At 58.6% G+C, this 109785-nt stretch carries 111 protein-coding genes, 2 tRNA genes and 1 pseudogene (2 of these 114 only partly in view); 42 read left to right on the forward strand and 72 right to left on the reverse strand.

The features are described from left to right. Window positions 1–399: the 5' portion of a DUF2975 domain-containing protein gene (locus H9I52_RS04095; RefSeq protein ID WP_187452766.1), read on the reverse strand. 255 nt of this gene lie to the left of the window's left edge; 399 of the gene's 654 nt are visible here — the first part of the coding sequence; it begins with the start codon at window positions 397–399; the stop codon falls past the left edge of the window. Window positions 400–873: 474 nt separating this feature from the next. Here H9I52_RS04095 and hutU point away from each other — a divergent pair, with 474 nt between their 5' ends. The 3 genes from hutU (at window position 874) to H9I52_RS04110 (ending at window position 3687) form a co-directional block, all read left to right on the forward strand. Then, the gene (gene hutU / locus H9I52_RS04100) at window positions 874–2550 is read left to right on the forward strand and encodes a urocanate hydratase (RefSeq protein ID WP_187453095.1); all 1677 of its coding nucleotides are present in this window, start codon (window positions 874–876) and stop codon (window positions 2548–2550) included. Window positions 2551–2612: 62 nt separating this feature from the next. Continuing rightward, window positions 2613–2894: a DUF3592 domain-containing protein gene (locus H9I52_RS23290; protein WP_410403017.1), complete on the forward strand. Its 282-nt coding sequence runs from the start codon at window positions 2613–2615 to the stop codon at window positions 2892–2894. A 187-nt stretch (window positions 2895–3081) separates the two neighbouring features. Then, entirely contained in the window at window positions 3082–3687 is a 606-nt protein-coding gene (locus tag H9I52_RS04110; RefSeq protein ID WP_187452768.1) for a GrpB family protein, read from the forward strand. Window positions 3688–3714: 27 nt separating this feature from the next. On the opposite strand, the gene H9I52_RS04115 is transcribed toward H9I52_RS04110, so the two are convergent. After that, entirely contained in the window at window positions 3715–4725 is a 1011-nt protein-coding gene (locus H9I52_RS04115) for a glycoside hydrolase family 43 protein (protein ID WP_187452769.1), read from the reverse strand. A gap of 260 nt (window positions 4726–4985) precedes the next feature. Between H9I52_RS04115 and H9I52_RS04120 the strand changes: the two genes are divergently transcribed. Together H9I52_RS04120 and H9I52_RS04125 are read left to right on the forward strand one after the other, a co-directional pair. Beyond that, window positions 4986–6065: a DUF5694 domain-containing protein gene (locus tag H9I52_RS04120; protein WP_187452770.1), complete on the forward strand. Its 1080-nt coding sequence runs from the start codon at window positions 4986–4988 to the stop codon at window positions 6063–6065. Window positions 6066–6184: 119 nt separating this feature from the next. Continuing rightward, window positions 6185–6601: a glyoxalase superfamily protein gene (locus H9I52_RS04125; protein ID WP_262385964.1), complete on the forward strand. Its 417-nt coding sequence runs from the start codon at window positions 6185–6187 to the stop codon at window positions 6599–6601. Window positions 6602–6626: 25 nt separating this feature from the next. Here the strand turns inward: H9I52_RS04125 and H9I52_RS04130 are convergent, their stop codons facing one another. Then, window positions 6627–7568 (reverse strand): NmrA family NAD(P)-binding protein, encoded by a 942-nt coding sequence (locus H9I52_RS04130; protein WP_316247999.1) that lies wholly within the window; start codon window positions 7566–7568, stop codon window positions 6627–6629. A gap of 141 nt (window positions 7569–7709) precedes the next feature. On the opposite strand from H9I52_RS04130, the gene H9I52_RS04135 reads away from it, so the two are divergent. The 4 genes from H9I52_RS04135 (at window position 7710) to H9I52_RS04150 (ending at window position 9878) form a co-directional block, all read left to right on the forward strand. Then, entirely contained in the window at window positions 7710–7931 is a 222-nt protein-coding gene (locus tag H9I52_RS04135) for a YodC family protein (RefSeq protein WP_187452773.1), read from the forward strand. Between the two features lie 153 nt (window positions 7932–8084). Then, complete coding sequence (locus H9I52_RS04140) at window positions 8085–8471, forward strand: VOC family protein (protein WP_187452774.1); 387 nt, start codon at window positions 8085–8087, stop codon at window positions 8469–8471. 317 nt (window positions 8472–8788) lie between these two features. Beyond that, window positions 8789–9238, forward strand: coding sequence for a cupin domain-containing protein (locus H9I52_RS04145; RefSeq protein ID WP_222940399.1), 450 nt, complete (start codon window positions 8789–8791; stop codon window positions 9236–9238). A gap of 91 nt (window positions 9239–9329) precedes the next feature. Continuing rightward, complete coding sequence (locus H9I52_RS04150; RefSeq protein ID WP_187452775.1) at window positions 9330–9878, forward strand: GAF domain-containing protein; 549 nt, start codon at window positions 9330–9332, stop codon at window positions 9876–9878. A 29-nt stretch (window positions 9879–9907) separates the two neighbouring features. Here H9I52_RS04150 and H9I52_RS04155 read toward each other — a convergent pair whose 3' ends face one another. Continuing rightward, window positions 9908–10462, reverse strand: coding sequence for a GNAT family N-acetyltransferase (locus H9I52_RS04155; protein WP_187452776.1), 555 nt, complete (start codon window positions 10460–10462; stop codon window positions 9908–9910). Between the two features lie 199 nt (window positions 10463–10661). On the opposite strand from H9I52_RS04155, the gene H9I52_RS04160 reads away from it, so the two are divergent. From H9I52_RS04160 to H9I52_RS04180, 5 genes are all read left to right on the forward strand, one after another. Further along, window positions 10662–11777: a metallophosphoesterase family protein gene (locus H9I52_RS04160; protein ID WP_187452777.1), complete on the forward strand. Its 1116-nt coding sequence runs from the start codon at window positions 10662–10664 to the stop codon at window positions 11775–11777. 22 nt (window positions 11778–11799) lie between these two features. Then, a complete protein-coding gene (locus H9I52_RS04165) occupies window positions 11800–12594 on the forward strand; it encodes a chlorophyllase/cutinase-like alpha/beta fold protein (RefSeq protein WP_187452778.1) in 795 nt (264 codons plus the stop codon). 15 nt (window positions 12595–12609) lie between these two features. Then, complete coding sequence (locus H9I52_RS04170) at window positions 12610–13809, forward strand: DUF1624 domain-containing protein (RefSeq protein ID WP_187452779.1); 1200 nt, start codon at window positions 12610–12612, stop codon at window positions 13807–13809. Between the two features lie 87 nt (window positions 13810–13896). Continuing rightward, window positions 13897–14550 carry a class I SAM-dependent methyltransferase gene (locus tag H9I52_RS04175; RefSeq protein ID WP_187452780.1) on the forward strand — a complete coding sequence of 218 codons (654 nt, stop codon included), beginning with the start codon at window positions 13897–13899 and terminating at the stop codon, window positions 14548–14550. Between the two features lie 183 nt (window positions 14551–14733). Continuing rightward, entirely contained in the window at window positions 14734–16152 is a 1419-nt protein-coding gene (locus H9I52_RS04180; protein ID WP_187452781.1) for a DUF937 domain-containing protein, read from the forward strand. A 91-nt stretch (window positions 16153–16243) separates the two neighbouring features. Here the strand turns inward: H9I52_RS04180 and H9I52_RS04185 are convergent, their stop codons facing one another. Beyond that, entirely contained in the window at window positions 16244–17092 is an 849-nt protein-coding gene (locus tag H9I52_RS04185) for an ion transporter (RefSeq protein WP_187452782.1), read from the reverse strand. A gap of 221 nt (window positions 17093–17313) precedes the next feature. Here H9I52_RS04185 and ctlX point away from each other — a divergent pair, with 221 nt between their 5' ends. The 3 genes from ctlX (at window position 17314) to H9I52_RS04200 (ending at window position 19602) form a co-directional block, all read left to right on the forward strand. Next, entirely contained in the window at window positions 17314–18234 is a 921-nt protein-coding gene (gene ctlX / locus H9I52_RS04190) for a citrulline utilization hydrolase CtlX (RefSeq protein ID WP_187452783.1), read from the forward strand. A 122-nt stretch (window positions 18235–18356) separates the two neighbouring features. Continuing rightward, window positions 18357–19094: an SDR family oxidoreductase gene (locus H9I52_RS04195; RefSeq protein WP_139513830.1), complete on the forward strand. Its 738-nt coding sequence runs from the start codon at window positions 18357–18359 to the stop codon at window positions 19092–19094. Between the two features lie 82 nt (window positions 19095–19176). Further along, window positions 19177–19602 carry a GNAT family N-acetyltransferase gene (locus tag H9I52_RS04200; protein ID WP_187452784.1) on the forward strand — a complete coding sequence of 142 codons (426 nt, stop codon included), beginning with the start codon at window positions 19177–19179 and terminating at the stop codon, window positions 19600–19602. Window positions 19603–19621: 19 nt separating this feature from the next. Here H9I52_RS04200 and H9I52_RS04205 read toward each other — a convergent pair whose 3' ends face one another. Continuing rightward, complete coding sequence (locus tag H9I52_RS04205; protein WP_187452785.1) at window positions 19622–20728, reverse strand: mechanosensitive ion channel family protein; 1107 nt, start codon at window positions 20726–20728, stop codon at window positions 19622–19624. Between the two features lie 255 nt (window positions 20729–20983). Between H9I52_RS04205 and H9I52_RS04210 the strand changes: the two genes are divergently transcribed. After that, window positions 20984–21427 carry a BLUF domain-containing protein gene (locus tag H9I52_RS04210; RefSeq protein WP_139513826.1) on the forward strand — a complete coding sequence of 148 codons (444 nt, stop codon included), beginning with the start codon at window positions 20984–20986 and terminating at the stop codon, window positions 21425–21427. A 100-nt stretch (window positions 21428–21527) separates the two neighbouring features. On the opposite strand, the gene H9I52_RS04215 is transcribed toward H9I52_RS04210, so the two are convergent. The 4 genes from H9I52_RS04215 to H9I52_RS04230 all read right to left on the reverse strand — a co-directional run bounded on the left by H9I52_RS04215 (window position 21528) and on the right by H9I52_RS04230 (window position 25444). Then, on the reverse strand, window positions 21528–23066 hold the full coding sequence (locus H9I52_RS04215) for a T9SS type A sorting domain-containing protein (RefSeq protein WP_187452786.1): 1539 nt from the start codon (window positions 23064–23066) through the stop codon (window positions 21528–21530). Between the two features lie 283 nt (window positions 23067–23349). Continuing rightward, a complete protein-coding gene (locus H9I52_RS04220; protein ID WP_187452787.1) occupies window positions 23350–23880 on the reverse strand; it encodes a 2'-5' RNA ligase family protein in 531 nt (176 codons plus the stop codon). A 1-nt stretch (window position 23881) separates the two neighbouring features. Further along, on the reverse strand, window positions 23882–24505 hold the full coding sequence (gene pncA, locus H9I52_RS04225; protein WP_187452788.1) for a bifunctional nicotinamidase/pyrazinamidase: 624 nt from the start codon (window positions 24503–24505) through the stop codon (window positions 23882–23884). 96 nt (window positions 24506–24601) lie between these two features. Beyond that, window positions 24602–25444 carry a nuclear transport factor 2 family protein gene (locus tag H9I52_RS04230; RefSeq protein ID WP_187452789.1) on the reverse strand — a complete coding sequence of 281 codons (843 nt, stop codon included), beginning with the start codon at window positions 25442–25444 and terminating at the stop codon, window positions 24602–24604. Between the two features lie 255 nt (window positions 25445–25699). On the opposite strand from H9I52_RS04230, the gene H9I52_RS04235 reads away from it, so the two are divergent. Beyond that, the gene (locus H9I52_RS04235; protein ID WP_262385937.1) at window positions 25700–26824 is read left to right on the forward strand and encodes a spore photoproduct lyase family protein; all 1125 of its coding nucleotides are present in this window, start codon (window positions 25700–25702) and stop codon (window positions 26822–26824) included. Between the two features lie 144 nt (window positions 26825–26968). Here the strand turns inward: H9I52_RS04235 and H9I52_RS04240 are convergent, their stop codons facing one another. Further along, window positions 26969–27184, reverse strand: coding sequence for a hypothetical protein (locus H9I52_RS04240; RefSeq protein WP_139513817.1), 216 nt, complete (start codon window positions 27182–27184; stop codon window positions 26969–26971). Between the two features lie 129 nt (window positions 27185–27313). On the opposite strand from H9I52_RS04240, the gene H9I52_RS04245 reads away from it, so the two are divergent. The 3 genes from H9I52_RS04245 to H9I52_RS04255 are packed head-to-tail and all read left to right on the forward strand — an operon-like array spanning window position 27314 to window position 31880. Then, window positions 27314–29773: a hypothetical protein gene (locus H9I52_RS04245; protein WP_187452790.1), complete on the forward strand. Its 2460-nt coding sequence runs from the start codon at window positions 27314–27316 to the stop codon at window positions 29771–29773. 8 nt (window positions 29774–29781) lie between these two features. Continuing rightward, on the forward strand, window positions 29782–31041 hold the full coding sequence (hutI, locus tag H9I52_RS04250; protein WP_187452791.1) for an imidazolonepropionase: 1260 nt from the start codon (window positions 29782–29784) through the stop codon (window positions 31039–31041). Between the two features lie 38 nt (window positions 31042–31079). After that, window positions 31080–31880: a PhzF family phenazine biosynthesis protein gene (locus tag H9I52_RS04255; protein WP_139513812.1), complete on the forward strand. Its 801-nt coding sequence runs from the start codon at window positions 31080–31082 to the stop codon at window positions 31878–31880. 229 nt (window positions 31881–32109) lie between these two features. Here H9I52_RS04255 and H9I52_RS04260 read toward each other — a convergent pair whose 3' ends face one another. The 6 genes from H9I52_RS04260 to ruvC all read right to left on the reverse strand — a co-directional run bounded on the left by H9I52_RS04260 (window position 32110) and on the right by ruvC (window position 36930). Further along, on the reverse strand, window positions 32110–32871 hold the full coding sequence (locus H9I52_RS04260) for a molybdopterin-dependent oxidoreductase (protein WP_187452792.1): 762 nt from the start codon (window positions 32869–32871) through the stop codon (window positions 32110–32112). Window position 32872: 1 nt separating this feature from the next. Beyond that, complete coding sequence (locus H9I52_RS04265) at window positions 32873–33631, reverse strand: cytochrome b/b6 domain-containing protein (protein WP_187452793.1); 759 nt, start codon at window positions 33629–33631, stop codon at window positions 32873–32875. Window positions 33632–33934: 303 nt separating this feature from the next. After that, complete coding sequence (locus H9I52_RS04270; protein ID WP_187452794.1) at window positions 33935–34609, reverse strand: hypothetical protein; 675 nt, start codon at window positions 34607–34609, stop codon at window positions 33935–33937. Continuing rightward, on the reverse strand, window positions 34609–35910 hold the full coding sequence (locus H9I52_RS04275) for an LVIVD repeat-containing protein (protein ID WP_187452795.1): 1302 nt from the start codon (window positions 35908–35910) through the stop codon (window positions 34609–34611). The genes H9I52_RS04270 and H9I52_RS04275 overlap by 1 nt, the downstream gene beginning before the upstream one ends. Before the next feature lie 143 nt (window positions 35911–36053). Then, the gene (locus H9I52_RS04280; protein ID WP_187452796.1) at window positions 36054–36269 is read right to left on the reverse strand and encodes a KTSC domain-containing protein; all 216 of its coding nucleotides are present in this window, start codon (window positions 36267–36269) and stop codon (window positions 36054–36056) included. A 34-nt stretch (window positions 36270–36303) separates the two neighbouring features. Further along, on the reverse strand, window positions 36304–36930 hold the full coding sequence (ruvC, locus tag H9I52_RS04285) for a crossover junction endodeoxyribonuclease RuvC (protein WP_139513801.1): 627 nt from the start codon (window positions 36928–36930) through the stop codon (window positions 36304–36306). Window positions 36931–36954: 24 nt separating this feature from the next. On the opposite strand from ruvC, the gene H9I52_RS04290 reads away from it, so the two are divergent. The 6 genes from H9I52_RS04290 to H9I52_RS04315 all read left to right on the forward strand — a co-directional run bounded on the left by H9I52_RS04290 (window position 36955) and on the right by H9I52_RS04315 (window position 42786). After that, window positions 36955–37956, forward strand: a complete 1002-nt coding sequence (locus H9I52_RS04290; RefSeq protein WP_187452797.1) for a lysylphosphatidylglycerol synthase domain-containing protein — start codon at window positions 36955–36957, stop codon at window positions 37954–37956. Between the two features lie 155 nt (window positions 37957–38111). Next, complete coding sequence (locus tag H9I52_RS04295; RefSeq protein WP_187452798.1) at window positions 38112–39128, forward strand: glycosyltransferase; 1017 nt, start codon at window positions 38112–38114, stop codon at window positions 39126–39128. A 181-nt stretch (window positions 39129–39309) separates the two neighbouring features. Continuing rightward, complete coding sequence (locus tag H9I52_RS04300; RefSeq protein WP_139513796.1) at window positions 39310–39567, forward strand: hypothetical protein; 258 nt, start codon at window positions 39310–39312, stop codon at window positions 39565–39567. Window positions 39568–39569: 2 nt separating this feature from the next. Next, a complete protein-coding gene (locus tag H9I52_RS04305) occupies window positions 39570–40769 on the forward strand; it encodes an ABC transporter permease (protein ID WP_316248000.1) in 1200 nt (399 codons plus the stop codon). Between the two features lie 128 nt (window positions 40770–40897). Continuing rightward, window positions 40898–42136: a PP2C family protein-serine/threonine phosphatase gene (locus H9I52_RS04310; protein WP_187452799.1), complete on the forward strand. Its 1239-nt coding sequence runs from the start codon at window positions 40898–40900 to the stop codon at window positions 42134–42136. A gap of 113 nt (window positions 42137–42249) precedes the next feature. Continuing rightward, window positions 42250–42786: a dihydrofolate reductase family protein gene (locus H9I52_RS04315; RefSeq protein ID WP_187452800.1), complete on the forward strand. Its 537-nt coding sequence runs from the start codon at window positions 42250–42252 to the stop codon at window positions 42784–42786. Between the two features lie 102 nt (window positions 42787–42888). Here the strand turns inward: H9I52_RS04315 and H9I52_RS04320 are convergent, their stop codons facing one another. From H9I52_RS04320 to H9I52_RS04330, 3 genes are all read right to left on the reverse strand, one after another. After that, window positions 42889–44448, reverse strand: coding sequence for a RagB/SusD family nutrient uptake outer membrane protein (locus H9I52_RS04320; protein ID WP_187452801.1), 1560 nt, complete (start codon window positions 44446–44448; stop codon window positions 42889–42891). A 21-nt stretch (window positions 44449–44469) separates the two neighbouring features. Further along, the gene (locus tag H9I52_RS04325) at window positions 44470–47517 is read right to left on the reverse strand and encodes a SusC/RagA family TonB-linked outer membrane protein (protein ID WP_222940401.1); all 3048 of its coding nucleotides are present in this window, start codon (window positions 47515–47517) and stop codon (window positions 44470–44472) included. Window positions 47518–47616: 99 nt separating this feature from the next. Then, window positions 47617–49392, reverse strand: a complete 1776-nt coding sequence (locus H9I52_RS04330) for a glycoside hydrolase family 13 protein (protein ID WP_187452802.1) — start codon at window positions 49390–49392, stop codon at window positions 47617–47619. Window positions 49393–49971: 579 nt separating this feature from the next. Between H9I52_RS04330 and H9I52_RS04335 the strand changes: the two genes are divergently transcribed. Next, window positions 49972–52029, forward strand: a complete 2058-nt coding sequence (locus tag H9I52_RS04335) for a glycoside hydrolase family 65 protein (protein WP_187452803.1) — start codon at window positions 49972–49974, stop codon at window positions 52027–52029. Window positions 52030–52092: 63 nt separating this feature from the next. On the opposite strand, the gene H9I52_RS04340 is transcribed toward H9I52_RS04335, so the two are convergent. The 6 genes from H9I52_RS04340 to H9I52_RS04365 form a co-directional block, all read right to left on the reverse strand. Next, window positions 52093–52872 carry a rhamnogalacturonan acetylesterase gene (locus H9I52_RS04340; protein ID WP_187452804.1) on the reverse strand — a complete coding sequence of 260 codons (780 nt, stop codon included), beginning with the start codon at window positions 52870–52872 and terminating at the stop codon, window positions 52093–52095. A 237-nt stretch (window positions 52873–53109) separates the two neighbouring features. After that, complete coding sequence (locus tag H9I52_RS04345; RefSeq protein ID WP_316248001.1) at window positions 53110–55134, reverse strand: rhamnogalacturonan lyase; 2025 nt, start codon at window positions 55132–55134, stop codon at window positions 53110–53112. Window positions 55135–55254: 120 nt separating this feature from the next. Next, the gene (locus tag H9I52_RS04350) at window positions 55255–56760 is read right to left on the reverse strand and encodes a RagB/SusD family nutrient uptake outer membrane protein (RefSeq protein ID WP_187452805.1); all 1506 of its coding nucleotides are present in this window, start codon (window positions 56758–56760) and stop codon (window positions 55255–55257) included. 29 nt (window positions 56761–56789) lie between these two features. After that, entirely contained in the window at window positions 56790–59924 is a 3135-nt protein-coding gene (locus H9I52_RS04355) for a SusC/RagA family TonB-linked outer membrane protein (protein WP_187452806.1), read from the reverse strand. A 581-nt stretch (window positions 59925–60505) separates the two neighbouring features. Then, window positions 60506–61966, reverse strand: a complete 1461-nt coding sequence (locus tag H9I52_RS04360; protein ID WP_187452807.1) for an O-antigen ligase family protein — start codon at window positions 61964–61966, stop codon at window positions 60506–60508. Window positions 61967–61974: 8 nt separating this feature from the next. Next, entirely contained in the window at window positions 61975–63093 is a 1119-nt protein-coding gene (locus H9I52_RS04365) for a hypothetical protein (RefSeq protein ID WP_187452808.1), read from the reverse strand. A 165-nt stretch (window positions 63094–63258) separates the two neighbouring features. Here H9I52_RS04365 and H9I52_RS04370 point away from each other — a divergent pair, with 165 nt between their 5' ends. The 8 genes from H9I52_RS04370 (at window position 63259) to H9I52_RS04405 (ending at window position 71656) form a co-directional block, all read left to right on the forward strand. Further along, entirely contained in the window at window positions 63259–64737 is a 1479-nt protein-coding gene (locus tag H9I52_RS04370; protein ID WP_187452809.1) for an oligosaccharide flippase family protein, read from the forward strand. 126 nt (window positions 64738–64863) lie between these two features. Then, entirely contained in the window at window positions 64864–66000 is a 1137-nt protein-coding gene (locus tag H9I52_RS04375) for a glycosyltransferase family 4 protein (RefSeq protein ID WP_187452810.1), read from the forward strand. A gap of 79 nt (window positions 66001–66079) precedes the next feature. Continuing rightward, window positions 66080–66712 carry a polysaccharide deacetylase family protein gene (locus H9I52_RS04380; RefSeq protein WP_262385938.1) on the forward strand — a complete coding sequence of 211 codons (633 nt, stop codon included), beginning with the start codon at window positions 66080–66082 and terminating at the stop codon, window positions 66710–66712. Window positions 66713–66745: 33 nt separating this feature from the next. Next, window positions 66746–67822, forward strand: a complete 1077-nt coding sequence (locus H9I52_RS04385; protein WP_187452811.1) for a glycosyltransferase — start codon at window positions 66746–66748, stop codon at window positions 67820–67822. Between the two features lie 319 nt (window positions 67823–68141). Then, window positions 68142–68909 carry a TatD family hydrolase gene (locus H9I52_RS04390; protein ID WP_187452812.1) on the forward strand — a complete coding sequence of 256 codons (768 nt, stop codon included), beginning with the start codon at window positions 68142–68144 and terminating at the stop codon, window positions 68907–68909. 3 nt (window positions 68910–68912) lie between these two features. After that, the gene (locus H9I52_RS04395; protein ID WP_187452813.1) at window positions 68913–69992 is read left to right on the forward strand and encodes a type I asparaginase; all 1080 of its coding nucleotides are present in this window, start codon (window positions 68913–68915) and stop codon (window positions 69990–69992) included. 54 nt (window positions 69993–70046) lie between these two features. Then, window positions 70047–70134: transfer RNA gene (locus H9I52_RS04400), tRNA-Ser, on the forward strand. Window positions 70135–70369: 235 nt separating this feature from the next. Beyond that, window positions 70370–71656 carry a site-specific integrase gene (locus H9I52_RS04405; protein ID WP_187452814.1) on the forward strand — a complete coding sequence of 429 codons (1287 nt, stop codon included), beginning with the start codon at window positions 70370–70372 and terminating at the stop codon, window positions 71654–71656. Between the two features lie 322 nt (window positions 71657–71978). On the opposite strand, the gene H9I52_RS04410 is transcribed toward H9I52_RS04405, so the two are convergent. The 14 genes from H9I52_RS04410 to H9I52_RS04470 all read right to left on the reverse strand — a co-directional run bounded on the left by H9I52_RS04410 (window position 71979) and on the right by H9I52_RS04470 (window position 78516). Next, window positions 71979–72500 carry a hypothetical protein gene (locus tag H9I52_RS04410; protein WP_187452815.1) on the reverse strand — a complete coding sequence of 174 codons (522 nt, stop codon included), beginning with the start codon at window positions 72498–72500 and terminating at the stop codon, window positions 71979–71981. Next, window positions 72497–72691 carry a hypothetical protein gene (locus H9I52_RS04415; protein WP_187452816.1) on the reverse strand — a complete coding sequence of 65 codons (195 nt, stop codon included), beginning with the start codon at window positions 72689–72691 and terminating at the stop codon, window positions 72497–72499. The genes H9I52_RS04410 and H9I52_RS04415 overlap by 4 nt, the downstream gene beginning before the upstream one ends. Continuing rightward, complete coding sequence (locus H9I52_RS04420) at window positions 72688–72894, reverse strand: hypothetical protein (RefSeq protein ID WP_187452817.1); 207 nt, start codon at window positions 72892–72894, stop codon at window positions 72688–72690. Before H9I52_RS04420 ends, H9I52_RS04415 begins: the two co-directional genes overlap by 4 nt. A 10-nt stretch (window positions 72895–72904) precedes the next feature. Then, a complete protein-coding gene (locus H9I52_RS22960; protein WP_262385939.1) occupies window positions 72905–73027 on the reverse strand; it encodes a hypothetical protein in 123 nt (40 codons plus the stop codon). Window positions 73028–73031: 4 nt separating this feature from the next. Then, window positions 73032–73232, reverse strand: coding sequence for a hypothetical protein (locus H9I52_RS04425; protein WP_187452818.1), 201 nt, complete (start codon window positions 73230–73232; stop codon window positions 73032–73034). Between the two features lie 10 nt (window positions 73233–73242). Continuing rightward, window positions 73243–73794: a CHAP domain-containing protein gene (locus tag H9I52_RS04430; protein WP_222940402.1), complete on the reverse strand. Its 552-nt coding sequence runs from the start codon at window positions 73792–73794 to the stop codon at window positions 73243–73245. Then, window positions 73698–74327 carry a hypothetical protein gene (locus tag H9I52_RS04435; RefSeq protein WP_187452820.1) on the reverse strand — a complete coding sequence of 210 codons (630 nt, stop codon included), beginning with the start codon at window positions 74325–74327 and terminating at the stop codon, window positions 73698–73700. The genes H9I52_RS04430 and H9I52_RS04435 overlap by 97 nt, the downstream gene beginning before the upstream one ends. Further along, a complete protein-coding gene (locus H9I52_RS04440; protein WP_187452821.1) occupies window positions 74327–75433 on the reverse strand; it encodes a DNA-methyltransferase in 1107 nt (368 codons plus the stop codon). The genes H9I52_RS04435 and H9I52_RS04440 overlap by 1 nt, the downstream gene beginning before the upstream one ends. 4 nt (window positions 75434–75437) lie before the next feature. After that, window positions 75438–75734, reverse strand: coding sequence for a hypothetical protein (locus tag H9I52_RS04445; protein ID WP_187452822.1), 297 nt, complete (start codon window positions 75732–75734; stop codon window positions 75438–75440). Then, window positions 75706–76014: a hypothetical protein gene (locus tag H9I52_RS04450; RefSeq protein ID WP_187452823.1), complete on the reverse strand. Its 309-nt coding sequence runs from the start codon at window positions 76012–76014 to the stop codon at window positions 75706–75708. Before H9I52_RS04450 ends, H9I52_RS04445 begins: the two co-directional genes overlap by 29 nt. Continuing rightward, window positions 76014–76361, reverse strand: coding sequence for a hypothetical protein (locus H9I52_RS04455; protein WP_187452824.1), 348 nt, complete (start codon window positions 76359–76361; stop codon window positions 76014–76016). The genes H9I52_RS04450 and H9I52_RS04455 overlap by 1 nt, the downstream gene beginning before the upstream one ends. Before the next feature lie 173 nt (window positions 76362–76534). Further along, window positions 76535–77806: a hypothetical protein gene (locus H9I52_RS04460; RefSeq protein ID WP_187452825.1), complete on the reverse strand. Its 1272-nt coding sequence runs from the start codon at window positions 77804–77806 to the stop codon at window positions 76535–76537. Next, window positions 77803–78291: a hypothetical protein gene (locus H9I52_RS04465; protein ID WP_187452826.1), complete on the reverse strand. Its 489-nt coding sequence runs from the start codon at window positions 78289–78291 to the stop codon at window positions 77803–77805. Before H9I52_RS04465 ends, H9I52_RS04460 begins: the two co-directional genes overlap by 4 nt. Before the next feature lie 3 nt (window positions 78292–78294). Continuing rightward, window positions 78295–78516: a hypothetical protein gene (locus H9I52_RS04470; RefSeq protein ID WP_187452827.1), complete on the reverse strand. Its 222-nt coding sequence runs from the start codon at window positions 78514–78516 to the stop codon at window positions 78295–78297. Between the two features lie 170 nt (window positions 78517–78686). Between H9I52_RS04470 and H9I52_RS04475 the strand changes: the two genes are divergently transcribed. The 3 genes from H9I52_RS04475 to H9I52_RS04485 all read left to right on the forward strand — a co-directional run bounded on the left by H9I52_RS04475 (window position 78687) and on the right by H9I52_RS04485 (window position 80451). Beyond that, entirely contained in the window at window positions 78687–79154 is a 468-nt protein-coding gene (locus H9I52_RS04475; protein ID WP_187452828.1) for an acyltransferase family protein, read from the forward strand. 91 nt (window positions 79155–79245) lie between these two features. Next, a complete protein-coding gene (locus H9I52_RS04480; RefSeq protein WP_187452829.1) occupies window positions 79246–80166 on the forward strand; it encodes a GIY-YIG nuclease family protein in 921 nt (306 codons plus the stop codon). 87 nt (window positions 80167–80253) lie between these two features. Next, complete coding sequence (locus tag H9I52_RS04485) at window positions 80254–80451, forward strand: hypothetical protein (protein ID WP_187452830.1); 198 nt, start codon at window positions 80254–80256, stop codon at window positions 80449–80451. Window positions 80452–80488: 37 nt separating this feature from the next. Here the strand turns inward: H9I52_RS04485 and H9I52_RS04490 are convergent, their stop codons facing one another. The 4 genes from H9I52_RS04490 to H9I52_RS04505 are packed head-to-tail and all read right to left on the reverse strand — an operon-like array spanning window position 80489 to window position 90037. Next, on the reverse strand, window positions 80489–82654 hold the full coding sequence (locus H9I52_RS04490; protein ID WP_187452831.1) for an SGNH/GDSL hydrolase family protein: 2166 nt from the start codon (window positions 82652–82654) through the stop codon (window positions 80489–80491). Continuing rightward, the gene (locus H9I52_RS04495) at window positions 82654–85560 is read right to left on the reverse strand and encodes a hypothetical protein (RefSeq protein ID WP_187452832.1); all 2907 of its coding nucleotides are present in this window, start codon (window positions 85558–85560) and stop codon (window positions 82654–82656) included. The genes H9I52_RS04490 and H9I52_RS04495 overlap by 1 nt, the downstream gene beginning before the upstream one ends. Further along, on the reverse strand, window positions 85561–87018 hold the full coding sequence (locus H9I52_RS04500; protein WP_187452833.1) for a hypothetical protein: 1458 nt from the start codon (window positions 87016–87018) through the stop codon (window positions 85561–85563). Then, window positions 87008–90037 carry a hypothetical protein gene (locus H9I52_RS04505; protein WP_187452834.1) on the reverse strand — a complete coding sequence of 1010 codons (3030 nt, stop codon included), beginning with the start codon at window positions 90035–90037 and terminating at the stop codon, window positions 87008–87010. Before H9I52_RS04505 ends, H9I52_RS04500 begins: the two co-directional genes overlap by 11 nt. A 119-nt stretch (window positions 90038–90156) precedes the next feature. On the opposite strand from H9I52_RS04505, the gene H9I52_RS04510 reads away from it, so the two are divergent. Continuing rightward, entirely contained in the window at window positions 90157–90621 is a 465-nt protein-coding gene (locus H9I52_RS04510; protein ID WP_187452835.1) for a hypothetical protein, read from the forward strand. Here the strand turns inward: H9I52_RS04510 and H9I52_RS04515 are convergent. From H9I52_RS04515 to H9I52_RS04610, 20 genes and pseudogenes are all read right to left on the reverse strand, one after another. Then, entirely contained in the window at window positions 90618–94178 is a 3561-nt protein-coding gene (locus H9I52_RS04515; protein WP_187452836.1) for a phage tail tape measure protein, read from the reverse strand. The two genes, H9I52_RS04510 and H9I52_RS04515, sit on opposite strands and share 4 nt — an antisense overlap. A 3-nt stretch (window positions 94179–94181) precedes the next feature. Then, a pseudogene (locus H9I52_RS04520) lies at window positions 94182–94484 on the reverse strand (phage tail assembly chaperone); the annotation flags it as partial. A gap of 11 nt (window positions 94485–94495) precedes the next feature. Continuing rightward, window positions 94496–94936 carry a hypothetical protein gene (locus tag H9I52_RS04525; RefSeq protein WP_187452838.1) on the reverse strand — a complete coding sequence of 147 codons (441 nt, stop codon included), beginning with the start codon at window positions 94934–94936 and terminating at the stop codon, window positions 94496–94498. A gap of 1 nt (window position 94937) precedes the next feature. Further along, a complete protein-coding gene (locus H9I52_RS04530) occupies window positions 94938–95387 on the reverse strand; it encodes a phage tail tube protein (RefSeq protein ID WP_187452839.1) in 450 nt (149 codons plus the stop codon). Between the two features lie 33 nt (window positions 95388–95420). Then, window positions 95421–95879: a hypothetical protein gene (locus H9I52_RS04535; RefSeq protein WP_187452840.1), complete on the reverse strand. Its 459-nt coding sequence runs from the start codon at window positions 95877–95879 to the stop codon at window positions 95421–95423. After that, window positions 95880–96236, reverse strand: a complete 357-nt coding sequence (locus H9I52_RS04540; protein ID WP_187452841.1) for an HK97-gp10 family putative phage morphogenesis protein — start codon at window positions 96234–96236, stop codon at window positions 95880–95882. It abuts the gene before it with no gap. After that, window positions 96217–96549, reverse strand: a complete 333-nt coding sequence (locus tag H9I52_RS04545; RefSeq protein ID WP_262385940.1) for a head-tail adaptor protein — start codon at window positions 96547–96549, stop codon at window positions 96217–96219. Before H9I52_RS04545 ends, H9I52_RS04540 begins: the two co-directional genes overlap by 20 nt. After that, a complete protein-coding gene (locus H9I52_RS04550; protein WP_187452843.1) occupies window positions 96549–97106 on the reverse strand; it encodes a head-tail connector protein in 558 nt (185 codons plus the stop codon). Before H9I52_RS04550 ends, H9I52_RS04545 begins: the two co-directional genes overlap by 1 nt. 11 nt (window positions 97107–97117) lie before the next feature. Beyond that, window positions 97118–97363 carry a hypothetical protein gene (locus H9I52_RS04555; protein WP_187452844.1) on the reverse strand — a complete coding sequence of 82 codons (246 nt, stop codon included), beginning with the start codon at window positions 97361–97363 and terminating at the stop codon, window positions 97118–97120. Window position 97364: 1 nt separating this feature from the next. Then, entirely contained in the window at window positions 97365–98612 is a 1248-nt protein-coding gene (locus H9I52_RS04560) for a phage major capsid protein (RefSeq protein ID WP_187452845.1), read from the reverse strand. 16 nt (window positions 98613–98628) lie between these two features. Next, window positions 98629–99360 carry an HK97 family phage prohead protease gene (locus H9I52_RS04565; protein WP_187452846.1) on the reverse strand — a complete coding sequence of 244 codons (732 nt, stop codon included), beginning with the start codon at window positions 99358–99360 and terminating at the stop codon, window positions 98629–98631. 144 nt (window positions 99361–99504) lie between these two features. After that, a complete protein-coding gene (locus H9I52_RS04570; protein ID WP_187452847.1) occupies window positions 99505–99708 on the reverse strand; it encodes a hypothetical protein in 204 nt (67 codons plus the stop codon). 7 nt (window positions 99709–99715) lie between these two features. Beyond that, entirely contained in the window at window positions 99716–99868 is a 153-nt protein-coding gene (locus H9I52_RS04575; RefSeq protein WP_187452848.1) for a hypothetical protein, read from the reverse strand. Beyond that, entirely contained in the window at window positions 99861–100259 is a 399-nt protein-coding gene (locus H9I52_RS04580) for a hypothetical protein (RefSeq protein WP_187452849.1), read from the reverse strand. Before H9I52_RS04580 ends, H9I52_RS04575 begins: the two co-directional genes overlap by 8 nt. Before the next feature lie 101 nt (window positions 100260–100360). Then, entirely contained in the window at window positions 100361–100771 is a 411-nt protein-coding gene (locus H9I52_RS04585; protein WP_187452850.1) for a hypothetical protein, read from the reverse strand. Window positions 100772–100775: 4 nt separating this feature from the next. Beyond that, window positions 100776–101552 carry a phage minor head protein gene (locus tag H9I52_RS04590; RefSeq protein WP_187452851.1) on the reverse strand — a complete coding sequence of 259 codons (777 nt, stop codon included), beginning with the start codon at window positions 101550–101552 and terminating at the stop codon, window positions 100776–100778. 1 nt (window position 101553) lies between these two features. Beyond that, entirely contained in the window at window positions 101554–101787 is a 234-nt protein-coding gene (locus H9I52_RS04595; protein ID WP_187452852.1) for a hypothetical protein, read from the reverse strand. Between the two features lie 427 nt (window positions 101788–102214). Continuing rightward, window positions 102215–102658: a hypothetical protein gene (locus tag H9I52_RS04600; RefSeq protein ID WP_187452853.1), complete on the reverse strand. Its 444-nt coding sequence runs from the start codon at window positions 102656–102658 to the stop codon at window positions 102215–102217. A 20-nt stretch (window positions 102659–102678) separates the two neighbouring features. After that, window positions 102679–102981 carry a hypothetical protein gene (locus H9I52_RS04605; RefSeq protein ID WP_187452854.1) on the reverse strand — a complete coding sequence of 101 codons (303 nt, stop codon included), beginning with the start codon at window positions 102979–102981 and terminating at the stop codon, window positions 102679–102681. A 6-nt stretch (window positions 102982–102987) separates the two neighbouring features. Continuing rightward, window positions 102988–103422: a hypothetical protein gene (locus H9I52_RS04610; RefSeq protein ID WP_187452855.1), complete on the reverse strand. Its 435-nt coding sequence runs from the start codon at window positions 103420–103422 to the stop codon at window positions 102988–102990. Between the two features lie 285 nt (window positions 103423–103707). Between H9I52_RS04610 and H9I52_RS04615 the strand changes: the two genes are divergently transcribed. Continuing rightward, complete coding sequence (locus H9I52_RS04615; protein ID WP_187452856.1) at window positions 103708–103887, forward strand: hypothetical protein; 180 nt, start codon at window positions 103708–103710, stop codon at window positions 103885–103887. A gap of 183 nt (window positions 103888–104070) precedes the next feature. Here the strand turns inward: H9I52_RS04615 and H9I52_RS04620 are convergent, their stop codons facing one another. From H9I52_RS04620 to H9I52_RS04655, 8 genes are all read right to left on the reverse strand, one after another. Further along, on the reverse strand, window positions 104071–104259 hold the full coding sequence (locus H9I52_RS04620; protein WP_187452857.1) for a hypothetical protein: 189 nt from the start codon (window positions 104257–104259) through the stop codon (window positions 104071–104073). 7 nt (window positions 104260–104266) lie between these two features. After that, window positions 104267–104545, reverse strand: coding sequence for a hypothetical protein (locus tag H9I52_RS04625; protein WP_187452858.1), 279 nt, complete (start codon window positions 104543–104545; stop codon window positions 104267–104269). Window positions 104546–104720: 175 nt separating this feature from the next. Continuing rightward, on the reverse strand, window positions 104721–106316 hold the full coding sequence (locus tag H9I52_RS04630; protein ID WP_187452859.1) for a phage portal protein: 1596 nt from the start codon (window positions 106314–106316) through the stop codon (window positions 104721–104723). Window positions 106317–106330: 14 nt separating this feature from the next. Continuing rightward, the gene (locus H9I52_RS04635; protein ID WP_187452860.1) at window positions 106331–107545 is read right to left on the reverse strand and encodes a terminase large subunit domain-containing protein; all 1215 of its coding nucleotides are present in this window, start codon (window positions 107543–107545) and stop codon (window positions 106331–106333) included. Further along, complete coding sequence (locus H9I52_RS04640; RefSeq protein WP_187452861.1) at window positions 107532–107891, reverse strand: hypothetical protein; 360 nt, start codon at window positions 107889–107891, stop codon at window positions 107532–107534. Before H9I52_RS04640 ends, H9I52_RS04635 begins: the two co-directional genes overlap by 14 nt. A 23-nt stretch (window positions 107892–107914) precedes the next feature. Next, a tRNA-Gly gene (locus tag H9I52_RS04645) sits at window positions 107915–107988 on the reverse strand. Between the two features lie 721 nt (window positions 107989–108709). Further along, the gene (locus H9I52_RS04650; RefSeq protein WP_187452862.1) at window positions 108710–109321 is read right to left on the reverse strand and encodes a ParB N-terminal domain-containing protein; all 612 of its coding nucleotides are present in this window, start codon (window positions 109319–109321) and stop codon (window positions 108710–108712) included. 58 nt (window positions 109322–109379) lie between these two features. Further along, window positions 109380–109785, reverse strand: partial view of a hypothetical protein gene (locus H9I52_RS04655; RefSeq protein WP_187452863.1) — the 3' portion only. 98 nt of this gene lie beyond the right edge of the window; 406 of the gene's 504 nt are visible here — the last part of the coding sequence; its start codon lies off the right edge, out of view; its stop codon occupies window positions 109380–109382.

Consider the following 109785-nt stretch of genomic DNA (forward strand, 5'->3'; position numbering starts at 1 on the left):
AAAGGGTGCTCCGGGCTTTATGTCCCTCAAAATCAAATAGATCAGTATGCACATCGTGAGCGTAGCCACTACATAGGGAAAAGGCTGCGGCGAAGAATTCATCAGCCTCAGCAGCAGGCGTTTGGCGGCATTGGCCTCGCGGTACACGAAAGTGCCGTTGGCGGCGCGCGATACCACTTGGGCTCCTTTGCCCGTCGCGACGTGCTGCTGGGTCGCCTTTAGCTGCGACTCCCAACCGGCCAACGGCTGTTGCACATTCAGCGTGACCACGTCGCCGGGCTGCTGCGGGTCAAACACATTGATGAAGAGATAAAATGCGGCAGCAATGGCGCCCAGCACGCAAATTATCAATATCAGAAAGCGTATAACCTTGATGAGGATGACAGTCGTGCGGTTCATAAAGAGATTGGCTGGTAGTAGCGTGGAAGTATGGTGTAAAGGAATAAATATTTATTGATAAACAATAAATTATAATCGCTTTTCAGAAAATATTTATTGGTAGGGATGTTGGTGTTTCTCTTGCTAGTGCCTTCACTCTGGTTCTGCGCAGTGCAGCCGAAGCCTCTCTGCCGCTTCGTTAGAATTTATAATCAGTAGAGGTGCTTCGACTGCGCTCAACAGAGCAGGAGGGAAGGGAAGAGTATGAGCTAACAAGCGGGAAGGGCGGCTCCATATACTCTCTTCTTGCGAGGCGCAGAAAAACAAGCCAGCCTACCTGCGGGAGAAAGGATGAAAAGCGCGTCGGCGCGAACAAGCAAAAAATCTATCTTGCTGATTCCCTCCCAACGCTTTCAAGCCATGTTACGCCACCCCGCCGAGACCTCCGAAACCCAAGCCGCTGCCGACGCGAAAGCCTCTACCCAAGGCCGGCCGATGTACTACGAATACCAGCCCAAAGAGCCCGTAAAGGCCGCCCACGGCACCACGCTCCGCTGCAAAACCTGGGAAGCCGAAGCGGCCCTGCGCATGCTCGAAAACAACCTCGACCCGGCTGTGGCGCTCGTGCCCAACGAGCTGATTGTGTACGGCGGGGCCGGCCGCGCCGCCCGCAACTGGAAGGAATACCAAACCATCGTCAGTGCGCTCAAGAGCCTCGAAGCCGATGAAACCCTGCTGGTGCAATCGGGCAAGGCGGTGGGCGTGATCCGGACGTGGGCGCACGCGCCGCGCGTACTCATCGCCAACTCCAACCTCGTGCCCGCCTGGAGCACTCAGGAATACTTCGACGAGCTCGACAAAAAAGGCCTGATGATGTACGGGCAAATGACGGCCGGCTCCTGGATTTACATCGCCACCCAGGGCATTCTGCAGGGCACCTACGAAACCTTCGCGGCCGTAGCCGATCAGCATTTTGGCGGCTCGCTGCGAGGCACGATCACCGTCACGGCGGGCCTCGGCGGCATGAGCGGCGCCCAGCCGCTGGCCGTAACCATGAACGACGGCGTGTGCTTGGTGGTTGAAGCCATCCGGGCTCGCGTGGAGCAAAAAGTGCGCGAAGGCTACGTAGATCAACTAGTTGATAATCTGGAAGATGCGATACGGGTAATAAAACAGGCTGCGGCCGAGCAAAAGCCGTGGTCCGTGGGCCTGGTAGGCAACGCCGCCACGGTGCTGCCGCAGCTGCTCAGCTACGGCCTGCGTCCCGACGTAGTCACGGACCAAACCTCGGCCCACGATCTGATGGACTATCTGCCCGAAGGCGACCCCGACGAGGTGCTGGCCCTGCGCCAGCGCGATCCCGAAGCGTTTAAGCGCCAGGCGCTGCAAGCCATCATGAAGCACTGCCAGGCCATTCTGGACATGCAGCGGGCCGGCAGCATCGCCCTCGACTACGGCAACAACCTGCGCGGCCAGGCCGAAAAAGGTGGTCTGCAAGTGCGCGATGAGTACGGCCAGTTTCTGTATCCCGGTTTCGTGCCTGCTTACATCCGGCCGCTGTTCTGCGAAGGCAAAGGCCCGTTTCGGTGGGCGGCGTTAAGTGGTGACCCTCAGGATATTCTGCGCATCGATCGCGCCCTGCTCGAAACCTTCCCCGATAACGCCGGCCTACGCCGCTGGATTGAGAAAGCCCAGGCCAAAGTGCCGTTCATCGGCCTGCCTGCCCGCGTGTGCTGGCTCGGCTACGGCGAGCGCGAGAAGTTTGGCCTCGTCATCAACGACTTAGTGGCCCGTGGCGAAGTAAAAGCGCCCATCGTCATCGGCCGCGACCACCTCGACTGCGGCTCCGTGGCCTCGCCCAACCGCGAAACCGAAGGCATGAAGGACGGTTCCGACGCCGTAGCCGACTGGCCCCTGCTCAACGCCCTAGCCAACTGCGCCAGCGGCGCCGACTGGGTTTCCCTACACAACGGCGGCGGCGTAGGCATCGGCAATAGCACCCACGCCGGCATGGTGATAGTAGCCACCGGTACCCCCGAAAAAGCCGAGCGCCTGCGCCGCGTGCTCACCACCGACCCCGGCATGGGCGTCTTCCGCCACGCTGACGCCGGCTATGAGTTAGCCCAGCAGATAGCCGAAGAGCGCGGGGTAAAGATTCCTGGTGGCAATTAATTCATTTGAAGTAACTAATGGGCTTCGAGCTAGATGCTTTTGACGTTTTCGTCTTGGCCGCCATGGCCGCAATGTTGGTACTTGTTTGTCTGGAAGCTAAGAGACACAACGATAGGATCCAGACGCACGGTGCGCGCGTACAGGGTGTAATAGTGCGTAATAAGATTCAGTGGGGAAGGATCATAACCGTCCGGCCCATCGTGCGATTTACAACTCGGGATGGGCAAACTGTCGAGGCATTATCCGAACATGGGTTAGCTTTTGCCATACCTCGTTACTCGGAAGAAGCTACAGTAACAGTGGTATACAATCAAGAGAATCCTAATGAGTTTGACATTCTGTAGATGCTGATTGCAGATACATCCAAGGAAATGACCTCTTGCCGGCGCGTATCCGCGACGCAAAACTGATGATGCTGGGTTGTAGACGCGGTTCACCTGCGCCGTCTGTTTCTCGGTTGCGCGAACGGTTGGGCCACATAGGTAAAACGGCAAGTATCCGTTACAAACTCGCTAGGCTAAGAAGATACCGATGAGCAATCTGTACAATTTTGCTGTTTCGCGGCCGGTAGAACTGGTGCAGTATCGTGCGGCTTGGCCGGATGAGTTTGCCAGCATGGCTCAGCGCCTTCGAGCCTTGGTAGGGAATGCAGTCCTACGCCTTGACCACATCGGCTCCACAGCCGTGCCAGGACTGTGCGCTAAGGATGTCATTGATATTCAACTGACTGTAGCTGATTTGCAGGACGTAGACAACCTTACTGTGCCGCTGTGGCAAGCCGGTTTCCGGCAAGGCGAAGCCTTCCAGTACGACATATTCCACCATTTGCCAGCTACATCGGTGGAGCTGCGCAAATTGTACATGCGCGAACCTGTGGGCGAGCGGCGCACGCACCTGCACATCCGGGAAACGGGTCGCTTCAATACCCGCTTCGCGCTGCTCTGCCGCGACTACTTGCGGGCCAGCGCCCGTGCCTGCACCGAGTACGAGTTGCTGAAGCTGCGCGCCGCCAGCCTGTTTCCGGCGAGCATCGAGGGCTATTTGTTTCTCAAGGAACCTGTATTCCACCTGATCTACGAAGCGGCCGAGCTGTGGGCCACGCAAACCGGCTGGCAGCTACCGGCCTCCGACGCATAGACCTTTGCTGACGTTCAGGGAAACGGCTTACAACGCCTGCCGCGCCACGCCTTCCTTGGTAATCTTTACCGGCTGAATGCGGCCTTGGGCGTCGAAATACATCCGGTCGATGCAGGTAACGCGGTGGTTCTGGTCGGTTTCGGTGAGCGGGCGTCGATGGTAAACGATGTACCACTCGTCTTTGCCGGGCACCTGAATGACCGAATGGTGACCGGCACCGGTAGCCACGGCGGGGTCCTGCTGCAAGATTTTGCCCACCCGTTGGAAGGGGCCAAGCGGCGAATCGGCCACGGCGTAGGCCACCGAGTAATTGGGGCCAGTCCAACCACCTTCCGACCACATGAAATAGTACTTGCCCGCCCTACGGAACATAATCGGGCCCTCCACATAGTTCTGCGGCGTGATTTCTTTGTAAGTGGTGCCGTCGGGGAAGGGGAGGAAGCCGGTAAAATCGGGCTTGAGGCGCGCAATGTTGCAGTGCGACCAGCCGCCGTAAATTATGTAATACTGCCCGTCTTTGTCCTGAAACACAAACTGATCGATGGGCTGGGCGCCGTTGTGAATGTTGCCGATCAGCGGCTTGCCCAGGTAATCCTTAAACGGCCCTTCTGGCCGGTCGGCTACGGCCACCCCGATGCCGCCGACTTCGCCTTCGTGCACGTCGTTGGCCCCGAAAAACAGGAAGTACTTCCCGCCCTTGTGCACCACTGCCGGAGCCCACATGGCGCGGCGGGCCCACCGGACGCTGGCCGTATCGACGATGCGCGGGTGCTTGGTCCAGTGCACCAGGTCGGGCGACGAAAACGCATCCATGAACACCTGCTGATCAAACGGGGCCGAATAGGTAGGATACACCCAATATTCCTTGCCAAAAATGGTAGCCTCAGGGTCGGCGTACCAGCCGGGGAAGATGGGGTTGCCGGACCGTTGGGCCGTTGCAGTCGGCTCCGATTTGGCAGCGGGCTTGGCAGTTTGAGAAAAGGCTACTTGCGTCAGGGTCAGGCTGGATAGCAGGCTCAGCAGCAGGGATTTCTTCATAGCTGCATAAATACAAGTAAAATTCTAGTAGCGCCGCATTGCTCACGGTTAATAGGAGGTAAGATTCTCATTTTTAATCGGTTGCTGATAAGAAAGGCATACAGGCGCTCGTAGAGGCGGCGGGGGCTCCTGCGCCTAGCAATTGCAGCCGGAACAATTGGGCTTCACTCAGACGAATAAGGGTATTATTTACTTGCTTTTATATCCCTACTATTACTCCATCATTCGTGTTCAGAATTCCATTTATTCCATCGTTATTCATGCATAAACGTCTTTTTCTCCTCTGGTTACTGGTGTGCGGAGCCGCTGGTCCGCTTCTGGCCCAAAAACCCCTTGAGGTGGTTATCGTGGGTACTTCCCACTACAACGGCAGCCCCGATTCTTCCTATCGGCCCATCATCAACAAGCTGAAAGCCTATCGGCCCGACATGGTGTTTGGGGAGTATCTCTCGGCTGCTGATGCGCAGCAGCTACCAGCCGACCAATCGGTGGCGGTGCCTTTCCAGCGGCGCATTCAGTACATGAAGCGCCGGGAGCTAACCACGGCGCCTCTTACTCCCAAAGCCGCCGCTTCCGCGCGGCGGCAGTTGCGCAAAAAGCCGTTGCTGCACCGCCAACGCATTAATCTGGCCCGTTATTACGCCTCCACCTACGATCGGGGCAACGCCGAATACCAGTTGTATCTGCTGGAAGAAACCTTCAAAACAAGCTTAAGTCCCGCCGATCGGGCCTACTACACGCAGGCATTCGGACCGGCCGATTCGCTGCGCAAAACGGCGCGAATGGTGCGCCCGCTCACCGAATACCACCGAATTTTCTTCCCGCTGCTACACGAGCTCGGTCAAGACCAGATCTACCCCATGGATTGCCAGCGCTACGACCAAGCCTGGAACAAGGCGTCGGGCGAGGCTTACACGCAGTTTGTAGCCCTGCAAGCTGGCTTCAAAAAGGATTCTGCTACGGCTGAGGCCGCCACTTTCCGCCGGATTTCTACCGCCAAACCGGCCTATTTCGCCTATCTGAATGCCAGCAACAGCGATGAAGAGGTTTACCGGGCCATGAACAAGCCGATCTTCGGAACGCTCTCCGACAATCTTAATTTCTTTGGCGACGAATCGCTGGATGGGGCGGTGGGCTTCCCCACGCAGGCTGTACGCGCCATGAGAGCGCAGTGGGCACTGCGTAACCAAGGCATGTGCGACAACATTGTGCGGCTGGCGCGGCAGCAAGGCGCAACCAGGGTTATGGTCGCGGTGGGATCCGCGCATACCATGATCCTGCAACGTCTCCTGACGCAAATGCCCAATGTGCACGCCACAACGTTTGATGATCTGCCTTAACGTAAGCGGGCCGTTATTGCAATGTATTGATAATCAAATAATTGCAATAAAGGTCTCGTAAACGTGCTTAAAAAGACAGACAACGCCCCGCATGTTCAGTAGATCACGCGGGGCGTTGTCTGCCCAGAACTTTTTCCCATAAATCCATGCCTACACTTGTTCCCATTCTGCGCATTTTCGATTACGCCAAGGCCGTTGAATTCTACGTCGATTGGCTGGGCTTTGCCGTCGATTGGGCAGATCAGCCGGCGCAGGCACCCGCGTACCTGCAAGTGTCGATGGCAGGCGTCGTGCTGAACCTGTCGGAGCATCACGGCGACTGCTGCCCCGGTGCCCGCGTACGAGTGCTGGATTTCGCCGATTTGGCCGGCTACCGTCGGCAGCTACTGGCCAAAAACTATCGCTACAACCGCCCCGGCTTGCACACGCCTGCTTGGGATGCAAATGCTTTGGAAATGGAAGTAATCGACCCGTTTGGTAACCGGCTGACATTCACAGAGTTGTCTCCGAAAAAGACCGCGGCGCCAGTCGTGTAGCCCCGATCAGTCGGCCAGTGAACTTTTACTTCGCGGCTGTCAGCACGTCGCGCACCGAGGTCCAGCGGATTTCTGGATAGCGGGCATTGTCGAGGGGCTCGGTTAGCTTGGCTTGGCCGCTGAGCATGTTGTGCAAATATTGCATGCCCTGCCAAGGCGGAAACACCTCGTCTTTGGCCGGTATCAGCGTTTTGGTCACCTTAATCATGGTTTGCAATACGCCTAGTCCGCCGGCCCGCAACAGCCTGAATGGTTGGCCGGTAGCCGCAGTAGCCGCGGCTTGCAGCCCCCGGATGCTGGCTACCTCGCCAGCCACACGCAAGTAACGAGGCGTAGTGGGGTCTAGGGCGGCGGCAGCCGTAAACTCGGCCGTGTTCACCATCGTAGTAAAGTCTAGAAGTTGGTCGGCGTCGCCCCAGTACAGCACCCGGCGCGGGCCCGTCAGAACCACCGGTGCCTGGCCTTTGAGCAGTTCCGTAAACATGCCGTTGAGAATGGACGTGGCCTGAATTGGCGATTTCTCAAGTCGGCGCTGGAACTCGCGGCGCAAATCAAAGTTGCGGTTTGAGCCTTCGGAAAGCCGGGTGAAGTCGGCGGAGTAATCGGAGGGGATGAAGCGCGGCACGCCGGCCGCCACGGCCGCTTCCAGCAGCCGCGTCTGGGCTTCCACAATCACGTCGCGCAGCCCCGACAGCGCCGATACCACGCACGTTGCGCCGACACAGGCTTTTGTAAGCTCCGCAGCATTGTTGTAATCGACTTCCACTATTTCCACGCCCTGCACGCGCAGCGACGTGGTCTCTGCTTTGGCGCTGGTTTCGGGGCGCACCAAGGCCCGCACCGAGGCGCCCCGTTTCCGGAGGTGGTGCGCAATCAGCAGGCCCAAGGCCCCGGTAGCGCCGGCCAGCACGATGGTAGCGGGTACGGTAGGTGTGGTGTTCAGGGAGTCTGTTCTGGGTTCGGTCACGGTTCGGAGCTTAAGCCTGCTGAAGTACTCATACAGGTACGGTACCCGGAATGTTATCGCCCGCAGTCGGTAGCCTTTGCGCATATTGCGCCGTAGATGCGATGTACAAGGCTCGTTTTCAACTCCCTAATCTTCCTGAATATGGCGCTGCTCAATCTGGGTGATACAGTACAACTAAAATCGGGCGGACCCGTGATGACCGTTGTCAAGCTCACGCTGAAACAAGTTACCTGCACCTGGTTTGACGAGCACAACGTGCTGCAAGCGCCCACCACATTTCCGCGCGACGCCGTGAAAGCGGCCGCCTCACCCGAATCGCCCACGGACGAAGCCCGCGAAAACGAAAAGTTTGGTTACGCCTGAGCGAGTTGTTTCCAAAGAGTATATGTCGAAAAACCGGTCAGGTAGCGGTGTGGCCGGCAAGCAAAGGTAAATGACTCTTGTTTTATAACTAATTGATAAACAAATACTTGCGTTTTGAACGCAGGGGGGAATTAAATCGATAACCACAGAAGAATGGACTTCAAACTAGAGCTGATACCGGTGCCCGTAGCGGACGTGGACCGCGCCAAGCAGTTTTACCAAGAGCAAGTCGGTTTTCATCTCGACCACGATGTGCGGCCCAGCGCGACCGTCCGCGTCGTGCAGCTTACCCCGATTGGCTCGGCCTGCTCCATCGTGCTCACGACGGGGCTGTCGGGCATGGCCATGGTGCCGGGCGTGCTGCGCGGCCTGCATCTGGTGGTGGAGGATATCGACCAGGCGCGCCAAGAACTCGTGGACCGGGGCGTGGCCGTAGGTGAGGTATCGGACATGGGCGGAATAAAGTACGCGTCTTTCAGCGACCCCGACGGCAACACCTGGACGTTGCAGTATATTCCGGCGCACTACAGAAATCGTTGAGTAGTAATTAGTTGTGTAGAGTGATTCATTGATGTCTTGCCTTAGGGCGCGTGGTGCTGACGCAGCCCTGACACGAACCGGCGTTTTCGCCAAAAACCAAGCCTGCTGCACCATAACCAGTGCCTGCGGCTGGTCGAATTAGCTTTTAGCAGTTTAATTCTGTATTTTATTCTGAGCATTAGCACCTCCGCAACCCGTCCGGCCCAAGGCAACTGGGGCCGCACGCGCAACCGGAGCAGGCAGCGCGGCTTTCGGCCGATTTCGGGCTTCTGATGCAGAAATAGGATGGTTAGGGCAACACGCTAGGTCGGAATTCTATGAAGATCATGAGGGCAATGCCGAAGCTGATGCTGGCCGGCGAAGGCACCCGGCTCAACGTGCTGGGCGACCATCAGTGCATCAAGCTCACCGGCAAAGACACGGACAACCAATACACGCTGATAGAGCAAACCAACGAGCCCGGTACCGGCATTCCGCGGCATGTGCATACGCGCGAAGACGAGGTCTTTCACGTGCTGGAAGGCGCCGTCGAGTTTGAAGTCGATGCCGAGGTCAAAACGCTGCATGCGGGCGAGTTGGCGTATGTGCCGCGGGGCACCACGCACAGCTTCCGGGTGGTGGGCACCACGAAAGCCAAAGTGCTGCTTTCGGTGTTTCCGGCGGGCCTCGAAGACATGTTTCAGGAGCTGGCGCAGCTGACAGCCGGGCCACCTGATTTTGCCGTGGTGGCCGAAATCTGCGGTCGCTACGGAATTACCTTCGTATAAGCTCGCAGGAAGTGAATTATATCGCCCCATGCCGGGTTTCCGGTCCGACTCTTATTTGTGACTCAATGCGGATATTCTACTCCTTTTTGGCATGATGGAAACCCGCACGGAAGCTGCGCGCCTCAATGCCCTCCAGCGCTACGACATCCTGGACACGCCCGCCGATGGCACTTTCGATCGCCTGACGCTGCTGGCCTCCAAGGTGTTCAACATGCCCATCGCCATCATCAGTCTGGTCGATACCGACCGGATTTGGTTTAAGTCGCATCACGGGTTGGATGTGCAACAGATTGATCGTTCGCCGGGCCTGTGCGCCTCGGCCATCCTCTCCAACGACATCTACATTGTGGAGGATGCCCGTCACGACCCGCGTACGTTAGCCAACCCGTTGGTAGCCAGTGAATTTGGTCTTGGCTTCTACGCCGCGGCTCCGCTCATCACCCACGACGGCCATAACCTGGGCACCTTCTGCGTCATCGACAAAAAACAGCGCTACCTTAACCAGGATCAGCTGGTGATTTTGCAGGATTTGGCCGCAATCGTGATGGACGAAATCGAAATTCGCTTGGCGGCCCGCACGGCCATCGCCGAAAGCACCCGCCGCATAGCCGAGCTAGAAGCTCAATTAAAGCAGGGGTAACCTGTTGATTGATAGGTAGTTGAAAATAGCTATTGCGCTTCTTTAACGGGGTGTTTGAGCGCGTGCCACTCGTGGGCGAGCATGCTCATTTCCACCAGCGACCAGTATTCGTTGTGGTAGCGCTCCACGTCGCGCAGGGTGCCCTCGCGGTGGAAACCGGCGCGTTGGTAGCACCGGATGGCGGCCTGGTTGAAGTCGTACACGCCCAGGCTGATGCGGTGCAGCCCCAATTCCTCAAACCCAACTGCCGCAATGGCCTTGATCATGGCTTGGCAGTAGCCCCGGCCGCGAGTGGCTGTGTTGCCGACCAGCACGCGCGTAATGCGGCCCGCTTTGTTGCGCCAGCTAATGCCGCCCAGCGAAATATGTCCCACCATCTCGCCGGTATGGGTATCGGTGGCTTTGTACACAAACACATCCGACGTTTTGGGGTCGTTGGTGTCTTCGATGTACCAGCGCAGGCTGTCCAGGGTTAGGGGAAAGGCAAAGAGCTCGCCCGACCATTCTTTGAGCAGTCGTTTGTTGTCAATCCAGGAAATGAGTTGCGGAAAATCGGCTTCCGTGAAGGGTTCGAGCGTAATCATACCGCAAAGTAAGGTGAACAGTAGCTATACGCGCTACGAGAGCTGATGATTGCACAGCAACCTTTTTCGGGTGCGGAACTATAGGCTTGGCGTGTAAAGCTTTGCACGGCTTCGGCCATTTTGCCGCTTATCTTGCTGGGCTGCCCAAACCAGTAGCAACGATCTGGGGTTTAAGCAAACGGATAACAAGGCTTCTTCAATGCGATTTCTTCCTTGCTGGCGGGCCCTGTTCCTGACGGGCGCGCTGCTCACGATGTTTTTTATTCAAGTGGCTGTGGCACAGCGGTTTGCGGCTATTGGCGATTATGGCTACGCCGGAGTGCCGGAGCGCGACGTGGCCGAGCTGGTAAAAAGCTGGAACCCCGAGTTCATCATCACCCTCGGCGACAACAATTACGAGCAAGGCCTGGCCAGCACCATCGACACGAACATCGGGCAGTATTACCACCAGTTTATTGCGCCGTACCGGGGTAGCTATGGGCCCGGAGCGGCTGTCAATCAGTTCTTTCCCTCGCTCGGCAACCACGATACCTACACCAAGAACGGGGAGGCGTACCTGCGTTATTTTTCGTTGCCCGGCAACGGCCGCTATTACGACTTCGTGCGCGGACAAGTCCATTTTTTCGTGCTGAACAGCACCCCCGACGAGCCCGACGGTACCAGCAGCGTTTCGACGCAGGCCAAGTGGCTAAAGGCGCGACTCGCGGCTTCGAAGTCCATTTGGAAAGTGGTTTATTTTCATCATCCGCCTTACTCGTCGGGGGTGCACGGCAGCACCCCCAACATGCGCTGGCCGTTTCGGGCCTGGGGTGCGTCGTTGGTGGTTTCGGGCCACGATCACCACTACGAGCGGCTGCAGGCCGGGGGCCTCGTGTACTGCGTAAACGGCCTGAGCGGGCGCAGCATCTACGGCCTGACCGAGCCTCTGAAAGAAAGCCAGGTACTTTACAACGCCGACTACGGCGCAATGCTCTTCGATGCCACTTCCGAGAGCCTGCGTTTCCGCTTTTATACCCGCGCCCGGCAGCTGATCGATTCGTATACCTTGTGGCAGCCCGCCCCGCAGCTGTTCCCGTTGTATCCGACGCCTTTCAGCAAAAAGGCGCATCTGAAGCTCACGTTGCCCAGCGAGGAGGCCGTCAAAATTCGCCTGCTCGATGCTGTAGGCCACCAGATCGCCGTGCTCTATGAGGGCCGCCTGCGTGCCGGGCAGCACGAGCTGCACTGGTCGCGCGGACAGCTGGCTGCCGGAACGTATTTTGTGCAACTGCTAAGCGGCCGCTTCCAGCCCATCGTGCGGGCCTTGGTGCTTTGAAGACGCTGATAAAAAGCACGTTATGAATTTAAAAGCTTCCCTAGTGCTTGGCGTGAGCTTGCTCATCGCCGGCTGCGCCGCACGCACTCAAAAGGCCGATCAGACTGCAAGGCCCACAGTTGCCAGCGCGTTAGCGCTAAACACCACAAAGCTGGATCTGGTGGATCATGCCCGAAATCGGGTAATACCGGTGGTTTTGTATAGTGCTGATAGTCAAATAGTTGATAATAAAGTAAACAAGCCGGCTTTCAAGCTCGCTTTGCTCAATCACGGGTACGGCGGGCAGAATACGGCCTATTCGTTTATTGCCCAAAACTTGGTGGCGCACGGCTATGTAGTAGCCAGCATTCAGCACGAGTTGCCTACCGATGCGCCCATGGCCACAACGGGAAACCTGTTTGAAATCCGCAAGCCCGTCTGGGAGCGGGGCGTGCAGAACATGCTGTTTGTGCTTCAGGAAATGCTGCGGCGGCAGCCCAAGCTACATTACGATCAGTTGCTTATCGTCGGCCACTCCAACGGCGGCGACATGGCGATGCTGTTTGCCCAAGAGCACCCGGAATTGGTGCAAAAAATAATCTCGCTCGACAACCGCCGCATGCCGTTGCCCCGCACCCGTAAGCCCCTAATCCTCACCCTCCGGTCGAGCGACCAAGTGGCGGACCCCGGCGTGTTGCCCAGCCCCGCAGAGCAACAGACTTTCGGCATACAAGTCGTGAACCTGCGCCATACCCAGCACAACGACATGTGGGATGGCGCCACTGCCGCCCAACAGCAGGAAATGAATAAAATTATCTCTAGCTTTTTGGAAAATTAACCCGCGTCCCAGCCCATGCCACACGTTTCGATGCAGTCGCCGCCGCCCTCTGCTACTACCCGAGCAATTTTGCCGCGGGTGCAAGCCATTGACATCGTGCGGGGGCTGGTGATGATCGTGATGGCGCTCGATCACATCCGCGAGTTCTGGAGCCCCACTGCAGTTCGCCCCGAAGACGTAGCCCACGCCTCCATTTTACTGTTTTTCAGCCGCTGGATAACGCATTTCTGCGCGCCCACTTTCGTATTTCTCTCAGGGACAAGCATTTATCTATACGCTCAAAAACAACCTTCCCAGTCGCGAGTAAGTTGGTTTTTGCTCACCCGTGGGTTGTGGCTGGTGGTGCTGGAACTCGTGGTGATCAATTTTTTGCTGCAATGGGGGAGCTACCAGCTGCTGCTGCTGCAAGTGATCTGGGCCATCGGCTGGTCGATGGTGTTGCTGGCTGCCTTGCTCTGGCTGCCGCGGTGGGTGCTGGCCGTGCTGTCGTTCGTGATTGTTGTTGGCCATAATGCGCTGCCTGATTTTCAGCCCATTACGCCTGATAATGCCATCTGGGCACTGTTGCACCACAGTCCATTTTTGCTGCCCATGGGTCCCTTGCCCCCTTTTCTGGTTGCCTACTCGGTGGGGCCGTGGCTGGGCGTAATGCTCGCCGGCTACCTGATCGGGCCATGGTTTCGGTTGCCGCTACCGCAGCGAAAACAGCGGTTATGGGCCGCTGGCGCGGGGCTGCTTCTGCTGTTCGTGGCGCTGCGGGCCACCTATTGGTACGGCGATCCGTCGCCGTGGAGTGTTCAGGATAGAGGATTGATATACACTGTGTTATCTTTTATTAACATCACGAAGTATCCGCCGTCGCTGCTGTTTTTATCGCTGACGCTGGGCGTGGCTTTGCTGTTGCTCGGAAGCGTGGAGACCGCCACCAGCCGGCTGAGCCAGTGGCTGCGCACATTCGGGCAGGTGCCGTTTTTCTATTACCTGATGCACTTGCTACTGATTAGCGTCGGCGCCCTGATCTGGTCTGCTTTGGCGTTCGGAAAGCCCTTCAATTTTTCGTTCGCCACGCCCAAAGACTGGCCGGCTGGTTACCAGCCTAGCCTGCTGCGCGCCTACGTGGTGTGGCTGGCTGTAGTGTTGCTGCTGTACCTGCCTTGTCGCTGGTATCAGCGTTATAAACAGCAACATAGCCATTGGTGGCTGTCGTATTTGTAATGGCTGGCCGTCTCTGATCGGGTCCTTAGCAGCTTAACCCAAGGTGCCTTGGGCGCGTTGTTGTGTTCTCACCCACTCAACCGCACCATGGATTCCGAGCCCGTACCATCATTCCCTCGCGAGGCGTTTCGCCGCCAAGACGAAACGCCCGACGCCCAGTTTTACCATTTTCCGCGCTTCGTTACGCACATCGACGAAGGAGCTATCGCAGCCGTGACGCAACTCTACCGCGACTATTTGCCTGCGGGCGGTGTGCTGCTGGATCTGATGAGCAGCTGGGTCAGCCACTTGCCGGCCGAAATTGCCTATTCGCGCGTCGTGGGCTTGGGCATGAATGCGCAGGAGCTACGCGCCAACCCGCGGCTGGCCGACTACGTGGTGCAGGACCTCAACCAGAACCCCCAGCTGCCTTTTGAATCTGCTGCTTTTGACGGCGCAATGGTTTGTGTGTCAATAGATTATCTGACCAAACCCGTAGAAGTGCTCCGGGAGTTGGCGCGCGTGCTGAAACCTGATGCGCCGCTGATCATTACGTTTTCCAACCGCTATTTTCCCAGCAAAGCCATTGCCGCCTGGCACACCCTCGACGACCGCGGCCACCTCGCGTTGGTACAACAGTATCTGCGGGCAGCCGGCGGCTGGCACGCCATTGAGTTGCTCGACCGTAGCCCCCGGCCCCGCATCACCGACCCGCTGTTTGCCGTAATCGGGCGTGCAAGTGGGCCGGCGAAAACACGGTGAAAATTTTGCCGGCGTTTGGCTGGCGTAGCCAAGAAAACGCAGCTCAGCAGTACGGCCGAAGCAATGGATTTTGTGAACTGTTTTGACCTAAAAACAGTCTTGTACGAGCGTGTAGCAGCGTCTTGGATACTTGGCTGAGAATTTGCATCAAGTCGGTTCTCTATCACTTAACACACTGTAAACATGTCTCTTAACCTTCTCGATAAGGTAACATCCTCCTTCAAAGGCGAGCCGGTGCGCTTGGCCATTGCCACGGTGGGCGGGAGCGAAGCAGGCGTGGAAAATGCGTTGGGCAGAGCCATTCCGCTGGTCCTGGATAGCTTCATCGATTTGGCACAGCAGCCCGGTGGCACCGAAGTGCTCTGGAGCATGACCCGCGAGGCCAAGGACGCCGGTATTCTTCCGAATCTGGGCAAGCTCATCAGCACCAACAGTGCCCGCCTACGGCGCGGTACCGAGCTGATGCAGAGCTTGTTGGACGACCGTTACGCCAGCACAGTCGAGGCCATTGCCCGCGCGGCCGGCCTCACCTCTGTGGGCGTGAGCAAGCTGCTGGGCATTACGGTGCCCGTTACGTTGGGCGTGTTGGGGAGCTACATTGCCGAGCAAAACCTGAGCGCGGCCGGCCTGGGCCGGTGGTTGCAAAGTCAGAAGAATAACGTAGTCAATGGGTTAGCGCCCGAAATCGGCGCCTCGCCACCCTGGGCTACTAACGCTGCTGCCAATTTCAAACCCGTTGTCAGGGATTTTGGTGACCAGCCTGATTATCCGATCGACAAGTCGAAATCAAGCTTCCGCGCCATGCGGTGGCTGGCTTTGGCCACGGTGATTATAGCGATCGTAGGCGTGGCGTATGCGTTGGGTCGTCGTGATAGTCAAGTGGTTGACAAAGAGCCAATTATAGTTTACGAAACGGCGCCGGCTGCTCCTACGGTCCAGCCCGTAAACCGTATAACGGCGGCAGTGCCTGCGCCAAAGCCGGCTCCGGTTTCTGCCAGTAGCAAGAAGAAGCTTGCCGCGGTCCGGTGGAGCAAGCCGCAAGCCATTCGCGGGTCGTTTCGGGTGCTGCCGGCGCGCGCTTACTTCTACGACGAGCCCAAAACAATGCCTTCTAACGGTCGGTACCTTGCCAAAGGCGACGTGATCGTGGCCGAGCAAGAAAGCAACGGCTTTCTCAAAACGCGCTACCTAAACGCGAATAAGGAACCCGTAGCCGCGTGGCTGAAAATCGAAGATTTGGCGAAAGTAGCGCCGTACAAAGCCAAAGCGCTGCCTGCCAAGCCGAAACCCGGCTTTGCCCAAGCCGTGCCTGTTGTTTCAGCCAAAAATCCGGTGGCAACGGCTTCGAAAAACGCCTTCGATTCGGCAGGGGTGACTGGTACGTCAGCCGTTGTAGACGCCCCAAAAGTAGCAGTCATTCAGACAGATACGGCGTACTTCTTTACCGGCGCCGACCTAATGCATCAGCGCAAGGCCTTCTGCATCAAAGGCGACCGAATTACGCTGGGCCAGGTCACGGACGATGCCATTTTTGCAACGTTCGTCAACTGGAAAAAGCAAAAGACTTCCGGCTGGATGAGCAAAGACGCGCTGGGTTACTAACCGCGTCAGGCAGCAGCTATCAATATTAAAGAGTTATTGCATAAGCATTTGATAATCAAGTACTTATGCAATAACTCTTTTTGCGTTAAGATTAGAGCTTTTCGCCGCAACGCCAGCAGAATTCCGCATCGGGGCGGTGGTCGGTGGCTTGGCATACGTGGCAGATTACTTGCTTGTAGACAGGCGCAGCGGGCGCGGGACCGGCTGAAGGCCGGGGCATGGCCATTTGGGCCGACACGATGCCTGTGGGCACGGCAATGATGGCATACCCCATAATCATCAGCAGCGAGGCCAACGCTTGGCCCAGCACCGTGACGGGCGAAATGTCGCCATAGCCGACCGTAGTTAGCGTTACGATGGCCCAATAAATGCTTTTTGGAATGCTGGTGAAGCCATTTTGCCCGCCCTCGACCACGTACATCATCGTGCCCATCACGACGACTAGGGTGAAAACGGCGGTCAGGAACACCAGGATCTTGTAGCGGCTGGCTTTCAGGGCATCGGCAATGAATTCGCCTTCGCCCACAAACCGGCCCAACTTGAAAATTCGAAATACCCGCAGCAGTCGTAACGTGCGGATAACCAGCAAGTAACGGCTACTCGCCAGCAACAGCGTAGCCAGGGTGGGCACAATGGCCAGAAAATCGATGATGCCCAGCAAGCTCAGGGCGTAGGTCATCGGCCGGCGCACGATCAACAGCCGCGCTGCGTATTCGATGAGGAAAAGCCCGGTAAAAAACCACTCGACCCCGCGCAGGTATTGTCCGTAGCGCAAGTCGATACTGCGCACGCTTTCCAGCATAACGGCGGCCACGCTCAGCACAATGGCCACGAGCAACGCCACGTCGAAAGCCCGGCCCGCCGGCGTGTCCGATTCAAAGATGACGCTATAAGCGGCACGCTTCCAGGCCGGATCGGTATTTCGGGGACGGATTTCCATAAGCCAGACTGACGTGCTTGGTAGGCATTTGTTGCGCAGGCAGCCCGAAGATACGGTCGCAGCGCCCTGCGGCAGCCATCGCTACAATTTTGCTTGAATTCTCTGCTTCAGATGCCCTACATTGCACTGTTCAAAGTTTTAGTTGGGCTCAACATGGCTGCCTTTTGAGCTTTCTTCGACCAATACTTCGACCTGAGTAACAAAGCCTAAACGACCTATCTGTGCAATCTGCGAGCACCGTATTTCTTGTCCGGCCCGTCCGGTTTGCTTTCAACGCCGAAACCGCGCAATCCAACTATTTTCAGCATGCCATGGCCGGGCTAACCGATGCCGCCGTGCAGGAGCGGGCCTTTGCCGAGTTCGATGCCGCCGTGATAGCATTACAGGCGAAAGGCGTGCGGGTGCTGGTGTTCGACGACACGCCGGAGCCGCCCAAACCCGACGCCGTGTTTCCAAACAACTGGCTCACGCTGCACCCCGATGGTACGGTGCTGCTCTATCCGATGTGCGCCCCCAACCGCCGCCCCGAGCGGCGCTCCGATATTCTGGCCGCGTTGCGTAAGCAGTTTATTATTAAGGAGGTAGTTGACTTTTCGGCGCGTGAGCTGGAGGGGAAATTTCTGGAAGGCACGGGCAGTATTCTCTTCGACCACGTGTATGGGGTAGCCTACGCGTGCCTGTCGCCGCGCACCGACGGGGCCTTGTTTGCCGAAGTCGCGAACCGGCTAAACTACCGGCCCATCGCTTTCCACGCCTACGACCACGACGGCCACGAAATCTATCATACCAACGTGATGATGTGCATCGGGGCCCGGTTTGCGGTGGTGTGCCTAGAAAGCATCACCGACGCCCGCGAACGCGCCGCCGTGACCGCCTCCCTGACGGCCACCAAACACGAAATCATTGAGATTTCGCTGGCGCAGGTGGCACAGTTTGCCGGCAACATGCTTACGTTGCAGCCCGCCAACGGCCCGGAGATGCTGGTCATGTCGCAAAGTGCGTTCGATGCTCTCACGGCGAGCCAAAGAGAGACGCTCGGCCGCTATTGTGAGCTGGTAACGCTGTCCATCCCCACTATCGAAACCATTGGGGGCGGCAGTGCCCGGTGCATGCTGGCGGAAGTGTTTCTGCCCGGCGCCTGAGCCAATCTGAATGCTTTGTGTTTATAAATACTTGATAAGCAAATATTTATAAATAAGCTGTCAACAAAACGCTGCCGGAGCAGGTACTACACGCATTGCGTTCTTACCCCAACCTCAGCAACATGAATTTAGCAGCAAACACCATTTTAATCACCGGCGGAGCGTCCGGCATCGGACTAGCTTTGGCCGAGCGTTTTGTGAAGGCCGGCAGCGAAGTAGTCGTGTGCGGCCGCCGCGCCGATAAGCTGCTGGAAGCCCAGCAAAAAGTGCCCGGTCTGCACACCCGCGTCTGCGACGTGGCCGAGGTAGCCGACCGCGTGGCGTTGCTGGAATGGGTAAAAGCTAACTTTCCGCGGCTGAATGTGCTGGTCAACAATGCTGGCATTCAGCGCCGTACGCAGCTGGCGCAAAACGACGAGCCGTGGGAGAATCACCGGCAGGAAATTACCATCAACGTCGACGCGCCCATTCACCTGGCAATGCTGTTTCTGCCGCATCTGCAACAGCAGCAAAATCCGGCCATCATCAACGTGACGTCGGGTTTGGCGTTCGTGCCGGCGGCGTTTGTGCCCATTTATAGTGCTACCAAAGCGGCGTTGCACTCGTTCACGTTGTCGTTGCGGCACCAGTTGGCCAACACGCCTGTGCAAGTGCTCGAAGTTGTGCCGCCGGCCGTTGACACCGACCTTGGCGGACCCGGTTTGCACACCTTCGGCGTGCCCGTCGACGAGTTTGCCGACTCCGTTATGCAGCGCCTTGCCAACGGCGAAACGGAGGTTGGCTACGGCTTTTCGGAGAAGTCCCGGCTGGCCTCTCGGCAAGAAGCCGACGCGATTTTTCAGCAGATGAACAACCGGTAAGCAGAGTAGCCGAAGGCTTGTTTCGAATTGCTTCGGATAGGATCCAACTGTTTGTAAGTCAGTAATTTAACTTTATAAGGCTATGTCTTTTGCAGTGCGTCGCGCTGAGGTCTCCGACATTTCGGCGATGCACGTTGTGCGGATGGCGGTGCGCGAAAATCAGCTCCGGACGCCTGGCCTTGTTACCGAGCAGCACTACCGCGAAATGCTAACCGAACGCGGGGCCGGCTGGGTAGCAGAAAGCGCCGGGCGCATCGTAGGGTTTGCGGTAGTGGATGCAGTGGCGCAAAGCGTGTGGGCGCTGTTCGTGGAGCCCGATTGGGAACAGCGCGGCGTTGGCGCGGCGTTGCACAGTGCGCTGCTCGCGTGGTGCGCCGAGCGTGGGTTGCCGCGCCTGACCTTAAGCACGGCTCCGGGCACCCGCGCCGTGCAGTTTTATCTGGCGAAAGGGTGGGAGCCAAAAGGCTCGACCAAAAGCGGCGAAGTATTATTTGAGATGGTTTTATAACTAATTGTCTATAAATAAGTTATGATTTATCGACGTTAGCGTTGGGTAGGCTGAACGGGTGGTCTTTGGCCTCGACTACGGCGCGCGTTTTGGGCAAGCACCCCGGATATTTTTGCTGCACAAAGGCCACCAGCTTTTCGCGTACTTCACAACGCAGGTCGAAGGCTTCGCTGGAGTTTTCGGCGCTAACTAGGGCGCGTAACTCTAGGGTATGTTCTTTAGAGTCAGTGACTTGTAGCATACAGGTGCGTTGGTCCCAGAGGGTGCTGGCCCTGACAATGCGCTGGAGTTCGTCGCGTACTGCTTCGACGGGAATGGTGTAATCGGTGTAGAGGAACACCGTGCCCAGCAGCTGCGACGAAGTGCGCGTCCAGTTCTGAAAGGGCTTTTCGATGAAGTAATTCAGGGGAAGCACGAGGCGGCGTTGGTCCCAGATGCGCAGCACGACGTAGGTGAAGGTGATTTCCTCCACGCGGCCCCATTCGCCCTCGACCACCAGCACGTCGTCGATGCGAATGGGCTGGGTGAAAGCGAGTTGGAAGCCCGCCAGCAGGTTGCTGATGGAGCGCTGGGCCGCAAAACCAATGATCACGCTGGCAATTCCGGCCGAGGTGAGCAGGCCCGTCCCGATTTTGCGCACCGTGGCAAAACTCATCAGCACCAGGGCCGCAGCGATGAAAATGATCAGCGAAACGGCCAGCTTGCGCACAAACTGCAATTGGGTAAAGAGTTTGCGTACCCGCAAATTGTCGCCGCTCTCGATCTGGTAGTGATGCGTGATCAGGTCCTCGATGACGTTGACCACCTTCACCAGGCACCAGGCAAACGTGATGGTCAGGCTGGCTTCCACTACGCGCCGCATCACCTCGAAGGGCTTGGGTGCCAGCGGCGCCAGCGGCAACGCAAACGACAACACCAGCACCGGGATGAAATAGCTGCTGGGCCGACTCAGGTGCCTCGTAATGGACTGCGTCAGCAGGTACCCTTCGCGCCGGGTGTAACCCCTTATGATAGTGGCCAATACCACTTTAATCAGCAAGCCCACCAGCAGGCTCCCGACCACGATTGACACGGTATACAACGGGTCCTGAAACCTTTCGGGCAGGTCGGAAAGAATGGAGCGCATGGCGAGGCTGGGCTTTCGGAAAGGCAGATGACCGCGCGGGTCAAGAGCATGTTACCCCGAACCGCCCGCAAAAGTTATCGCCGCCCGCAGTTGTTGGTGGCTTTGTTCTGGATTTGTTATAGGATTATAACGCGGCATGTGCGTGGCTAGTAAACGGTTGAGTACGGCGCCGTGGCGGGCATATTAGGAAGGAATCAGACAAACTAAACCAAGGTACGTGGCGCAGCTTGTGCCACCGTAAGTGATCGATAGGGTATGCACCATATCATTTATATGAGTTCTGCCGTGCAGCAGATGACTGACGACGAGTTGAAAGAATTGCTGCTGCGCGCGCAGGCCAACAACCAGGCCTTGGGCGTCACGGGCTTGTTGCTGTATAGCAACGGCAGCATCATGCAAATCCTTGAAGGCCAGGAGAGTGTAGTGCAGGCGCTGTATGAGAAGCTGCTAACCGATCCGCGGCATACTGGCGTCATCAAAGTAGCCGACAAAGCCATTGAGGAGCGCAGCTTCGCGGGCTGGTCGATGGGGTTTCAGCCGGTTGCCCCCGAGGAATTCGCGCAGCTAGTCGGGTACGTCGATCCTGACAGCATTGATTTTAGGAACTCAGGCATCGGTGCCGCCGATGCACTATTGCTGCAAACGCTGCTGTCTTTCGTCGTAACCAATGATCAGCAGACGGACGAGGCAAAAGGGTAGCTTTTAGCTGCATAAGCACTTGATTGTCAATTAAATACAGAGGCTCGGCTTCTTCGCAAAAAGAAACCGAGCCTTTATGTTGTAAGCCGTTTATTGCGAGCTACTTAGCCGTGATTACCAACTTTTGCGATTGCGCTTTGTCGCTGAAACGCACATAATACAGGCCCGCTGGCAGGCCCATGTTCTGTACCTGCACGGTGCTGGTGCCGCTGGCTACGTTTTCCTGCCACACCACTTGGCCCGTGCTGTTCACGATCTGGACGCGGCTGGGCTCCGTGGTAGGTGCCGTAAGCAGCATGCGAAAGCCGGCCTGCGTCGGGTTGGGGTAGAGGGTCGCAATGCGGGCACTCACGGCCGCGCAATCGACGGGCTGCACCGACGAATACGTGACGGTGCCATCCTGGTCGAGCATGGCCAAGCGATAATAACTGCGGCCCGGCACGGGCGCCTCGTCCTGCGCGGTGTAGCGATGGCCGGTGCTGGAGTTGGTAGCGGCCACGGTCACCACGGGTTGCCATTTCGTACCGTCGGTGCTACGCTCCACCACAAACGAGGCCGCGTCTTTCTCCGAAGCCGTCGTCCAGGCCAGCGCTACCCGATTGGGCTTGCTTTGGGCCGTAAAGCTGGTCAGCTCCACCGGCAAGGGGAGGGCACCCGCAAAGCTCACGGCGTCGCCCCGCGAGCAGCCAAATGCCGCCCCGTACGACTCGCCCGAGAAGTTGCCGAATACGTGATCGATCTTGTAAATCGTACCGCCATCCGCATCCACGGCGTACACATTCTCAAAGCGGTCGGTGAACATGGCCCCAATGTTCTGGGCCGTCGGGATAGGGGTGGTCGGAGTGGTGGTAGTAGCCACCGGCAACACAGCGGGGTTGCTAATGGTCAGCAGCTTATCCTCTATGCCGAGGTAGCTCACCAGGTTGCCTGTACTCGGGATATACACCCAGTCCTGGATGCCGCCGTCAGGCACGGCAGTAGTGCCGTTGCTTCTTATAAATGTCTGAACTTGAGTAGTATAATTGCTGATAACAGCGGCTGTAGCAGGATCGGAGGTGTTCAATTGGTGCCACACCGGCGCAGGCGGACTTGCGGAAGAAATGCCGGCCAACGAAATCACGCCTACGTACAGCTTAACCTCTGATACAACGCCCGAGGGCGAAGGTAAGTTGAGTATATCGGACGTCGGAAAGCTATAGCGCAGCGTAACGGCGCCTACATAGTAATTGGAGTTGCGGTCGCCGTCGCCAATGAAATTAAAGGTTTGTGAAAAGCCAATCGAGGAAGTGAAAAACCCAAACGTGGGTGCCGGCGCCGGCGGCGGCGTCACGGGACCCAGCCTGGTGGCCGCCGCGTTGGTCAGACTGATGCTGTACAAATTTGGCGGTGTGTTGAGGTCGGTAAAGGAAGTAGGAATGACTACGTTCATGCCATACAACACATTCTGATTTGCAACGTCAAAGCCCAAGGCGTTGATCATCAGCGGTGTACCGCCCTCCGCAATGGTGCCGATAGGGGTTAGTGAACCGCCCACGTTGATTTTTTGCAACACCGACGGGTTATTATCGGCGGCGGGGCACGCCGAGGTAACCGCAAAACTGTTGGTGGGAACCTGTGCTTTCGCTATGAAAAAGCACATAACCGCTGACACAGCAAGTACAAAGTGTTTCATATAGGTGGGCCAAGAAGTATAAACTATAGACATCAGCACGGTAGCGAAGGCATTTTGCCAACGGCAATCCTTCTACTCGACTTTCCAAAAAAAGATTTCCAGAATCGCCAATCAATCTACTGATTGTTATAAAATATATCAAGATAATTTAATAAAGTGGATTTCCAATTTCCCAATCTGAGGAAGTCGGTAGATAAGTAACCGAGGAAATAGTAATAGTGTATAATGTATTGATATATAGAGAATTATGCTAATTTTCTAGTTCTTGCAACGGGAATCTGCGGAGTGCTTTCCAGGGGCCGCCGCGGTACTCCCATAGTTGCAAGGCCGTGCCCAGCGCTTCAAAAGGCGCAAACTCGGCCGTAAGTTGTTGGTAAAGCAAGCGCGCAACTTCTGGGGCGACCTTATTTTGGATGGTCACGTGGGGACGCCGCTTCTGCTGGTCTTGGGGCGTAAGATCGGGCAGCCACTGAGCTTGTAACTCCTGGTGCAGCTGTTGCAGCTCGTGGCTATCGAGGGCATAAGCTACGCCACGGCCCAGAAATTGTACTCCCGTAACTGCCAGTGCTATAATAGGTTGGGCGCGGCAACGTAACGCAAGCGCCTCGCTAATCTCGGAGAAGCGGTGGCCGGGCAAGTGGTGAAAAAGCGTCAGGTGGGCGTCGAGGTAGTTGCGCTCACGCGGAAAATGCTGCCGGCGCAGCTCGTTGAAAAATGCGGCGGACTTTTCATCCAATTCCAAGGTCAGAATCAGGGGCGCGTCCGGAGTAGGCGTTTGCATCCTAAGTAGCTGAAGAGTTTAATAAGTCGCTGCTTTGCACAACTTTACCACCCAGCCGTTGCAAGTCTTCCTTGGCTTTCTCAAAGCCTTCCGGGTCGATAGGCCGGGAAGCATCTTCGATCAGAAACGTGTCAAAGCCTTCCTGGAGCGCGTCTTTCGCCGTGAAATACACGCAATAATCGCCGGCCAGACCCGCCACGTACACCTGGTTTATGCCTTTGCCGCGAAGGTAGTCGGCCAGGCCCGTTGATTTCTGATGGCCATTGTCGAAAAAACCACTGTAGCTGTCGATTTCCGGATCGGTGCCTTTCCTGAAGATGGCTTCTATCTTATTGGTTACAAGGTCTTTGTGTAAATCCGCGCCTGCGGTGCCCTGCTCGCAGTGATCGGGCCACAGCACTTGGTCCGCCCCGTGCAGCTTTACGACGTCAAAAGGCTGGTGGCCCGCGTGGCTGGAGGCAAAGCTCTTGTGGTGATGCGGATGCCAGTCCTGCGTGGCCACTACCAGATCAAAATGCGGCTGCAACTCGTTCAGCAGCGGAATTACTTCGTCGCCTGCGGGTACGGCAAGGGCGCCGCCGGGCACAAAATCGTTTTGAACATCAATCACTAAGAGAGCTTTCATGCGGTCGGGTAAGGCTTGGCCGGGCCGAACAGGCAGCGGGCAAAACGGGCTTCGCTACGTCGGCAGCGGTTTTACGTAGCTGCGCCGCAAAAGCTGCTATTTCCCGGCCGACGGATTGAGCACTTCCAGCACCAGCCGCCAGTGCTTGGCCGTTTCGTGCTTCCAGATGTGCAAATAAGCACCTGAGTTAGTCGCCTGTTGGTCAGCCTGATAGGTGCCGTACGTGTAAGCCAGGTCGCCGGCTTGCGAAACCTGGCCGCGCATGGGCTGAAACTTCAGCGGCGCTTGTGCCGCCAGGTTTTGGCGTTGCAGTTGGGGCGTGGTCAGCGGAAATTGGTCGGGGCGGTTGAGGCGCGCTTCGGAGCTCAGAACCGCCGCGTAGGCTTTGGCCATGCCCTTGGCCCGAATGGCCGCCGTAAGCTGCCGCTCCAGAATCATAATATCAGCGCTTTGATCCTTTGAGGCGTGGCCGGGCGCGGTGGCATAGGCAACGGTGGTCGGGATGCTATCGGGTTCAGGAGCAGCGTGTTGTACGCCGATGTCCGCCACGAATTTTAGCTGCTGGTCGAGTTGCCGCACCCACACCGTATTGTAGTGGCCGTGCGCCACGCGCTTGCCGCCAGCCTCGATGTACCACGGCCCGGTAGTATAGCCCATGTCGCCGGAGCTGGCCGCGTCGGCAAATTCGGGTCCCCAGGTGATCGTGGGCTGGCGGTCGGGGGTAGCTAGCCAGTAGGGGCGAGCCAGCGTAGGTTTGCCTTTCGGAAACACCACCGCCGAATCGGCCATGCTGCCCAGGAAAGCCGCTTTTGTGCCCAGTTCGGCCGCCGATTTGGCAAATTTTTGTTCGGCTGCTACTATTGCTTCGACCGGTTTTTGCGCCAGTGCAGACAGCGAAGAGGCAAGCAGCACGGCGGCTGCACAACAGAAAAGGCGCATAGCAAAGCAGGGAGAAAAGTAAAGGCAGCGGAATGACCGGTGGGCCTAATATAGACTTTATGATATTTATCTGGCATAAGGATGGCTTTCGCAGATTGTAGGCAGGATGCCGTGACGAGACCAAGGAAAAGTAATAGCTTATATTTATTCATAATAGATTGATTATCAATAAATTATAGTTGATGAATAAACCCAAAAAATGACTCTTTTTCGGCTCTGCTTTGTTTCTAGAGCACCACTACCTGATGCGTTCTGATGCTCGATACCAGCCCCTTTGTTTCGCTTTCTGATTCCTTTCTTTCCGATTCCAACACCAACGTTCGACCTACACCCTTGACGCACTCGGCGCGGCTTTGGCTGCCGAAGCGCGTGGTATTTACGCCCGATGCCTTACAGCAACCCTTTGGCCAGCAGATGTTTGAGCGGGTCAAGGCACACGGGCTGGAAGTAGAAAAGCTCAAAAGCAACCGCATTACCGGCTTGCGCGGTGTCGACGAGCGCGAAACGTACCGCAACGCCAAAAACACGCTGGCCGTGGTCTGTGCCCCGCCGAGTGCCTTGCGCTTGCAGCCCACGCCGCCCTCCGCCGACTGGCAGATGAACTTGGCCGAAGGCTGTCCGGCGCACTGCCAATATTGCTACCTGGCCGGAAGCTTGGCGGGGCCGCCAGTAGTGCGCGCCTACGCCAACTTGCCGGAGCTGCTCCAGAATACGACTCGCTATGAGCAGCCCGGTCGCGTAACTTCCTTTGAAGTAAGCTGCTATACCGATGTGCTTGGCATTGAGCATCTTACGGGTGGGCTTGAGGAATGCATCCGGTATTACGGCACGCGGGAAGGTGCGCAGTTGCGTTTTGTGAGCAAGTACGACCGCGTAGATGCGCTGCTTGGTTTGCCGCATCACGGCCGCACCCGCGCCCGCGTCAGCTTGAATGCCGAGCCGGTAGCCCGCCGGCTGGAGGGCGGCACGGCGTCGGTGGAAGCCCGTTTGCAGGTATTGCGCCGCTTGGCATTGCCAGTTGAACAGGGCGGAGGAGGCTACCCAGTAGGCGTGGTGCTGGCGCCCATCCTGCAGATTCCCAATTGGCGCGAACATTACCTAGACCTGCTCGACCGGATTGCTGGGGCCCTCGATTTTCCGTGCGACCTAACGGTGGAGTTCATCACGCATCGATTTACGCCCGGCTCGAAAGACGTATTGTTGCAGTGGTACCCCAACACGTCCCTCGATTTCGACGAGGCCACCCGCGCGGTGAAGCGCAATAAGTTTGGCGGCACCAAATACGTGTACCAGCCCGACGACATGCGCACGATGAAGCAATTCTTCTATCAGGAATGGCAAAAGCGCTTTCCGAGCGCGCCGGTGCAGTACTGGACGTAAGGTTTTCGGATTCGTATCACACAAAAAAGCGCTAAACCAGCTTTTGGCTTAGCGCTTTTTTATAGGTGGATAAAAATAGTCTGATAAAAAACGCAGCTAATTATAGCAACACTAACGTAAAATGCTTGCTGGTTACAGGCGCCCTTACGAGCGTTTGTAACAGGCAATGTAATAGTCGACAAACGCCTCATAGCTGCGGCGGTCGGGCCGATCGCCACGGGGCTGATCGGTAGAAGGGAGCTTAGGAAGAAAAGGGATCTTAGTAGAGGCCGTAGCCGATGCAGAAGCTGCATCGGAAAGGCTGGCACTAGTGGCACGACCAGTATTTTGGTCAAGCGGAAAAGAAGCGGCGTAACTCATTTTGGGACAGCATTAAGACCAACAGCACTTATTTCAGATACTAACCTACCAGCTTTGTTGCTGCCAAGCCAGAACCAAATTTTTCAATTAAATTGAATCGTTTGAACACCGCTACCACCCACCTCGCCTTTGCAACCCAATAACTACACTTTAGCCGACGCCACGGCGGCTGATGCAGCCTTGAGTGCGTTGCAAGTTGCTGTCTGCCAGCAATATGGCAGCGATGTGCGCTACCCGAAAGATTGCCAGGCCCTCGCCGAAAGCGTGCGGGAGCGCACCGGCCAGGTTGTCAGCCTGAGCACCCTGAAGCGGGTGATGGGACTAGTGCCCGCGACCAGCGGGTTTTCGCGCTTTACACTCGATGTGCTAGCCACTTATGCAGGCTTTGCCTCGTGGGAAGCTTGCGTCGAACTGCAGCGGCCAGCATTGGCACCGGCCGGTTTTGGCGCGATGGCCCAGCATGCCGCCTTGGCTACCAACAACACGCTGTCGGTGCTTCGCGAGCAGTGTGGGCTGGCTTACGAACAAACCATTGCCCGGCACTTTGCGCTCGAACACTGGCAGCAGTTTCGGGCTTCTACCTGCGTGGCGACGGCTTTCGTGGCCGAAGGAGGCTATGGCAAGTCAGTGTTGCTGGCGCATTTGGTCGAGCAGGCCCGCGAATTGGCGCCCAACGATATCCTGTGGCTGGTGCCCGCCTGGCAGCTCGCGTCCGTCCCGCCCGGACAGTCTTTGGCGAGTTGTCTGTGGGAGAAAGGAGCAGGGAACGCCCCTTTTCCGGAGCCCGGCACCAAGGGCATGCCCAACGTATACATCCTGCTCGACGGCCTAGACGAAGCTACCGGGCAAGCCGTGCAGCAAGAAGTCCTGTTTCGGTTGCTTTCCGATGCGGTTGCGGCCCATCCGCAGCATCCGTGGCTGCGCTTGGTCATGACGACGCGCCCCGTGTATTGGGAGCAGTTTGTGCAGTGGATGGGCCGCCGCTACCCGCGCCTGCACCAGCAATGGTTTGGCATTTCCTTCGATTTGTTTGGCGGCCGCATCAGCAACGTGCCCTTGCTGGAACCCCGCGAGGTGCGCGACATCCTGAGCCGGCTGCCACAAGCCATCAGCTACGATGCCATGTCGTCGGACATGCAGGCGCTGATTCAGCATCCATATTATTTGCAGCTGCTGGCCCAAGCATCGCCCGGCCCGGTGGCGGCGCGAGGCAGCAAATTGACCCTGCTCCGGGCGTTTTTGCACCAGCGCGTTCACAGCACCCGGTTCGGCTTTGAAAAAACGGCTTTGCTTAATACCCTAATCAAAGCCATTCTGGAAAACCAAACCAACTGGCAGCTTCGCCGCACCGATTTTGATGAGCTAATCCTCAGATACTATGCGGCTTACGAAGAACTGCTCACCGACGGCATCCTGCGCGAAGAGCGCAGTATCGGCCCTTGGCAGGAGGTGGATACCTACATTCGCTTCGGCCACGATACGCTGCTCGAATACATGGTGGCCCGCCATTGGCTCGAAACCCGCAAAGGCTTTACCCTCGAGCTAGCCCGTGCCGTAGTGGCAGCTACCACGGCGCTCGGTCATCGGCTGGAAGTGGTTAAGTACTTGGTTTTGTTTGCGTTGCAGCAGAAGCAATTCGCGGAGCTGAGCAAAATATTCGACTTGGCCCTCAGTGAGAGTGAACTGGTGGAGCTGGGGCATTTCCTTGGGATGGAACTGCGGACGAATCGGGAGGCGGCCGAAGCCCTGAACCCATTGCTGGCCGCGCAGCCCAGCGGGCAGTTGTATTTTGTGGAAACCTTCGTAGATCAGGCCAACCTCAACCGGGCCTACCGCCGGACCATTACGGCGTATCTGCAACACAAGCAAACTCCTGAAGCTCAATTGTTTGGCAATTGCATGCTGTTTCTGGGTGATTTCTTGAAAGAAGATTATGCCGCCTGTACCGAGCACATTGCCGCCATTCGGCGCGTACCGCACAGCAACGCGTTTCATTCGTTTCCGCAGGGGCGACGGGTTTTCTCCGAGTTGGTGCATCAGTATTTCGTAGAAGGCCAGCCGGAAATCGCCTTTTCGATGGAAAGCTTGCAGAACCAAGCCCGCGAAATCCCTCGTTCGCGCAGCTCCGTCGACCTGTTTCCTTCTGCGTACCAGTTTTTTCCGGCGGGCTTCCATTATTTTGTGGCCGAAGCCTTTTTCCTGATGCAGCGCTACGCGGAGCTGCTGGAATGGCACGACTTCACGCTGGCGCTCTACCCGGAACTCGAGGACTATCAGGACAATGTATACACCCAGATCCTGCAAGCCTTTCGGGCGGTCGCGCTCTTGCATACCGGCCGGCCTTCGGAGGCGGAAGCGGCGTACAGAAGCCTTGCATTGCGCGAGCAGCTCGACCAATACAGCTGGTTTAAAGACTATTACATCGTTTATTATCTTCTGACGGAAGTGCATTTTGGCCGAGTAGGCCTCTCGCATATGCCGCTTGCCGCGGCCCTGGCCAACATTGAGCAACACGCCATCAACCGACAAATGCCTTTTTACACGACGTTTGCGCGCCGGCTCGTAACCCCGCCGAACCACGAAAAATAGCAGATTCTGTGCCCTACGACTTACTGATTCGCAACTGCGGCCAGATCCTCACGCTCGTGGGTGGCCCAACAGATAGGCCTTTAACTAAATCACAACTATCTGATTGGCAAATACTTGCAAATGGCTTCGTGGCGTGCGAAAAAGGCCGAATCGCTGCGGTAGGGCCGATGCTCGAACTCGACGACCGTCAGATCAGTGCCACAACGGAAGTTCTGGATGCGCAGGGGCGCGTGGTGATGCCGGGATTGGTCGAGTGCCACACCCACCTGGTGTTTGCCGGCAACCGCGCCGGGGAGTTTCAGCGCAAGTTACAGGGCGAATCGTACCTTGATATTCTGGCGTCGGGCGGTGGCATTTTGAGCACCGTGCGGGCCACACGAGCAGCTTCCGCCGCCGAATTGCTACAAAACGCGCTGCACCACCTCGATGGCTTCCGGCGCTACGGCGTTACGACGGTGGAAGCTAAAAGCGGCTACGGCCTCGACAAAGAAACGGAGCTGCGCTTGGTGCGCGTGGCCCTGGAAGCCAGCAAGCGCCAACCCGTGCGCGTAGTACCGACGTTTTTGGGCGCGCACGTGGTGCCTCCCGAATACAAAGGCCGCCCAGCCGAGTACCTGCACATGCTGGCTACCGAAGTGCTGCCGGAGATCCGCGGCCAGGCCGAGTTTGTCGACATTTTCTGTGAGGAAGGCGCTTTCAGCGTTGATGATGCGCGCACGTATTTGCAGCAGGCCCAGGCGCTGGGTTTCGGGCTGAAAATTCATGCCGAGCAGCTGCACGATTTGGGTGGCTGCGCGATGGCGGCCGAATTGGGGGCCATCAGCGTCGATCATGTTGATTACCTGAGCCTGCCAGACGCGGCGCGTATCGCCCAAAATGGCCGCACCGTGGCTGTATTGCTGCCTTTGGTGCCATTGTTTCTGCGGCAGGAGCGTTACGCACTCGGCCGGCAGCTCATCGATGTCGGTGTGCCTGTGGCCGTCAGCACCGATTTCAATCCGGGTTCGTGCCCCAGCAAAAACCTGTGGTTGGCCCTGAGCATGGCCTGCCTGAAAACGGGCCTGACGCCACTCGAAGCCATCGCAGCCGTGACCCTAAATGCCGCCTGGGCCTTAAATCGGGCCCACGAGATCGGACGTTTAGCTGAAGGATATATGGCTGACATACTGATTCTTACCTTAGATGATTATCGCCAGATTCCGTATTGGCTGGGCGAAAACCCGGTGCAGGAGGTAATTATTGGCGGCAAACGCCAAAACCTGCAATGAGCATTTCTCCACACTAAAAGCTTGCCTTCTTTTTTTTTATGCTTCTTCCTCTCTATCAAGTAGATGCCTTCACCGACCGCGTTTTTTCCGGCAATCCGGCGGCGGTGTGCCCGCTCACCGAATGGCTGTCGGCCGAAACTATGCAGGCCATAGCCGCTGAAAATAACCTGGCCGAGACGGCGTTTTTCGTGCCCAAATCGCAAGGGGAGTATGACCTGCGCTGGTTTACGCCGGCTGCCGAAATCGACTTGTGCGGGCACGCTACGCTGGCGTCGGCGCACGTGCTGTTTCGGCACCTGAATTTCAAGGGCGAAGAAATTACATTCCATACCAAAAGCGGCCCGCTGCGCGTGCGGCACGCCGCCGATGGCCGCTTCACCATGGATTTTCCCAGCCGTCCGCCCCGCCACCTCGACGTGCCGCCCACCGGCTTGCGGGATGCGTTGCGCGCCACGCCGCTCGAAGTGCTGGCCTCGCGCGACCTGGTTGCGCTCTTCAGCACCGAAGCCGAAGTGCATGCCCTGGCCCCGGACATCGCCAAAATTGCTCAGTTGGAGTACATCGGCGTCATCGCGACTGCCCCCGGCTCCAACGGCATCGATTTCGTCTCGCGCTTTTTCGCGCCGCGCGTCGGGGTGCCCGAAGATCCGGTGACCGGCTCGGCCCATGCTTCGCTTATTCCGTACTGGGCTAAGAAGCTGGGCAAGAATACGTTGCGAGCCCGCCAGATTTCGTCCCGCGGCGGCGATCTGTGGTGCGAGCTGCAAGACGACCGCGTGCTGATAGGGGGCTATGCCGTTACGTATCTGAAAGGAGAAATCGAGCTGATGGCGGAGTAACTGCCTTCCGGGATTGGGTGATTGCGTTCAAACCGCTGTTTGAGCAACCAGAACAGCTTGCCTGCTTGCTGGACCCGAAGCCCGCGGCTGAACATGAACCCAGAAATTTTTTGGTAATGGCCTCGGCTACCTGCTGACTTCAGGCGCAGATAGCAGATAAAAGCGCAAGGTGTGAGGGCCGTGTTTGGCAATGCTGTTCCCAAGAGGAATCGGAGGACTTTCTGCAGGCTCAGATGCCCACGTACCACGCCCAGCCACTATCTCCGGTGTCCACGAATTCGTCGGTCACTACAATGCGCTGCAAAAATTTCACACTCTTGTACCCTATCTGGTTCTCTACCCGCAGGCGCATCGGCGCCCCGTGCTGGGTGGGCAGATCCTGCCCGTTCATGCCATAGGCCAGAATAGTCTGAGGGTGAAAGGCATCCAGCAGGTCAATGCTTTCCATGTAGCCGTCGTAGGCATAGCAATTCACAAAGCGGGCACTCGGCATGATTCCAGCGTTTTGCAGGACAAGGCTCAAGGGCGCCCCAGTCCACTCCGCGATGGCTGTCCAGCCTTCCTCGCAAGTATGTCGCGTGATTTGCGTACGGGAAGGGAAGCGTTTAAGCTCGGCGAGAGAATACGCTTTCGGGCGGGCCACGCGCCCTTCAATTGACAAGCCCCAGTCGGTGAAGGCGCCCGTATGCAAGCGGGCGTACGCCTCGCTGTACGGTATGTTAGGATTGTCTCCCCTGTGGGTAAGACTACCCGGGTTGGTCGTTCCGGTCGCGGGAAACGAAGAGATGGCGCTGCGTTCGTATTCCTTGGCCAGCGCCTGCCCGGGAAGCAGCGTACGCTGGGCCGCGTAGGTCAGCGCATCGCCCATGCGCAGAATGTTGCCGTAGGTGGGCGGCCCTTTTTTTACGCAGCCGGTCAGCAGCAGCCCGCCCAGGGAGGTCAGGCCGGTAATGATGGCCTTGCGCCGGGTGATGAGGTAGTTCTTTTTCATGTTATTTCCCTAGCGTCATCCCTCGCATTTGGCGTTTGAAGCCCGACCGAATGACCATTACCACGTGCACGAGCAGAAACAAAAGGAGCGCAACGGAAGCAAAGAAGTGGAGGGTGCGGGCGGATTGAGCTCCGGCAAACAGCTTTAACAAAAACGGGTGGGCGGCCGTAATCGCCGGCGACATGGTCAGGCCCGTCAGAGCGGCCAGGGGCAACAGGAAAGCTACCACCCCGAAGTAGGTGCATTTCTGCAGCAGGCCGTAGTGCGGGCTCTGGGTTGCAGCCTGGCTCAGCGGTCGAAAATGGTCAAGAAGATCCCGCCAGAACAAGTGTAGCCTGAACTCTCGGGACCGGGGCCACAGCCTGTCTTTGAAATGACCCGTGAATAGCCCTGCCAGCAGATAGCCCGTGCCCGTTACGACGAGGAACCAAGCCGCCAGGAAGTGTAGGCTACGTCCCCAGCCATTCTTATTGAAAATGTCATAGGTCCGGCTGGCGCTCACCGGCGAACCTGGGGTGTTGAAAAAGCGGGCGGTTTTCTCCCAGCCCCCGTGCTGGTAGTTGCGACTGATGGGCACTTCAAAAAGGGCGGGGGTCAGATCGTTTCCGGTATCTCCCCAATACAGCCGGGGGTGTACCATCAGAATTTCAGCTCCGCTAAAAGCGAGGGCGAAGAAACTCACCGTTACGATCCAATGCGAAGCTCTCACCCAGCCCTTATGCCGAATGGTATCAAGCGTTGACGGGTAGCGCGCGCGCATGAGCGGAAGAGCAAGGTGTTGTAGTTTCCTGTTAACCTAACTGAAGATACATTTTTAATTCTATATACTTAATACTTAAACAGCGCATGCGGTTTCCCAAGGATGTTGCCCTGCCAGCAGGCAAAACAGCACCGTCGCGCGTACGCTTACTTCACGATGAAAACCCTCTGCCTGGACCAGCGATATCGACTATGTCCGCATCTCAATCCGCGATCAGAAACCTGCAACTAGACACCCTTAAGATGCTGTATCTTGCGTTTTTTGAGAGGATCCCGACTAGATGAAAAGGAGTAGCGCTGCCCGCTAGCGCAGCGCTACTCCCACTTTCACGCCCGCCGGAAAATACAGGCCGCGTGCCCCATAATTGGAGCTTCCCGAGCGGTATTGTACCGTGCCGAACGACGACTTACTGTTGCTCTGGCGCAAGCCTGCACCTACGTACACATCAAAGAAAACCGGGCCGGGCAGCAGCGGTGCCTGGTAGCCAAGCTGCACATCGGCCCCGTAGCGGTTGATGGTTTCCGTGAAGTGTTTTGGGCCGTATTCGTAATACGGAAGGTCGTTGGGACCCTGTACTTCGTGCCAGCCCGTGCGCTCAAATCCTACCTGAAAGTGTTGGAAATGTGGTCCGTAGCTCACGTAAAGCCCTGCCGGTGATGAGGTTTTGGTAGGCGCGCGTAGGTAGAAGCGGTGCTGGCCTTGCACGCCAAACCCGCGCACGCTGGGGTTCTCATTCAGGCTGTTGGCAGCGCCGTCGGGGTGGCCTACGGGGCCGTGGTAAAACTGCGGCGTTACCGTGAAGCTCTGGAGCGGATGCTCGCGGCGCTGGCTCTCTAGTTCCAGCCAATAGCCGCTCATAACCAGATGCTGCGGCACGAATTTCACGGCGAGCGAACGGCCGGGAACTTGCGCTTGCGCGTGAATCCCGGTGCTCAGCCCTGCCAAAAGCAGAGCTGAGCCAAACAGACGGGCAGACATTAGTTAGCCGAAATTGGCAGCAGACTCAGTTGCTTGAGCACCGGGCCGTCGTAGCTGTATTGGTACAGGCCTTCGGCTCCAATAGCCAGCAAAGTAGTACGGTCGGGGATCACGTCGTGGACCTTTACTGGAAATTGCTGCAAGGGTGTAAGTTCGGGCGCCTTGCTGGTATCGAAGGTTTTAAGGCCGTCGGAGTCGCAAATAAACAGGCGGTTGCCTTCCACGCCGAGGCCTTGCGGCCCGGTCATGGGGTAGCTGCGCGCCAAGCGGGGCTGGCTCAGGGTGGTGAGATCGATGACTTGCAGCTCGTTGGTGCCACGCCGACACGTATTGCCGCTGCGCAGCGTCACGTAGGCAAACCGACCATCGACCACCACCGGATCGCAACTGGCAATGTGTTGAAAGAAAGCTACTTGCACAGGCGTTTGCGGCTGGGCTACGTCGAAGATGTACATGCCCAGCTGCGTACCCAAAAACAGGTAATGATCTTGGGGGAAAATGGTTTCTACGCCGAAGCGCAGCTCTACTTTTGGGCCAGCCTTGGGCGTAGTGGGGTCAGCCAAATCAAATAAGTGAAGGCTCTGATTGTCAACGGTATAAAGCGTCTGACCGAGCACAGCAAACCGCGCCAGCGAGCCTGCTTTGCCGGCCGTTTCCGCCGAGCCGGTGGAAGCCGAAGCCAGCGGCGCGGAGTTGAACATCATGATGCGACTCCAATCCATATTGTTATTAGGCGATAGGGCAATCTTATTTTCGACTTTCTGCCAGCCGACGACAACCGTGTTGGCGGGCCGCTGGTTGGGCGCGCAGGCGGGGAGCAGCGGCAGACTTTCGGGCATGGGCAGCTCGCGAAAAGCATCACGCACGCGGCTAGTGACGTGCACCGCCCGCGGGTTGGTCATGTCGATGGTGACCAAGTCCGGCCCGTTGTCAGCGTAGAGCAGATTGTCCTGCATCGCCATGTCGATGTTGCCGGGAATCCGCAAAAAGCTCACGATCTGGGGGTGCGCAGGGTCTTGATTATCAATGACGTGGATGCCCTCGAAGCGTTCGTTGACGAAGATGTAGCGCCCTTGCAGATAGATTTTGCCCGTGTTACGCATCGGCCGGGGTGCCAACGACGCCACCGATTGCTCCAGTACATCGCGCTTAATGAGGATGGGGCAGTAGCTGTAGGCGTAGTAGCTGGCAAATCCCGGATCTATAATTCCTGGCTGCGGCTCGTCGGAGTCCGTGGTAGAGCAGGCCGTCAGCCCCAGGAGCAGAAAGCAGCTCAGAAGGTAAGTAGCGATTCGAATCATATAGGGGTAAGGATAAAGGATTGAACAAGAGCCCGCTACCGCAGTGCATGCCTGTTTGCAACGGCTACCTTAATTCGAGCCGACAGCGACCCGAAAGGTTGCAACCCCTTAAAATTTTCTTGCCCTGATTCGAAGAAGGCTATTTAGCGCACCTGCTCACGCTGGTAGCCGCTGCCTTCCAACACTTGGTCCACAAACAGCGCTTTGCCCGGCACCGTTAGCAGTGCTTGATATACCGCTTCGCTCACGCCCGTGTAGCGCACCACGCGCCCGTTGCGGTATTCGATTTCCAACGCCAGGGTATCGGCTTCGTAGCCGACGGCTTTCAAGGACGTAGAGCGGATAGGGCGGCGTTTCACCTTCTTTATAACTAATTGACTGTCAATAACCTAACTACTTAGCCTTAGCTCTCGCGGGCTTCTTGGCTGCTGCGCCACTCGCAAGCCGATCGGGGTTTTCGTCCAGAAATTTGCCCCAGCTTTTGCCGCCTGCCTTCACGTTGTTGCCCTTCATGTAATGGTGGCAAACGGCCACGGCCAAGGCATCGGTAGCATCCAGAAATTTAGAAGCTTCCTCGATAGGCGGGAGCTTCAGGGTCTGGCGCAGCATGTGGGCTACTTGTTCTTTACTAGCTGATCCAGAGCCGGTTACCGACTGCTTGACTTTGGTAGGAGCGTATTCTACGTACGGGATTTGGCGGGAAAGCGCCGCTGCAATGGCCACGCCCTGGGCCCGGCCTAGCTTAAGCATGCTTTGCACATTGACGCCAAAAAAAGGCGCCTCGATGGCCAGCTCGTCGGGCAAAAACTCCTCGATCAGTTCGACCATGCGGTCGAAGATCTTCTTTAGCTTTACGGCGTGATTGCTGCCGTACTGCTTCAGATTGATAACGTCGTAGCGCAACACATCAACCCGCTGACCGGTCACTTCGATAATGGCGTAGCCCATAATCTGGGTGCCGGGATCGACGCCCATAATAAGCTTGTTATCGAGCAAAGGGGAAGTCGGGGGGAGAGCCATGTTTAACAAAACTACGCAACTAACTTGGATGTAGCAGCCCGACGGCGCAGTCTGCTGGTGGTAGCGGGCAAATTGCTCGTGACCCTGCTCACGCTGGGCTTGCTCTACCGCTCCGTATTCACCGATGCCGCCACCGCCGAAGCGTGGCGTAGTTTGCTCGGCTCCGTCCTGACGGTGCCGGTGCTGGCTGCGCTGGCCCTGGTGCCCGCCAACTGGGGCTTAGAGGCGTGGAAATGGTGGCGCTTGGCGCGGCATCTGGAACCCGTTTCATTTAAGCGCAGCTTCCGGGCCGTGCTCGTGGGCCTGACGCTGGGTTTTGTAACTCCCAACAGAGTAGGCGATTACGCCGGCCGCATCATCGAGCTAAAAAGCCGCCGCCTAGACGCGTTAGGAGCGGTTTTCTTGGGGCGCTATTGCCAACTGGTGGCTACCGTGCTGGCGGGCTCTGTGGGCTTGCTGTACTTTCTGCTCAAGTTTTACCTGATCGGCTATCCGGCCACGGAAGTAGGGCTTGTTGCGGCTACGCTGCTGCTCAACGCGGCGGTTTTGCTGCCTTTGTACCGCAGTCGTTTGTTGCTGGCGGCGCTTACGCTGGTGCGGCCGTTGCGCCGATTCCGGCGGTTTCTGGCCGTGATGCCCACGTATTCGGCCCGCGAAATCCATGCTGTGTTGGGGCTCTCGTGCCTGCGGTATGCAGTGTTTTGCGCACAGTTTGGTCTGCTGCTGATGGCGTATGGTGCCACGCCGCCCGTGGGCCCTGGTTTGGCGGCTATTGCAGGCACGTTTTTGCTGAAATCCTTGGTGCCTTCATTGAATGCGCTGGCGGACGTGGGCGTGCGCGAATTGTCGGCTACGCATTTGTTTGGCCTGTTGGGGCAGCCGGTTTTGCCGGTGCTGAGCGCGAGCCTGAGCTTGTGGGTAATCAACATTGCCTTGCCCAGCGCCTCGGGTTTGCTGTTTGTATTGCGGCTGAAAGTCTTCCGAAAGAAGAAATCCAAAGCTGAAAAAGCAGCCGTAAACTCGTGAGCAGCACTTGGGTAGCGTTAGCCCTGTTGGTGTTTCCGGCGCTGTATGCCGCGAAGATGCTGGCCTTTCGGCGTGCATGGAATCTCATTCCGCAATCCCCGCTCCCGGAAAGAAATAAAGCCTTGGCTAACAAAGCGTCAAGCCCGGACAGCGTAATGTTCTCCGTACTCGTTGCTGCCCGAAACGAAGCCGAAAACCTCCCCAATCTTCTGACTGACCTAGCTAAGCAATCTTTGCAAGCATCTGATTATGAGGTGATTGTAATTGACGATAATTCCGTTGACGCTACGGCGAAACTTGTATTGCAAGCCGTCGCTGCCAGCCCACTCACGTTGCGGCTGATTCGTTTGGCTGACCAGCCTAACACGCCGACAGGTAAAAAAGCTGCCCTGCAAGCGGGCTTAGAAGCAGCGCAAGCCCCGTGGGTAATTTGTACCGATGCCGATTGCCGCGTGGGTCCGAATTGGCTCAGCAGCTACGCCGAAGTAGTGGCCCACGCCCCGGAAGTGCGCTTCGTCAGTGGCCCGGTGCTGCTCACCGGCCCAGAGTCTGGCTGGCACAGCCTGACCGGGGTAGAATTTGCGGGCTTGGTGGGCGTGGGTGCTGCCAGCATCGGGGCGGGTGCGCCTACCATGTGCAACGGCGCCAACTTGGCCTACCGCCGCGACGCCTTCGCGGCGGTGCAGGGTTTTGCGGGCAACGAGCACGTTCCCAGCGGCGACGACGAATTTCTGCTGCACAAGCTACACGCGGCCTACCCAGGTAGCGTTCGGTTCCTCAAAAACCCCGACGCCATCGTGACGACAGCCGCGCCCCCAACGCTGGCGGCATTTTTAGCCCAACGCGTACGGTGGGCCAGCAAATGGCAGCACTACCAAGCGGCAGCCCCGCAGCGCCTCGCCGTGTTGGTGCTGCTGGCCAATGTGGCATTGCTGATGGGTTTGGTGCTGGCAATAGCTCGCCCCACGCTTTGGCCGTGGGTGGCCGTGGCATGGGTGCTAAAGCTAGGTAGCGATGCGTGGTTTATGCAGCCCGTGCTACAGTTTTTTGATCGGCAGCGGTGGCTCTGGTGGTTGCTGCCGTTGCAGGTGGCGTATGCGCCTTACGCGCTGGCCGTCGGGCTGCTGGGGCTTCGGGGCGGGTATTCATGGAAGGGCAGGAGCGTTACGTAATTCTAATCCTTGCAGTGCGTTTCGGGGCTGTTGATAAGAAAATGGCCTATTCTGAGGTATATTAGGGCAGAATAGTAGCCTGGCTTTAGGGGAGAAGGGGCGGTCAATACTCATTTGCGGCAATTTTTCCCTTTCCCACGCCATAGCTTTACATTTGCTTAGTTCACCTGCCCTAGATTCTGTGACCGATACCGAATACGACATCCTCGACGAGCTTTACTTCGTCACCTCCTTCCGCGACCTCACCCAGAAAACCCGGCTGGCGCCCGCTGACCTCGAACAGCACCTGCGCGGACTGCTAGAGCTGGAGTACGTTAAGTGCTTCTACCCCGACCCTGATACCGAGCTGGCTTACGAAATCACCTCGTTTGGGGCCATCGCCCGCGACTGCTATTTTCTGGCTACCAAAGCCGGTTTGTTGGAGCATAATACGCGCTAACTGTGGCCGTTGCATCTTCTCTGGCGCCTGTTGTGCGGGCTGCGCCCCCGGCGCGGCCACCGAGCTACTACGTGCGGCAGCGCCTGTTGCAAAACGGGCCGGCCATGGCGGGGCTGGCCTTTATCGTGCTGTGCACCCTCATCGCGCTGGCGGGGTATTGGGTGCTGCCCGACAATTCGCCCAACGCCAACAACAGCGTGGTGCAATTGCAGAAAGAGCCGCCGGGGTTTGACGCCACTATTTTACGCTTGCCTCCGTCCAGCGCTTCCAGGCAAGTAGTTGCTAATCAAGATAATATATTCACTACTTGGTGGCGCGGACGCGAGCTTCGGTACCAGGAAGTGCCTGTTAGCGGCTACCGCATCGTCGGCGATTCGGTGGTCATAGAGCCTTATCGCAACCACAGCGCCCTGCCCGATCAGCCGCGCCGGTATGCGCTGGCGGCCCTCACGGGCAAAAGCGGTTCGGTAGAGGATCAAAAGCAAGTAATTGACAGTGAAATAATTACAAAAAGAACCTACTGGCTTGGTACCGACAAATCGGGACGCGATGAGCTGAGCCGGCTGCTGCTGGGTACGCGCATTTCATTGGGCATTGGGCTGGTAGCCGTGCTGATTTCGTTGGCCCTGGGCATGCTCGTTGGGGCCGTAGCGGGCTACGTGGGCGGCTGGGTCGATAGCGTGCTGATGGGCATAATGACGGTGGTGTGGAGCATACCCGGTATCATGCTGGTGATTGCCATCTCGCTGGCCCTCGACAGCAAAGGCGTCTGGACTTCCTTTGTGGCCGTGGGCCTTACGATGTGGGTAGATGTGGCCCGCGTAGTGCGTGGCCAGATGCTATCGTTGCGCGAAAAAACTTTTGTGGAAGCCGGCCGCGTGCTGGGCTTGCCCCAGAGCCGCCTCATCTGGCGGCACTTGCTGCCCAACATGACGGGCCCCTTGATTGTGTTGGCAACCAGTAACTTTGCGGCGGCCATTCTGCTCGAAGCCGGCTTGAGCTTCTTGGGGCTAGGGGTGCAGCCGCCTGCGCCCTCGTGGGGGCTGATGGTGAACGAGGGGTTTCAGCTCATCGGTACCCAAGCCGGCCTGTGGCTCACGCTGCTGCCGGGCACGGCCATCAGCCTGCTGGTGCTGAGTTTCAACCTGCTCGGCAACGGCCTGCGCGACGCCTATGATCCCAAAACTCCGATTGCCGGATGAGTAGGTTCTGGTTTTAAATGACAATTTTGACCTTCTGAAAAGAAATTTCTGAGTACTTGCTGCTCCTTGTATCCCCTTCCGGAACAAGCTTCCGGCCCTTTGCAGGAAGCCCCAATCTCTCTGAACCAATGCCTGAACCAACCATTTCCATTGAAAAAAAGCTCTTTCTGCGGGAGCGGGAATTGGGCGCACTGCTTGAAATCACGCAGGCCATCAACCACGACCCTACGGAGGATTCGCTGTATAAAATCTTTCAGTTCACGCTGTTAGGGCAGCTTAACATCCGGCGCCTGGTGCTGTACGTGCTGGAAGAGGGGCAGTGGCAATGCGTCGTTTCGTTTGGAGCCGACCTAGCCGATTTTCGCCAGGTGCCGTTGCCCGAAGCCATTATCAATGCCTGCACCTCGGCTTCGTGCCCCATTCCGAGCCTGAACCTGGGGAAAGAATGGAAGCAGCTTGAAACCGTGATTCCGGTGGCGCAAAACGGCGAGGTGCTGGCCTACGTGCTCATCGGCAACGTGAACATGGACTACGTGAGCGAGGAGGCGACCAAGTTTCTGGAAACCCTCAGCAACATCCTCATCGGGGCCATCGAAAACCGCCGGCTGGGCCGGCAGCGCGTAGCCGCCGCCGCCATCCGCAAGGAAATCGAGATTGCGCAGGAAGTACAGACCATGCTGTTTCCGCGGCATCTGCCTAATAATGAATACGTTGCCGTGCACGCGAGCTACGTGCCGCACACAGCCATCGGGGGCGATTACTACGACGTGGTGCCCATCGACGACGACCGGTTTCTGTTCTGCGTGGCCGACGTGTCGGGCAAAGGCGTGCCGGCTTCGTTGCTGATGTCGAACTTTCAGGCGGGCTTGCGCACGCTGCTCCGGCAGCAGGCCGACCTAGCTACGGTGGTGGCAGAGCTGAACAATCTGATTTACCGCAATGCCGTTTCGGAGAAGTTCATCACGGCGTTTTTTGGGCTTTACAACCGCACTACCCGCACGCTGCAATACGTGAATGCCGGGCACAATTCGCCCATTATGCTGCTCGACGAAGCCGAGGGCTTTCAACTGCTGGCCGACGGCACCACCATGCTGGGCATCTTCGACGAGCTGCCCTTCCTGAATGTGCAAACCGTACCCGTGCCGCCTCGTTCGCTGCTCCTGACCTATACCGATGGCCTGACCGAAGTGTTCGACAAAGAGGGTGAGGAGTACGGCGAAGAAGGCGTGCTGCGCTTCCTGCAACGGTCGCGCTACGTGCCGCTGGCCAAGCTGCACAAGGAACTGCTCAAGGAAATTAAGTGCTTCAACGCCGACGGCAACCACTTTGCCGACGACATCACCATCTTGAGTTGCCGGTTTAAGTAAGATTTTGTTGCAAAAGCCATTATTTATAAGTTATTGACTATCAATAACTTATAAATAATGGTTTCTGAATAGAGTTGTGCCGCTGAGCAAGGGACAGTTTTGAGGTAATGCGTATGTCGGCCCGCAGAAAGGTGATCTTGTACATTGCCATGAGCTTGGACGGTTACATTGCCACGCCGGAAGGGGATTTGGACTTTCTGTCCTTGGTGGAGCAGGAGGGCCAGGACTATGGCTATGCCGACTTCTACCAAACGGTAGACACCATTATTCTGGGCCGGAAAACCTACGATAAGGTGCTTTCGATGGGCGTTGCGTTTCCGCACAGCGGCAAGGAAACCTACGTGCTGACGCGTACGGAAAGGCCCGGCATCGGCACCGTCAGGTTCTATACCGATAGCCTCCCAGAGCTTGTCAGGAAGCTGCAAAACCAAACCGGCAACAATATTTTTGTCGACGGGGGCGCCGAGACGGTGAACCAGCTACTACAGGAAAACCTGGTAGATGAATTCTATATCTCGATCATCCCGATTTTATTGGGCAGCGGCATCTCGTTGTTTCAGCCGGGGCGCCCCACACAGCTATTGAAGCTGGTCGAAACCAAGCAATTTGAAAAGGGCCTCGCGCAGCTCCATTACATTCGACTGGAATAACAGCATAAAATCGGGGCCGAAACCGCGTTTTCGCGCATACAAAAGCCGCGGCTAGCTGATGCTGGCCGCGGCTTTTGTGGTGTTATACTTCAGCCTATTGGCTTAGTAGCCAGGGTTTTGAGAAAGCTGCGAATTTACAGCCAGCTGCTGATTGGGGATAGGAAAGATAAGGTAGGTGGGGGCACTTGCCGTAGGCCCTTCTTGGATAGGACCCAGGAACTTACCAAACCGAATCATATCCTGCCGGCGCCACTGCTCCAGATACAGTTCCCGGCCGCGCTCGTCCAGCAGTGTATTCAGGTCGAGGCTGGTGAGGGCGCCAGCGTTGCGCGATGGGTGCGTGCGGATGGAGTTGACCAATGCCAACGCAGTGCTGCCATAGCCCCCGGCGTTGGTGCCCGTACCGCCGCGCAGGATGGCCTCGGCCTTCATCAGCAAGATGTCGGACAAGCGCAGGTGCACCATGTCGTTGTCGATGGTGCCGGCCGAGTTGTTGGTGAAGTCTGGTGGGTATTTCATCGGGCGAATACCGGTGCGCTCCAGGGTGGAGGCGTCGGTTTCGATGATTTTTACTTCCCGAGTGAATGCCAGCGGAGCGCCGCTGCGGTCGGTGAGGGGCGCATCCGTATTCAGGTTATACTGCTGACCGATCAGGAAGCCCACGTTCTGACGCTTGCCCGGATTGAGCGGCCCGTTTTTGTAGGTATACACCGTGCCCCGCCGAATGTCGTTGGCGCCGAACTTGTCGTAGAATTCGCCTAGTGCCACGGGGCCGTTATAGCCGCTGGGCACCATGTTGTAGTGTGAGATAAACCGCCACAAATCGTACTGCGCCCCGCTGCTCACGCCGCCCTGGTTCAGCTCCGTAAAGATGTTCTCGGTGCCAATGGCCGTGTTGTCGGGGGCAAAGTTGTCGAAGTAGTTGGCCGCAAACCGGTACCGCCCGCTGTTGATGATCTGGTCGGCCAAGCTGATCACTTGGTTCATGTCAGCAGCGGCAAACGTAGGCGCCGCGCGGTTGGCGTACACGCCCCGGTTGAGGTAGCACTTCATGAGCAGCCCACGCGCCGCGTCCTTGTTGGCCCGGTAGACCGGGACATCGGGCAGGTTAGCGAGCACGGCATTCACTTCGCTCACGATGTAGTCGAGGGCTTCGGTACCCTTGCGCACGCGGGCAAGCTGCGTAACGGGTTCGCCTGGGTCGCGGTAAGGCACCTGGTCGTAGAGGTCGAGGATCCAGTACATGGCCCAGGCGCGCAGGAAGCGGGCCTCAGCCTGCTGTTGCGTAGTAGGGTTGTACTGCAGCATATCGGTCGCTGCGTACACTACGGCGTTCAGGTTATTGAAGGCGTCGCGCACTTCCTGGTGGTTGGCGTCCCAGTTGTGCAGATGCAGCTGGCGCCATTTGCCGTTGTCGTCCCAGTCGCCACCGCGGGTGGGCATCAGGCGCTCGTCGGTCGTGACCTCCGAAAGGGCGAACACCTGCGTGGCCCCCTGAAACGGACTGCGCATCGCACTATACACCCCGTCGAGCAAGGACGTGGTGTTGGTGGAGCCGGTGCTGCCCGCCGAAACAGTACCCTGGAATTCCTCTTTAATCTCGCAGCTATTGGCTAGTTGGAGCACGGTCAGCAAAGCCGCCGCGCTAAGTATCTTCTTCATAAGTTACTGGTATTTAGTGTGTTACAAAGAGAAGTTCAGGGCGAATGTAAAGGTCCGGGCGGTGGGGTAACCTGTGTAGTCGATGCCCGCTGACGGTACGCCGTTCACTGCTTTGTTGGTGTTGATTTCGGGATCGAAGCCGTTATACTTCGTGATGAGGAACAGATTCTGGCCGATGGCAGAGATGGTAGTGCCCTTGAACACTCCCAAATCACCAAAAGCATACGAGAGCGTCAGGTTCGACAGCTTCACGAAGTTGCCGCTTTCCAGGAAGCGCGAGGAAGGCGCGAGCCGGTTGCTGAGAGCTTCCTTAACGGCCTCCTTATAGTTAGACAGGGCTATGTTCTTGCCGCCCTGAATTTGGCTCACGTTGAGCACGCTGTTGAAGGTGTTGTTGTAAATCTTATTGCCGAACACGCCGTTGAAGTTGGCCGTCAGCGAGAGCTTCGTAAACCGGAAGCTGGTGCTCAGGCCCGCTATTGCGGTCGGGTTGGGGTTGCCCAGGTAGCGGGGAACGCCGCCGTCGGTGTATATCGACTGGCCGGTAGCAGGGTCGACACCTTCAAATTGCTGGGTGTAGAAAGCATTGATGGGCAGCCCATTCTGAATTACTTCCACCGTCACGCCGGACAAGCCTTGGCCGCTAAGCGCACCCGTTTGGATCACCCCACGCAGCCCCGATACCCTGTTCTTGATGAACGTGGCGTTGGCGTTAAAGCTCAACCCAACGCGCTGGTTGTCGATCGCCGTGACGCCGGCAAGCAGTTCCACGCCTTTGTTTACAATGTTTCCACCGAGGTTGCTCCAGGTTACAGTACCACCGGGCGCTGCCGGCTGAATCGGAGCAAGCGGATACAACAGATCGGTGGTCCGCTTGTAGAAGTAATCAGCCGTCAGGGTCACCCGGTTGTTGAACAGGGCTATGTCAAGGCCAGCGTCATATTGCTCATCCGACTGCCACTTCAGGTCCGGGTTAACGTTGGTAATTTGGCCAGTGCCCTGGTTCCCGTTCAGGAAGGCAAACTGCTTCCGCGCCGCGCCGGCCGGAAACTCCTGGTTGCCGGTGCGGCCGTAGCCTACCCGTGCTTTCAGCTGGCTAATGGATTCTACCTTGAAGAAATCTTCTTGGCTGACATCCCAGGCGGCCGAAACCGACGGGAAGTAACCGTACTTGTTGTTGTCGCCAAACTTGGTGCTGCCATCAGCCCGCAGGGTAGCCGTCAGTAAGTAGCGCTCCTTGTAATTGAGGATGGCCCGGCCAAAGTACGATTGTAACTCCGTGATGGGGTCTACGAACGAAGAGATGATGCGGCTCGAAGCATTGCTGTACTGGAGGTAGTTAGTGTAGTCGAGTCCGGAGGTGCCGAAGCCGCCTTTGTCTAGCTGTCCGCGGCCATTCACGTTTATGCCCGAGTTGTTGAACCTCTGATATTCGTAACCCAGCAGGGCAGTCAGATTAAAGTCGGCGCCGAGCTTCTTGTTGAAGTTCAGCGTATGAGTCATCTGTTGGGTAAGCAATTCGCTCGTGCCGATGGCGGCATAGCCCAACTGCTGGTAATCCGAGATGTTGAGGCGCTGATCTATGGAAGTGCGACGAATGCCGGTGCTGTAGTTGGCGGAAACCAACGCGCGATATTCCAGCCAGTCAGTAAACTTGTAGTAGGGCGAAATCGAAGCTAAAGCAGTGGTTACCCGCGAGTTGTCGTTGTAGTATTGCTGCATTGCCACCGGGTTAATGGTGGAGCTGCCCAGCCGGGATACTGGCAGGCCTTTGGCATTGTAGAGCGAGTCGGTGGGGTTCCACTGCAACGCTTGGCCAATAAGGCTGCCTCGGAAGTCGCCGTTGTTGGTGATAGGCGCAAGCTGCTCGCGGAATTGGCTGGCGGTGATGTTGATGTCAGCCCCCAAACGTTTGCTTTCCAGAAACTTCATGTTGGTTGAGAAGTTGGCGCTGTACTTCTCGAAGCCCGTCCGCTTGACGATGCCTTTCTGATTGAGGTACCCGAGCGAAAGCCGGTAGCGGGCGTTTTCATTGCCGCCGCTGATGGCCGCGTTGTAGTTCTGGAGCGGGGCCGTGTGCAGAATCTCTCCCAGTGCATCGTTGCTCAGGCCCTTGTCGTTGGTAGCGGAGGCACCATAGTACTTCAGGGCGTCGCGGAACTGGCTGGCGGTGAGTACATCAATGCGCCGCAGGATTTTCGAGAAGCCCCCCGATATGCCTACATCCAGCCGCGGCTCGCCCGCTTTGCCTTTCTTCGTCGTGATGATCACCACGCCGTAGGCTGCCCGCGAACCATAAATGGCCGTGGCCGAGGCATCCTTCAGAATGTCGATCGACTCGATATCCGACGGGTTCAAAAAGTTGAGCGGGTTGCTGTCGGGGCTGTCGCCGAAAGCGGTGTTCAGGCCGGGACGGGCCGAGCGCCCATCAAGTGGCACACCATCAATTACGTACAGCGGCTGGCCCGTGCCCGTTACGGCCGAGTTGCCCCTGATTTTGATGGTGGAGGCCCCACCGGGCTGCCCGCTATTCTGGGTTATCTGCACCCCCGAAGTCCGGCCCTGAATCAGCTGGTCGGGCGAGGTGAGCGTGCCCTTGTTAAAGTCATTGGTGTTCAGGGCACTTACTGCCCCGGTTAGGTCGCTTTTCCGGACCGTGCCGTAGCCCACCACGACCACGTCGCCGAGCGCTTTAGCATCTTCTTTCATCGACACCTGTACCGTGGATTTGCCCGTAATGTCAATCTGCTGCGAGGCGTACCCAACGAACGAGAAAGCCAGCGTTGTGGCCGTCTCGGGCACTTGCAGCTGGAACGTGCCGTCGCCACTGGAACTCGTGCCGATGGTTGTGCCGGGCACAATAATCGTTACCCCCGGCAGGCCGTTCGCTTGCGCGTCGACCACTTTGCCGGAGATGGCCCGGGTTGCCTGCGCCATACTCAGGAGCGGCATCAGGAGGGCTAGCATGCTAAGTGCCACGAGCCGTAGCAGCGCCACCCGGTTTCCATCGGTGCGAGCTACTCGTGGCAACTCATCCGATTCATAGCGTTTGTACCAGTTCTTACTCATAAGTGAAAAGATAAAAGTGTGTGGGGATTGTGCTTGTAATCAGACTGTTGGGTATTCTGGAAACGTTTGTGGGAAAAAATTGAAAAAATAAAGTAGAGATCACTGTAGGCTGAGGACTACCGCCTGCCAAGGCTGAAGCGCGAAGGCGTTGCCGGCTGGCAGCGTCGGGTAATTGTTGAGCCACGGCTGCCCGGTGGTTTTCAGGCCGGCGGGCAGGCTCCAGGTGCGTTTGTCAGAGGAGAAATTGAGCACCACCAGCACCCGCTCCTTGCCCAGCGTGCGGGTGTAGGCGTAAATGTGCGGATTGGCCTCGTCGAGGAGCTGATATTGTCCGTACACCAATACCTTGTGCTGCCGGCGCAGGGCAACGGCTTTGCGGAAGTAGTTTAGAATGGAATCAGGATCTTTGTCTTCTGATAATTCATTGATAGTTAAGTAGTTGGTGTTAACTCCAATCCAAGGCGTACCGGTTGTGAAGCCGGCATTGGCCGTGGCATTCCACTGAAAAGGGGTGCGGCCGTTGTCCCGCGACGATTTGGCCAGGTGCGTGAGGAAAGTGGGCAAGTCGGCACCGGTTTGTTGCAGGTGCTGGTACTGGTTGCGGGCGGCCACGTCGCGGTAGTCCGTGATGCTTTTAAACACGCCATTCGTCATGCCCAACTCGTCGCCGGCGTAGTAGAAAGGCGTGCCGCGCATGGTGAGCAAAAACGTGGTCAGTAGCTTCGACGACGGCGCCCGGAAGGCGGGCCGGTCGTCGCCCCAGCGCGATACCATCCGCACCTGATCGTGATTGCCGAGGTAAACGGTGCCCCAGCCTTTTTGGGCAAAAGCCTTATCCCAGCGGGTATATACCTTCTTGAAGTCCAGTAGATTATAGCCCTGCGGGTCGAGGTAATCGTAGTCTTTGTCGTGCTTGTAGCCAATGCCCATGCCCTCGAAGTGGTAGGCCATGTTTAGCTCGTGGCGGGCGGGGTCCACGAACTTCATCGCGTCTTCGGGCGAGGCGCCCGCGCCTTCCGAAATCGTCACCACGTTGTATTTGCTGATGACCTCGCGGTTCATCTCCTGGATGTAGTCGTGCAGGTGCGGGCCACTGCTGTAATACTTAACTATATCTTGCTCATACCCAGCCGGAAAGGCCGGAAATGTCGTGTCCTTGGCCACGTACTGAAACGCATCCATGCGGAAGCCGTCGATGCCCTTGTCGAGCCAGAAACGCATGATGCTGTACACTTCTTGGCGGAGCTTGGGGTTTTCCCAATTCAGGTCGGGCTGCTTGCGCGAGAAGTAGTGCAGGTAGTACGCGTTGGTGAGCGAATCGTATTTCCACGCGTTGTTGTCGACGTCGAACAGGCTGTAACGGGGCGTCGGCTTGCCCTTTTCGGCGGGCCACCAATGGTAATAATCGCGGTAGGGGTTGGTGCGCGAGCTGCGCGACTGCTTAAACCACTGCTGCTCGTCGCTACTGTGGTTCACCACCAAATCCATCACCAGCTTGATGCCCCGCTCGTGCATGCCCTTGAGCAGCGCGTCGAAGTCCTGCATCGTGCCAAACTCCGGCATGATCTGGCGGTAGTCAGAAATGTCGTAGCCGTTGTCGTCGTTAGGCGACGCGTAGATGGGATTGAGCCACACGGTGCCCACCCCTAGGCTTTTCAGGTAATCGAGCCGCGAAATAATGCCTTTCAAATCGCCTACGCCATCGCCGTTGCTGTCCTGAAAGCTGCGCGGATATATCTGATAGACAACCGTTTCTTTCCACCATTCCGGCTTGTTTGCCCCTCCAACAACAGCCGTTGCTTGCTGGGCTACGCTTGGTAGGCAAGCCAACAGCTCCAAGGCAAGAGCGAACAGCAACGGTAGGCATCTTTTCATATAGGAGCTTCAGGAGCAAAGACTCTTAACGATAATAAGATTGACCAAACGGGGTGAGTGAAGAGTTAACTTTTTGGCTGCCAAATAGAACATTGTAGAGGACCCTGTAAGGGGGGGGCCAAACAACTTCACTGCTTTGGAGAGCCAGTAGCATAGGGAGAAAAGCTAAAAACGAGCTTTGTGGCAGGCTTGCAAACGTTTGTAGCAAGCTTTTTATAAGGCGATAACAAGGTGGGCTTCACTTAGTTTTCCAACGCATAAATAAGGAGTTTACGAATATTTAATTGGCTTAAATGTATGATAATTAGATTGCTATGCAAATATTCACGCTTATAATTATAAGCCATTTGTAATGCGCTGGGCAGTAAAATCAAGACGAATGCTCTGGAAAAAGGGCAAATATGCGAGCGATACAATTGATCGCGCAGGGCAACAGCACGCCGGCTCATGGCCTTCCGTCTTTAGTAAAAATTCAGCTTTCCCGCAGGATTCGCCAAGCCCGATCCGGCCGCATTGCCTACCTTATTGACCGCACGCAGTGTAGCTGCCTACCATAAGTCCAGTTCTTTTTCCTGCCCTATGTTACTTCCCACCCGTATCTGGTTGAAAACCAGCTTTTGTGCTCTATTACTGTTGTATACAGCGTCGCTGTCGGCCCAAACGCCTGACCCGTGGCACATTGACGCCGCTCGGGTGGACCCCGCCAATTATTACGGCGTGACCGTGGCCAACGGCATGATTGGCATTGTGTCGTCGCCCGTGCCATTTCAGGTTAAAAACGTGGTGCTGGCCGGGGCATACGACCAGTACGGGCGGGGGCGGGTGAGCAACTTTCTCAACAGCTTCAACCTCCTGAACATGTACCTAGAAGTGGACGGCCACCGGCTCGAGGCCAAAGATGCCCGCAACTTCCGCCAGCAACTCGACATGCAGCGCGCTTCGCTGACCACCACCTTCGATTACGCCGACAAAGCCACCATCCGCTACACCTACTACGCGCTGCGCCACCTGCCGTTCACGGTGTTGCTCGACGTGTCCATTACGGCCAAAAAGGATGTAGCCCTCACGGCCGCCAGCGTCATGGAAGCGCCTGATGCTCTGCGCGATGTGCAGAATTACTACAACGAAATCGATCGGCCCCATGCTACGTTGAGCCTGCTTACTTCTTCGGCCAAGAGCCCCACGGGCAAGCTGCTGCTGTGCGCCAGCACCAGCTTCTTGTTTGAGGAGCCGCACGGGCAGGAGCCGCGCATCATTCATGAGATGTGGGACAACAACATGCACCTCATGAAGTTCGGCAAGGCCCTGAAAGCCGGCCAGACTTATAGCTACGCCGTGGCCGGCTCGTCCATTACGTCGGCCCACCACGCCGACCCGCTCAACGAAGCCGAGCGCCTGACCATCTTTGCCCGGCTCGAAGGCCGCGAGCGGCTCTTGGCGTTTCATGCCAAAGCTTGGAAAGACCTGTGGCAGAGCGACATCCAGATCACCGGCGACGCACAGGCCCAGCAGGATGTGCACAGCATGCTCTACCACCTCTACAGCTTTTCGCGGGCGGGTACCGATTTTTCGCCTTCGCCCATGGGCCTGTCGGGATTGGGCTACAACGGCCACGTGTTCTGGGACACCGACGTGTGGATGTTTCCGGCGCTGGTCGTGCTGCACCCCGAAATCGCGAAATCGTTGCTGGAATACCGGTTTCAGCGGCTGGAAGCGGCCCGCCGCAATGCCTTTTCGCACGGGTACCAAGGGGCCATGTTTCCGTGGGAAAGCGCCGATACGGGCGTGGAAGAAACGCCGGTCTGGGCCCTCAGCGGGCCGTTTGAGCACCACATTTCGGCTTGCGTAGCCCTGGCCGCCTGGCAATATTACTGCGTAACCCAGGACAAAACCTGGCTGCGCGAGAAAGGCTGGCCCATCTTGTCCGCCACTGCCGATTTTTGGGCCAGCCGGGTCGAACGCAACGGCCCCGGCCATTACGACATCAAGAACGTGGTGGCTTCCGACGAGTGGGCCGAAAACGTGGATAATGATGCGTTTACTAATGCTGCCGCGCAAGTAAACCTGCGCAACGCCGCCGCCGCTGCCAAGCTGCTGGGGCTAAAAGCCAACCCCGACTGGGTACACGTTGCCCAGAACATTCCCCTGCTGCACTTCCCCGACGGCGTCACCCAGGAGCACGCTGCCTACCACGGCGAAGGCATCAAGCAAGGCGACGTCAACCTGCTGGCTTACCCGCTGGGCGTGGTGACGGCGCCGGCCCAAATCAAGAAAGACTTGGCCTATTACGAAACGCGCGTGCCCACCGAAGGCACGCCCGCCATGACGCAGGCCATTTTTGCATTGCTCTATTCGCGGTTGGGCGATGGCGCCAAGGCCCGGCATTTTTTTCAGGATGCGTACACGCCCAATCTGCTGCCGCCCTTCCGCGTGATCGCCGAAACCAAGGGCGGCACCAATCCTTACTTTGCCACGGGCGCGGGCGGCGTCTTGCAGGCCGTGCTCATGGGCTTCGGCGGCCTCGACATCACGCCCACGGGCATCGTGCAGCGCAAAACCACATTGCCCACGGGCTGGCAATCGGTGAAAATCACAGGGGTAGGGGTACAGCGGAAAACGTATTCGGTAACTCGTTGATTAATAATAATTTATACCAAAAAAAGCGGTAGCCGAAGGCAGGGCGGCTTGCCACCCGAAAAGCTATCGCTTTAGTAAGTACTTATTCAAGCCGATTTTCCGGTTACTGCGGATGCCGTCTACTACCGATTCGGCGTTGAGGCGGGCGCCGGCTTCGTTGGTGTGGGTGTGGTCGCCGGGGAAAAAAGCCTTCACCGCTTCAGGGCCCATTTTGTCGTATTTAAGAGCCGTGATCTCGTTAAGATTGATGAAGGCAACGCCTTCCTGCTGAGCTACTTCGGCGGCCCACTTGCCAAAATCGCTGCTGGCCCGCACGACTTTGCCGTCATTCCACTCGTTGCGCGGAATCATGGAAGCCACAATGGGCGTGGCGCCTTTGGCCTTGGCTTCGCGGATGAATTTGCGCAGGTACCAGCCATACGTGTTCACGGTTTCGGGATGGCCGTCGGGCCACACCAGGTTCTTCGTTTCGGCGCCGGTGCCGCGCAGTACGCCGCGCCGACCGGCTTTGGTCGTATCGGGCGGGCTGCCTTCGTTGTGGCCAAACTGCATGATGAGAAAATCGCCGGGCTTGAGGGCGGCCACGGTCTTGTCCCAACGGCCTTCCGTGATGAACGTGCGCGTGCTGCGGCCCGCCATGGCGTTGTTTTGCACCCGCAGGCGCGTGGTGTCAAAATAGCTGGCCAGCACATTGCCCCAGCCCATTTGGGGCGCGTTGGTGTTGCGCACCGTCGAGTCGCCGATCAGAAAGAGCGTGGGCCGCGTTTTGGGCTTTCCAAAACCCGCAATCAGGAAGAGTAGGAGGGCGGCCAGCAGATACCGCTGGGCTGAGTTGAAGTTCATGCTAAGAATAACCTGTTGGTAATCAGATGTAAATAGCGAATTAGATCACATAAATAAAGGTTGAAGCGAATGCCGGCTGCAGTGTCCTGCACTCACCTGCAAACAGTGGTTGTTAATCAATGGCTTTGTTGAGTAATTACTTGATTATCAGTAATTTATAATTTTAGTATTTCTTGTTCTGCTGAGCGCATCCGAAGCAGGACAAACCCACTGCGCTTACGAAATCCTCGCTGACTCTTATTTAACGACGCCGTCCATGCCTTCGCCCAGGTAGTAGCTGGTGTGCGGCGGCTGGTTGTAGCCCACATTTTCGCGTGCTACACCCAAGCGGTAGGCGGGGTCCTGCATAAGGGTGACGAACCGATACGGGGACGGAATGGTGGTGGTAAAAATCAACAGCTCCTGGTTGTTGGCGTTGCGCCAGATGACTTCCTCGCGCCAGTCGCCAAACAGGTCGGCGCTGAGGCACGGCGTGGCTTTGGTGCCGTTGTTGGACGCGGCCCCGAAAGCATCGGCGGCCAGTAAGGATTTGGCCTGGCTATTTTGGTAATCCCACTTATCGATGGTGGTGCGGTCGAGCAATTCGCGCAGCAAATCGCCATCCCACCACACGCCGAAATTTACAGCCCGCGGCGCCTTGCCGATGCGCTCGCCCTTGATCGTGCGCAGGCCAATTTCATCGGAGCCGCCCCACACCTCGGCCCCCAGGTAGCGCGGATCGATGTCGGCAGCCATGGCCCGGCCGGCATCTTGCCCGTAGTCGCCGCCCCAGAGCACTTTCCCGGTGGTGGCATCGTAGAGGGCCGCACCGGGGCCGTTTTCGTGGCCGGGTACTTTTTCCTCGTTTTCGTGCACACCCCAAGCTTCCAGATCGGGCGTGGTGGGGTCGAAGTTGCTGACGTGCAGGGCGTCGCCGTGGCGCAGGCCGGTGGAAAACAAGCCCTGCCCGTTGTCGTCGACGACCATCGAGCCGTACACGATTTCGTCCTTGCCGTCGAAATCTACGTCGTTGACGCTCAGCCCGTGGTTGCCCATCCCGGAGAAAGCATTTTGCGCATCTTTTGAGTCAAAAACCCAACGGGAAGTGAGCTTTCCAGCGCGCCAGTCCCAAGCGGCCAGTACTGAGCGGCCATAGTAGCCGCGGCACATCACCACGCTGGGCTGCTGCCCGTCGAGGTAGGCCACGGCGGCTAGAAAGCGGTCGGCACGGTTGCCGTAGCTGTCGTTGCCGCCGTTGCCGCCGATGCCGCCCCACCCGTCGAGCGGACCGCGGGCTGGCAGGTAAGCCGTGGAGGCGAGCGCGGCCCCAGTAAGGCCATTGAACACCGTAAAGTACTCCGGCCCCGCCAGGATGCGGCCGTAGCGGCTGTCGCGCGCGGCGGGCACTTGCACCCCGTCGGTGGGTATAGTGAGCGAGCGGTAATCTTTGGCCGCGTCGCCGATGCTTTTGCCTTGGCCATCGATGGTGCCGTCGGCGGTTTTGCAGGCGATTTCTGCCTTGCCGTCGCCGTCGAGGTCATAGGCCATAAACTGCGTGTAGTGCGCGCCGGCGCGGATATTCTTGCCCAAATTAATGCGCCAAAGCCGGGTGCCATTCAGCTTGTAAGCATCCAGAATAACGGGGCCGGCAAGCCCCGCTGAGCCGTTGTCGCGCGAATTAGACGGGTCCCATTTCAGAATGATCTCGTATTCGCCGTCGCCGTCGAGGTCGGCAACGGAGGCATCGTTGGCGCTGTAGGTGAAGGGGCTCACGTCGGGGCCGCTGCTCACGGTGCCGCCCTCTGGGCGCTGGAGCGGCACGCGCATAAACTGCTGTGCCCAGACCGAAGCGGTGTTGCCCGTTTCTTTGCCCGTGTCGTTTGCTCCAGCCAAGCGAACGGAGTACGTGTAAGCCGTGTGATCTACCGCCGTTTTGTCTACCCAATTCGTGCCTTTCGTCAGGGGCTGGCGATTGAGTTGAACAGCGGCGCGGTTGCCACTCTGGCGAAAGAGGTTGAATGCCGCATTCGGTGGATCAGAATTAAGTAACCTCCAGCTAATGAATACGTTGCCTTTTTCCTGTTGCACAGCCACAACGCCCCGCCCCAAGCGTTCCATCTGCCGCTGATCCCGAGTGGCGAGCGTAGCCTTCGGTGCCCAACTGATGGTCAGCCCACCGGCTACCAGCAACAGAAAAGTAGTGCCCCATGCCCCCAACTTAAGTCGAGATGATCGGTAGCCATCAGCACCAGAGGGCGAAAAGCGGAAGAAGCTATCCATCATTATATCATCAGGAAAATAAAGGCCGCATTGGTAGCTATTGTCAAGATTTGGCCCTAAAAAAGCTGCCCCGGATGCGGAGCAGCTTTTTGAAAAGGGGATAGGAGCGACACGAAAGCAGGGCTAGTTGTAGCCGGGGTTCTGCTGCCAGAAGCCCGGATTTACTTGCAGCTCCTGCAACGGAATCGGGAACAGCAGGTCGTGCTCGTCGAGGGGGGCAGGGTGGCGCACGCCGTTGGTTTTGATGAAGTCGTTCATCACGGTGAGGGCGCGGCCTGTACGTACCAGGTCGAACCAGCGAATGCCTTCGGCGGCAAACTCCCAGCGGCGCTCCTGCTCCAGGGCGAGGCGGAAGGCTTCCTTGCTCATGGTAGTCAGTGCTTTTAGGCCCGAGCGGGTACGGATGCGGTTAATGTAGGTAAGGGCCTGGGCGGGCACCGAGCCCCCGTTGGCCACTTCTTCGTTCAGCACCTCGGCCTGCATCAGTACTACGTCTTCAAAGCGAACAACGGGATAGTTGTTGGGGTAATCGCGCTGGCCGGTGGGGGCGGTGGTGCCTTTTTCCAGAAACTTCGTGAACTGCGTGCGGCCCGACCGAGCGTTGGTTTTCGTATCGACATAGCCCGAGTCGAGCGTGGCAAACTTGCGCTTATCGAGCTTAGGCCAGCCCGCACCGAGCAGGTTGGGGTTGACGGTAGCGTCCGGGCCGAAAGGCTGGAAAGCGGACCACTGCGACGGAAACTGGAACGCCTGATCGGAAGGAGTCTGGCTGCCCAGGCCACCGGTACCCGAGATGTACTGAATCTCGAACACGCTGAACTTGTTGTCGTTGGCCGTTTTGAACAAGTCGGGGTAGTTTGCGGCCACGGCGCCGGCAGCGCCTTCCTGGGCAATCACGTCGCTTAGTTGCTGCTTGGCCAGGGCCAGCTTATCAGCTTGCTTGAGCGGGTAGCCGTACATGGTTAGGTACACGCGGCCCAACAGCGCTTTGGCCGCCCACTTGGTCGCGCGGCCTTTGTCGCCAGCAGCGTAGGTAGCCGGCAGGTTGTCGGCCGCAAACTTCAGGTCTTCCACGATGAAGTTGTACACATCGGCAACCGGCGACCGCGGAATGGTTTTGGCGTCCTGAATAGAAAGCGTTTTGTCGGCGATCGGCACGGGGCCCCAGTAGCGCACCAGGTCGAAGTAAGACAGGGCGCGCAGGAAGCGGGCTTCTCCTTTGAATTGGTTTGCCCGCGCAAAGGTGAAGGGCTCAATTTTCTCCAGTAGCAGGTTGGCGCGGTACACGACTTCGTACAAGTCGGTCCAGGTGGCCTGGAGCTGGCCGGTTTGGGAGGTAGCCGAGAAGCCGTTGATGTCGGCGTAATCGCGCTGTACGTTCAACGCCGTGTTAATCAAGATGTTATCGCTGCGCATCTCGGCCATGTTCCACTGCGAGTTGGTCGGAAACGTAAGCGTGCCGTTGTAAATAGCCATCACGCCCTGGTTCACGTCCGATTCGTCTTTATAGAAATCGGCGGTGCTGTTGTGGGCTTCGGGGGCAATGTCGAGCGCGTCTTTGCAGGAAGGCAGCAGCAGTCCTCCTAGGCTTAGCAACGTGGCGCAGGTAACTATTTTAAGTGATTTCATCGTCAAGACTATGGGAAAGGTGGTCAGGATCAGAGCGTCAGGTTGAAGCCGAACGTGAAGGTGCGGGCTTGCGGGTAGCCGCCGTAATCATAAGAGCCGAGGCCTGTGCCGTTGGAGGCTTCCGGAGTGTAGCCACCTGCGTATTTGTCCCAGATGTAAGCGTTTTCAAGCGCCAGATACACACGGGCGCGGTTGTAGAAGCGCACGCTGGGGAGCGTATAGCCCAGGGTGATGTTTTTGAGGCGGATGTAGTCGGAACTGTAGAGCCAGCGGGTGTCGTAGTAGGCACCTGTGGTGGCGTTGATGCTCGGCGTCATGCCGTCGCCGGGTTCCGCTTCCGACTTCCAGCGGTTTTCCCACTTCGCCAGCTTGTTGTAGAGGTAGCCCATGCCGGGGCGGTCGATGGAGCGGCCCACCAGCGAGTAAATCTGGCCGCCCTGCTGGGCATTGATCAAGATCGACAGGTCGAAGTGCTTGTAGGTGAAGTTGTTAGTCATGCCAAAGATGAACTTCGGCTGCGGGTTGCCCACGATGGTGCGGTCGTTGTTGTCGATCACACCGTCGCCGTTTACGTCGCGGTACTTCGAGTCGCCGGGCAGCGTTTTGGCCATGTGCGGGCTGCTGTCGATGTCCTTCTGGTCTTTATACACCCCGATCACGTCGTAGAGCAAGAACGCATTGACTGGCTGGCCCACCTGCACAATAGAAGTCAGGTTGGTAAAACCTGTCGGGATGGGGTTGTCGTCGAAGCCCAGGCGCAGCACTTTGTTTTGGTTGTACGACACGTTGAAGGACGTATTCCAGGTGAGAGCGCCCACCAGGTTGCGGGAGTTTAGGCCCAGCTCCACGCCCTGGTTGCGGATGTCGCCGATGTTCTGGTAGCTGTTGGTAAAGCCCGTCAGCGACGACTGAATGGCACTGAGCAACAACCGCGACGTCGTGCGGGTGTACACGTCGGCCGACACCGAGAGGCGGCTGCGCAGTACACTGAAATCAAGGCCAGCGTTGTAGCTGCTGGTTTGTTCCCAGCCCAAGTTGTCGTTGGCGTAATTGCCTGGTGCATAGCCAGTTACCGCAACGCCGTTGAGCGAGTAGTTATACGGATTGAGCAGCGAGTACTGCACGTTGTCGGGGATGCGGTTGTTGCCCGTCACGCCCCAGCTGGCGCGCAGCTTCAGGTCGCTCATGAAGTTGATGTTCTTCATGAAGTTCTCCTCCGATAGGCGCCAGCCCAGCGAGGCCGCCGGGAACAACCCCCAGTGGGAGTTGGCCCCAAACTTCGACGAGCCATCGCGGCGCAAGCTGCCCGATACCAAGTACTTCTCTTTGTAGTTGTACTGCACCCGCCCAAACACCGAAATCAGGTTGGTTTTGAAAGGCACCGTGGTGTTGGTGGTGGTCACGGAGTTGGCGTTGCTGAACAGGCCCGACCAGTCGTTGGGCAGCTTCGTGGCTTCCTGGAAGCTGTTGTCTTGGCGGGTACGCTCATCCGAAGCACCCAGGATGGCGTTGATGTTGTGATCTCCAAACTGATGGGTGTAGCTCAGCAGGCTTTGCGCCAGGTAGCGCGTGCCAAAGTTCTGCGTCCGGCGCGAGCGGCTCAGGGCACCTTCGTTGGTGGCGGTAGCCCAATCGCGGCTGGAGTTGGTTGGGTAAAACTCGTCGCCGAGCATGTAGTTATTGTCCATGGCGCCCAGCAGCTGTAGCTGGAAATCCTTGATCAGGTCGATGTTCAGGCCCATGTTGGCATTGAGGCGGGTGCGGGTCGTGCTCACTTTTGTGCGCTCCATTACCGCTACCGGGCTGATGTAGCGCCCCGACCAGGCGTACGCCGGATACGGATCGGCACCTACCAGCACCCCGGCATCTTTGGGGCCTACCGGCGGCATCTGAATGGCGTTCAGGGCTTGCTGGTCTTTGCCATCGACGCGGCCCAGGCCCGACCATTCGGTGGAAGGCGCCAGGGTCATCGTCAGGCGAATGCCCTTGCGCACTTTGGCGTCCAGGTTGGCCCGCAGCGTAGCGCGTTGCAGGTTGGTGCCCAGTACGATACCCTGTTGGCTCAGGTAAGAGCCGTTGACGTTGTAGGTAAAATCCTCGGTGCCGCCCGAAACCCCGATCTGGTACTGCTGCATCACAGCCTGCCGGAACATGGCCTTCTGCCAGTCGGTGTAGGCAAGACTATCGGTGCCGTACTGCCACTTGGGGTCGTACATGTAGGTGGCGTTGGGGTGGGCCGGCGTCACAACGGCGGTTGGAGTCGTCAGCTCGCGGGCCCGGAAATCCATTGGGTCGTTGGCGGTGTAGGTTTTGCCCAAGGTTTTGCCGCGGTTCACCCACGCCTCGTCGATGCCTTCTTTCCGCTGCTGAATCCACTGCTCCGGCCCCATCATGTCCATGCGGCGCTCCAGATTCTGGATGCCGGTGTAGCCTGAAAATTGCAGCTGCGCCTTGCCTTTCTTGCCCCGCTTGGTGGTCACGATCACGACGCCGTTGGAACCGCGCGAGCCGTAAATGGCCGCCGAAGCCGCATCTTTCAGTACTTCGAGGTTGGCCACGTCGGTGGGGTTGATGCCACGCAGATTGTCCACGGGCACGCCGTCCACGACATACAAAGGCTCCGTAGAGGCGTTGATGGAGCCCGTGCCGCGGACGCGGATTTGCAGCTCCGCGCCCGGCTCGCCCGAAACCGTTTGCACTGTCACGCCGGGCATTTGGCCGGCCAGCGCATTCTCGATGCGGTTGACGGGACGCTCCTCAATTTCTTTGGCCGTAACGCCCGCCACGGCCCCGGTTACGTTGCCGCGCTTTTGGGTGCCGTAGCCTACTACCACGGCCTCGTCCAGCATTTTAGTGTCCTGCGCCAGCGCAATAGAAATTTTTGTTTGGCCATTGATGGCTACTTCTTTAGAGGTATAGCCCACGAAGGAAAACACGAGCGTGCCGTTCAGATCCGGCACATTCAGGGAGAACGTGCCGTCGGCGGCGGAACTGGTGCCGTTGGTCGTGCCTTTCACCACGATCGTCACGCCGGGCAGGGTCTCTTTGCTGTCGGCAGTTATTACTTTGCCGGTAATGGTCTGGGCCTGCGCAAATGCGCTCTGCGCAAGCAGCAGCAACACCAGCAACGGCAGTAATCTAGATAAGCAGTAAAGCTTTTTCATAGGGGTTAACAGGGTTTTAGGAAGGCAGCTTGTGCAAAGGTTTGCGCAGGGGGTGAGCAAACCGGGTTGTGAGCGTTAGGTATTAGGTATAAAAAGCAAAGACAAGCACTGCTAACGGCGTGGTTGCTGAGTGGCAGCTTCAGCCTTATCGGACGCCGTGTCAGATCAGAACTTCACGATAAATACCTAAAGCTATCGGCAGTCCTCGCTTCCTCCTTCCCGTACCCTCCTGTCCTAAAGAATTTTATCCGAACATCCAGAAGTCCTAACTCCATCCCGCCCCCGCCCCGCGAGCAGGTCAGCAAAACCCCTCTGCCGGAGCCGCGGAGACATCGGTAGCTGCCGCAGATGGGCCTTACGTTCAGCAATGCAGAGCTTAACGCCGGGCTGCAAAGCTTTGCAATTATTATAAAATATTGATTATAAGATACTTATAGAATATAAGCCCATGCCGTAGGGGCCTTGTCCCAGACCAGCAAAGCGGGTACCCGCCCGAGCGAAATAAGTAGTTTGATTGACTGTCTTACGTAATGGCCTGTTCCAGATGGGTTCATGGAAACCCATTGGCCCCAGTATAGGCTTTACACTTCGAGCGATTCGCTGTCTATCCATTCTTCCGCCCGCATGAGCACGGCGAGGTTGAGGTAGAAGAAGGAGCCAATCTTATCCACTTCCACCAGCTCATTCAAAAACAAGTGGAAGACGATAATCACCAGCGATAACCCCGCTGCCAGCACCACGCGGCGGTGCGCGGCCGAGGTGCTGCGGTGGTACAAGCGCTCCATGCGCAGCAGGGCCGTCCCGACCAGCAGCGCAAACAGCCCAAATCCCGGAATGCCCTGCTCGGCCAGCATCAGCAGAAAATAGTTGTGGGTGGTCGAGTGCTCGGGATTGGCGCTGACGTAGGTGCGGAAGCTCTTGATGGTGAAGCGTTTGTACTCGGGGTAAAAAGTGCTCGGGCCGCTGCCTACCCAGGGCTTCTCGCCGATCATGTGGGCGGCGGCCACCCAGCGGTACACCCGCTCCATGCCCGACACGTCTTCGAGTTTGTACGTGGCTTCGAGGTGCTTTTCGAAGTTCTGCCCGTTGAAGATGGTCCGCTCGAAGGTGGGGGCGTAACGCATGAAGTTGTCCTGGTGCACTAGGTAGGCCGCCGCGCCGGCTGCCATCAGCACCACAGCCCATAGCACCATGCGCGTCTGGCGCAGGCGCATCATCAGGTAAAACCCCGCCGCCACGGGCAAAGAAAGCATGGAAGCCCGGGTGTACGAGAGGCTGATGCCCAGCACAAACAAGACCATCGCGGCATACCACAGCCGCCGCTTCCCGCGGTGCGTGGTGGCGCGGGCCGCGTAAAAAGCATACGGCACGAGCAAGGCCAGCGCCACCGAATACAGCACGTGGTTGTGGTAAAAGGGCTGCACAGCGTGATTGATGGTCGCGAACGTAAACCCGGTGCTCGCGTGGCGGACCGCCGCGTAGAGGACCGTCGCGGCCGTGCCGGCGGCGTAGCACCCGGCTACGCGCCAGACATCGGCCGGACGCCGCACAACCAGCAACGTGCCGAACACGAACGGCACGAGGTACCAGGTTTTGGCCAGCAGGTATTTAATTGATTTAGTGGTGTTTACCGAGAAAAGCGTGGAAACTATGGCCCACAGCAGCGCCAGCGCCATCAACACCACCAGCGGATGCGTCCAGAAGCGCGCCGGCAGGGCATTGCGGCCAAGCAGCAAGCTAGCGCTCACGCACCCCAGCAACACCACCAACAACGGCTCCGAGGGCACATCCAAGCTCAGGCCGCCGGGCAGGGAAATTTCGCGCGAAAACGCCAGCGTCGTCAGCAGCAGGTAGTAGAGCCAGCGCCAGTCGAGGGCCAGCACCAGCGCGCCCAACACGAGCACGGGCAATGCAGCCCAGGCCGGCGAGTCGAGCAGCAAAGCCGCCGCGCCCCCGATCAGTACTACGCCCACAAACGCGGCAAACAGCCGTTGATCTGCGTCGGGAGGAGTAAGGCGCCGGAGCAGGGGAGGGGTAGGCATCGCAGGAGCTAGTCGGGGTAAGTAGCGGCCAGCTCGCTGCTGGCATTGCGGCGGTAAGCTTCCAGCAGCGCAATGAAAACCACGGCTAGTACAAACGTAACCACCACCGACCCCACCACAATCAACCAACGAATGGGCTTAGACTTGCGGGCCGCGGGGTACGCCTTTTGCACCACGTAGATAGACGAAATCTTGCCGCTAATGGCCAACCGAGCCGTTTCGTAAGCCCCGCGGGCGCGCACCAACCGCCCCTGTACGTCCTGAAACCGGATGGCCAGCGTGGTTAGCTCGTCGTTGCCGGCCGTAAAGTTTTCCAGGTTCAGGGCGTTGCCACCGTCGGCTTGGGTGAGGCCGCGCAAGGCCCGGCGCAGCCCCGCAACCTTCGCCGCCGAGCCGCCGCCAGCGGCCACTTCGCCCTCGGCTTGCCGCAGGGCCGTTTCCGTTTCCACGATTTCCTTGGCCAGGTAGCGCGACTCCATTTGCATGCCGTAAATGCCATAGCGGCGCCGAAACCGAATTAGGCTGTCGCGAATTTGCGAGTGCTCGCGCTCCAGGAAATTGGCCCGCTCGCGGTATAGGTCAATGATTTTGCGGCGGTTTTCGAGCGTCAGTTGCTGGTTAAATGAATCGATGGCCTGCGTCATGGCATTCACGACTTGCGCGGCCAGCACTTTGTCTTTGTCCTGGAACGTAAGCTCGATGGCGTCGCGCTCGTTGTGCACAATGCTCAGGTTGCTGCTAAACTCATCGAGCACGTACTGATCGGCCAACTCATCGCCTGGTTGGCCCAGCTTATAGTGTTCGTGCAGGTGGAAGCGCTTGATAATCAGCTCGGCAATGGGCTGCGACTGCCCGATGGTGATGATGCGGTCGAGGTCTTCGGCGCGGCCACCCGGAGTTAGGCTAGGTACTAAGTTGCCGTTGCTCCGCTCTTCCACAAGTCGGTCAGGATCAATGGTTTCCGGATTGGTAGGGTAGAAGACCGCCGTCGATTTGTAGATATTAGGCAGTAACAGGGCCACCAATACACTGCCGATTATGGCCAGCAGCAAGGCCCCTAGCACCGGTCGCCGCCATTTGCGAAGGAGAGGCCATAAACCCAGAAGCGAATAGGAGCGAGCGGACATATGGGACGGAAATGAGCAACAGGAGGCACGAAACCGGCCCTTTTAAGGGAGCGGAGGCAGGCAAATCTAGTAGAATTAGGCATTACTTCTCACGGGCTTGCGCAAGACTGCGATGTAGGCGTAGGCGTTGTTCAGCTGCGAGAGCAGCACATAGTCAGGTGGGCGTTGGCAACACAATACGGCGACTTATTGCCTAATTTCGTCCCGCAATCAGCCGCTCGCCCCATCAAAAAGTTTTTCGGAAATATCAGCCTTGTTATCCTGCTCAACCTGCTCGTGAAGCCGGGCTGGGTGGTAGTCGAAAACTTGGTGCAGGACCGGCTGGGCCACGCGGCCTTCGGCACGTTCACCGCCCTGTTTAACCTCACCATCATCTTTGCGGCCCTTTCCGACCTTGGCCTGACCCAGCACACGACCAAGCGCGTTGCGGCCACGCCCGATTTTTTGCCCGAATATTTCCCGACGGTGTTGCCCTTAAAAACCGGGCTGTCGCTGGTGTTTCTAGGGGTCGTGACGGCGGTCGGGTGGGGCATTGGGTACCGCGGCCACACACTCACGCTGCTGGCCCTAATCGGGGCCGGGATGCTCCTGACGCAGTACATCGGCTTCCTGCGCGGGGCGCTGCAAGGCTACCAGCGCTTCAACACCGACGCGGTGCTATCGGTAGTCGAAAAGGCGCTGCTGCTGGCCCTGGTGCTACTGTTGCTACCCGTCGGCCTGACGCTCGACCGCTACGTGGGCGCGCGCTCCGTGGCTACGCTGGTAACCTTTTTGTTGCTATACGGCTTAGTGACAAGGCTTTACGGTTGGGTGCGGTATCGGCCGCGTTGGGAACATGTGCGACTGGTTGTTCGTGAAAGTCTGCCTTTTGCCCTCATCATGCTGCTCTACGGCCTCAACGAGCGCGTCGACATGATCATGCTCGAACGCTTGGTTTCGCCGCAGGAAGCTGGATATTATGCCGGCGCTTACCGCTGGATGGATGCCGTCATGATGTACCTCTGGACGGTGCTGCCGCTGTTTTTTGCCAAGTTTGCGCACGCCACGCACCGCCGCGACGAGCTGCGCGAGCTGCTCTGGTTTGGGCAGCGCATCGTTACGGTGCCCCTGCTGTTTGTGAGCGCGTTCGTTCTGTTTCGGGGCGAGGTGCTGTTCTGGCAGTTCAGCCACAGCACCGCCGCCGAACTCACGCGCATGACGCTGAGCCTGAAGGTCTTATTTCTCAACGTGGTAGTACACGCTTTCTTTGCCATCTACAGCACCCTGCTGACGAGTACCAATCAGGAAAAAGCCGTAAGCTGGCTCATCGTCGCCAGCATCACGCTGAATATTGTTTTGAACGTGTTGCTGCTGCCGCGGTACGGGGCACTGGCCGCGGCCAGCAACACCTTGATTTGCACGCTGTTGGTTTCCGGCGGCTACGTCTGGCTGGTGCGCAATAGGGCGCAGGTGGCCATTCCGTGGGCCGTGCTGGGGCGGTTGGCGGTGGCTTTTGGGCTCCTGTGCGCGGTCTTTTTCGGGCTCCGGCGTCTGGTCGATCAGTGGCTGCTGGAAACTGTAGGGGCTGGCATCGCATTTGTCGTCATTTTGTTTGCAACGCGCGTGGTGCGGCTAGCCGAGCTAAAGGCATTGATACGGCGATAAAACACCAAAAGAGCAGTTCGCCAAGTCAGCTGTTTTTGTGCATGTGTTAGAAATAATAAGTTATAACTATTTGATTGTTAAATAGTTATAACCGTAAGTTTTTGCTCTCTTTAATTCGGCTCCTGTTTGCATATCGCTGTCAACGTACGATTTCTGCTCCCCGGCAATAAGCTGGAGGGCATTGGGCGTTTCACCTACGAAACGTTGCGCCGCGTGGTGCAGCAGCAGCCGGAGCACACTTTTCATTTCCTTTTCGACCGCCCTTTCGACCCCAAATACCTGTTTGGGCCCAACGTGGTGCCGCACGTGCTGGTACCGCCCGCCCGGCACCCGTTTCTGTTCATGGCGTGGTTTGATGGCGCGGTAGCTGGTTGGCTGGCAATTCATCGGCCGGCGGTGTTTTTGAGTCCCGATGGCCACACGACCCTGCTCACAAAAGTGCCGCGCGTGACGGTTGTTCATGACTTGGCGTTGGAGCACTTCCCGGACGATGTGGGCATTGTGCAGCGCCGGTATTACCATTTTTTTACCCCGCGTTTTGTACGCGCTTCCGCTCGTATTGTGGCCGTATCGGAGGCAACCAAGCAGGATGTAGTGGCCACCTACGGCATTGATCCGCAGCGCATTAGTGTGGTATATAATGCTGTGGGTGAGCAGTTTCACCCTTCTTCCAAAACTCAGCAGACCGAAACCCGCATTCGCTTTAGCGGCGGCGCGCCGTATTTTCTGTTTGTGGGAGCGTTGCAGCCGCGCAAGAACTTGGTGAACCTGCTACGTGCTTTCGACCAGTTCAAAACCCGCACCGGCGCGGCTACCAAGCTGCTCATTGTGGGCCGCAAAGCCTGGAACGCGGGCCCAATATTCGACCAATACCAGCAGATGCAACACCGCGCCGATGTGCTCCTGACGGGCCGCGTGACCGACGCCGAGCTGGTGCAGCTATACGGCGCCGCGTTGGCTACGGTGTATGTGCCTTATCTAGAAGGGTTTGGCATTCCGATCATCGAAGCGCAGGCGTGCGGGTGCCCGGTCATAACCTCCAACCTGAGTTCGCTGCCCGAAGTGGCCGGCGACGCGGCCTTGCTGGTCGATCCGTTTTCAGTAGAATCCATTGCCGAAGCACTCGCCAACGTGCAGTCCGACAGTACCTTGCGCGCGCAGCTAATCGAGCGCGGAAAGCTAAACATCCGACGTTTTTCCTGGGACAAAAGCGCCGCGGAGCTGTGGCAGGCCGTGAGCTTAGCGGCGCAGCGGCAAGCGTAAGATTCATTCTGGAGCGCATCGCCTACCTTGCAAACCAGTTCGTGCGCCGCGTCTGGCCTGTACTTTTAATTCCTGAACCTTGCATCTGTTTCGTATGCCGGCGCCCGTCCGGCGCTTACTGCCGACTTGCCTGTGGGAGATGCCGGCCACCAGCAACACGCTGTACCTGACCTTCGACGATGGCCCCATTCGGGAGGAAACGCCGTTTGTGCTCGAGCAGCTGGCGCGGTATCAAGCCCGAGGTACCTTTTTTTGCGTGGGCGAAAACCTAACCCGTAACCCCGACGTGGCCCGCCAAACGCTGGCGGCCGGGCATCGGCTGGCCAACCACACCTACCACCACGTCAGCGGCTGGTCGCACCCCCGTGAGGTGTATCTGAAGGAAGTAGAACGCTGTCAGCAAGAGCTTGACAATCTGACGGTTGTGCCTGAGGCTCGGCCGTTGCTGCGGCCGCCTTATGGGCGCATTACCATTCCGTTGGTGCGGGCGCTGCACCCCACTCACCAAGTAGTCATGTGGGATCTGCTGACCTGCGATTACGACGCTTCGTACAACTCCGAAGCCTGCCTTCGCAACGCGATTCGGCTGACCAAACCCGGCTCCATTGTGGTGTTTCACGACAGCCTTAAGGCCAGCCGTAACCTGCGCTACGTGCTGCCGCGTTACTTGGCGCACTTTGCCAACCTAGGCTTTCAATTTGAATCGCTGTAAGCGCTGATGCTCGACTGGCTCACCGGATATTTTATGGGTTGGTTTGCCGTGCTGGGGCTTTTCACGCTGCTGTTTGCCCTGCGGCGCGGCCGCAAGCCCGGCCCGCTGCCCGAGCCGTTGCCGCGCGTGAGCATTCTTATTGCCGCCCGCAACGAAGAGGCCGCCATTGGTCGCTGCCTGGCTTCGGTGCGGGCCCTGAATTACCCGGCGCACTTCCTCGAAGTGCTGCTCGGCGACGATGCTTCCACCGACCGCACCCGCGCCATAGCCGAGCAAGTAATGCACGGCTACGCCGGTAACTTTCGCTGCCTCACGATCACCGATACGCTGGGCTCGGCGAGGGGCAAGGCCAATGTACTGGCGCATCTGGCCCGCGTGGCTACGTCTGATTATTACTTCATTACGGACGCCGATATCGCCGTGCCGCCCACCTGGATTGAAGGGCTGTTGCCGTACGCGCAGCCGGGCGTGGGCACTGTCACGGGCCTGACGGTGGTGGAAGGGCCGCGCCTGTTCGACCGCCTTCAGGGCCTCGATTGGCTGATCTCGTTGGGCCTCGTGCAGGTCGTGTCGGATTTTGGCGTGCCCGTAACTGCTATGGGCAACAACATGCTCGTGACGCGCGCTGCTTACCAAGCCACCGGCGGCTACGAGCAGCTGCCGTTCTCCGTTACCGAAGATTACGAGTTGTTCAAGGCCGTTTTGCGGCAAAGATTCACTTTTCGCAACGTCTTCCGGCCCGAAGTGCTGGCGCTTTCACTGCCCATTGCTACGGTGGCGCGCCTGCTGCACCAGCGCCGGCGCTGGCTCCGCGGCGTGGAGGCGCTGCCGTGGTGGCTCCAGCTGGGACTGGTGTATTACGCGTTGTTTTACTTGGCTTTGGCGTTGCTGGCATGGACTGGCGGCCTCGCGTTGGCGGCGCAGGTGTGGCTTACCAAAATGGTATTGCAAGGCCTGCTGGCTACCATTTGCTTCCGCCGCCTCGGCCGCCGGCCGCCCCTGGAGCTGCTGCCCGTATTTGAGCTTTACACCATCTTCCTGACGGCGGGCCTGGGCGCGTTTCGAGCGCTAAGGCTAAAATTTGATTGGAAAGGACGTGTTTATAAATAATTAATTGTCAAATCATTATGCCATTTGCTTGGTGATAGCCCACTCTGTCATCCTGAGCGCAGCGAAGGACCTTGTCACACCAGAACAAGGAATAGGCATGTTGCTCATGCGTGACAAGGGCCTTCGCTGCGCTCAGGATGACAGGTGGGAAAAGGGGCGACGTGGTAGATTAAGCTAGGCTATGGATTAAGAAAAGCTGAGTGAAAACTTCTGCGCAGTCATTTGGCAACACGCTGCAACCGGACTCGACAAAAAAGCCCCGCTGTTGCCCATTCTTAGCGTAGCATTTCTGACTTTTGCGGCTTGACCTACCCACACTATGCACCTCACCGACTCCCACGCGCACATCTATTCCGAGCAGTTTAAAGAAGACCGCGATGCTACCCTGCAACGCGCTTTCGAAGCTGGCGTCCAGACCATCGTGATGCCCAACATCGACCACACCAGCATCGATGCCATGCTCGAAACGGAGCTGCATTACCCGCAGAACTGCTTCGCTATGATGGGGTTGCATCCGTGTTCGGTGGGCAAACACTTCGAGCGGGAGTTGTACCAAGTGGAAGAATGGCTGAGCAAGCGGCCATTTGCCGCAGTAGGAGAGTGCGGCATCGATCTGTATTGGGACAAAAGCTTTTTTGCGCAGCAGCAAGAAGCCCTACGCGTCCAAATTGACTTGGCCAAGCGGTATCAATTGCCGCTGGTGCTGCATACCCGCGACGCCTTCCGCGAAACGGCCGACCTCATCGAAGAAGCGCAGGACGGCAGCTTGCGGGGCGTGTTTCATTGCTTTTCGGGTACCCCGGAGGAAGCTGAGCGCGCTAGTAAGCTGGGGTTTTTGCTGGGAATTGGAGGCGTGGCAACGTTCAAAAACGGCGGCCTGGATAAAGTGTTGCCTGCCATAGACTTAGCTAATTTGCTGCTCGAAACCGACTGCCCGTATCTGGCGCCCGTTCCGCACCGTGGCAAACGCAACGAACCGGCCTACTTGCCCCTGATTGCGCAGCGAACCGCGGAGTTGTTGCAAAAGGACGTGGAGGAAGTCGTGGAAGCCACCACCCGCAACGCGCAAGCGCTGTTTAACCTCTAGGCCATGCGCGCCGTTCTTCCCGTCATCAGCATTCACACCGCCGCCAACGGCGACCCGGCCAACGCCTCCATCTTGGTGATCTACACGGGCGGCACCGTAGGCATGGCCTACAACAAGCACGGCGTGCTGGCCCCCATGCGCTTCAGCGAGGTCAATAAGCTGATGCCCGAGCTGCGCCACCTGCGCATGCGTGTGTCGGTGCTGAGCTTGCCCGACCCCATCGATTCGTCGAACGTGACGCCGGCCAACTGGCTCATGATGGCCGCCATCATTCAGGAAAACTACGATCAGTACGACGGGTTTGTGGTGCTGCACGGCACCGATACCATGGCGTATTCGGCCTCGGCGCTGGGGTATTTGTTGGAAAATCTGGCGAAGCCCGTGGTGTTCACAGGCGCGCAGGTGCCCGTCGGCCGTATTCGCACCGATGCGCGGCGCAACTTCATCACGGCCCTTGACATTGCCGCCGCCCGTCACCCCGATGGCACTGCGCGCGTACCAGAAGTAAGTCTGTTCTTCAACACGCTGCTACTGCGCGGAACTCGTGCTAAAAAGGTTGAAAGCCAGCATTTTGCAGCGTTTAAGAGCGAAAATCTGCCGCCGTTGGTGCGGGCTGGTATCAAGCTGGAATTTACCGATAGCCTAATTCGGCCGCTGCCCACCGAGCCGTTGCAGGTGCACACCCACCTCGACGACCACGTGACCATCCTGAAACTGTTTCCCGGCATCACCGAGGCCGTGGTAAACTCGATTTTGGGCGTAAAAGGTTTGCGCGGCTGCATCCTCGAAACCTACGGCTCGGGCAACGCACCTACGCAGCCGTGGTTTTTGCGGTGCCTGGAAGCGGCGCACAACCGGGGCGTGCACATCCTCAACGTGAGCCAGTGCGAGGAAGGCCGCGTGGAGCAAGGCCGCTACGAAACCAGCGCTTCCCTGCTCGCGCGTGGCGTATTAGGCGGTGACGACATCACCACGGAAGCTGCGATTACGAAGCTGATGTTTGTGCTGGGCCTGGGTCGCAGCGCCGCCGAAACGGCTCGGCTCTTGACCAGCGACCTGCGCGGCGAGATTAGTGTGCTGTAAGTAAGGTTGCGAATCTGAGAAAAGGGGCGTTACTTTGCGCCCGATTCCTGACCCAGAGAGGTGTCCGAGTGGTCGAAGGAGCACGCCTGGAAAGTGTGTATGGGCCAAAAGCTCATCGTGGGTTCGAATCCCATCCTCTCTGCAAACAATATTAGCAGCCCCAACCAGTTTCTGGTTGGGGCTCTTTTTTTGCCCTGTACGCGACGGGAAGGCGGTTTTGAGGAAGTGGAGCGGGGGTTTGAGCGGGCACCAGCGGGGCCACTAGAATAATTTGAAGGACACAGGAGGAAATATAGGAGGTATTAGCTAACTATTTTAGTAACTCGTATCGTTTAACGCTAACATCATTAGCTAAAGCGATACCTATGCAACATTTTATGTGCGTCCGCTTCGTGTTCCGCCCCGCCGCGCTGAACGCTGCTACCCTTTCGGAGTTATACCAGGACACCAGCCCCGACCAGGAACTTGCCCCCGACCACCCCGGTGCCATCGTGTGCCGGATCACCGTGGACAAGGCCCGAAAACGCTTCAACACCCCCGCCAAATGCAAGTACCGAGAGTGGGACGCCCAAGACCAACAACTCAAAGGCAAGAGCACCTTGGCCCGCCGGTACAACATGGCCTTGGACGGCATCAAAAGCGACCTCAACGGCCTGTACCTGGAAATGGAACGCCGCAAAGAGTACGTCACGGCCGACCGGCTCTACGCGGCGTATTCCAGAGGAAGCAAACCCCGGCTAAGTTTCTTGGAATCCTGGCAACAGTGGCTGGAGCTGCGCACGCCTTTGGTGGGCAACGGCCTGAGTCAAGCTGTATTGGATGCGGGCAAGATTCGCTACAAACGGTTAAAAGCGTTTTTAGAAAGCGAAGGGATGGGCATGCTCTTGCCCGAAGAGTTTACCGCCAAATGGTGCGACCGCTTCATTACGTGGATGCGGGTGCACCGCTCGGCTTCCCAGAACTACACCAACAAGGTAGTTCAAACGATTAAGCAAGTACTTTCGTGGTGCGTACGCCACGAACACGCGACCCTGAACCCGCTAGACAAGTACGGGCTCAAGTTCGCCCCGACGCCTCCGCCGGTCTTTCTAACGGGCGACGAAATCCAAGCTTTGGAGAACTACCGGTTTGCCAACGAAGTGTACCGGAACACGGCCGATATCTTTCTGTTTCAGTGCTATACGGGGTTAGCCTATGCCGACCTGAAACGATTTGATGCTGGTCGGGATATCAAACGCGGCGACAAAGGCAGGCCCTGGATTTTCATGACCCGCCAAAAGACGCAGGACAGCACCGGACAGGAGATCACGGTGCCCTTATTAGACAGAGCGTTGGCGATCTTGGATCGGCACAAACGGAAATTACCCGTTCCGTCGAATCAGGTCTACAACCGGGTGCTCAAGGAAATCGCCGCGACCCTGAACCTGTCCCAGCGGGTAACCACCCACGTCGGACGGAAAACAGCAGGAAGATTACTGTTGGACGAAGGCTTTAGCATGGCCGCCGTCAGCAAGTTTCTAGGCCACAAGACCGTCGCCATGACGGAGAAATACTACGTACGGGCGGGGGAAGAACTCGTAGCCCGCGAAGTAGAACGCCTGCACCCGAACCGCTCCCTCTCGTCGTGGGACTGGGATATCCTGCCTGCCAAAACCGACAACTAACCTGTTTATGTCCGCCCGCTGCCGCTTCTTACTCAAAGCCCTGATGCGCCGTCTTCGTCCCGAACGGTATCTGCTGCAACGAGGGGTCTTTACCCGGCGTTCCTACGCGGTCCTGCTGCGCGCGGATCGGCCCGAAGTCCACCGCCGGATGCAGCGGGAACGGGCGCGACGAGAGGCGCAGCTACTGGCGGATGAAGGGATTTGTTCCTGATGGGCAAGTAAAAAGCCGCCCGACGTGGTACGTGGGACGGCTTTTCATTTACCACCTATAAGTGGTATTAGCGACGGCTCCAATATCTAAACCCTATCCGCGTGTTGGACCTCATAACGGCTTGGGGCTAATCTCCACCGTCATCACCTGCGGGGGCGTTAGATTCCCCCCGAAGTACAACCCTCGGGTTACCCCGTAGCTTAGGTTCAGCTTCCCGTGGGGTACGCGTACATAGGGTTGCAGCACCTCGTTCACCTTCACGGTAAACACATACGCCGACGCGGTTACTTCGATGTTGCATTCCGCTACGTCGCCGGGCTGGAGTCGGGCAACCACGGGGAAGTCCTTCACCTCGTTGAAGTTCAGTTGGCCTTTGTCATGCACGAAAGCCAAAAGTTCCAGCGCATACACGGCGGGGTTGTAGCGCCACCCGAAGCGGGCGCTGTTATCCTCCGAGAACCCAAAGGAAGCCCCGTACAATTTGTTGGCGTCGAGTTGGTTGTAGGCCGGTAGCTCGTAGATGCAATCCGAACCGAACCGCACCCACTTGCGCAGGCTGGGGAGCTTGAAAAACCACGGGCAGACGAGCGTGCCGCCTTCGTGTTGGCCGGGGCGCAGGGTATAGACGCTCATGCGTTGGGGTTGTACTGCTTGCGGCTAATGAAGTAGGTCGCCCCGGCTAAGAGTATAGGCACGGCTACAAACCACAGGTCTACGAGTTCCCCGTGGGCTGCGTAGTCTTTGATCGTGAACAGGCTGGCCACGCCGGCAATGACCAGCAGGCAGACAATGGCGATACGGGCTTCGTTGCTGATTTTTTTCATAGTCGAGAGGAGTTAGAACGCGGATAGGTAAACAGGAAGGTGCGGTGGCGGTCGACTTGCTGCATCGACCGTTGGCAGAGTTGCCCCCGGCAGCCTTCGCAGAGGCAATGCACCACGGGTTGCACCACAAAAGGCGTACTGCACTCCACGCAGTAGCGGAAGGGAGCAAAGAAGCCGTGGGGCTGGACTTTCGCGTAAGCCATAGGAGAGCGATTAGACGACGAAAACGATTTCCTTGAACCAGTTCCGGCGCAGGCCGCGCACGGCGAAGTTGAGCAGCAGGTTGCCGTCTTGGCGCAGGCGGCACAGGGTTCCTTGGGGGTTGACGACGAGCATAGGCTTACACGTTGGGATCGTTAATAATCTGACTGACGACGAAGAGGAAAGCCGCCGCGCCGATGCAGCAGGCGCCCGCCCAGAGCCCGCTGTCACTTCCTGGAGCTACTTGCTCGGTGAACTGAAACACCCCGCACACGACGGCAAAGCAGAGCAGAATGCCGATCAGGTACTGGAGGGGACGGGAGACGGGCTTACGAGGCATAGTGAGAGCGTTATTCGACCCAGACGGCGACATACGCCACCTGCTTTTTGAGTCGCCAGTTCTTGAATACCCCTTGGCCGTCGCGGTTCAGGAGACCTCCGGACGTATTGCCCTCGACAGTCTGACAGGAAGGGCCGGACGCGGGCCAGAGGTCGATGAAGCCGACGTGCGAGACGGTGGCCTTATTCCAATCGTAGCCGACTAAATCCCCCGTTCGGGGCAGGCCGTAGGCTTTCGACATGCGGCCGTGGTTGTAGGCAATGCGATTCTTGTCCGCAAACCACGAACGGGCCCGGCCGTAGTTCGGGGTCTTGAAGCCGGCCATGCGCAGGCACCACGAAACGTACCAGCTGCACCATGCATCGCCCTTTTTGCCCCCGCCCATGCGTTGGTACATTTCCACCACCGGCCCGTCGTTGTGGCCCGTGAGTTCGCGTACATACAGCTGTGAGTCGTAGACCGTCTTTAGGACGGCACGGCGATCAACGCGCTGGACAACAGCCGCACGGCCAGAAAGAGCAACACAAAGTAGGGCAGCAAGGACAAGAGCATGCGCACGCATCGGATACTGAATTGAAGGGTGGCCACGCGGCGTCGTTCCGCGAGTTGAGCGAGTTGCAGGGTGTCGAGTTGGCCGGGAGCGGTCAGCATTTCCGCCAACTCTTTCGTCACGTTTTCCAGCAGCTTGCCTTCCATGCATTCCTGCACGTAGGCGTACAAGCGGGGAAACAGCCGGTAATACATCAGGAAAGAGACCTGACAGGCCGCCATAAATTCCATGACCCCCAGCGCCAGCGCATTGATGGTGCCCGGATCGAAGGCTCCCGTATCCGGCCCGTACAGCCACCGCATCAGGTGGGGAAACAGCAGGAACAGAGCGACGGAGATCACCAGCAATACTTTGGGGCCGTGCCGTTGCCAGAAGTCCTTGTGGGCCGGCAACGGCGTGTCCGGGTTGGACACGCTGGCCGTAGGAGCCGGGGCCGACGGGCGGGTCAAGCGGTTACCCACGAGCCACACCACGCCCATCGCCACCAAGGCCAGCCCGAAGGTGACCAACACTAAGAAGATGTCGTGTTGTAATGCTTCGTCCATCAGGCAGAGGCAAAAAGAGTGAGTTGTTCGTACACGCGGAAGGGTTCGGCTTGCTGGGCTGTGTGATGCAGAGTAGGGCCCCAAGCGGCGGGCGGGCACGCGGCGGGGCGGGGCAGGTAGGCGGCGTGTTCTTCGCGGGCCTTGGCTACCCAATGCGGGTCTAACTCCATCCCGATAAAAGAGCGGCCTAGTGTGCGGGCGGCTTTGCCCGTGGCGTTGCTGCCCATAAAGCAGTCGAGCACCACCGCGCCGGGGCGGCTGCTGCTGCGGATAATGTGCTCCATCAGGGCGGCGGGCTTCTCGCAGACGTGCTTGCCCTTGTAGTAGCCCACGGTGGCAAAAGTCCACACGTCAGTATAAGGGGTTTCGGCGGTGGCTATAAAGGGGCGACGTAGTTCTTCGTAGTCCCGACGTAGTTCTTCGTAGTCCCGACGTAGTTCTTCGTAGTCCCGACGTAGATATTCGCCCCCATGCTGATTGAGAAAGTCACGGATAGTAGCGTACTGTTCAGGCATTGGGACGTTCATGCCTAGTAACCAGTTCGACACACAGCCCGTAAGCCCGCCCGTGCGCGATGGGAATAATGCCGCTACCCGCCTGCTGGTAACGCCCGCCCGCTTCATTTCTGCCCGCAAATAGTCACCAAATACGACGACCTTGGCAGCTTCACACTTTGATGTATAGCCGGCTTCGCCCATTGCCACGGTGTCGCTGCCAACCTGCTCGGCAAAAATGATGGACTCAGAAGCCGGGAAGAAGGCCCGTAAATCCTCCTTGCGGAACATTTCAGCCTTGGTGCTAAACTTGGGTTTCTGCCAGCGGATGTTAGTCAACACGTTGAAGTGCTTGCGTATCACGCCTTCTACCCCGTGGCTCATCTGCGGGGAAGCGAACACGTAGAGTGAGCCGTTTGGCTTTAACACCCGCTTCCATTCCACGCACAGCGCGTCGATCCATTCTAGGAACTTGGTGCTGTTGCTCCATTGGTTATCCCACGCTTCGCCCTTCACCCGAAAATACGGCGGGTCGGTCGCAATCAAGTCCACGGAGTTGTCCGGTAGGGTCTTGAGCAACGCGAGGCAATCGCCGGCAAGGAGTTGAAACATGGGATCAGTGCGTAATGCTTATATAAAGGAGTACCCCGAGAGCTGCGGTCAACAGGAAGTTGAGAATGCCCCGCTTGTTGGCTTTACTGGAGGCTTCCTGTAAGCTCACGGCTTGGGATTGGTATTGCCGATCCCGTTCGACTAGTTGGGCGTCGGCAGTTTGGGTGGCGAGTAATTGGCTTTTGTAGGCTTCCCGTAGGTGGGGAATCTTGCGCAGCGAATCGGCCAGGGCCACCCGTTGGGCGCCCGTCAAGCACAGGGTCGGCAGCGGCTTAGCGGCCGGCGTTTGCGCGTAAGACACTATCGGCCCACGACACAGTAGCAGCAGTAACAGGAGTAGGAGTCGTTTCACGGGTCTGGTTATAATGAGTGGCAGCATCGGCTTTATGGGCTTCCTTTTCCTTCTCCAATCGCTCGTAAGTCTTGCGGCTGGCTTTGGCTTCTTTGCGGCTCATCTGGACGCCCGTATCGTCGTCCGTGCGCCAACAGGTAGCGACCAGAAAAGCCAATACAACCAAGGCAATGAAGGCGAGGGGCGCGTAGAAGAAAGGCTCCAGTTTGGGCAGGTCTCGTAGCTTCATTAGGAGTTAGGCTTGCGGTGAATGATTTCCCGGTCGATGATCTTGTCCATCTCGGTAAAGGCCTTTTCCAGCGTTTCCTTCTTGATCTCCAAGGTTTCGATGCGCTTTTCCATGTACTTGGTCAATTGCTGGGAAGCCTGTTGCTGGGTGCCGATCTCTCCTACTAGCTTCGTAAGGGCCGTGACCACTTCTTTGAGTTCGCGCACGTTGGCGTCGGAATTGCCGATAGCCCGGTTCAGGAGCCACCCCACCACTCCAATGGAAACCGTGACTACACCGCCGACGAAGACGTTGGGAATGGCCGGGGCCGTATCCAACAGCAACACGGACGTAGAGTAGAGAGGCAACACAGCGAGGATAGGGGCTAAGACAGAAAAGGGTAGATAAGGCAATCCCGCACGCACCAGCTCCCACAACGGCGGCATTTCAGGGGGATGAAAGCGGTAGAGGACGGCGGTTGTGGTCGGCATCAGCGAAAAGGGCGTGATGAAGAAGTAGCAATAGGGATAGGCGTAGCAGGTCAGGCTTTAGGCCCTACCAGGACGTTGTTGGAGGCCCGTAAGGCTTCCCACGCGTCCAGGCAGGCGTCTTCGTCGGCTTTGGTAATGAAGTAGCCGCCGTTGCTGGTAGAGTAGGTATTGGGAGCGCTTAAGAAGGTGTTGCCCGTGGCCGTGTTCTTGGTTTGGTCTACGTCCCAGTCGTTGCGCTGCTGGTAGGCCCACTGGGCTTCGGGCTTGGTTTTGTTGGCGGGCGGGAAGTACATGGAGGCCAGCTTGTTGTCCTGCACCACATTACCCGACCCCCCTAGGGAATACAGGGCTTTGCCCACGTCGATGATGATCTTGCCCTGGTTGACCCCTTCTCTATAATGAATGCCATTGACCACGCGGTTGCGCCGTAGGGCGGAATTGGTACCGCCGGCAATGGCGACCCCGTAGTTGGAGCAGCGCACCACGAAGTTGTCTTCGATGCGTAGGTTGTCGCTGCCTTCGTTGATGAGCCCGCCCCCGGCGTAGCCGTCGCCGTTCAGATCGTAGAGGGCCCTGGGGTTCATGTACGCCCCGTCCACCCGGTTAAACCGCACGAGGCCCGAAGCATACGTGCCGTGGTAGAAGTTCTGGTTGTCTTCCACCCGGCTGTTGTCGGGATGGTTGTAGGAGTCGTTCCACTCCGAGAGCATGTCCAGGTTCGAGCCCCCGGCGACTTGGAAGAGTTGCAGCTGCACCGGCTTTTTGGTCGCGTTGGTGCGGCGCCCGTCGAGGCTGACGGCCCGGTTGGCAGTGCACCGGTAGTAGCCATTCGCCACCCCCCCGACCCGAAACCCGCCGCCGCCTTCGAGGTAGCAGTTCTCAAACGAGGCCCACGTGAGCCCGTCCTTGTCGCAGACGCGCATGTTGGCTTCGTCCGTGACAGCCGTGGGCAGGCGGAAGATGTTGGTGTTGCGGAAGCGAATACGCGCCGCGCCTTGGGAACCGTAGACAATGTGGTCTTTGGCCCGCAGGTTGCAGCCGTCAATAAACAAGAGGCGGTTGTTGGAGGCCGCGAAGTTGATCATGCGGTCCAACGTGCCCGTATCTCCGAAGAATTGCAGGTTCTGGCCTTGGATCAGGTAATCGCCGGTGCTGGTGTTGTCCACCACCAGTCCCCCGGTTGTGACCCAATCAATCTGGTTGGGGTTGGGCGGCATATACTTGCCGCCAACGTGCTTGCCCCCGGCTTGGTAGGTGTTGGGGCTAACCACCACCACGGGCGGTTTTAGCTCAGCCTTATGCAGTTTAGCAGTGATGTTCATACCCCTACCTCGTAGGTGAACGTATCGCCCGAAGGCAAGGGAATGCTGATCTTGGTTACCCCGTTCACCGAAGTGGTCTTGCCGTCGGCCGTCGTCAGGACAACCGACCGCGTGGCCGGGGCCGGGGTGGTGGTCGGGGTGGGCACAATCGGGGCCGTGGGGGTGACGACCACGGGCTTGTCGGCCACGATGGGGGTGCCCGCGTCGGTGAGTTCGGCCCGCACGTTGAGCACGGCAGAGGAGGCGCTCGGGCCGGCGCTGTTGCGGGCGATCACGGCAAAGTCGTAGTAGTTGCCCACGGTGAGCCAACGCTGGGTGAAGGTCTTTTCCGTGCCCGCTACCGTGAACGTCTTGCCGTTCCAGAGCACGTCGAAAAACTCCACTGCGTCCGTATCCTTGGCTTTGAGCAGGGCAATGGTAATCACGCCGCCGCCGTTGAACAGGACGGTGGGTTTGGCCGGGGTGCCGGGTTTTGCAAGGGCCATCGGTTAGGGGTTTTTCAGGGAGATCACGGGCGCGGATGTCGTGCCGTCGTTTTGAAAGTGCTGGTCGTTGAACTGAACCGTGTTGCCATCGACGGCCGCTTGAATCAGGTTGGCGACCGTCTGGGCATCGACTCCCCCCGTACCGCCTCCCCCGGTGCCGCCGTTGTCAAAGTAGGCTTGCACGGCTTGGGTGACCTGGGCTTGGGTGACGACGTTCAGGGGCATAAGGCTTGGCTATCAGACGAGTAAAGCTAGTTCCCGCCGGGGCCGGAAGCAGGGAGGGCCGAGGGGTTCGTGTTTACAAGAAGCGCCCGGCCGGTCTGGTGGCAAAGCAAGGCGCGCACCGGGCAGGCCCAAAATCCCTGCTTACCTTTGCCTCCCGTTATCGTTCTCGCATGTCTGCTATCCGCCCGGTTCACGCCAACAACTTCAATTTCCTGCGCCTGCTGTTTGCCTCGCTGGTGCTGGTGTCGCACGCCCCCGAACTGCGCGACGGCAACCGTAGCCACGAGCTGCTGACCCGGCTGTTTGGTCAGCTCAGCTTTGGGGAGGTAGCCGTAAGCGGCTTTTTTCTGCTCAGTGGGTACCTGATTACCCAAAGCTGGGAACGCAAACCCGACCTGCGGGACTACTTTGAAAAGCGCATCCGGCGCATCGTGCCCGGCTTTCTGGTGGCGTTTGGGCTCTCCGTGGTGCTGGTCGGGCCGTTTGCCGTAGCCGAACCCGTAGGCGCGTACTTCGCGCACCTATCCTACCGGGCGCTGCTTACTACGGCGTTGCAATTGCGCCCGCCCGAAGTGTTGGGCGTCTTCCCCGGCCAGCCCCATCAGTTTTTGAACGGCGCGTTATATACGGTCAGCTAGCGCGCAAAATACCTCACTAATACAGCCTTTTTATAGGATTATCACCTTAAAATGCTTATATTATAAAGAGAATTATACTGCCCGAAGATATATGTGTAAGAAGTCCCCAACAGACGTTTTTATCGAAAAAGCAGTGGCCGTTCACGGCGTGCGATATGACTACTCACAGGTAGAATACCAAAAAGCGGTTCGCAAGGTGCACATCGTCTGTCCCCTGCACGGTGGATTCGAGCAGACCCCCAATGGACACCTAAACGGAAGTGGATGCGCTGCATGCGCCACCCTTGCACGGATAAAGAAAAAGACAAAGTCGCACACAGCCTTTGTGGCGCAAGCCCGTAAAATACACGGGGCCTTGTATGAGTATCCGCAGGATGCCTACAAGAACACCCTAAAGAAGATGGCTATACTGTGTCCTGTACACGGCGAATTCAGACAGACGCCGGACAACCACCTGCACGGGGCGGGGTGCCCAGCTTGCGGTCAGCTAAAAGGGAGAAAGCCACTCACAACAAAGGAGCAGTTTATTGCCAAGGCCCAGCGACTGTATAATTACAAATACGATTACTCGTTAGTAAATATCCTTGGTTATGACACCTATCATGTGGATATTATATGCCCGACACATGGCGTGTTTAGCCAAAGGCGAACCAATCATTTGCGCGGACACGGCTGCCTTAAATGCGCCCGGCTAACCAGTTGGATAGAACAGGCGACCGGCAAGCCGTGCATACTTTACTTTTTAAGAGTGTATGACGCCCGAGAGTCGTTCTATAAAATAGGGATAACAACAAGCACTATCGAGCGCCGCTTTCACGCCCGAAAGCACATGCCTTATCAGTACGAAGTATTGGCAAGCTGCACCTCTATGGACGCAGAACGCATTTACGAATGGGAGCAAAGCATCCTTGCGTCGTTCACCCACTTGGCGTATCGACCCAAAAAGACTTTCAACGGCCAAATGGAATGTTTTTCCTCGTGCGAAGAGATACTAGAGCACTTCCCACTGTAGCACAAATCCCCTCCTTCCAACAAGGCGTTATGATGCCAGCTACAAGCCTACTGCTTACCTTTGATAATTACTCAACAAGCGTAGCGTATGTGGCGAAAAGTAAAGAGCTGGCTCTATAACACCTTTATAGGCGACCCGGATCGCTACATAGAGCCCTATTTCCCATTTGATGATGAGGAAGGTGAACAGATGTGGCGAGCAGCCTATGAAGGGCGCCAAGACGAGCGCAAGAGCGAAGCACTTGCCAAAGAAGCCAAAGACCTATTAAGGAAACCTCGTAAATAAAAAGCCCCAGCCTTGCGGTTGGGGCTTTTGCTGGTGGCTAATTCGTGGAAATACTTAGGTTGTCAAGAAAGCGGTTCAGGTTGGTGCCTTCTGTGCCTTGGCTCTCAAAAGAGATAGTGCCGTCACCCTGAATACTGGTGTCTACCACGGAAATCGCTCCCTCGCCGTTGATGGAGATTGAGTGTTGTCCGCCTTGCTTAAGCACGCGTAGCCGAAAAGCCACGTCGGCATTCATGCCTTGCCGTACTGCTGTACCGATCTTAACGGGTACATTATTGAGCTTGCGGTACAAATCCAGAGTAACCTGCGAAGCCCCGCTCTGATTGACAATAATGCCATAGTAGTTCACGGCATCGGGCAGGGTCTGGTAGTTGATACTCAAGGCGTCGCCATTGCCTAACGCAATATCCACCGCTACGTCAAAATCCGTGGACGCGATGTTGCTGACCCCCAGCAGGTTGTTGCCCACTCCCAGCCGCAAACGACCCGACACGATTTGCGGATAGCCCGCGCTGCCAACCGCCGGCACGGCATTGCCAACGTTGGTAATGTAGAAATAAGAGGGCCCAAAGTCGCCATTGGCCCGGGCGAAGTTGTCAGACAAGCGCAACACCATCCCGCCCTGTTGCGGTGCTGCCGTGGTCAGAACCGCGACCTGATCACACCAAATGTACCCGGCAGTGCTGCCGGCCTGCGCCCGCACCGTGACCGTATTGTAGAGCGTAGTCAGAACCGGGCTGGTGTAGACTTGCCCGGGAACGGGCGTGTCTGTCGGGGCTTTGGCAGAGTAGGTACCGACGACGGCCCCGTTTACCAGTACTTCCATAGGCCCACCTCCGGCATCCAAGTGGTAGCCGAGTGCAAATTGGTAGCCCACAATGTCAAAGGCAAAGCTGGTGCCGCTGATGGTCTGCGTGTATTTGATGCCGTTGCCAAACGCGCTGGCGTGGCCGGGGAGCTGGGTCCAGCCCGGGCCGGCGTAGCGAATGCGGCTGTCCGTCTCCTGCACCGTTTCTCCCTGGTTGATGCGGGTGGCAGAGATGACGGGTGTGCTGACGGTCAGCTCCTCCGCCACCTTGCCAGCCAGCTTCTCATAGCCCGCATCCGTGGGGTGCAACTGATCGCTCGTGAGGTCGGCAGCGGTCAGCCAAGGCAGCGCGTCCACCCGGACAGTGTAGCTGCTGTGGGCCGCGGCGACGTTGGTCATGACAGCGGCGTAATCACTCAGCACCAAACCCAGACTGTTAGGCACGTCTTTATTGCCCCGCCAAATCGGCGTTTGCAGTTTGATTTCAATGCTGGCGTCCAGGGCATGCACGCGCTCGATCACGGTGGTCAAAATACTGCTTACGCCGGAAGGCTGCCCAGGCACGTAGCCAAAGTCGTTCGTCAACACCTGCCAGTACAGCACCTTACGGCCGCTGTATCCAGTCAGGGCATTTACAATCCGCTGCGCTTGTGCTTCCTGTAGCGCGGCAGTGGCATACGAGCCGGTGTTGTAGCGGGCGTTCCAGCCGTCTGAAATAACGTCCCAGCCCGATAGCTGGCTGCGCAATTGCCCGATCAGGCCGTTCTTGCCGTCGTTGGTGCTGCCATCTCCTACGCCGATGCTGTCATGCACAAGGAACACGCCATTGGTTTTCTTTGTCGGCGCAACAATGTAACCCGTGCTGCCTGCGGGTACTACTACCTGTGTCAAGCTGGTAGCAAAGAAGGTAGAAGCGGTATTGCCACCCGCGCCGCCTTCAACAATGGCTACCTCTTTGTCTCCGGCCGGTAGCGTAATGGTCTTGGTTTGTACCCCGCTTACTGCATCCGGAACGACTGCCTGATTCCAAATTCCGTTTACGTAGACGTTTAGCATGACCTCGGCGGTATCCGGCCCTTGCGCTGCGTAGTCCGAAACCATCTGCAACGCCAAGCTGGTCGCTGAGCTTTGTAGCTTTAGCACAGCAAAGGCGGAGCGCTTGCGGTACGTGCCCATGTCCAGGTCGTAGGCGTTCTGGCTGAAGTTGGCGGAGGCCAGGGGGAGGGTCGTGGCGGCGCTGCCTCCCGTTCCACCCGTACTTCCTGCACCCCCATTAGCGAGCAAGTAGCGCCGGTAAGCATCCTTGGTAAGCAGGTCCACAGCAGGAATACCCTCTGCTGCCGAGCCGGCCAGAATGGGGGTGTAATCGTTAAGGGGAGCGCTGAAAGTGGCCATTAGTTAGACAGAATAAGGTAAGCGCCTTTGGAAGCATCTGAACACGTCACCACGCATCGCAGCGTGTCTCCATCGACCAATCCCAAAGGCAGCGCAGCAGGAACGTTGTTGATGAAGTAGGAAACAGATCCTACATTATGTAGGCTTTGGGTGCCATAGCTGCCAGCGTCAGAGGAGAGAATCATGCCCACAGTTTCGTTGGTAGAGCCAAGGGGAAACTGTAGCACGATCTGCCGCGCAGGGGTATTTCCATTTCCGTTGTTTGTGCCTCCCCCGTTGCCACCGTCCGCGTGGTGAAACTCCCACGTAATACCGGCCCCAATACGGGAGATGTCCACCGGCCGCAGGGTGCGGTCCGTGTTGAAGCCTGAGTCGCAGTCGTCGTAGATAACCAAGTGACCCGTACCCGTGACCCACGGCAGGCCTTTGTCGTACTGCTCGGAGAAGCCGCGCAGGATCAAAAAGCCGTCTTCCAGCACCAAGGGAACCCGCACAATACCCGACAGGGTGCTGTTGCCGTTGGCTCCGTTGAGGGCTTTGATAGAACCTGACCCAACGAAGGAGGCCCCAGCGGCGCTGCGGTCGAGGGTGAGCACCACGCCCGAAGGCAGGGTCAGTTCGCCCGCGGTCAGGCTGCCCGTGGTCACGGTCGCGCTCTGGGTGAGCGTGGCCTGAACGTGCTGCACCACGGCACTACCTATCCCTGCTAAGGCTTCGTGTACCGTGTCGAAGTAGGTGAACTGGTTGCCGGTGCGGCGGTACGCCATGCGGCGCGTGTCGAGCTTGTAGGTGAGTTCTATTTCAGCCGCATCGAGCCGGTCTTCGTGCCCGCCGACTTCGTTTTCCAGCGCGTTGATGTCGTTCTCGGCCTGGGTCACGTCGCCTTCCACGAGCAGGAAGCGGGCGGCGTTGGCGGCGCGGGCTTGCGCGTCGGTGTACCCGCTGCCCCCGGTGGAGGCGTTGCGGTCCCAGGGGGTCGCAAAGCGGTTGCCGGCCTGGTCTAAGTACCACACCTGCACCGTGTCGTCCTTGGGGCGGGCGCCGGGGTTGCGGATCTCGCAGCCGTAGGGCACGAGCACTTCGCCGGTGCCCACGGCCCACGGGCGGTAGGTGCTGTCCGAGGCCGACAAATCGAGGTACTCCCCGATGGTGACGCTTTGCTCGGGCCCGGTAAACTTGAGCTGCGCCGAATAGTCGAGCGAGACCTTTTCCAGCAGCACCCTGGCCGGGACGGTGGACAGCATTTCCACGACGCCCAGCGCCGGGTCGTTGCCCAGGGTCACCAGCTTGAGGTTGCGGATCACCTGCCTAGTGTAGCCGCCCAGGAGGAGGCGGCCGTTGAATTGCAGGCTGCCGTAGTGGCCGTCGATGGTGTTTTCCCCGGCCAGCTGGTAGCTGCCCGCGTGCGTGTCGCCGGTGATGTTGAGGTGAAAGACCGAATCGGAGATGGCCAGCCGGCCGGCGTCGAGCATGGCCTGCCACGACGGGTAGCCCACCGAGACGCTGCCCCGCGTGACGCGCACGTTGGCGGTAAAGGCCGTGCTTTGGTTGATCTGCGTGCGCAGCGCATCCGTGACCAAGTAGCCCAGCAGGTCGTAGTTGGCCGCGTTGGCGGAAGGGCGGCTTTGCGAGTTGGCCAGGTCGGTCTTGGCCGCGTAGAACCCGGCTTTGGTCGTGTCCTGCGGGGCCGGGTCGTAGCGGGGCACGCCGGCTTTTTGCGCGCCCGCTTGCCAGAGAGGAACGGTATCGGCGCTGAACGTGGGTTTGTCCAGCAGGTCGTTGTAAGAACCTGTAGTCGCCACCGTGGCCAGGCCGTTGAGCCGGGTGGTGTGCTGCCCAACGGTATTGGTCAGGTTGACGACGGCGAGTTCATCCGACGCGAAGCGGTTGAGGGCTTCAATGAACGTGTCCAAGGACGAATCCGCCCCGCCCAAGATAGCGTCAATCCGGTTCTTTTGGGTAGTAACCGCCGCGTCGATGGCTTGCTGGACGGTTTGGTTGTCGGTACTCGTGCGCGCCAACGCCGCCCAATAGGGAATCGTAACGGCGGGCTTATTGGTTAATGCGTTGTAGTCGTTGGTGGAAAACCCCGGTACGGTCGTAGTGCCCAGCGGGTGGGTGTGTTGGGCTTCCGCTTTGCCTTCCAAGGCGGCCAGTAAGCCCGTAATGGTGTCGATGGCTTGCGTACCCGTGTGCTGGCTGCGGTCGCGGTAGGTGCTTAGATCGACGGCGCGGGCTCCCAAGTCGGTGGTGAGCGTCAGCGTATTGCCGGCCAGGGAAAAGGCGCTGATCGTGTCGCCCTTGCCCGCAAACGCGGCCAAGTCCACGTTGAACACCCCCTGGTCGGTGGTCAGGCGCAGGTTGGTGGCAGTGGTAAACGCTAAGCTGGTGATCGTATCCCCGGCCACGGTGGGCTCGCCCGTACTGGATTGCAGGGAAGCCAGGTTGACGGCGTAGCTTCCCGTGTCGGTGACCAGCGTCAGGGTGGTGCCCGACAAGGACAAGGAGGCAATGGTGTCGCCCTTGGCTGCTAAGGCAGTCAAATCCACGGTCTTGTTGCCCCGGTCGGTGGCAATGGTCAGCACGGAGGCACCCGACAGGGTGACGCCCGTAATGGTGTCGCCCGTTGCCCCGTTGCCGGCCCCGGCCGCGTAGGGAGCCCAGCCCGCCGCCGACCCGATTTGAGCGGCGTTGACAAGCAGGAGTTCCGAGGGGTTGCCGTTGTTCTCGCTGTCGGACAAAACCCGCACCACGGTCACGTCCTGCTTGAGCTGGTCGGCGTTGGCCGTCAGGGCGTACAAGTCCGTTCGGCTGGCTACGGCGCGCCGGCCGCCCCGGACCCGGTTGCCGTCCGTAAAGGAAAGCAAGGGGTTGTTGTGTCCGTATTCGTCCGGCCGTAGGATCATCTAAGAGAAGGCTAAAGAGTTGTTGGTAAAGGCGTTCACCGCGTTGGAGCGGTACACGCGCAGGGTGACAGGAGCGCCCAGGGCGTTCGTGCCCGTCGCGTCGGGCAAGCGGGTAAAGGCCCCCAGCACCGGGGCGGCCCCGTCCAGGATGATACTGGATAGATCGCCGCTGCTGGCCTCGTAGGCGTAGTAGGTGTAGGCGCCCCCGGCGGCCGTAACCCCGGACACGGTGCGGGCCCGGCCGCTTTGCAGCTGGCCGTTGCCTAAGGCCACGAGTTGGGTCGCACTCAGGCTCGGACTGGTGGAATACCCGAAGTAGGACTTGTAGTAGCCCGTGTAGACGAGATCGGCACTAAAGCCAGTTCCTTGGGTGCTTTGGGCCGCAATCCGGTAGCGGCGGCTTTCCCCTTTGACGGCCGTAAAGGCTTGGGTGGATGCCGACAGGGTGCCGTCGTTGGCTTCGCCCGTGGCCAGCACGGCGCCGCTGGTAACATCCGTCACACTGATGCTATTCGCCGCGACGTTGCCGGCCTGCGAAGTAGCCCACGTAAAGGACTTGAAGCCGGCCGCGAACGGGGTGCCGACTTCTACGTCCTGGTTGCCCGTGCCTTGGATGGCAAACGTGGTAAAACCCGGCGCTAAGTATTCGACCGCGGCCAAGAGAATGACCTCGTTGGCGGTCTTGCCCGTCGCCGGAATGGTGTCCCCGTTGACAAACCGCCCGAAGGTGCGGCCGTTGGCTAGGCTAACCGGAATGTCCTGCGCGAAGACCCCGCCCCCGGCTCCTGCGCTGTCGGCCAAGCCAAACACCTCCCACAGCCAAAAGGCATCCCCGGCGGCAAAGGCCGGGTTTACAAAGGTGATGGCGGGCGTAGCGGTGCCCAGACCGGATACGGTGTAATCGGTGCCCCGTTTGAGGGCCGCGTTCTTGTCGGCGCCCACCCCAATCACCTCCCGCGTGTAGGCGGTTAGGGGAAACGTGCGGTTGCTGCCTAGCAGCACGTCCTGCACGTAATGCGGCATGGGCACCGGCCCCGAAGGCCCGCCCCCGCCGCTGCGCGCGCTCGTTAGATCGTTGAGCAGGTCGTAGGCCACGGGCGACAAAGACCCGTCGGCCTGCACTTCCCACGCGGTATCGACGGCTAAATGGGAGGCATCCAAGGCCAACACCAGCACGTCCCGTTTGCCCGCGGTCCGGGTAATGCGGTGCAGAACCCCCGGATAAAACGCGGGGATTACCCCGGCCAGCGCCGTTTGCTGACTGGCTGCCAACGCCGACGCATAGGGAAGCGTAGCCTGGGAGAAGTACTTTTTAAAGGTGTCGGCCGTCCAATCGACGTTCCGTAAGGCCGGGTCGGTGGCCAGGCTGTTGAGGCCCGTTACCTTGTCGCCGGGGTCTACGGTGCCCTTGACGGGCAAGCGGGAGAGCTTTTCGGTATCGAGCGAACTAGCGGGCATCTTCGACAATCATGTAGTGTCCGGCTTCCGTCAGCAGAGCCCGGTCGTCTTCGGTGTAGAGTACTCCTTGCGGGAGCACGTCGGGTTGGTTGGGGGCTTTCAGCGTGCGTAGTTGCGCCGCCGTGATCGTCCAGCGGGTGGCCTTCACGTCCAGCGAAGCCGAAGTGAGCAGGAACACGCCCGGCATGAGTTCGTACGGCGCCGTCAGCAGGCCGCCGGGGGAGACATCCCCTTGCAGCACGCCCGTATAGGTTTGAATCGGGGCCGCCTGCCATTGCAGGCGGTTGAGCACGGCGTAGTTGCTGAGTTCGAGTAGCGTGGCCGGGTTGCTGAGTGTTTTCCAGCGCGTGGTGGGAAAGCCGTCGGGCCGGAGCAACGTGCCTTGGTTGCGGGCGTGGGGCGTGTCGGCGTGAAAGAGGTCCAATCGGTCGTCCGTGCGGGAGACTCGAACACCCGGATTGTCCTCCGTGACTTCGCGGGTGTAGTCGCTTTCCACGTAGGTGGAGCTGTTGTCGTCCCAACTGGCCACCAGATTCGTGATCTCCACGTCGCAGGGCTGGCCGGGCGCCCCTTGGGGCGTCAACGGTTGGTAGAACCGAATCTCCACGGGGTGCAGGCCGGGCTTGTCATCGGCCCGGTAGCCGCGCAGTTCCACGTCAATGGCACTGTCGGGTTTGGGCAGGGAAACGAGCCAATGGGTAACCAAGGGGTCGTCCGTGGTGGGAAACCCAAACGGAGACAGCCACTTGCCGGCGTAGCGAACGGCCACGTAGAGTTCGGGGACTAAGGCCGGGTCTTGGCTGATCGCGTTCGTGCGGGGCGTCACGGTAAACCGGAGCGTCACACTGCCCACTTGACCCGGAACCGACGAGACCAGCGGCACCGGCTGGGAGGGTGGCAGTTGCACGTAGCCCAGGGCTTGAATGGAAGCCCCCACGGCCGCGCCGGGAAGCAAAATCGGTGGCGTTTTCGTGGGGCCCTGGTAGACGATGTCGGCCGTAGTCGTCCCACTCCAGCCCGAAGGCAACGTAGTCGCCCCCGTGGCCGGCAAGGCGTTGGTCAAGAGGTTGGCCAAGGAACCCGGATCAACCGTGGCCGTGACGTTTTGCACGGCGCCCAAGAGGCGCATCCGTTGGGCGGCGGTAAGCCAGAACAGGTTGCGGTCCTGGGGCAGTCCCACCGTGTAGAGGGAAGGCCCGTTGACGGTTCCTAAAGCCGTGCCGTCCGGCGCGAACGCCCAGTAGGGTTGACTGGTTAGCGACAGGTCGGCAATCCGGTCGAGCCAGAAGGCCCCGCCCCATTGGTACAACCGCGCTTGCAGGGTTTCTAAATGAAAGGTCAGGATCTTGCCGCAGGAGAACGGTTTTCCTTTGTCGTCCCGGTACTGGGTGACATCGACCAAGACTTGCGCGAGCGCGCACGCGGCGGCGGTAGCCCCTTCCGGGTAGACGTTGCACAATACGTGCAGGGGCAGGTCTAAATCGAGCTGTTGCAGGCAGGTTTGAATAACCTTTAGCACCGTCCACTCGCCCGCGTAGAGCGTTCCGGTAGGCGAGGTAAACGGCATATCTTGCAGGGAGCCCAGCCCGTCGGTGGCGTGGAGTTGGAACTGTCGGTTGACGCCCACCATCGGGAGTTCCCACTGTTCGGGGAGTAGGTATCCTCGCCACAGCAAGCCAATGTCTTCTCTGCGGACTTCGACCTGGTAGAGCCGTTCGTCCCCCGAGAAGGTGTCGAGCATCTGGTCTTCGCGCTCCAGCAGGAGTTGCAAATCGCACTCACTACCCCGCAAGAGGCCGTCCATGACGTGTTCACTGCCTTTGCCGGCCCAATCCAGCGTCACGGGCGGGCTACCCACCCCGCAGACTGCTTCTTCGGGCCCGGTGTAGCCCCGTTCTTTGAACAGGACATCATATCTTCTGCCCAGCGTGTCGTCCGCGGTATGCCGGTAGCGCACCCCGTAGGCCGTGGAAATCAGAAAGGATTGGGAGGCGGAACAGCCGTTGGCGCGGGTTTCCCGGACCGTGACCTTGCCCGCCCCCGGTGGGACATCGACAAAAGTTAAGTCACTTTGGCCCGTCGCACTGTCGTTTAAATAGAGCAAAAAGGAGCCTTGAGCGCCCGAGACGGTGGCGGTAATGCTGCCGGTGCCGTTGAGTCCCGCTGGGGTGACGTTCAGGCTAAGGCCGATCGTGCACACGATCTGGCAGGCCAGTACGCCGTCTTCGTCCACGAACGTAATGCCCCCGTTGCCGTCGTGGTAAACTTGCCGTTGGGTAAAAGGCGCCGCCCCGGTTTCCAGACACCAACTACTGACCACGGTCGTCGTCGGCAACGACATCACGTAGGGAAAGAACGACTCTTCAAACACGGTTTGCATGAAGGCCGTGCGGGTTTCGGGGTCGTAGTACCACTCAAAGGAAATGCCGGGTTCCGAGCCGTCGGGGGAGGGGAGTTGTTTGTTGCGCCGCTTGAGCAGCACCAAATGCGGTTCGGGCGGGGGCAGGGTATCGCCTACGGGGGTTGTCAGGCCCGCCACCCAGCCGTCCGCGTCCCGGGCTTGGAACAAGTACACCCCGGCCGTGGGCAGCGTGTACGAGAGCTTGCCGACCGTCCACGCGCCGCCTTCGCCCACGCGGGTTTCAAAGGGCGGGTGGGAGCCGGTGAGGTCAAAGGAAACCGTCAGCCCCGAGATAACGAGGTTGTGGTAGGTCAGGTCGTTGACCGACGTAGGCAGGGCACAGGCCGAAGCGTTGGGAACCACCGTCACGGTCGCAAACGGGGCCGTGCGGATGTAGGCGAGTTGAATGCCGTCGGTGCCCTCGCAAAACAGGGGAGCCAGGGCGCCGTCTTGGTAGGTCCAGCCCCCGTCGGGAGTCGCTGCGCCGTGCCGCACGACGGCGTCGGTGTCGAGCGGGTACTCTTCGTTGCCCACCGTGCGCGCATCCGGGTCGTAATAGACCAGCACGGCCCGGTTCTGGGCAGAGTAGCGGAGGGTGAAGAGTTCCTGACGCGGCATAAGGCCAAAGCTAGGGCCGGGCCGGGGCGGGCAGGGGGTGGGAGCGGGGAAACGTGTTTACGAGAAGCGCCGGGTATGGCCTTAGATTTGCTACCTTGACAGCCTGACTTTCTTATCCTATGAAAAACCTACTCGCTCTGCTTGCTATCCTTCTTTGTTCTTTGGGTGTTCGGGCGCAGTCCGTTCCAGCGACGCAGCCCTTTAAAGGGGCCAACACCATTGTGATTCAAACCCAGGACAGCGCCCGCGTAGCCTTGAAGAAGTTCGCGCAGTGCCTGATTCAATCGGGCAACTTACCCGAAAGCGCGCAGAGCAACATGGGCTTTATTACCAGTCGCCCCACGCCTGTGGGCAATTCTGTAAACACTACAACTTTAACCATCAACGGGGCTGTAAGCGAAGCATACCCTGCCACGCTCACCTTGACCGGGCCGATAACGTATGGTTTCATGGACAGCAAGCCTTTGAGCGGGAAGGCCACCTTTGACGGGGCCGAAAACGCCCCGCGCAAGAAAGCCTTCCGCGAAATGGAGCGGGTTGCCAGGCTCTACCCAGCGGGCGCGCTTCACTACAGCCAACGCTAGTTGCCGTACTTGCGGCCCGTCACGCGCCCGTACCGATCCTGGTACATGGTCGTGTTTTCGGCTACTACTTTGCCGTCTAGCGTAAGCACAATCGTTGTGGTATTGTTGTACGACCCCGCTTGTTCTTCGGGCTTGTAAGAAGAGGTATACACGCCCGGTTGCGGCACGCTGGCCACGGCGCCACCCCCGGCAGAGGTTCCGCCGGAACGGCTCCCGCCGCTGCTGGACAAAGCTGACCCACCCGCGCTGGCAATGCCCGCCCCGATAATGAGCGCGCCCCCGGCGGCGATTTCCAACGCCCCTTTGCCGACGTTGCCAATGGCAATATCGGCGGCGCCGATGAGCAACAGCTTCTTGCCGTATTCGGCCATGAACTGTGCCAGCACCTTGATGATCCCGCCCAAGGCCGTTTTCAGGAAGTCGGCCCCTTGGAAGAGGGCGCCGCCGATGCTGCTGCCTAGCACGTCCGCGACGCCGGCCATTGCGGGGATGATGTCGTTTTGCAAAGACTTGACAAAGTCTTCGATGCGGGCCGCCTGCAACGCTTCCTGTAGTTGCTGGTTTAACGCTTGCACCGCCGGGCTCAACACGCTGATGCCTTGGCTGGTCAGGCTTTGGATCGCGCCTTTCAGCACGTTGGCTTGCTCGCTGGCCACGTTAAAGCCGGACTGAAAGCCACTGCCCACGGATAAGGCCACGTCGTTGATCTTGCGCATGGAGTCGGCCACGCTCAAGTTGGCATCCAAGATGATGTTGCCCTGCTCGGCATACGTCGGCCCAAAGTTCGGGATGGTAATGGGCAAGGTCAGCGGCTGGCTAGCCAGCGCGGGGCCGATGATGGCGGCCACGTCTTTGCCCAGCTTATCCCCGAGCGTGGTTGGGATTTTAACCTGTGGAATGACGTTAACGTCCACGGGCACAAACCCCACGTCGAGCGACTGTTGCAGCTTCAAGAGTTGGGTGTTCAGCCCTTGCAGGCTTTTGCTGCTAAACCCAACGCCCAAGTCTGTCAGCTTCTTTAAGCCCTTTTCCAGAACGTCGATCTTGGCCTGTGCTCCGTTGGTTTCCAATCCCAACTTGACCTGCACATCGACGCCCGCGAGTTCTTTGCGCAGGGAGGCGAAAGCCTTGGCAATTTCACTTGCGCTGCCTTTGGCCGTGCCCGTGAGCTTTTTAATCAGGTCGTCCAGGCGCTTGATTTCCGCTTGGGTGGCGGCAAACTCCTTGGTGCCCCCCACCTGCGTATCGAGTAGATCCTGCGCGGCCTTGAGTTGCTGCTTGAGTTCGCCTAAGGTGGTAGCGTGTTTCTTGGCGGCGGCTTCCGCGTCTAACTGCGCTTGGGTGAGTTGATTCCCCACCAAGGAGGTAAACTGCTTCGTGCCGCTGATGGCGTCGTAGGTCGTCTGAATGTAGCCGTCGAGGCCTGACAGCGGGGCCGTGAAGGATTTGGCCGTGAACTTGTCGCCGTTCAGCCGGCTTACCAAGCCGACCATTTCCCGCAGGTTGGTCGTGTCGAGCCCCAGGACGCTGGTGAGCGGGGCAATCAACCCCACAACGGCTTGTTTGGCCCCGTCAAAGGCGGCTTGCCACTCGCCTTGAAACAGGGAAGTGATCGTTTTGATGACCCCCGACACCACGTCGGAGACGGCCGTAATGCCGACGGAAATGCTTTCAAAGGCCGCCCGCACCAACCCGGCCGCACTGAGCAGGTTCCCGAAGTTGCCCCCGCCCAGCGAAGCCAAATCCGACAAGGCCCCGCCGATGGTGCCGACGGCATCCGTGACGGAACTGGCTAACTCAGAGAACACCCGGCTGCCTTCGCCGCCGGAAAAGTACTGGACAATGTCGTCCCAGTTCGAGATCAGCAAGTACCCGGCGGCGGCAATGGCGGCAACAGGCCCCAAGACGGCGCCGGCGCTCACCCCCAAAAAGGTGAGCCCGCCCGCAACTGCGGGAATTAAGGCAATCAGGCTTCCGCCCACCACCAACAGCGGCCCGATAGCCGCGGCTACGCCCCCCACAGCCAGGATAAGGCGCTGGGTAGAAGGGTCTAAGCCCGCAAAGCCGTCGGCCAGCTTCCCAATAAACGAGGTGGCGCTTTTGACAACGGGCAAGACTGCGTTGCCAATGGTGATGCCCAGATCGTTGAGCCGGTTCTTGGCCACTTGGATCTGACTCGCCGTGGTTTCGTAGCGCTGCCCGGCTTCCTTGGCTAACGCGGTGTTGTCGGCAAAGGCCTTGGTGCCGAGTTCCACTGACCGCCGCGCCAAGTCGCCCGCACCCGACAGGCGCAACAGGGAATCGGATACGCGGATGTCGGCCAAGTCCAGCCCGGCCAGCGTTTGCAGGGTGGAGCCCCCTTGTTCTTTGATTTTGCCCAGCCCTTCCACAAAGGAGACAATCGCCCCCGCGGCGTTGGTTTGGAAGCTCTTTTTAAAGGACTCGCTGGTTTGGCCGGATACTTTGGCAAAGTTGGTCAGGTCTTTCCCGCCCGACTCCACCGCTAACTGAATGCGCTTGAAGACGGTTGAAAAGGCCGTGCCGCCGGCTTCGGCTTCAATGCCTACCGACGAAAGCGCCGTGGCAAACCCCAGGGTCTGCGCTTCGGTAAAGCCAATTTGCTTGCCCGCACCCGCGAGGCGCAGGCCCATTTGGGTGATTTCGGCTTCGGTCGTAGCAAAGTTGTTACCCAGTGCGACGATGGTCGAGCCCAGGTTACTGAACTGCGTTTGGGGCAGGCCGGTGATGTTGGCCAGCCGCGCCAACGACGTGGCGGCCTGGTCGGCACTCAGGTTGGTCGAGTTGCCCAAGTCGATCATGACCTTGGTAAAGGCCAAGACGTTGTCGCGCTTAATGCCTAACTGCCCGGCCGCTTCCGCTACGCCGCTGATGGCCGTCGTAGTCGCGGGGATTTCCTTGGCTAAGTCGCGGATGCCTTGCGAGAGCCCGGCGTAGGCCTGCTGGGTTTGCGCGGCGGATAAGCCACTGGTATCCAGTGTTTTCTTAACCCCGGCAAAGGCCGATTCAAATTCAATGGCGCTGGTCGTAGCCAGATACCCTAATGCGGCCAGGGGCAGCGACACGTACTTGGTCAAGCCTTCCCCCACGCCTTTGAGCGTATCTCCTAGCCGTCCGAATCCTTTCTCGAAAGAATCCCGGCTGGCATCGGCGGCGGCAAACGAAGCGGTTAGCTGACTGTTTACCGTTCCGGCAAACCCGCCCAACGCAGTGCCTGCCCCGGCGGCTTTGCCGGCCAACGTACCAAACCCGTTCGCCGCGGAAGCCGCGGCACCCCCGGCCTTGGCGGCAGCTTCCGCGGCCTGTAAGGCAGAAGACACGAACTTGCCGTTGGCGTCCCGCATCTTCCCGTTGGCGTCGATGTAGCGCCCCGTGGCCGTGGCCGCGGCCCCGCCAATACCCGCAAAGGCCGCTTGGGCTTGCCGGGCCGTTTGCTCGGACGTAACCCCAATGCCCGTGATGGCTTGTTCCGCTTTGGCGAAGCCCGCGTTGTCAAGTTGGGCGCCGATTTGTACGTTCAAGCTATCAATCGAGGCCATAGGTTACGCCGTGGCGGCTTTTTCACGTTGGATAATGCCCTGCATCCGCTCCCACCACGCGTCGTCGTCGGAGGCCTGGGGTTTGGGCGGATCGAGCAGGGAGAGGGGCAATAACTCCTGCAAGGTTTTGGTCTTGCCTTTGGGCGCGTTCTGGTTGTAGAGCACCGCGTAGAGCAAGCGGGTGTGCTCCCATTGCTGCTGCTGGCGCAAGCAGTGCCCGTAGCAGAGGCTGTCGTAGTCGTTCCAGGTCAAGGCCCAGAACTCCGCGGGCCGCAGTCCCAACTCGCCCAAGGCAAAGTTGAGGACGTGCGACCAGGTTACTTCTTGGCTTTCTTGGGTTTGGGCGCCGGTGCGGGTTTGCTGACCCTCATCGGCGCCGGGGCGTTTCCCCGCTGGGCGAGGTAGCGATTAGCCCGTTCCTTGATGAGTTCAATGTACATGGCGACCGGCTTGCCGATCTCCTGCAACTGCTCCGGCGACTCCTCTGCCTCGTCCATCCACTGTCCTACCGTCGTCGGGTCGAAGTCGATGGGCAAGCCGTTGTTCTGGGCCCCCGACGCGAGGGCCGAATACAGAAAGTCAATGGCCGCGCCCAACTTGAGGCCTTTCTGCAAGGCGTCCACGCCCATCTGCTCGTTGTATTGTTCAAGCGAGAGGTCGTGGAGTTCGCAGTAGATTCGGGTTTGGTTGGTGCCCACATGAAAGGGCCTTACGGCCCCCCCAAGGTTGATTGTGCCCGTTCCGCGTAGGGTATTCATACTAAGCTACCGTAGGGAGAACGATGGGAGTCGAAACCGTGGTCTTGCCCAGCGGGCCGGTGCCCGTCAAATCAGCCGACCACGTCACGTTGCCGCTCTCGGGCTGGGAGAAGCCCAGGTTACTGATGTAGGCATCGCCGCCAAACCGGGTGTCGCCCGTCACGTTGGTGCCGTAGGTGATGCTTACTTTCGTGCCTTCCGTAATCAGGTCGAACACGTCCTCATACGAGATGTTGGCGGCTTGTTCGCCGGTTTCAAACTTGCGGTAGAGGGCCGAAATCGAGCCCGACCAGCGCTTGCGGCCCGAGCTTACTTGGTCCCAGCCGCCGGAAGCAGCGCAGGTAGCCGCGTCCATGTCGGCTTCCACGGTGAAGTCTGCGCTCTGGGCGCAACCCACCACGATGTCGTCCACCGTGATGACAATGTCTTTGGCGTTTACTACTGAGGCCATTGGGAGAAGAATAAGGAGTTGAAAGAGGGAAGGTTACCCACCGGCTTCGACCAGCGGGGCGTTGTATTGCAGTTGAAATCGCACGCGTACATAGCGGTGCACGTCCACCGTTTCGCCGCTCGCGGCATCGGTTACCGTGTTGGCCAAGCCAAACGCCACGGGGGCCATTTGGTAGCCGTCCGCAAGCGGCAATCGCTTGCCGTGCAGGCGGGAAAGAAGCTGCCCACTGATGGCAAAGGAGGGCAGGTCGCTGACTTGCCCGGCGGTCGCAAACGAAGTCACGATGTCGAGCAAATAGGTGCACTCCCAGACTTGACAGGCCACCGACCCCAGGCCGGGGATCATGGTGGGCTGGGTTACCAGAATGTAAGGCGGACGGGTGCCCAGCGGCGGGTGCGTGTAGGCCTTGACGACAGCGCCCGACACCGCGATAGACGGGGTGTTGAGGGCCGCGATCAGGGCTTGTTGCAACAGCAGCTGGGGATCGCTCATTTACAGGCGGAAGCGCACGGCTTCTTTGAGGTTGGCGAGAAAGCGTTGGCGGTTCATTTCGTAGGCCGGAAACAGGAAGGGTTGCGCCCGCATGGTTCGGGTTCCCAGCTCGATGAACACGGAGTAGGTGACGTTGCTGCCCACTGTGGCGCCCAACCCATCCGGATTGATGTCCGCGTGAATAGACGCCCGGAGCCGTCCGGTATCGACCGGGGCCAACTGCTTGGCGTCCGATTCGATTTGCAGGGCGGTAGACGCCACCACGTCGCGCACCCGTTGGGTGGCGTCGGTGCGGAACCGGGCGAGCAAGCCCAGCGCCTTCTTGGTGTCCACCGGTTTAATCTGAATCGAGACCATACACCGAGAGTTGGTCGCGCCGCTCGCTGGGCGCCGTGCTTGTGATTGCCAAGGTTCTGCCGGCCCATTCGGCGCGCACCGAGCGGGACACCGCCCTACTCGCGTCCGAGAGCCGCACCGTGATCCGGTAAGGGGTTTGGCCTTGTTCGAGTCCCAGGCGTAGGGCTTCGGAGCCTTGCAAGACCTGCACCCGCGCGTAGAGCGTGAAGGAGGATTCCGGTTCCGAGGGAAGAACGCCCCCCGCGCCGTCGTCCTGTCCCGCTCCGGGCAAGAAGAAGGTCACCCGTTCCCGGTACTGTCCCGCGCCGCCCATCAGTTCAGCACGTTCGTCAACCGGTAGGGAGCCAGCAGCACCCGGTAGCCCACCGACAGCTCGTGGCTCAGGTTGCCCAAAGAACTGGTTTCCCGGTTCTCGTAGAGGTCGCTGGTGAGCTTGAGAATGGCTTGCGCCACTTCGGCCGGCACCGCGTCTTCGGGTACCGTCACGGGGTAGGTAACCGTGTAGGTTTGCGAAGCCAGCGCGACGCCCCAAGGCAACTCGCGGTTAATGGAAATGCCCTTGCGGTATTCTTCCAAGTAGGAAGAAAGCGTAGGCAAGTCCGCCACGTCGGTCAGAAACCCTTCTACCGCCGTCGGACTGCCGGCCAAGGGGTCCAGCACATAGTCCTCGTCCAACCGGAACGTCGCCTTGACGGTCGCGCTCCGAAAGAGCCGCCCGCAGTACTGTTCGCACAGTCCACAGGCCGCTTTCAGGTAGTGGGTCAAGAGCGCATCTTCCCCGGTGCCGTCCAGCCGCAGGTGTTGCCGCGCCAACTCCAGCGACACCGGAAGCGGGGCAGAAGAAGACGGCAACACAACGGTCGTAGGCATGGGAGAAGCGGTTACTTGGTTTCGGAAGGGCCTTTGGCGGGCTTGGTCTTGCGGTCTTCCGCGGGGCCGGGCTTGCCAATGATCTGCGCCTGTGGCTTTTCTTTCACGGGCACCGGGGTATCGTCGGCAATCTCCTTGACCAAGCCGGCTTTCAAGAGCAGGTTGGCGCGGGCTTCGCTGGTTTCAAACCGCATGCCCCGGAGAACGAACCCCTCCTCACCGGAGAAGGGGCTCAGTGCTTCGAGTTTCTTGCTCATCTTAAGCGGCCAACAGCGGTTTGGCCGTCTCAAACGTGCCTTTCACGAAGGCCTTGGGGTAGCCTACCTTCAGGGCAATGCGCTTCTCGATCACGATCAAGAGCAGGTTGTGCTTGGCGTCGTCTTCGTTCTGGTCGTAGATGCGCACGCTCAGGCCCGTCCGGTCGAAGAGTTGGGCACCCATTGCGAAGTCGCCTACCAGGAACTCGCCCGCGGGCATGGCCGTGTTCTCCACGATGCGCACGCCGGAAATAGACGGCAACGTGGTGCCAAACAAGGCGGCGGGCACGAGGTAGTGACCGTCTTCGCCTTTTTCGAGGTCCATGTTGGCCACGTCCACGGGGCTCAGGATGATGAGCGTAGGCAGGAAGTGTTCCACGGCCAACTGCGCCACTGCGGCGCGGAGCACGTCGAACTCGTTGGCAAACTCAGCTTTTACGCCCGCGCCGGTGAAAGCCGAGGCTTGCGTATAGACGCCTTCCAAGTGGTTGCCCGTGCCGTCGCCAAACAGGATTTCGTCGTCTTCGATGTAGTCGATGTCGGCAATGCCTTCCTGCTGAATGGTAGACATCAAAAGCGGGATGTCGTCCACGGTCTCTTCCGTGATCTTGAAGGTGTTGGCGATCTTCTTCGCGTCCAAGCGCTTGGTGATGAAGCCCAGATCCGACTGCCCTTTCAAGCCGCCTTCGCCTACCATGCCGGCGCCGCGGGTGCGGGAAGCCGTGTGTTGCAGGTACGTAGCCGAACCCGTGGCCATCTGGCCGACGTTCATGTACGAGCGGATGTGATCGCGGCGCTTCGGGTCAACGACCACACCGGGAAGCTGCGTAACCGAGGCCGGGCCGCCCAAGGTGGTCACGCTGCCCGTGGTGATGATGACCGCGGCTTTGGCGTCGAGTTCAATGCTGACCGACTTCTTGGTGCCGGGCTTTACGGCCTTGATTTCCGCAGCCTTGTCGTTGAAGGCTTTCAGGGCGGTGTTCTCGCCGTCTTCGCCGGTGGGGCCGGCCATGCGGCTGCGCTTGATTTGCGAGGCCGTTTCGTCGGCTTGGTCAGAAACCTTTTTCAAGTCCGACTTGACGCTTTCCAGCGTCTCCTTTACGCCGTCTACGGCCGTTTTGGCTTCCGTGGCGAGGGTTTTGACTTCCGATACCGCCTCTTTGGCAGCTTCTTTACCGGCTTCGACCGCAGCGGTTTTCGCTTCGGTTTTGAGGCGCTCTGCGGCCTCTTTTACTTGGATGTCGTCCATGACGGGCGGGGGATGATTAAATGAGTTGGAGAAAGGAGGTAAGCGCCTTCTCGCTGCTCGGCTCCGCCTGCTGGGAAGTGGTTTGCACCGGCTTCTCAGGCGTCAGGGGGAGTGAAATCAGTCCTTTGTAGGCAGTTTGCAGGGAGAGAGCCTCTGCCTCAAGTGCTTGGTAAGTAGAATCTTGCAGGTTGCCGGTGCGCAGGGCTTTGAAGAGCTTGTCCATGCGCTCGTTCAACGCGTCCACGCCCGACAGACGAGCGTGGGGGTCCATCGACTTGATCCCCACCAAGGGGGTTTCGGCGTTGGCGCCCCACGTCACGGAGGAAACCTCCCAGAGCTGGAGTTCCAGTAAATGCCGGACGGGGTTTTGCGGGTCGGTTTCGTCCCACTGGCTTTTGATCGTGCGAAAGCCAACGCTGTGCTCGAACAAGTCCAACGCGTAGAGCGCCAGGGCGTCGTCCCCGTCTTTGGTGTTGGCAATGACGGAGGTGCACAGCAGGCCTTTGGGGTCTTCTACCAGGTCGGTGAACTTGCCCAGGATTTGGCGGGTGTTGTGTTGCAGTAAATGCTTGATGCGGGGTTGGCGGCTGTTGGGGCCGTTTTCCTGAATCGTTTTGGTGAAGGCGCCCGGCAGGATAATGTCGCCGTCGCTGTCTTCGTTGCCAAAGGCCGACCCGTAGAACTGCACGGTGCGGCCGGTCGCGTCGATGTCCTTGAGCCCGGCGTACGGGCGGCTTTGGTGTTGCATAGGGCCAAAGCTAGAGGCCCCAGGAGGCGGGCACCGCACGGGGCGGGCGGTTCGTGTTTACGAGAAGCGCCAACCGGATACAGGGGGCACGAAAAAGCCCCGACTCGTCAGGGCCGGGGCTAAGACTACAGGAGAAAGAAGGGGTTAAGACAGCAGTCCTTGGTTTGTCAAGGCTTGCGTCAACGCTTCCTGTAGGGTGGTGGCTACGGCGTTCTCACGGCCGTCTTCGTGCATGCGCCAATCGGTATACACACTGTACTCCAAATGGGTATCGTCGCGGGCGTTGTTTTTGACAATCAGCCAACCCGCCGGCACCAAGTCAAGCAGCTGTTCTAAGGTCATTTCCATATCGTTTCTAATTCGCGCCTAGTCCCGTCAGCAGGAACACGTACAACCCCGGCGCGCAGAGCCCGCCCCCGTCTTCTAAGCCCAGCCGGCGCCACAGCCGCGGGCGGGTCAGGGCGCGGTGGGTGGTCAGGCGCAGGAGCTTGAAGGGGTAGTTAGCCAACGCGAAACGAGAGGTGTTGAATCTCTTTCTTGGTAAACGGCGTGTCCCATGCGGGGCGTTGATAGGGCAGGTAATACCCGTTGGCGTCTTTCTCCAAGGCTTTGTTTGCTTCGACTTCGGGCGCGTTGGGTTCGGGAAACTTGGCTTCCGTCAACAGCTCGCAGGCTACGTGCTCCGCATAGCCTCTGGTAGCAGCGTCGTCCTTAACCAATTCGTTTGAGACGCGCTTATCAAAGGTTATCGTTAGCCCTTGGCTGTCGGTTACGGTTATATACAGCGTAACAAGGAACCCATACGGTGGCATTGTCTTACGGGCCTCCTCTTCCTCTGCCAACAGGTGGGCAAGGTTCGGGTAGGCTTCTTGAATAGCGGCTTGTTGAGTGGCTGGCATAGGGTGTAAGTTAGGCAATCGGTTTGTAGGTTACCGTACATCTGCACTGCACGGATTCGGAAGCAGGGAGCATTGGATCGCCGGGGAACTTGGCCGAGTTTTTACATATCGCCTCCAGAATAGAAAGCTTTTAGGTCTTTTCGCACCCGCAGGAGACCGCCGCGCGGGAAGCGATCATTATTGCGGTACGAGCCAACTTGAAGCTCGCCTTGATCGTTGAGCTTGCAGTAGTCTACATACGTTCCGTTTGCACTTCGCACTTCAGGATTTAAATCGTAATGCTCGCCTTGTCCGTTCTTTTTCAAGTACGCCTCTAAGTCAGCCCAAGCAACGCAAACCCACAGGGAGTCCTCTAGCTCCTTTTCCTGTGCGTCTAGTTCGTTGATGGTGGCTTTCGCCAACTCAATTTGCAGGCGAATGCGTTTCTGCTTCTTCTTGACTTCTTCTATTTCATCATATGGGAAAGGGCGGGCTGGGAAAGGGCTTGGTGATACCATAAGGAAGACGGTCATTGGGTTAATGAATGGGCTTGTATCCGATAGCGCACCGGCAGCGGATTGATTCTGAAGGCGGGAGCATCGGGTCTCCGGGGAACTTGGCCGGAAACCCGCCGATGGTAAAAGTACTATCCAACGGCACAGCTTGTCCGTTAGCGACGGCATGACTTGATCTGGTCCGCCCATCTTTGGTAGAAATCCACAGCTTGTCCAGCTTGAGCCCCGTCGCTTTCGCGCCCATCAGGCTACCGTACGCACTGGCGCTAACTATCTCAGTTCTTACGATGCTGATTGCTCTACTCGGCGCCAACTCCGCGACCCGTTCCCGCAGCCGCTTCACCCCGGCCGGAATGCTGAGCCCTTCCTGTGCCACTTCCTGCAACGTCTGGGTCACGAGCTTACGGGTCGTATCCACCATGTCTTTGATCCGCTTGGAGGCTTCCCCGCGGGTAATGAACTGCCTGAGTCGTCCCAGCCAAGAGGTGACGACTTCCGTGGGGGCTTCGGCTTTGGTTTCGTAAGCCTGTCCCTGTGCTTTGGCGTACTGCTCCGTTAGTGCGTCGTAGTCCTGCCGGGCAAACGTGACTCCTACCTCTTGGTAGAGGCGGGTGAGCACTTCCGTGAGTTCGTCGGCCTTGACGTAGGCGGCGGCCAGTTCCGGCGACGCCCCGGCCTGATACGCCACAAGGGCCCGTTCCCCTTGCCGGATCAAGGCCCGGCGTACCCGCTTTTCGTGGGCGGGTTCCAGGGAAGTGCGCAGGGCTTCGATCTGGGCGTAGCGGTCGGCAGAAGTCATGTTAGTACGGAAACTGTGCTTTGTAGGCATCCCACCGCTTCTGCCACGCCTCTGAGGCTTCGCGGCCTTTCGAGGGGTGTGGCGGGGGCGGGGGAAGGGCAAGTGTTTTTTGCAGGAAGTAATCACTTGCCGCTTGCTTGTCCTTGAGCAACCCGGCCATGTAGTACGCCCACATACCCAACCCGGAGAGTGCGATAACGAGGAAGGCCCAAGCGAATAACTGTTGATTGGTCATGGATTGCGGTTGGTAAGGCGCTCAAATTCGCGGCCTGACAGAAGGGCTAACGGGAGGACGACCGGGGCCGGGGTAAGGAGTGGTCAAACGCCGCCCGGTCCGCCTCTCCCGCAGCATGCGCAGGCTGTAGCCCAACGTGACGCAGGAGGCAGCGATACCGGCGGTGTAGACGATGAGGGCGAGGCCGGTCATTCAGGAAGGTCTTCGCCCATTACGGTATAAGCGCCTAATAGGGCATAGCTACCGAAAGCAATAATGCCCATCATCGGCACCAAGAACAGCAGCCCTGTAGCTTGTCCGTGTTGCACAGCCTTGCAACTAGCCAGAAAGAGGGCGCGCAACGTTATGCAACAACAAAACAGGCCACTAACCGCAATCAGCCGCCCAACACAGGAGACAAACCGAACGAGCTTATACTCAAACCGGCTCATACCCCCGCGCCCGTTACGTCTTCCGCTTCCCCGGCTTGGGGTTGGCCGTCCCACTCCGGCTGTCCAATAAGTTCGACGGTGGTAAGCCGCTTGGCAAAGTGCGTAATCGCGTACGGGAAAGGCTTGTGGGTGTTTTCATCAAACCACAGCTTCAAGTCTTCGGAATACCGGCCCGTACCCGTGCCCACGGGCCGGCGGCCGGGCGTCGGGGTACCCGCTACGTCGTAGAGTTTGTTGGGCGTGGGTTGAACAGGGCCATCCACGGGGTTCCAGTCCCGGTGAATGCGCGTGAGTTCGCCCAAGGCTTTCTGCGAGGTTTGCACCTGCCCGGCCAGCAGGGCGCGGGTGGTTTCCAAGTCTTCCGAGTACATGCGCTCCTGCGTTTGCTGGGTGGCTTCTTGCAGGGCGGCGAGGGCGGCGGTCGTGAGTTTGGCAGACATAGCGTAAGGGGGTTAGAAGGTTAGTAGTCGTAGTATTTGCGCTGGTAGGTGTTGCGGATGGCGTTGTCGATGTCGGAATACTGCCGCTGGTCTTCGTCAATGGCCGCTTGCAGCTTCTTCGACCGCAGGTTTAGCAGGGTCTTGTAGCGGCTCCTTGACCCGTTGGGAAATTTGGTGTGCTCAACCAACATCCGAAGCCGCCAGTACCGCCACTTCAACAAGGGCGGTAGGGCCTTGGCGCGGGCGCGCATATTGCCGACTACCCACTCCAACAGGCGCAACGCAGACAAGGCAAGGAAGATGGATAGGGCGTTCTGTAGCATCTGTATCTAGTATTGCACTCGCGCCACTTGCAGTGTAAATGCCGGCTCGTCCCAATGGCGGAACCAAATCCCCGCGTCGTCAAACCGATAAAACCCCGACTTCTGCTCCCACGGCCCGGCTTCGATCAGGGTCCAACATTCCGGCCCCAAGAGTCGAACCAGCCGGTGCACGGTCGCGGCTTCGACCCGGTGGGAGGTGCCCGGTAGGCGTTCTACCTCCTGCATCGACACGGTGCCGTCGGGCAGCAAACCGTAGACTTCCTCCACGTAGCCGCCGCTCAACACGTGGCTTGTGAAGCCCCACGGGTGATTGTGGGGTTCGCCGGTATCAGGTTCCGTGAAGCGGTGCAGGACGCGGCCGCCGCCCAAGTGGTACTTGGTGAAGGACCCGTTCATGTGTTCGGTGCGGATCAGGTCGGGCGGCGTGGGAGAGGACTGCATAGGCTAGGATAAGGACTTAAAAAAGGCCGCAAGCAGATAGATTCCGACAACTAACACAATAGGGCCCCACAACGGAGCCGTTACCCACCACCACGACCAGTGCGCCACCGCGCCGATCTCGGCGAGTTTCAGAACCAGGAACGCCACGAACAGCAACCCCATGAGGGTAACCCCTCCCGATGATGATTTCTCTGATGCCATACCCAAAGATACCTATATTCTTGTACAAGATAAACCTATATATGATATATTTTTGTACAAGACAATCAACCCGTACCTTTGGGCATGAGCGAAACGCCCAAGAGAGCCGGTCGGCCCTTTAAAGACCCTGCCACGCACAAACGCCACCGGGCCTTCTCCCTGACGGACGCCGAATACGCCCGCTTGGAAGAATTGGCGACCGCTGCCGGGATGAAGCCGAGCAAGTACTTGGTCGTCACCCTCAAGCTCGACCAACCGGCCTAACCCCGTCTACAATACCGATGCTCGTACAAGTCCCCTAGCGGATCGGGACAGTACGCTTCCGCGCACCACTGCTGGACTTTCGACAGGGACCGCAGCCGCTGGTGCAACAGCTTTTCGGCGTCGGCCGCGAGTTGGGCTTGCGTAGGTTTGGGAGGAGGTGGGGGCAGGGGTGCTTCCATAAGGTTAGGCAGTGAGTTTCAACCAGAAGTGCCGCACGGTCAGCTTGGGGTGCCGCAGCATGAACCAGACTTTGTACCACCACGCCACCTTGATGGTGACCCATACCGAGCCGTCGTCTGTCAGTTCGCCCCCGGTGAGCGTAATACCGCGGGGCATGGGGATGGTAACCGGGTCAATGAACAGCGTAGCCATACCAGAATCAGTTGACGTGAAAGCGGCGGGTGGCTTCTTCCTGCGCGTTGAGGTAGCGGTCCCACCGTTTGTTCCATTTCTCGGCGTCGCCCAGTATCCAGAACCGCAGCCCGTTGCCCAGCAGCACCCGGACTTTCGCGCACGGGTTCTTCCAGCTTTTCAGGGGGCGCGGGGCCGTTTCCAGGGTGTAGACATCCTCCCACAGAAACGAGTACGGGGCTTCGTATTCGTTGCCGAGGTGGTCCTTCCAAATCCGCATAGCACTGGCACGCTGAAAGCTGGGCATAACGATAGGTTAGGTAAGTGCAATCATTTCAAGGATAACCGGCCCATTTCTGTGGCCTTTCGGCGACATAGTACCATTGCGCTGGCTACCGCTTCGGGGGCTTGCCGGGCTTGGGGTGGGGTTTGGGCTTGGGGTGCATGGGCATGTTCATCGGAGAGGGAGTAAGGGTGAAGAATTACATATTCATGCCAGCGTGGGGCGTCTCGCCGTGCTGTTTGAGCCAGGCTTCCAGGAACTCGATTTCGGCGGATTGGCCCTGCTTGATCTTTTTGGCGAGCTTAACCAGGTCCGGATCGTCGCCCTTGGCAATCTCTTTGTCGGCCATTTTGACGGCCATTTTGTGATGGGGCACCATGTCCTGAGCAAAGCCTACGTCCGTTTTGTTGGCCGCTTTCGTGCCCCACCCCTCGTCTCCTTCCCCCGCGCCGGGGTAGTCCGTGTAGCCGTGGCGGCGCAAGAGCTTGGCCGCCGCGGCGGGGCCACCGAGTTCGTCCAGGCTCTTGACGTGGACTAACCCCGCTGGGATCAAGTACCCGGTAAAGTTCTTGTCCGGCGTTTCGCCCAGCATTTCCACGCGCCGTTCAATGGGCAGCAAGTACATGGACATGATCCGCTCGGTCTCGGCTTTCTTGTCGGCTTGCAGCTCGGGCACGCCCGAGGTATCGACTTGCAGCCACGTTCCTTTCTCGAACATGGGGCACAGCCACCGGGAAAACTCGGGCAGAATGGCTTCCAGGTAGGGCAAGACCCCGTCCGTGTAGAAGGCTTTGCGGGCCTCTCCTACGTTGTTGTACGTCGAGGCTACCTTGTCGCCCAACAGTTCCGAGGGCACGCCCCAGTACCCGCAGATCTCGCGGAAGTTGGCTTCCCGGAACTGGATGATGTCCAGATCGACGGCCGTGGCGCCGATGGCCGTCCACTTCACGGCCTGGGTCATAATCGGAAACGAACCCCGCTTGTCGGCGCCCGTGTAGTGGGTGGCGAGCCGGTTGCGCATGTCACTGACCACGTTGGGGCCTAACTCCACCGGCCGGTTATCGACGGGCTCAAAGGAGAGAATGCCCGCCGGGCCCTGGTTTTGCATTTGGGAGACCTGCGCCGTGATCGAGGCCTGATCGGCGGTGGCTTCCCGGTTGGCGGCGACAATGCAGCCCACGCCGTAGGTTTCCCCCGGCAGGGCGTCGTGCTTGAGGTGCAGCACGTCTTCCGGTAGCAAGTCGATGGTTTCGCCGGGCTTGCTCAAGTCGGGCGTGAACACGTACTTGGTGGGCGCCTGCATCACCGTACCCCCGAGGGGTTTTACGTTCGGGGTGGGCAGAATCCAGAGTTCTGTGGGTTTGCCCGCGTTGACGCCGGAGTCCAATCGGTTGGCCCAGATGAACACGTTGCCTTGCCCGTGGTAGAGGATGCTGATCTGGCGCATGAACACCACTTGGCCCGTCAGCGGGTTGGGCTGCCAGAGCAGGTCCAGTAGTGGCGGGGAGGGCAGCAGTTCGGGCTTGCGGTCTTTCCCGGTGCGGTAGAGCAGCCAGGGCAGGGCGGCGGCTTTCTTGGCAAAGTAGCTGTTGACCTTGCCGACTTGGCCCACGAGTTGCCGGCGCAGGTGGCCGTGTTCGGGGTGGAGCCAGTTCACGCCCCCCCCGGTGTACTGGTAGTTGGGGTTGGTGCGGCCCAGGCCGTCTACTCCGGCCAGCGCTTTTTGCAGAAGGGGGCGGTCGTAGGCCGTCGGCTGGGCGGGGCGCAGGCCCAGCGTTTGCAGGGCGGAATCCAAAACAGCGGGTAAGGTCATAGGGCGTGCACCACGTAGGCGGCTTTCTGATGGTGTAAGGTGGTATAGGCGCGCCACGCCAGGGCGAGGGCACACACGCCGTCGTCGTGCAACCCCGCGGGGGCCGCGTACTGGACGCCCGTGCGGGTGTAGACGTATTCAAAGGCTTCCAACTCGTCGTAGAGCCAGCCCGAAGGAATGCCCAGGGCCGTCTGCTGAAAGGCCAGCGTCAGGCCCTCCATGAGTTGTTGCTTGCTCTGGCTGGTGAACTTAAACCCCTCGGTGCGGCGGCGCGTCTGCATGACCTCCTCCACGATGGGGTCGCCTACTCCCGTCGAGTCGATCAGGGTGGAGATGTCGGGCAGGGAGAGAATGCGGCGCTTGGTTTCGCCCCACGGGCTTTGCCAGCGGTCTAATTGACAGGTGTAGCCTTGCGCGTTGAGCCCGGCAATGACCGCGTAGTCAAAGCTCTTGGCCAGGTCGATGCCATACGCGACGGCCGGGCCGGGGGCCAGGCCAGTCGGCAGCAAGCACCGGCGCAAGTGGGTCAGGCCAAACGGGTTGCTGCCGTCCTCGGAGGGTTCGGCCAGGTAGAGTTCCCGAAAGACGGCCTCGGGCAAGTCCCGCTTCGCCTCCTCGATTTCCTCCTGTTTGAGAATCCCCGCTTCCACGGCATCATACGCCGTGATCTTGAAGTAGGCGTAGGTGCCGGTGGTGTCCTGCCGGGCTTTTTGGGCCATCTTGTAGCCCCAGTTCTTCTTGCCCTTGACGTTGCCGATGAACTTGCACTTGCCCTGGGTCGCGGTCAGGGTAGACCGCAGGGCAAACCAGGCTTCTTCCCGCGAACGGGTGAACTCGTCAAAGACGGCCGCGTACACGTCGTCCCCGTAGAGGTTGTCGGGTTTTTCGGCGGTCTTGAACCAGAGAATGGCCCCGGTAGGCAGCGTGAGCGTCAGGCTGGACTCGTTGGCCACGAAGAAGCCCGGCGTACTCACCTGCTGCTTCATGCGGGCAAACGCGATCTTGGCCTGGTTGTAGACCGGGGCGACCCACCAGAAGTTCTGACCGGGCTGACCTTGCAGGGCCTGCTCGAACAGCCAGATGATGTGGGAGGCCGTTTTCCCGGCTTTGGTGCTGGCTTCCGTCACGGTGTAGCGGGCGGGGCAGTCGAGCATCCGTTGTTGGTAGGGGGCCACCCACGGGCGGGTGTAGGTAATCTCAGCCGTCGGCATGGGCAGGTCCTCCTAAGTTGAGCGTGACCTTGATGGGGGCGCCATCCTCGTCGCCGCCGTGCTCGTGCTTGTCCTTCTGGCCCAAACGTTGTTTGCCCAGCCAGATGAGCATGCCTAAGTTGCCCTTCATGGCGAGGTTCATCTGTTGCTCCAGGAGCAGGGTTTCGCCGTCGGCTTTCTTTTCCGCGGAATAGGCGGAGAAATCGGTTTTATGATCGCGCTTGCAGTTGTCGTAGAGGGTCTCGGGATGGATGCCCAGACGGGCCGCAATCTGCACCCCCGTACACCCGGCCTTCAGCAAGCGGTCTACGGTTTTCCAGTCGATGACAGTGGCAGAGCGGGCCATAGGATTAGGTACTGGCAAAAGTGAGCGCCGGGGTCGGTATCGAACCGCCAGCCTCCCCGATGGTATCGGGGCGCTCATCCGTTTGAGCTTCCGGCGCTGGTGTTGGTGTTGGTTTGCGTTCTGAAATAGGCACGTTCTGGCCCTTGTACATGCCCGCGCCCATTTCATCAATGCGGGAATAAGGAAGCACCGGCACCGTGAGGCGGGCCGATTTGTCAAGTAGGTAGATATAGCGGAGCTGGAAGCCGGGAATGGGCTTGGCCCCTAGCTGCGTCCATTGGGTGCGGGTGCGAACCTTCAGCGGTAGGTCCATTGCGGCGCACACCTCCTTTAGCTCTTTCGAGTTAGTGTCAGATTCAAACGTCATGGCCGCGATGCGGTGCCCCGTGGGGAACTCATAAAGCGAGCCGTTGGGGCTAACCTTAGTGAGGGCAAAGCCGGCAGCGCGGTATATCGTCCCGTCGCCACATTGCGCCCCATCGGCAAAGGATAACACCCACTTGATATGAGGGCAATGCTTGCGCAGCAGCCGAAGGGCTACGGCAATACACCGACTCTCGCTGTTGCGCGGCAGGTAGTTGTCGAAGGCCATCCGGTTCAACTCCACCATTTCATTCCAGCCCGTGCCTTCCACTAGGCCAAGGACCTTGCTTTTATCCATCGGGGGGCCGAATGACATTACCCCATGCAACTTGCCCGCGAGGAAGGCCCCGAAGTGCAACTGCGGGTTATTAACAACCTTCCCGCTGTAATGGTGACGGCGCACGAAGGCAATGGCACTTTTGGTGTCAATCCGCTCCACGCGTATGTCCTTTACATTAATCTCCATTGCGGGCGCTCAGGTACTCTGCGATAATCGCCGCAAGGGCGTTGCCGTTGCTGTTATCATTGCCCGTCCCTTCAAAATCGGCGGGCTCTTCGGCCTTGGCTAGTTGGATAGCCGTTTCTACTTCCTGCTTTTGCAGGTCGGTGAGGATAAAAGTGATTTGCCCGAACCCTGGCTTCTCACCGTCGGGCAGGGCTATATCATCCAATAGTTCCGGCTCGATGTCTGCCCATTCCTTCGGCACATCCACGCCCCATTCGTTCAGGGTAGCCGCATCGGGCCAATCGCCGGACGAGAGCGTATCCCAATCCCACGCGCCAAAGGAGCCGTTGTCTTTAATCACGAACTCGCGCTTCTGCTCTTCCGTCAATCCCAAGGCCCGCGTAATGGGCACCTCAGTGTGCTTCAGGTGCAAGAGTGCATGTAAACGCATGTTGCCACCCAAGACCACGCCGTCTTCGTCCACGACCAAGGGCCGCAGGTGCAGCATCTCGGGAAACTCCTGCAAGGACTTCACGAGTTGGGCAAAGCGGTCGTCTTTGATCAGACGGGGGTTGTGGTCGTTGAGCTTGACCTGCTCAATGGGGACGAGTTCGGCTGCCATACTCTCCAAAGCTACTCCCGACCCAGCCCGCGGCAGAGGAGGCCCCGCCGAAACGTGTTTACGAGAAGCGCCGCCTGGGGGGCTGGGCAAACCGGAACTGGCCTTTGGCCGCGTCGGGCTGGTCGGGCAACAGGGAGAGTTTGACCGTGGAGCGCACGTCGAGCTTTTGCGCCCCGTGCTGGTTTTTGCCCGGCCCCACCAGGAATTGGCGGCTCACGTGGGCGTTGGTGGTGAAGACCGGCCGGGTGTGGCGCGTGTGGGTCAGGGGGGAGCCGACGTTGGGCTGGGTATCCAGGACCCAGTACGGGCGGCCTTTGGCGGGTTGAAGCAAGTCCAGGGTCGTGCCGTGCTTGACCAAGGGCAGACCGGCGAGTTTCAGTTGGGCGTCGAGGTAGAGCAACAAAGCCGTCGTCAGATACACGCGGCGGGTCAGGGAGACGGACAGGGTAGCGTCGGACGGGGGC

Source organism: Hymenobacter sp. BT491, assembly GCF_014349165.1.
GTDB classification, from domain to species: Bacteria; Bacteroidota; Bacteroidia; order Cytophagales; family Hymenobacteraceae; genus Hymenobacter; species Hymenobacter jejuensis.

Excerpts from the sequence above, each read along its gene's own strand:
- H9I52_RS04230 (WP_187452789.1), bottom strand. The coding sequence starts at position 25,444 with ATGCGCCTTTTCTGTTGTGCAGCCGCCGTGCTGCTTGCCTCTTCGCTG.
- H9I52_RS04635 (WP_187452860.1), bottom strand. The coding sequence starts at position 107,545 with ATGCCGACGGCTGAGATTACCTACACCCGCCCGTGGGTGGCCCCCTAC.
- H9I52_RS04270 (WP_187452794.1), bottom strand. The coding sequence starts at position 34,609 with ATGTCTGCCCGTCTGTTTGGCTCAGCTCTGCTTTTGGCAGGGCTGAGC.
- H9I52_RS04200 (WP_187452784.1), top strand. The coding sequence starts at position 19,177 with ATGTCTTTTGCAGTGCGTCGCGCTGAGGTCTCCGACATTTCGGCGATG.
- H9I52_RS04330 (WP_187452802.1), bottom strand. The coding sequence starts at position 49,392 with ATGAAAAGATGCCTACCGTTGCTGTTCGCTCTTGCCTTGGAGCTGTTG.
- H9I52_RS04470 (WP_187452827.1), bottom strand. The coding sequence starts at position 78,516 with ATGCCCCTGAACGTCGTCACCCAAGCCCAGGTCACCCAAGCCGTGCAA.
- H9I52_RS04180 (WP_187452781.1), top strand. The coding sequence starts at position 14,734 with ATGTCTCTTAACCTTCTCGATAAGGTAACATCCTCCTTCAAAGGCGAG.
- H9I52_RS04110 (WP_187452768.1), top strand. The coding sequence starts at position 3,082 with ATGAGCAATCTGTACAATTTTGCTGTTTCGCGGCCGGTAGAACTGGTG.
- H9I52_RS04425 (WP_187452818.1), bottom strand. The coding sequence starts at position 73,232 with ATGCCTCGTAAGCCCGTCTCCCGTCCCCTCCAGTACCTGATCGGCATT.
- H9I52_RS04345 (WP_316248001.1), bottom strand. The coding sequence starts at position 55,134 with ATGATGGATAGCTTCTTCCGCTTTTCGCCCTCTGGTGCTGATGGCTAC.
- H9I52_RS04325 (WP_222940401.1), bottom strand. The coding sequence starts at position 47,517 with ATGAGTAAGAACTGGTACAAACGCTATGAATCGGATGAGTTGCCACGA.
- H9I52_RS04145 (WP_222940399.1), top strand. The coding sequence starts at position 8,789 with ATGAAGATCATGAGGGCAATGCCGAAGCTGATGCTGGCCGGCGAAGGC.
- H9I52_RS04505 (WP_187452834.1), bottom strand. The coding sequence starts at position 90,037 with ATGCCGCGTCAGGAACTCTTCACCCTCCGCTACTCTGCCCAGAACCGG.
- H9I52_RS04275 (WP_187452795.1), bottom strand. The coding sequence starts at position 35,910 with ATGATTCGAATCGCTACTTACCTTCTGAGCTGCTTTCTGCTCCTGGGG.
- H9I52_RS04650 (WP_187452862.1), bottom strand. The coding sequence starts at position 109,321 with ATGGCAGCCGAACTCGTCCCCATTGAGCAGGTCAAGCTCAACGACCAC.
- H9I52_RS04350 (WP_187452805.1), bottom strand. The coding sequence starts at position 56,760 with ATGAAATCACTTAAAATAGTTACCTGCGCCACGTTGCTAAGCCTAGGA.
- H9I52_RS04620 (WP_187452857.1), bottom strand. The coding sequence starts at position 104,259 with ATGGCTACGCTGTTCATTGACCCGGTTACCATCCCCATGCCCCGCGGT.
- H9I52_RS04355 (WP_187452806.1), bottom strand. The coding sequence starts at position 59,924 with ATGAAAAAGCTTTACTGCTTATCTAGATTACTGCCGTTGCTGGTGTTG.
- H9I52_RS04405 (WP_187452814.1), top strand. The coding sequence starts at position 70,370 with ATGTGCGTCCGCTTCGTGTTCCGCCCCGCCGCGCTGAACGCTGCTACC.
- ruvC (WP_139513801.1), bottom strand. The coding sequence starts at position 36,930 with ATGGCTCTCCCCCCGACTTCCCCTTTGCTCGATAACAAGCTTATTATG.
- H9I52_RS04440 (WP_187452821.1), bottom strand. The coding sequence starts at position 75,433 with ATGTTTCAACTCCTTGCCGGCGATTGCCTCGCGTTGCTCAAGACCCTA.
- H9I52_RS04415 (WP_187452816.1), bottom strand. The coding sequence starts at position 72,691 with ATGAAAAAAATCAGCAACGAAGCCCGTATCGCCATTGTCTGCCTGCTG.
- H9I52_RS04260 (WP_187452792.1), bottom strand. The coding sequence starts at position 32,871 with ATGAAAAAGAACTACCTCATCACCCGGCGCAAGGCCATCATTACCGGC.
- H9I52_RS04460 (WP_187452825.1), bottom strand. The coding sequence starts at position 77,806 with ATGAACATCACTGCTAAACTGCATAAGGCTGAGCTAAAACCGCCCGTG.
- H9I52_RS04435 (WP_187452820.1), bottom strand. The coding sequence starts at position 74,327 with ATGGACGAAGCATTACAACACGACATCTTCTTAGTGTTGGTCACCTTC.
- H9I52_RS23290 (WP_410403017.1), top strand. The coding sequence starts at position 2,613 with ATGGCCGCAATGTTGGTACTTGTTTGTCTGGAAGCTAAGAGACACAAC.
- H9I52_RS04615 (WP_187452856.1), top strand. The coding sequence starts at position 103,708 with ATGAGCGAAACGCCCAAGAGAGCCGGTCGGCCCTTTAAAGACCCTGCC.
- H9I52_RS04565 (WP_187452846.1), bottom strand. The coding sequence starts at position 99,360 with ATGCAACACCAAAGCCGCCCGTACGCCGGGCTCAAGGACATCGACGCG.
- H9I52_RS04465 (WP_187452826.1), bottom strand. The coding sequence starts at position 78,291 with ATGGCCCTTGCAAAACCCGGCACCCCGGCCAAACCCACCGTCCTGTTC.
- H9I52_RS04155 (WP_187452776.1), bottom strand. The coding sequence starts at position 10,462 with ATGATTACGCTCGAACCCTTCACGGAAGCCGATTTTCCGCAACTCATT.
- H9I52_RS04210 (WP_139513826.1), top strand. The coding sequence starts at position 20,984 with ATGCACCATATCATTTATATGAGTTCTGCCGTGCAGCAGATGACTGAC.
- H9I52_RS04395 (WP_187452813.1), top strand. The coding sequence starts at position 68,913 with ATGCGCGCCGTTCTTCCCGTCATCAGCATTCACACCGCCGCCAACGGC.
- H9I52_RS04600 (WP_187452853.1), bottom strand. The coding sequence starts at position 102,658 with ATGTCTGCCAAACTCACGACCGCCGCCCTCGCCGCCCTGCAAGAAGCC.
- H9I52_RS04495 (WP_187452832.1), bottom strand. The coding sequence starts at position 85,560 with ATGATCCTACGGCCGGACGAATACGGACACAACAACCCCTTGCTTTCC.
- H9I52_RS04185 (WP_187452782.1), bottom strand. The coding sequence starts at position 17,092 with ATGGAAATCCGTCCCCGAAATACCGATCCGGCCTGGAAGCGTGCCGCT.
- H9I52_RS04385 (WP_187452811.1), top strand. The coding sequence starts at position 66,746 with ATGGGTTGGTTTGCCGTGCTGGGGCTTTTCACGCTGCTGTTTGCCCTG.
- H9I52_RS04310 (WP_187452799.1), top strand. The coding sequence starts at position 40,898 with ATGCCTGAACCAACCATTTCCATTGAAAAAAAGCTCTTTCTGCGGGAG.
- H9I52_RS04150 (WP_187452775.1), top strand. The coding sequence starts at position 9,330 with ATGATGGAAACCCGCACGGAAGCTGCGCGCCTCAATGCCCTCCAGCGC.
- H9I52_RS04265 (WP_187452793.1), bottom strand. The coding sequence starts at position 33,631 with ATGCGCGCGCGCTACCCGTCAACGCTTGATACCATTCGGCATAAGGGC.
- H9I52_RS04160 (WP_187452777.1), top strand. The coding sequence starts at position 10,662 with ATGCGATTTCTTCCTTGCTGGCGGGCCCTGTTCCTGACGGGCGCGCTG.
- H9I52_RS04360 (WP_187452807.1), bottom strand. The coding sequence starts at position 61,966 with ATGCCTACCCCTCCCCTGCTCCGGCGCCTTACTCCTCCCGACGCAGAT.
- H9I52_RS04555 (WP_187452844.1), bottom strand. The coding sequence starts at position 97,363 with ATGAGCAAGAAACTCGAAGCACTGAGCCCCTTCTCCGGTGAGGAGGGG.
- H9I52_RS04535 (WP_187452840.1), bottom strand. The coding sequence starts at position 95,879 with ATGAGCGATCCCCAGCTGCTGTTGCAACAAGCCCTGATCGCGGCCCTC.
- H9I52_RS04625 (WP_187452858.1), bottom strand. The coding sequence starts at position 104,545 with ATGCCCAGCTTTCAGCGTGCCAGTGCTATGCGGATTTGGAAGGACCAC.
- H9I52_RS04255 (WP_139513812.1), top strand. The coding sequence starts at position 31,080 with ATGCTTCTTCCTCTCTATCAAGTAGATGCCTTCACCGACCGCGTTTTT.
- H9I52_RS04175 (WP_187452780.1), top strand. The coding sequence starts at position 13,897 with ATGGATTCCGAGCCCGTACCATCATTCCCTCGCGAGGCGTTTCGCCGC.
- H9I52_RS04640 (WP_187452861.1), bottom strand. The coding sequence starts at position 107,891 with ATGGCCCGCTCTGCCACTGTCATCGACTGGAAAACCGTAGACCGCTTG.
- H9I52_RS04580 (WP_187452849.1), bottom strand. The coding sequence starts at position 100,259 with ATGCCAGCCACTCAACAAGCCGCTATTCAAGAAGCCTACCCGAACCTT.
- H9I52_RS04365 (WP_187452808.1), bottom strand. The coding sequence starts at position 63,093 with ATGTCCGCTCGCTCCTATTCGCTTCTGGGTTTATGGCCTCTCCTTCGC.
- H9I52_RS04585 (WP_187452850.1), bottom strand. The coding sequence starts at position 100,771 with ATGACCGTCTTCCTTATGGTATCACCAAGCCCTTTCCCAGCCCGCCCT.
- H9I52_RS04410 (WP_187452815.1), bottom strand. The coding sequence starts at position 72,500 with ATGAGCGTCTATACCCTGCGCCCCGGCCAACACGAAGGCGGCACGCTC.
- H9I52_RS04215 (WP_187452786.1), bottom strand. The coding sequence starts at position 23,066 with ATGTGCTTTTTCATAGCGAAAGCACAGGTTCCCACCAACAGTTTTGCG.
- H9I52_RS04195 (WP_139513830.1), top strand. The coding sequence starts at position 18,357 with ATGAATTTAGCAGCAAACACCATTTTAATCACCGGCGGAGCGTCCGGC.
- H9I52_RS04170 (WP_187452779.1), top strand. The coding sequence starts at position 12,610 with ATGCCACACGTTTCGATGCAGTCGCCGCCGCCCTCTGCTACTACCCGA.
- H9I52_RS04545 (WP_262385940.1), bottom strand. The coding sequence starts at position 96,549 with ATGGGCGGCGCGGGACAGTACCGGGAACGGGTGACCTTCTTCTTGCCC.
- H9I52_RS04140 (WP_187452774.1), top strand. The coding sequence starts at position 8,085 with ATGGACTTCAAACTAGAGCTGATACCGGTGCCCGTAGCGGACGTGGAC.
- H9I52_RS04590 (WP_187452851.1), bottom strand. The coding sequence starts at position 101,552 with ATGACTTCTGCCGACCGCTACGCCCAGATCGAAGCCCTGCGCACTTCC.
- H9I52_RS04240 (WP_139513817.1), bottom strand. The coding sequence starts at position 27,184 with ATGAGTTACGCCGCTTCTTTTCCGCTTGACCAAAATACTGGTCGTGCC.
- H9I52_RS04135 (WP_187452773.1), top strand. The coding sequence starts at position 7,710 with ATGGCGCTGCTCAATCTGGGTGATACAGTACAACTAAAATCGGGCGGA.
- H9I52_RS04530 (WP_187452839.1), bottom strand. The coding sequence starts at position 95,387 with ATGGCCTCAGTAGTAAACGCCAAAGACATTGTCATCACGGTGGACGAC.
- H9I52_RS04500 (WP_187452833.1), bottom strand. The coding sequence starts at position 87,018 with ATGCCCGCTAGTTCGCTCGATACCGAAAAGCTCTCCCGCTTGCCCGTC.
- H9I52_RS04605 (WP_187452854.1), bottom strand. The coding sequence starts at position 102,981 with ATGCTACAGAACGCCCTATCCATCTTCCTTGCCTTGTCTGCGTTGCGC.
- H9I52_RS04560 (WP_187452845.1), bottom strand. The coding sequence starts at position 98,612 with ATGGACGACATCCAAGTAAAAGAGGCCGCAGAGCGCCTCAAAACCGAA.
- H9I52_RS04340 (WP_187452804.1), bottom strand. The coding sequence starts at position 52,872 with ATGAACTTCAACTCAGCCCAGCGGTATCTGCTGGCCGCCCTCCTACTC.
- H9I52_RS04320 (WP_187452801.1), bottom strand. The coding sequence starts at position 44,448 with ATGAAGAAGATACTTAGCGCGGCGGCTTTGCTGACCGTGCTCCAACTA.
- H9I52_RS04475 (WP_187452828.1), top strand. The coding sequence starts at position 78,687 with ATGTCTGCTATCCGCCCGGTTCACGCCAACAACTTCAATTTCCTGCGC.
- H9I52_RS04610 (WP_187452855.1), bottom strand. The coding sequence starts at position 103,422 with ATGCAGTCCTCTCCCACGCCGCCCGACCTGATCCGCACCGAACACATG.
- H9I52_RS04540 (WP_187452841.1), bottom strand. The coding sequence starts at position 96,236 with ATGGTCTCGATTCAGATTAAACCGGTGGACACCAAGAAGGCGCTGGGC.
- H9I52_RS04490 (WP_187452831.1), bottom strand. The coding sequence starts at position 82,654 with ATGGCCACTTTCAGCGCTCCCCTTAACGATTACACCCCCATTCTGGCC.
- H9I52_RS04235 (WP_262385937.1), top strand. The coding sequence starts at position 25,700 with ATGCTCGATACCAGCCCCTTTGTTTCGCTTTCTGATTCCTTTCTTTCC.
- H9I52_RS04550 (WP_187452843.1), bottom strand. The coding sequence starts at position 97,106 with ATGCCTACGACCGTTGTGTTGCCGTCTTCTTCTGCCCCGCTTCCGGTG.
- H9I52_RS04315 (WP_187452800.1), top strand. The coding sequence starts at position 42,250 with ATGTCGGCCCGCAGAAAGGTGATCTTGTACATTGCCATGAGCTTGGAC.
- H9I52_RS04165 (WP_187452778.1), top strand. The coding sequence starts at position 11,800 with ATGAATTTAAAAGCTTCCCTAGTGCTTGGCGTGAGCTTGCTCATCGCC.
- H9I52_RS04420 (WP_187452817.1), bottom strand. The coding sequence starts at position 72,894 with ATGGCTTACGCGAAAGTCCAGCCCCACGGCTTCTTTGCTCCCTTCCGC.
- H9I52_RS04120 (WP_187452770.1), top strand. The coding sequence starts at position 4,986 with ATGCATAAACGTCTTTTTCTCCTCTGGTTACTGGTGTGCGGAGCCGCT.
- H9I52_RS04510 (WP_187452835.1), top strand. The coding sequence starts at position 90,157 with ATGAAAAACCTACTCGCTCTGCTTGCTATCCTTCTTTGTTCTTTGGGT.
- H9I52_RS04205 (WP_187452785.1), bottom strand. The coding sequence starts at position 20,728 with ATGCGCTCCATTCTTTCCGACCTGCCCGAAAGGTTTCAGGACCCGTTG.
- H9I52_RS04430 (WP_222940402.1), bottom strand. The coding sequence starts at position 73,794 with ATGCGTGCGCATGCTCTTGTCCTTGCTGCCCTACTTTGTGTTGCTCTT.
- H9I52_RS04480 (WP_187452829.1), top strand. The coding sequence starts at position 79,246 with ATGTGTAAGAAGTCCCCAACAGACGTTTTTATCGAAAAAGCAGTGGCC.
- H9I52_RS22960 (WP_262385939.1), bottom strand. The coding sequence starts at position 73,027 with ATGCTCGTCGTCAACCCCCAAGGAACCCTGTGCCGCCTGCGCCAAGAC.
- H9I52_RS04485 (WP_187452830.1), top strand. The coding sequence starts at position 80,254 with ATGTGGCGAAAAGTAAAGAGCTGGCTCTATAACACCTTTATAGGCGAC.
- H9I52_RS04515 (WP_187452836.1), bottom strand. The coding sequence starts at position 94,178 with ATGGCCTCGATTGATAGCTTGAACGTACAAATCGGCGCCCAACTTGAC.
- H9I52_RS04570 (WP_187452847.1), bottom strand. The coding sequence starts at position 99,708 with ATGGAAATGACCTTAGAACAGCTGCTTGACTTGGTGCCGGCGGGTTGG.
- pncA (WP_187452788.1), bottom strand. The coding sequence starts at position 24,505 with ATGAAAGCTCTCTTAGTGATTGATGTTCAAAACGATTTTGTGCCCGGC.
- H9I52_RS04115 (WP_187452769.1), bottom strand. The coding sequence starts at position 4,725 with ATGAAGAAATCCCTGCTGCTGAGCCTGCTATCCAGCCTGACCCTGACG.
- H9I52_RS04525 (WP_187452838.1), bottom strand. The coding sequence starts at position 94,936 with ATGAATACCCTACGCGGAACGGGCACAATCAACCTTGGGGGGGCCGTA.
- H9I52_RS04295 (WP_187452798.1), top strand. The coding sequence starts at position 38,112 with ATGTTCTCCGTACTCGTTGCTGCCCGAAACGAAGCCGAAAACCTCCCC.
- H9I52_RS04595 (WP_187452852.1), bottom strand. The coding sequence starts at position 101,787 with ATGACCAATCAACAGTTATTCGCTTGGGCCTTCCTCGTTATCGCACTC.
- H9I52_RS04450 (WP_187452823.1), bottom strand. The coding sequence starts at position 76,014 with ATGAAGCTACGAGACCTGCCCAAACTGGAGCCTTTCTTCTACGCGCCC.
- hutU (WP_187453095.1), top strand. The coding sequence starts at position 874 with ATGTACTACGAATACCAGCCCAAAGAGCCCGTAAAGGCCGCCCACGGC.
- H9I52_RS04390 (WP_187452812.1), top strand. The coding sequence starts at position 68,142 with ATGCACCTCACCGACTCCCACGCGCACATCTATTCCGAGCAGTTTAAA.
- H9I52_RS04335 (WP_187452803.1), top strand. The coding sequence starts at position 49,972 with ATGTTACTTCCCACCCGTATCTGGTTGAAAACCAGCTTTTGTGCTCTA.
- H9I52_RS04220 (WP_187452787.1), bottom strand. The coding sequence starts at position 23,880 with ATGCAAACGCCTACTCCGGACGCGCCCCTGATTCTGACCTTGGAATTG.